The following is a 115,343-nucleotide window of genomic DNA, read 5'->3' as shown; positions in this document are numbered from 1 at the left end:
CAGACGTGTTTCTTCGCAGGCTACGCCCTCATGCAGGTACCCGGCGGCATGCTCGCCGAAAAGCTGGGCCTGCGCCGCACCGGCGCCCTTGCCATCCTCTGGTGGTCTATCTTCACGGCTCTGACGGCCTTTGCCAAAGGCAAGGTCAGCTTCGCCGCCGTCCGCCTGCTCTTCGGCATGGGCGAAGGCCCGGTCTTCCCGGCCTTGGGAGCAGCGACCTTCAGCTGGTTCAACACCCGTGAAAAGGGCAAGGCCAGCTCGTCCATCCTCATGGGCACCTTCTTCGGCCCCGTCGTCGGCCCGGCTATTACAGTCGCCCTCATGGCAGCCATGGGCTGGCACGCCGTATTCATCATCTTCGGCCTCGTCGGCATCGTCTTAGCCTGGGTATGGCACAAATACGCCCACGACAACCCAGCCCACAGCCCCTACGTCAACGAAGCCGAATACGCTCACATCACCGAAGGCCGCGCCGCTGCCAGCGAAAAGAAGAGCGTCGCCCCGTGGAGCAAGTTCCTCCGCTCGTCCCAGTTCTGGGCCGTCGGCATTCAATTCATGGTCGTCGACTACATCATGTACGTCTTCCTGGCCTGGCTACCCCTGTACCTGACGGAAGTGCACAACCTGTCCCTGAAAGCTATGGGCGTCTGGGCTTCTTTCCCGTGGATCGCCCTCATGGCCATGGTCTTCGTCGCCGGCTATATTTCTGATAAAATGGCCAACGGCAAAAACAGCGAACGGCAGTACACCATGCGTACCTTCACGGCTATGGCCGGCGTCGCCGTCACCTCTATCGGCCTGTACGTCGCCGCACATACGCCGAGTGCCGAAATGAACATCTTCTGGATGACCGTCTCCCTCGGCGCATTAGGCTTCTCCATGAGCGCCAGCTGGGCCACGGTTATCTCCCTGGGCGGCAAATACACCGGCTCCGTATCGGGCTGGATGAACCTCTGGGGCAACATCGGCGGCGTCCTCGCCCCCATCGTCACGGCCTACTTCGTCACCAACTACGGCTGGAACGACGCCTTCATCGCCACATCTCTCTTCGGCATCGTAGCCATCGTCGCCTGGATCTTCGTCAAACCGGGCAAGGCCCTGACGCCGAACGAATAATATCTGTACACAGCAAAAAAGGAGTCTCTTTAGCAGAGGCTCCTTTTATTCGTGCGTATTGTATATCAATTTAGCAAACATACGGTCTATCTTTCATTGACACGGTGCAGTCCATCTTGTACACTATACCAAGAGGTGCTGCGTACACCAAACGGCAGGCGGTAATCGTGCCCCGGAAGCGGGGTGATGCGTATGGATTCTATCAATGCTACCTTCGTCTTACTGATAGTATTGTTCTATCTCATTTCGCACAAACAAAAATAGCCGCCAGCGCCCAACTGTTGCGACTATTTTTGTTGCCATAAAATATTTGGGGCTAACCGTTTGTCGGTGCAGCACCTCGTTTTCATGTTCATCATAGCATACCCCTTCCGAGCCGTCAAGGCATATGCTGATTCAGCAAACATATGATTCGTCTATCTCTTGACACACTGCACGCTTTCCTGTACGCTATCCCAAGAGGTGCTGCGTACACCAAACGGCAGGCGGTAATTGCGCCCCGGAAGCGGGGTGATGCGTATGGATTCTATCAATGCCACTTTAGTGTTACTGATAGTATTGTTCTATCTTATATCGCATAAACAAAAATAGCCGCCCACTAGAGCTCCACTTCTACTTGGCGGCTATCTTTGTTCGTTAATTAGAGGGGCTAACCGTTTGTCGGTGCAGCACCTTGTTTTTTCACCTTTATTGTACTGGATGACGCTCCCAGCGTCAAGTATATTTCATAAATAGAAAGAGCCGGGCATCGCATAGATGTTCCGGCTCTCGTCGTATATTATCTGTTTCTATGCAAGGAAAACCATTGCTTGCGGCAGTCGGCGCTGCAGAATGCCGTCCGCCTGTCCTTGGCGTCCCGTATTTCCACAAAAACGCCGCAGTTCCGGCATCGGAAGGCGTGCTGCACGGGCTGGGACTCCACGTTTTTGGAATGCTTCCAGTACAGCCGCTCGCAATGGGGCGAGCAGAATTTTCTCCGCTTATCCGCCCCTTGCGTCACGACGACCCACTTGCCGCAGCGGATGCAGCGGAAGGAGCGCAGCACCTTTCCTCCGGCTCGCTGAGACGGCGGCGCTTCGTCCCGATGGCGGTAGGCGTAGCGCCGGCAGGACGCACTGCAGTACCGCTCCGTCGCGCGGTGCGCCGTAAAGACCTTGCCGCAGACCGGGCATTTCGCTTCCCGTTCCACTGCTCCTTAGACCTTCCAGTTCATGCCAAAGTTGAACTGGTACGTGTCTTCATTGTCGTTGCCGATGGATTTTTCCATGTCCAGGTACATATAGGTGCCCTTGCTGAACTGGTGGGAGAAGCCGAGGCCGATGTCATACCACGTGCCTTCGTTTTCATAGGTCGTGCTGAGGAGGCCTGTGGCGTCGCGGGCTTCAATGTCCTGATCGCCGAGGAATTCATGGAGCACGTCGGCCTTGATGTAGAAGGTGCTCTTTTCGCCGACGTCCTTACCGAGGCGGAAGCCGACGCGGCCAATCAAGCTGTCGATGGCGTCGAGCTGGACGTGCGTATCCTGGCTCGTCGTGTAGTCAGCATCGGTGACGTGAGCGTACTGGATCTGAGCCTGGGGTTCGATGTACCAGTTATTGCCCAGGTCTTTCTTGCGGCCGTATTCGGCACTGGCCGAATAGACGAAGTTGCTGTAATCGCCGGTGACTTTTTCACCGAGAGTTCTCGTGTACAGCTCGAAATCGTTGGACAGTCTGCCAAACTTCAAGACGTAGTCCGTGTAATGGCCTTTATTGCCCAGCCACGTGTCGTAGAGCCAGATGCCGCCGCGGCGTACGTCGCCTTCACCGGCTACATTCTTGTAGTCCGCCGTGCCGCGCATGTAGTCGATCGCCACGCCCTGCCGGTGTTCGCCGTCCTCGCGGTCGTTCACCCGCGTATCGTAGCCTAATTCCATCATGGTGTTCATACTGCGGAAAGCGTCGGACTTGCCGATACGGTCATGACGCATACGAACCCAAAGCCCTTCGTCGCCGTCGATGTAGCGAGCTTCCCCCATGCGCTTGTTCAGACGGTCCATATAGATAGCGTTGGAGTAGTTAATTCGCGACATAGCTACGACGGTCTTGCCGGCGTCAGACGTCTGATCAGCCGACTTCGTACGCTGCAAATACCAGTTTGTACCGTTATCGCCGTAATTCGCATCAATATATGCATCGCCTGGTTTTACTTCGTTAAAATTATCGCCGTTATATCCCTGATTTTCAGCGTCCTCCTGATTATATGCTTCGTTTTTAATCAAGAATGCGTTATTCATAACGCCGCGATCCCGCATCATAACCATGTTAGCTCTTGCAGCTATTCCATCATTTGCAATCGTTTCGCCGTCATATTCACCAGTAAAGTAGAGATTATCAATCCCCGGCAATACCGTGGCAAAACGCAGTTTTTCTCCGTCGGCAATCTGGTCGATGCCTTCGATATTGTTAATGATAACGTGCTGTACATACGTATTCGTATCGCCCTCGCCTGTCCCTACATCATGGATATACAGCATATCGCTAAGAAAATGCTCCTTATCAAGGTTGACAACGAAATTATGACTGCCCGTTAAGTTACCGACATGGAGGGCGTGCGTCGACGTACCATTCGTCAAATCTACCGTACCGTTATTGCCGCTCAGGTTTGTTACCCAACTTTGACCAGTTACATGCCATTTTGCGCCGTCTAACTCGATGTTGACATTCCCAGAACTTTCAACGTTATTACTGAATTCCGGCGTAAAAATATCCGTATGTCCATTTTTCCACGTATCGCTGTCCGCATCTTGGTAATCGTCGGCTCGGCCATCCCATTGTGTGCCTGCTCCGAGCTTCAAGTTCAGCTCGCCGCCGTTACCAGATAAAGCATTCCCTTGAATCATTGCATTTTGGATTGCTTGTCCTTCGTTGGAAAACGTCGTAATTTCGGAACCAGCTCCCTTATAAACATTCAGCAACCCGCCATTGCCAGCCAGCATATCGCCGTAAATATAACTGCCGTCAGCTAAGTTGGCGTTAATCACGCCGCTGAACGGTTTCGTTTCTTCTTCCGGATTGCCCTCTACACGGCTCGCTCCAGCTACTAAGGCAATACCGACACTGTTCGTATCGTCAATAGAACCATTAGACGCCTGGATAGCCGTTAATCCGTTAATTGCAATCGTACCATTTTCTGCCCAGACAGTTCGTTCTTTAGCGATATCCGTATCGACATTTTGAGATACATTAGTTGCCGTTTCAATAATACTTTGATTTGCAGTACTTGTAATAGTAATATTTCCACCGTCTTTCGCATATACTGCTGATGTAATATGATCTGTATGAAAGCCATCTACATCAGATTCGTCTTTCACAACAGCCGCCGAACGGATATGATTGCTGTCGCCTGTAACAGTAACATTGGCCATCGTTGCAGATTGTACAGCGCCTTGAATATCATTTAAACCTGTTGCTATCGCACTGACGTCAGCTTCATTGGCTGCCAATACGGCAACACCCTGTCCGTAAGTATTTTTGTTATATTCACCATTTACAATCACATTTCGATAACCAGTTAATCCTACCGTGCTGTTGTCGGCATTAATAGCATTCGCTTCTACATTCTTAGTCTGTACCATATTCAGGCCTTTAGTAGCCGTCAAGTATGTTTGAGATTTATCAACAGCTTGTACGGCAATTGCCTTATCCGAAAACAAATTGTTGCCACCATTTTCAGCGATTGCTTTGACAATACTATCGCTGCCTGTATTATATACAGCCGTACTCGTACCGTATACGGTGTTATTTAATCCGCTTTGCATAGTAATGCGATTTTGATAAGTATATCCATAAGATTCATTATTTTCTACTTGAATACCAATGCCCTGCCCATTTTCATTATTAACAATTCCTTTTATAATATTACTACCATTTGTCGTTGTAAAATTAATATTTCCATCAGCTACGTCAAGTCCCACAGCTCCAATCCCTTGCTCAGACGTAGTAATAAAATTAATACCTTCTGTACTATTTAAATTGACATATACTTTATCTGATTTCTGAGCTAAAATACCAACAGCCATACCATTTTTGTTTGTAATTAAAATATCTACAATATTGCCTGTTATGGTAGTGATATTATCATCTGACATACGATATCCATCCTCATCAATATAAGGAGCATCAGCAGGATTATCACTGGTAACCGGAGGCATCTGCCCTTTTCTAGTGCCCGTTGCAAATATCCCTACATTCATATAGCTAGATTGGCTTGTGTCTGTCGCTGAAAGTTTTACTGTACCCGTTCTTTCTATTGTTATATCTGATGTACGAAGACCATTGATCCCGATAAGCTCTCCGTCTTCAGATTCTTGATTTTGCATATTCATATTTTGAATATATCCTTGAACTAAAAAGCTGCTGCTATTTGCATCAAGAATAATATCTTCATTAGCTGTCATATTAACATGACCTGATTCTGATGCACCAACTAATAATGAACCTTCAACGTCAATTAAAATTCCCTTTCCAGCATTGACATCAATTGTTCCTCCGTATGTATCTACTTGCAATCCAGACGTTGCAATATTTCCGTCGCCGTCTTTACCAATTACAAAATTTCCAGAAGCATTAATATCAGCATATACAGCTTTTTCATCGTTTCCGTAACCATTATTATTGGCATAATCTAATAAAATACCCGAACCAGTAATAGAAATATCATTACCTGTTAAGGTAACATACCCTTGAGATTCGGTTCCTGTAGTAGAAATCCCGTACCCACTGCTATTATTTAACGTAATATCGCCTTGGGTCGTAACAGACACACCATATTTCTTATCACTCAATTCAATAGCAGAATGCTCTTCGTCAGCTGTAATAATATAATTATCTGTCGAATCCTCACCACCATAAATAATATCTCCTGTATCAGCAATTAAAGAACCTTCATAAATACTTTCGGCATATCCAACAGTTCCTACAGTCAAACTCATAGCCAAGCCTAATAACACCGCTCGTCGTAATCCTGTTCCCTTCATACCTATTCCTCCTTAGCTAAATGCTATTGCATACCTAAAAACCTATTTACATACGCAGCTGTCCTCCGTATGACAAGGGGTATGCTTCGGGAAAATGGCACGACAAAAGGACAGAACTTGCGCTCTGCCTGTATGGATATGCTATATGCAGCAGGGCAGAAATTCCCTGCGTTTTCAGGTCATATCTATTATATGAACCGTACCCCCTCCCCCGTATATGATTTCACATAATTATACCGATTGGTATGATGTGCAGCTGTTTGGCATTCCTGCCTACGGAACCGGACAGGTCTCATATTCGTTCACCCCCCCCCCCCCATTCTGTTACTGTTTATTCTTGTATATCATGATTTTACTATATTTATCGGGGTGTACGCAATAAAAAAATACGCCATATCCGGTAAAAAATTTTCCCCACCGACACATCGTGTCGTCCGCATACTGAAAAATGCACCGCATATATCACAAAAACCGGCAAATGCTCGTTCGCACTTGCCGGTTTTTAGTTTCGTTTCTATCAGAACCGCAGCATGGATTTCAGGAAGCTTTGGGTTCGTTCGTTTTGCGGGTTTTCGAAGACTTGCTGTGGCGTGCCTTCTTCCTGGATGAGGCCGTCGGCCATGAAGATGACCCGGTCGGCGACTTCCTTAGCGAAGGCCATTTCGTGGGTGACGATGATCATGGTCATTTCTTCGTCGGCCAGCTGCTTGATGGTCCGCAGGACTTCGCCTGTCAGTTCCGGGTCGAGAGCCGATGTCGGTTCGTCGAACAGCATGATGTCCGGATTCATGGCCAAGGCCCGGGCGATGGCTACGCGCTGCTGCTGGCCACCGGACAGGCGCGACGGATATTCGTCCCGTTTATCCCACAGGCCGACCTTTTTCAGCAGTTCTTCCGCCGTCGGCATGATGTCTTCGGTCTTCATGCCCTTGACGATGCGCGGCGCTTCGAGGATGTTGTCGAGGACGGTCATATGGGGAAAGAGATTGAAGTGCTGGAAGCACATGCCCATGCGGCGGCAGATGGCCCGCACCTGAGCCGGCGGGGCGTAGACGGAGCGGCGGCTGCCTTCGGGCTGGCTGACCATGACGTCGCCGTCGACGGTAATCGTGCCGCCGTCGATGGTTTCGAGCTGGCACAGGCAGCGCAGGAAGGTACTCTTGCCGCTGCCCGACGGGCCGATGATCGAGACGACTTCGCCTTCGTCGACGTGGAGCGTCACGTCCTTCAAGACCTCCAGATTGCCAAATTGCTTGCGTATATGATCCATTTCAATAAAACTCATCGTGTCGTTTCCTCCTTTATTCGTCGTACACGGCGTAGCGTTTTTCCAGATAGGTGAATACCTTTGTCAGAATAAAGGTAAAGAACAGGTAGAACACGGCGGCGACGACGAAGGCCGTCGTGTCGAAGTCGCGCTGTACGATGGAGCGCGTAATGCGCAGGATGTCGTTCATGGCCAGGATGTAGACCAGGGACGTATCCTTCAGGAGGTTGATCGTTTCGTTAGCCACCGGCGGCAGGACGCGCTTGACGACCTGAGGCAGGATAATGCGCCGCATAGTCTGAACGTAGGTCATGCCGAGAACCTTGGCCCCTTCGTACTGACCCTTGTCGATAGACTGGATGCCGCCGCGGAAGATTTCCGCAAAGTACGCCGCGTAGTTGAATACGAAGGCGATGATGGCCGCCGGGAAATCAGGCAGGCGCAGGCCTTCGATGATAAAGGGCAGGCCGTAATAAATGAATAAGATCTGGAGCATGAGCGGCGTGCCGCGCATGACGTAAATATAGGCGCCCATGAATTTCCGCAGGGGCATAATGCGCGAAATGCGGGCAATAGACATGAGGATGCCAAGGGGCAGGCTCAGTACGATGGTAATAACAAAAATCTGCAGGGTGATTTCCAACCCGCCGGCAATGGCCGGGACAATATTCAATAAGTAATCCATAGTGTCTCCTCGCTTATAAGGGCCGTAAAGACGCACATAAGGTGATAGGCGCAGAAAACGCGGAGCTGCCGCCCCTCGCCCTCTGCATGCTATCACCTGCTGGGCCCTTCGTGATTATTCTACTTTGATCGTAATGTCTTCGCCGAACCATTTCTGGGAAATCTTGGTCATGGTGCCGTCGGCGCTCATCTGCTTCAAGGTTTCGTTGAGCTTATCCTGAAGCATCTTGTCTTCCTGGCGCATGCCGATGCCGTACTGTTCGTCGCCCATCTTGTTGTCGATGACCTTGAACTGTCCCGGCTTCTTGCTCATGTAGTAGCGGCCTACGACGCTGTCCACGAGGATGCCGTCGATGCGTTCCAGTTCCAAATCCATGAAGGCGGCGACGAAATCGCCGTACCGTTTGACTTCCTGAAGAGAGTTTTTAAATTCCGGCTGTTTTTCCAAGGCGTCAATCGAGCTGCTGCCTTCCTGGGTACCGATGATCTTGCCCGACAGGCCCGCCCGGTCGGCAATGGGCGAATCGGCCCGGACGACGAGGATCTGAGCGTTGTCCAGATACGGCTTGGAGAAGGCAATCTGCTTAGCCCGGTCTTCCGTAATGGTCAAACCGTTCCAGAGCATGTCAACCTGCTTGCTCTTCAAGGCCGCTTCCTTGCTGTCCCAGTCGATAGGCTTGAATTCGACGGGAATGCCCATGCGCTTGCCCGCTTCCGTAGCCAAATCGATGTCAAAGCCCACGATGTTACCGCTGTCGTCGCGGAAGCCCATAGGCGGGAAATTGTCGTCGAGACCGATGACGATTTTATCGGGCAGCTTATCTGCCGCTTTTTCTTCACCGCCGCAGCCGGCCAGCATCGTCGCCGCCGCTGCGGTCAGCATTCCTATAGCCGCTAATTTCTTTACGTCCATTTTCCATACCTCCTACATGGATACGTCCATGCCAAACCATTTTTCCGAAATCTTCTTAGACGTGCCGTCGTTGTGCATGTCTTCCAATACCTTGTCCAGCTTTGCCTTCAGCTCCGTATCGTCCTTGCGCATGCCGACGCCGCAGGGAATGCTGGGATAACCTACGTCGATAATGCGGAAATCGGCGTTGTTCTGCTGCTTGAAGTATGCTGCCGTCGTCAAGGCTACGACTACGGCGTCGATGCGGCCGACTTCCAAATCCATGAAGGACGTGACGTTGTCCGAATACTGCTTCAGTTCCTTAAAGGAATCGCGCAGCTCCGGCTCAGCGTTGATCGCTTCGAGGCCCGTGCTGCTCTGCTGGGTGCCGACGATCTTGCCGGCCAGGTCGGCCTTGCCCTGAATAGGCGAATCGCCGCGGACTAACAGGATCTGCGGGCCATTCTGATAGGGCCGGGAGAAGAGAATGTTCTTTTCCCGTTCCGGCGTGATGGACAAGCCGTTCCAGATAGCGTCGATGCGCTTGCTCGTCAGCTCCGTTTCCTTGCTGTCCCAGTCGACGGACTTGAATTCGACTTCCATGCCCAGGCGCTTCGCCGCTTCCTTCGCCATGTCGATGTCGAAGCCTACGAGCTCGCCTTTTTCGTCGTGAAAGCCGAAGGGCGGGAAGTTGTCATCCAGCCCGATGACGATTTTATTTCGTTCCGCTGCGGCGCTATCCTTAGACCCCTCGCTGCCGCAGCCGACTATATTCATTGCTACAAGTGCAGCCGCCCCTACGACTGCCAACCGTTTCCACATCATCTTGAATCTCCCCTTCATATCTTACACAGTTCTAAATACAGTCCTTATTTTACTTTATTTCGTTAAAATAATAAAGAGTTTTCGCTATTCAAAATGATGGAATTTTTTCATGAATCCCCTTTATTTTGCTCTTATCCTCTTCAAATCTCTTTTTTACGCTCGTCTTTCTCTTCTTGGGCCCTATGATTCGTCGTGCGTCTCCTGCCATTCCTTAATGCGGTCGATGATGCGCTGCTTGTTTTTCCTGGACAAGAACTGCATGTGGACCGGCAGCACGGCGATACCCCCTTCTTCGGCCTTGCCCAGCTCGATTTCCTGCCAGTTGTCGGCGATGAGGAAGATGTCCTTGTAAGGGAGGAAGACGAAGCTGCGCTCTTCGTGAATCTGCTCGTCGCAAAATTCCCGGAGAGACATGAACTGGCGGCGCACGATGAGGCCCTTGTCGGTGACGAAGCAGACGACGTCGCGCTGTCTGTGGATGCGCCACAGGCAGAACAGCAGGACGGCGATGTTGTCCAGGCGTGCCGCCAGCGTCGCTTCACCGAGCATGAGCCAGAAGAAATACATGCCGACCAAGGTGAAGACGAGCTGCATGAATACGGAAAACCATTTGGAGTTTTCAAATTCTTCTTCGATGACGCCGCAGTTCGGATAGCGGCGCATCATGTCTTCTCTCGTAACCATAGTCCCTCCTGCCGGGCGGCTTCATGAAAAAAGGGGAACGCCCAGCGTCCCCCAATACAAACTCAGCGAGTCTTTTTACTTGTCTTCGGCCCCGTCTTGATGACGACGTTGCGGCCGTCCTTGACGACTTCCAGGGAAATATCTCCGACGCCGTCTTTATAATAGGCCATCTTGATTTCCAGCAGCAGGGAGCCGACCTTTTCCTGCAAGTCGTCCGTGAAGAACTGCTTGCGGAAATCCGACGCCGTCTGCTTTTTCGCCGGTTTCTGAACGACGCGGGGCTTTGCCGCCGGTTCGTCGTCCCAATCGGCCGTTTCAAAGGTTATTTCTTCTTTTACGCCCTTGAACATGTCTTCGAGAGACCGGTTCTTGGGGATTTTATGCTTTGCCATCGTATCACCTTACTTGTTTGTATCGCCGGCGCTTTCCATCTTATCCGACGCTTCCAGCATGCTGTTAAGGGTCAGCTTGGAAAAGTCTTCCGGCGTTTTGTATGTCGCTATCTTCGTGAAGCCCTGACGCAGGCGGCCGCGGTACGCCGCAATGACCTTGTCGTCGCGGTTCAGCTCGGCGACGTAAATATCCTGGCCGTCGATGCCGACGAGGCGGTAATTGCCGACCGGCGAGATTTCCCGCCAGCTGCTCGTCGCCCCTTCGAACATGTAGACGACGCCGGTGCGCAGGTTATCATAGAAGAAGATGTCTTCGTCGTAGAATACGGCGATGCGGCCGATGTTTTCAGCCTGGACGTGGATGCGCCGCGTGTCGTAGTTGGCGTCGGTACGGTAGATGCGGTACCGTTCGGGAGCCACTTCCAGCTTCATGTATACGACGTTCGTCGCCGTCGAGTAGGCTACGTCGACGATCTTGCTGTCTTCCGGCGCATCTTCGATGGGCGTGTCCAGCTCCCGTTCGGGATATACCGGGTCGTACTGGGCGATGTGGACTTCGTAATTGCCCGTCTCGTTATCGTAGCCGTAAGTAGCGAAGATAGCCAGATTGCGGTCCGGCAGCCATTCGAAGAAGGATACCTTCTTGCCGTGCAGGTTGATGCGCTGCGGCTCGCCCTTCTTACCGGCTTCGTAAATCGACACCTGGTCGTCGACAATAGTCGCCATAAACCGCTTGTCAAAGGAATAATAGGACTGGCCGTTCGGCTCTACGCCGAAGCCCAGGGCTTCCTGCTGGTTCGTGCCGGCGATCTGGAAATCCGAAGCCGGCGCAAAGAGCACCCTGTCCAAATATAAATATACGCCTGCCTGGACGGCAATGCCGACAACGAAGGCTAAGAGAACTCGTTTCGTGTTCATACATACCTCCTATTTGACGATAAATGCCGTCGGAATCATGCGTTCGCCCAGCAAGTCCGCCGGTTTGTTCACTACATTGCCGTTGAGGTACAGCGTCGAGCTGGAGCCTCCGTCCAAATTAGCCGCGATGACCGCGCCTTCTTCATAAAGGATATTCTGCAGGTCCCGCAGCGTCGCGCCGACAGAATAGCCGGGCTGACGGCCGTCGATGACCAGGAACAGCACCGTGCCGTCCTTGCGCTGACCGATAGCCGTGCGGGGTCCGACGCCCCAGCCGCCGTCGCCGTCGGTAATCATCTTTTCGCCGTTGACGATGAGGGCCGGGCCGAAGGATATGCCTTCTTTCGCGCCCATTTCGATGATTTCGCCCTTGCTGTACGTACCGGCGATGAGATTTCCTTCTTTATTGAATCCGACGAATTCGTTCACTTCCACGTCGAGGGAATTCTGCCCCAGAAGGAACCGGCCGTCATGAATGATAAAGCCGTACGGGCTGCGGCCCGTGCCGGTACCATTGGCATCGTAAAAGCCGCCAGCGTTGATGGCCGCCACGGCGTCATGCCGCTTGGCGATGCCGCTCGTCGTGTCGCCTTTTTCATCCATATTTTCCGCCGTCGCTACTTCGATGCGCTTCGGGTCGGGGATTTCCAGCAAAAAGCCTTTGAAGCGGCTCGATTCGATCTGCTTCAAATTCAAGGTGGAGTCGGTACGGGCCGTAAAGGTAAACAGCTCCTGCTTCGGCGCCGTGCTGATGCCGCCCAGTATCTTGTCGATTTCTTCCTGAGAAAAAAGCCACGTAATGTACTGGGGATGGCGGCTCTTTAAAATCGCGCCGACGACGGTCCGCTTGATGTTGTCAAAGGGGCCGAACAGTACGACGACAGGCGACGTCACGCCGAAAAAGACCAGCAATACTATTAAAAATTTGCAAATATCTTTGAAATGTTTCTTCATAGTTACCTCAGAAATGTAAAGATAGACACGGCGTTATCGTTCTTCGTACTGCTCTGTCGTAACGCGCTGCTCAAAGTTTTCTATATCGACGGCGTTGCCAATCCAGATGCGGTTGACGACATAGGGATTGTCGCCGCGCTTGGCCCATCCCGGATTCATAGTGACGGCCAGCTTGACGCCGTGCCTTTTCATGACGTCTTCGACAGCCTCATTGACCCGGCCATAGGGATAACAGAAAAATTCGTTGTCGATGCCAAGGCGCTGCTTCAGCGCTTCCTGGCTCTTTTGCACGTCTTCTTCGACGGCTGCCGCTGAAAGCTCTGTCAGGCGCTCATGACGGTAGCTGTGCGAAGCAATAGTAATGCCTGCGTCTTTCATTTCCTGGATCTGCTGCCACGTCAGACGCGTGCCCTGGTCGGCATCATACGTCGGGATAAATACGGTGCAGGGAAATCCGAATTCCTTCATGACGGGCATGACGATGGAATATGTATCAGGATATCCGTCGTCAAAGGTCAGCACGACAGGTTTTACAGGAACGGCCTTCCCTTCCGTCATGTATTCATGGAGCTGCTGCAGCGTAATGGGATGGAACCCGTTATCCTTTAAAAACTGCATCTGCTCGCGGAAGTGCGATTCCAACAGAACGGCGTCGTTATCAGGCACGTCGCCTATCATATGATACATGAGGACCGGAATCCCTTTTTCGGGAACGGCCATTTCCACTTGTTCCTGCTGCGCTGCCGGAGCGGCGGACTCGGCGGCCGTCTTCATGTCGGAAGACGGGCTGCAGCCCCCTAACAGGGCGCAGCAAAGACATGCCATTGCGGCGAATTTCCAAATGCGCAAGACATAAAGCCCCCTTCGTATGTCGGTTTATCCTGCGGCGCGCCAGCGCCCTTGCGCCGATACGCCGCTTGTATGCACGATGTTAATATGTATCTTTTACGACGATCGGCAGTTCGTCCCGCCGCCCTTCGAAGAACCGGCGGATATATGTCTCGGCGTCGTCGCGGACCTGCTTATCGGCTTCGACCGAATGGAAGCTGACGTTAGGCGTCAGCAGGAATTCCGGCCGGGCGATCATTTTAAGCAGCATCGGACTGGGATGCTCCATAGACAAGACGTCCAGCGCCGCGCTGCGGATATGCCCGTCGTCGACGGCATGGTACAGCGCCGCTTCGTCGGCCAGGCCGCCGCGGCAGCAGTTGACGAACATAGCGCCCTGCTTCATCTGCTCGAACTGTTCATCCTGGAAAATATACCGCGTCGTTTCATTCAGCGGCATATGGAGCGATACGACGTCGCTCGTCTCCAGCAGCTGGTCCATATCGACAGGACGGACATGATGCGCGTTCATGATGTCTTCACTGACAAACGGGTCGTACGCCTGAATGCTGCAGCCGAAGGCCTGCATGCGCGACGCGACGGCCCGCCCGATATGGCCGAAGCCGACGAGGCCGATGAGGTTGCTGCTCACGCGGTGGATAGGCCAGGCCACGGAGCCGTATTCCCAACGGCTGTTGACGTTGATGTCCGTCAAGTATTCCGGCAGCTGCCGAATCAGGGCCAATATCATGGCGCACGTATGATCGGCAATATCATCGACGCAATACGACATGTTATTGACGACGAGAACGCCGTTGCGGGCAGCCCCATCTAAATCGACGTTGTCATACCGCGTCGATAAAATGACGATGAGCTTCAAGTCGTCGAGCCGGTCCAAGAGCGAGCCGGAAATCCGTTCCGATTTGCAGATAATCACGTCGGCGTCTTCCAGCCGGTCAGCCATGACGTCTTCATCGGCTTCCGGACAATATTCGACGCGGGCAATATCCCGCAACCGCTCTCCAAAATCATCTTCGTCCTGACGTCCCGTCAAAACACTTATGTGATACATATCACAGCCCCTTTTCTTTGGTAAAAACAATCATCTAATTAAAAACCTACATATATCCTTAATTATATAACACATATTTGCCACTTCGCAAGTAAATAGGGCCATTCCCCCTTCATTTCTCTCCCCCATAGCTGCCTGGGCCAGCTACAGCAAAAGCCCGCAGGAACATGGCCCGCGAGCTTTTCTATGGCTGCGCCCTTGACAGCGCTTTATTTCATAACGGCGTCTAAAAATGAAACGGCCCAGGCTTTGTCGATAACCGGCACGTCCTTCGACTGTTCTTCCAATTCCTTGCTGAATTCGTTCCGCAGCGTTTCGTACAATTCGGCAAAGCTGGCTTCGTAATCGACGTTCAGCGCTTCGTTCGTGCCATCGTCAATGAGGTGGATAATAAACTTCCCCTCTTCGTCCCGGATGAAATAGCAGCCCGTCGTATGAAACTCGGGATACTGGGCTTCCACCTGGCGTTCTGCCAGTAGCTTCAGCAATGCGATAATGCGGTCGTCCAGACCGGCGTCAGCGATGCGGAGCTTTTCCAGCATTTCGTCGAAGGAATGGACGATGCGGCAAACGTAATGCGCCGCGTCGTGCAGCACCGCCATAGCTTGCTTAAAAGCCTGCTGCGCCGTTTCCTCTCCCTGTTTGTCGGCAGCATGATAGATCATGACGGCTTCATCCATATCATGATACAAGAAATTGTAGCTGACGACGTGCTCGTACTCGCAATGAGGACAATGCATGGTAAACGCTTCCAAGGACCGCACGGCGGCCTTCATATCTTCATCGGTCTGTGTATTCACGCTGTCCCATACCTTAAACCGGCTGGTTTTGCCGCACTGGGGACAGGTAATTTCTTCCTCATGGAATCTCGACATAACGAACCTCCTTACTTCTCTCCATACGATATATGTTTCGCCGCAGACACGCCGCCTGCAGCTTTCCAGCTATTCCATTCCTATTATATTTTTACGAAAAAAAACTGTCAATTCCCTGCCGAAAATTCAACGCTTTGCGCCCCTCTGCCAGCGTTGCCGCAGCCTCGCCGCCGCTGCTTTCAAGAGCACGAATAAGCGCGCCCCGTTATTGACAGCGATAAAAAAGTATTCTATGCTGTACCTAAACTCTCCGGGCAAAATAGATTCCCGCCGGCCGCGCTGAGCCCTTCTTCCAGACGAAACACGCAGCCTCGGACTGCGCAAAGCCGGCTTTATTGCCTATAAAACAAAAAATTAGGAGGATATACGTATGGAAACGAAATGGTATGACAAAAAATGGATGTTGTGGGCTGCCCTCATCATCTGCTGGCCCCTCGGCTTGTATCTCTTGTATCGCCAGCGCCGCAACTACACGAAAACGCAGATTATCCTGTACATCATCATCACGGCCATTTGGTCCGCCTTCGCCCTGCTCAATGTATCACAAGGATGACGCATACGGCGCAGCTATGACAGGACGAAATCGCTCACAGACAGATTTTATGCCATAGGGAAGCTGCCAATACGCCTTCCTGCGCCTGTCTTTCATGAAATAAACCCCTTTTTTAAACCCCTCGTCCAAAAAACGGCCCAAACTAGTGAACTAAAAGGGCCGCCGAAAACCGGCGAGCCCTGTTGTTTGCTTGGCGGAAAGGGTGGGATTCGAACCCACGGTGCGTTGCCGCATCACTAGTTTTCAAGACTAGCTCCTTAAACCACTCGGACACCTTTCCATAACGGAATTATTATAGCAAACATCTATAATTTCCGTCAAGAAAATTTCACCTTCCCAATACGGCTTCGATGAGCCGCAGGAAGGCCCGGATGCCTTCTTTTAAAGCCGGTTCCGGCGTGTCTTCTTCCTTGCAGTGGGAAATGCCCGGGTCCGACATGACAAACATCATGATGGACGGCGCGGCCTTGACCATTTCTACGGCGTCGTGGAGCGGAGCGGAATACATGACGGCGTCCCTTCCCGTTTCCTCCTGGACGGCACGACGGCACAGCTCTTTCAGCGTTTCGTCAAACAATACGGGCTCCTTGTGCCAAAGGACGTCATGCGCTGCAGCTACGCCGTGTTCCTTGGCCCGCCCTTCATAGGCGGCGCGGGCTTCGTCTATCATCGTCTGGAACGTTTCTTTGTCGATGCAGCGGATATCCAGGGAAATGCGGCAGCGGCCGGGAGAAATGGTCACGACATTGGGCGCGACGTCTACTTGCCCGACAGTGCAGTATGCGCCGTATTTCAAGGCTATGTTGTTAAAATCAACTGTCGCTTCGGCAGCCGCTAAAAAGGCGTCGCGCCGCAACGCTACAGGCGAACCGCAATGGCTCTGCTGTCCCGTAAACGTAATGTACTCGCGGTGGCAGCCGCACACGCCGTACACGCAAGCAGCGCTCGTCTTGTTCTGCGCCAGCAGCGGCGCCTGTTCGATGTGCAGTTCCAAATAGGCCTGGACCTGCCGCGCTGCAAAAGCCGCCCTCGCCTCGTCTATCCGCTCGCCTTCCAGTCCGCACGTTCGCAGCACGTCGGCGAAGGATCGCCCGTCTTTCGTTGTCAGAGACGCCGCCGACTGGGCCGTCATAGAACCGCTGGCGACGGCAGACCCAAAGCAGCTCTTGCCGAAGGCCATACCTTCCTCATCGACCCAGCCGACGACATACAAAGTCTTCTTCGGCTTCTTTCCATCTAGGCAATACGCGCCGTAGCCCATGCCGGCCGCTACACCCAGGGCCCCGTCCAGCCAGCCGCCGTCCGGTACGGAGTCAATATGGCTCCCTACGACGACGGACGCTTCACTTTCACCGGCAAACTTCGCCCATATATTGCCGACGGCATCCATTGACACTTCGGCTCCGGCCGCTTCCATATGACAGCGAAACCATTCCGTCGCCCGCTGCCACACCGGCGTCCACGACAGGCGCTGGGCACCGCCTTCGTCTGACGTAAGCACCGCCAGTTCTCTTAAATCGGCGACGATTTGTTCTGCCGCATCTGCTCTGTTCATCTGAATCCCCCTTGTATATACATATCTATGCTATGTTCCCGAAATGGAATTAGTTTGATAATACTATGACTGCCAGCCCGTTGGCAAGATATACTTGCACTCAATCTACAAAGGCCGCCTTCTCTTTCACCGAAGGCGGCTATTTTGTCATACCAGCAACATGACAAAATACCCTCTTTGCCGTGACATCCAGCAAAGAGGGTATATAGTATCAAATTCGCGCCTTACTGCAGCACGTGTCTGGCAATGACCATTTTCTGCACTTCGCTCGTCCCTTCGTAAATGCGCAGGATGCGGGCGTCGCGGTACAGGCGTTCGATGTCGTAGTCCTTCATGTAGCCGTAGCCGCCGTGTATCTGCAAGGACAAATCGCAGATGTAGCAGGCCGCTTCAGAGGCATAATATTTCGCCATCGCCGCCGCCTGGCTGATATCGCCGCCGGCCATCCGTTCCGACGCGGCGTTGCATACGAGGAGACGAGCCGCTTCCAGACGCGTCGCCATGTCGGCCAGATACCACTGCAGGCCCTGCTTGGCCGCAATGGGCTTGCCGAATTGAACCCGTTCCTTTGCGTATTTAACAGCGCCGGCCATGGCCGCTTCGGCCACGCCGAGGGATTGAGCAGCAATGCCGATGCGCCCGCCGTCGAGGCCGCTCATAGCGACCTTAAATCCGTCGCCGACACGACCCAGCACGCACGATTCCGGCACAGCGCAGTCCGTAAAAATCAGCTCCGACACAGCGGCACCGCTGATCCCCATCTTATCTTCCGTCTTGCCCAATGAAAATCCCGGCGTGTCCCGCTTCATCAAAAAGGCCGTCATGCCGCCGCGAGTCCCCTTTTCCTTGTCCGTCACGGCGATGACTACGACGTGATGCCCTTCATGAGGCCCCATATTGCTGATAAAGCACTTCGTGCCGTTTAATACATAGTGTCCGTCTGCATAGACTGCCTTAGTCGTCAGCCCGCCGGCATCTGTACCGGCTCCGGCTTCGGTTAGGGCAAAGGCTCCCAAACACCCTTCGGCCGCAGCCGGCAAGAACTCCCGCTTCTGTTCTTCCGTGCCGCGCTTGACGATAATATCATTGACCAGCAGGTGAACGGCCAAGATCTCCGCCGTACTGGCGCAGCATTTCGCCACTTCTTCAATAGCGACGACCTTGCAGATTTCATCCATGCCGGCTCCGCCGTATTCTTCGGGAATGTTCAGCCCCATAATGCCCATGTCGGCCAATCCCTGAATCGCCTCGGCCGGGAACCGCCCCGTCTCGTCGATTTCCTTCGCCAAGGGCGCGATCTTTTCCTGCGCATAGTTGCGCACCATCCTCTGTATATCTCGCTGCTCTTCTGTCAACTGCATAGAAATCCCGCCTTTCATCGTAAGCTATACTTCTATTATGACCTACGAAAAGGCGCTTTGGCAACTGTATGCGAAATTAGCATGCCTACGTCTTTTGCTTATGAAAAAAGTGCGGCGAATCGCCCCACTGGCCGAGCCCTACGGTATCGCCGACAGACGCGACGCGGGCGGCCAGGCAGTTCTTGCATTGGCCCGGCGTGTCTTCGACACATGGCTTGTTGTCGTACAGCAAATATTGAGAGCGGAACTTCGGCACCGTCACGATGGGCATGAGGACGTTGGCCCCGGCCTTAAGGCCCAGCTCGCGGCCCATGGGATGCAGGGCCTGCAGGGCCGTCGTCGAAGCGATGTTGACGTCCGGCAAAAACAGGCGCGTCACGGCGATCATCTTGAGGCCCAGCTCCAGACGGCGGCGTTTCCCCTCGGCTGAATCGAGCCCCTGGGCTACGACGGCCTTGCCAAGAGGCGTATTGTGATGGACGACGTAGGGACCCATGCCGATCATGTCGATATCCATGTCGCGGTAAAACAAGATGTCGTCGGCCAAATCTTCTATGGTCTGGCCGGGCAGGCCGCTCATGTCGCCGGTGCCGACCTGATAGCCAATAGCTCGCAGCACGTCGAGGCAGTTTTTGCGAACCTGCCATTGGTGGTGGCCGTCCTGCGGATGAAGCTTGGCGTATAATGCGGGATTGCTCGTCTCGATGCGCAGCAGATAGCGGTGCGCACCGGCTTCAAACCAGCGGCGGTAGGCCGCCTCGTCCTGCTCGCCGACGCAGAGGGTAATGCCCAGCTCGCCGTGGCTCAGGGCCTTGATGTCCCGCACCAGCCCTTCGATGTAGTCGATAAACGCCTCATCCTGCCGTTCGCCCGACTGAAGCGTCAGAGAACCGTACTGGTTGTCATAAGCCCATTTCGCCATCGCCAGGATATCTTCCCGTTCGGTGTCAAACCGCTCCACCTCGTCGTTGTCCCGACGGATGCCGCAGTACAGGCAGTTCTTGATGCAGCGGTTGGAAAATTCAATGAGACCGCGATAATAGACGACGCGGCCGACGTTGGCCGCCTTGACCTCATAGGCACGGTCGTACAAGGCCTGCATCTCGTCGGCGTCGGTCAGGCTGAGCAGGTAAATTAAATCGTCGCGAGTTAAATCCTTTTTATATAATACATCGGCAAGCGGCATAGCGCTCCCTCCTTTGCGATTGCACAATGGATTAGGAATCATTTTCGTAATCCGATAATACTATGACCGCCGCGATTTATCAAGCCCGTTTTTCACAGCTTCCTCCCCATTGTATAGAAGACGAAAAAAAAGAGGACTCTTTCGAGTCCCCTTTGCATCGTCAGAAAGGAATCATTTTTGGCATGTCCGTTAACGTTTACCTTATATCGTACAACGGCAGCCCGCCGTCTTCCATAACAAAAGACCTGCCGCCCATGCAGCAGGTCTTTTGCATATTTTTTAATTTTTATTAGCCCAATGAAGCCGTTCAAAGAGCAGGAAGACGAGGCTCAGCACCATGGCAACGACCGTCGCAAGGCCCATGCCCTTGAGCTGGACGGGACCGAAGACGATGGTCGCGCCGCTGAGACCGGAAATCATCGTCACAGCCGTGAGGATGAGGTTCTTCGACCGGGTGTAGTCAACCTTCTTTTCGACGAGCATGCGCAGGCCTGACGCGGCGATGAAGCCGAACAGGAGAATGCACACGCCGCCCATGACCGGCGTCGGAATGGCGTGGATGAGGGCGGCTATCTTGCCGATAAAGGAAAAAATGATGGCGAAGACGGCGGCGCCGCCGATAACCCAGGTGCTATATACGCCTGTAATGGCCATGACACCCATGTTTTCACCGTACGTCGTATTCGGCGTCGAGCCGAGAAGGCCCGACAGGACGTTGGACACGCCGTCGGCAAAGAGGGAGCGGTGCAGGCCCGGGTCTTTGATGAGGTCGCGGCCGACGATGTCGCTGGTCACGAAAAGGTGTCCCAGGTGTTCGGCCAGTACGACGAACAATGCCGGCATAATCATCATGATAGCGCTGAGGTTAAACTCCGGCTTGTAGAACGTCGGGAAGGCAAACCACGGCGTTTCCTGTACGTGGCTCAAGTCGACGACGCCCATGAAATACGACAGGATATAGCCGGCGACGACGCCGACCAGGATGGGAATGATGCCTAAAAATCCGCGGCCCAGTACGCTGGTGAGAATCGTAACGATAAGCGTAAAGGTCGAGATAATCATAGCCGTTTCGTTGGACATGCCCTGGGCTTCGCCTATATAGCCCGACATGGTCATAGCCAGGGGCGCCAGCTCCAGACCGATAATAGCTACGATAGAGCCCATCGCCGCCGGCGGAAAGAGGACGTCAATCCACTTCGTGCCGATTTTGTCGACGAGAGCCGCAATGACGATAAAGGACAGGCCGAAGACGATGAAGCCCCCTTGGGCGTCGCCGTAGGACATGCCCGGCACGGCACAGACGGCCAGGACCGGCGAAATAAAGGCAAAGCTCGAGCCCAGGTACGCCGGCAGCCGCCATTTGCAGATGGTCAGGTAAATAAGCGTGCCGATGCCGTTCATAAACAGGGCCGTCGCCGGATCTACGTGCAGCAGGAACGGCACGAGCACCGTCGAGCCGAACATGGCAAACAAATGCTGCAAGCTGAGAGGAATCGTCGGCAGCAGAGGCAGCCGTTCCTCTACGTGAATAATCCTTCGTTGTTCCATATATTCCTCCTAATGCAATCAGCGCAGGGGAAAGCGGCTGCGCGTTTCTTCCTTCATGGACCGCAGAACAGGCTGCGGTTCCGCCGCGGCCCGCTCCATGGCCTGTTTGTAATTTTGCCGGCAAATGTTGAGCAGCAGGGCTGCCGCCGCCATGTTGACTACCAAGGACGTGCCGCCGTAGCTGATAAAGGGCAGGGGCACGCCGACGACGGGCAGGACGCCGCAGACCATGCCGATGTTGATAAAGCCCTGGCCGCCGAAGTACAGCGTAATGCCCAAGGCCGTAAACATGCCGAATTTATCCCGGCAGTTCCAAGCCGTCATGGCCCCGAAGTAGACGACCGTACAGAACAGGAGCAGGATAAAAATAGACCCGCGCAGCCCCCATTCCTGGGCCAGTATGGCAAAGGCAAAGTCCGTATGGGCTTCGGGCAGATAGCTGAATTTGCTGACGCCGTCGCCGATGCCTTGTCCCAGGATGCCGCCGGAGCCGATGGCGATGAGGCTCTGCACCGTCTGGTAGCCCAGGGTCTTTTCATATTCCCAAGGGTCAAGCCAGGCGATGATGCGGTTCATGCGGTACGGCGCCGACAACAGGTACAGCAGCGCGCCGCCGCCCAGTACGGCGCAGTGCCATTTGATATGGGACAGACGCGCGCCGCCGGCAAAGACCATGACCGCCGGAATCGCCAGGATGACGAAGGCCGTGCCGGCGTCGGGCTGTTCCATGACCAGCAGGAACATGAGCAGCGGCCCCCATAAGGCGATATGGGGCACAAACCGCAGCCGCCGCCAGAATACGACGTCTTTAGCATGAGACAGGCGGTATAAAAATTCAATAGGCCTGCGCTTTTCCAAGAAGTCGGCCAGATGGGACGCCGCATACAAAATACCGGCCAGCTTCGCCACCTCCGACGGCTGAAAGGTAAATCCGGCGACGCCGATCCAGCGGCGCGCGCCGTTGACGACGATGCCGATGGGAAAGACGATCAGCAGGAGGACGACGGCTCCGATGATAATCCACTTCGTATAGTTCCGCCATATGCGGTAATCTTTTTTATACAGGAAAAGCGCCGGCCCCAGCCCGACGGCGAAAAAAATGGCCTGGCGCATCAGGTGATTGAAAAACCGGCCGTGAACGCCGTCGGACACGAAGGTCGCGCTGAATACGTTGGCCATGCCCATAGCGACCAGCAGGGCAAAGGCCGTCAGCAGGGCCCAGTAGGTCCGCCGCAGTTCTTTAGTTTCCTTCGTCATGACCTATTCCTCCGGCCGGCGGCATAGCCGCGCAATGAAAAATAGGCTGTCCTTTCGCGCTGAATTTTGCTTCGTATTCGGTCATCGCTTCGTTGACGATATCGCTGTGATGAAGGTCGTACGTCACTTCCGACAGCTGCCACTGCCGTTCCTTAAATTCTTCCAGCGTAAAGTCGAACAAGCCCGCGTTATCTGATTTAAAATCGACGCGGCCGCCTTCCGCCAGCAGGCGGGCGTAGCGGTCGAGAAAATCGCGGTACGTCAGGCGGCGCTTGGCGTGGCGCTTCTTCGGCCAGGGGTCGCAGAAATTGATAAAAAAGCGGGATACCTCGCCGGGCGCGAAGATTTCTTCCAAACGGGCCACGTCGAACCGCAGCAAATGGACGTTGTTCACTTCGGCGGCGGCGCATTTCTTGCCGGCGTAATACAGGACGCCGACCTGGATTTCAATGCCGATGAAATTTGCTTCCGGATGGAGCTGGGCCATTTGGGAAATGAAATTCCCCTTGCCCGTGCCGAGCTCTACCCACAGGGGCTTGTCCGGATCTTCGAACAGCTCCCGCCATTTTCCTTTATGTTCTTCACAATGTTCCAAGTGGACGAACGAAGCGTAATCCAAAATGGCCTCGTCAATCCACGGTTTTCTCCGTAAACGCATGAGTTCCTCCTTTATCTGCGTATATAAAGAGGCTGATTCCACGCGAAATCAGCCTGTAATACTCGTATTATTATAGGATATGGCAAAAGGCAGTGTCAACTGAAATTACAGTTCTTTCCACCCTTTGACGCCTGTAATGCCCAGGCCCGGCCGTTCCGGCAGGACGAGCTCATTCGCCTCATAGGATATGCCGCCTTCTACGGGGTCGCTGGCCATCAAATCGGCGGCGTCCAGGTCGTTTTTGACGAATACGGTCCGGCCGGCCGACAAGGCTGCCGCCGCCGTAATGCCGACCTTACTCTCAAGCATGCAGCCCATCATGCAGCCGACGCCGGCGCTTTCGGCCAGGGCCGCTATCTTTGCCGCCGGGCCCAGGCCGCCGGCTTTCATGAGCTTGACGTTGATGAGGTCGCAGGCCCGCATGGACAACAAGCGGAAGACGTCGCGGAGGCTGAAAGCGCTCTCGTCGGCCATGACGTCCGTATCGACATGATCCGTCACCTGCTTCAGCCCTTCGAAATCCCAGGCCGCCACGGGCTGCTCGACCAATTCGATGTCCAGTCCCGCATCCTCCATACGGCGGATGAGCCGCACGGCTTCCTTCGGCTTCCAGCCCTGATTGGCGTCGAGGCGGATGGAAATATCCGGCCCGACAGCCTGCCGCACAGCTTGGACGCGCCGGAAATCTTCGGCTCCGTCGAGGCCGACTTTGACCTTGATATGGCGATACCCGGCGGCGACGGCGCGGCGCGCGTCGGCGGCCATCACGGCGGGCTCGTTGACGCTGACTGTCAAATCCGATACGACGCGGCATCTCGCCCCGCCGAAAAAGCGGTGCAGCGGCATGCCGTACCGCTGGCCGAACAAGTCGTGGACGGCCATGTCCAGGGCGGCCTTAGCCGACGTATTGTGGACCATAGCCGACTGGATAGCCTGCAATATCGCTTCCCTGTCGTCGATATCCCGGCCGACGAGTTTCGGCCCGATCGTATGCAGGATCGCCGCCGCAACGGACTCGTGGCTGTCGCCGGTAATGACGACCGTCGCCGGCGCATTGCCGTAGCCGACGGAGCCATCGTCAGCCCGCACCTGCACGATCAAATCCTCTGCCGTATCGACGCGCCGCAGGGCCGTTTTAAAGGGCGTCTTTAAGGGAATACTCACCTTCCCGACGCGTATATCCTGAATTTTCATATATCCTGTCCTCGTTTCTCCGCCCCTATCCCTTACAGGCGGAAGCTTTCTCGTTCTACCAGATCGGCGCTGAATTCCGTCCGCACCGGCACGGCGTCTCCGCCGTTTTCCGTCAAGGTAATCACCAAATTGACGGCGGCGGCGCAGAGACTGGCCAGCTTATTGTCTACGCTCGACAAGGTCGGCGTGGCACACTGGGCCAAAATCGAATTGTTCCAGCCGACGACGGGCACGTTCATGCCGCTGCGCAGCATAGCCCGCTGGGCGCCGACGGCCAGCACGTCTTCCGACGTCAGAATGGCGTCGAATTCGCACTGCGATGCGACGAGGCGGTCGACGCTGGCTTCCGCCGCCTCGAGGGTCCGTTCGATCTGGCAGATTCGCTCGTCCGACACGTCCAGTTTCAATTCCCGGCAGCCCTGATAAAATCCGTCGAGCTTATGGCGGCCGCTGTAGGTCAGGAAATCGTATAAATACGCCGGCTTGCGGCATCCCTTTTCTGCCAGCGAATGGACGAGCTTGCGCATGCCTTCCTTTTCATTGCAGACGACGCTGTACATGTTCGGCAGATGATAGTCGCAGTTGATCGTAATGACCGGGACAGATTCCGCGACCTGCTGCAGCTGCCGTATATCCTTTTCCGACGAAAAGGGCGTGCCGATCGTGATGATGGCATCGACGTGCTTGGCCGTCATATCCGTGATGTACTTGCTGTTGCGGCCCCGGTCCTCGCCCGTATTGGACAGCATGACGTCCAGGTTGTGGCGGCGCAGGCCCTCTTCCAGCAGCGACACGGCGCGGGCATAAAAAATATCGGCTACATCTGTACAAATTACGCCGACGATTTTCATGGAATCAAGGCCCAAGCCGCGGGCAAAGGGATTGGGCTTGTACCCCATGTCCTTCATGACTTCCAGAATGCGGGCCCGGGTCTTTTCGCTGACGCGGCTGCTGCCGTTGAGCACCCGCGATACCGTAGCGATAGACACGCCGCACTTCTGGGCAATATCGTAAATCGTTATATTCATGAACGTATCATTCCTCTTGTATTGCTCGTAAAATCTCGCCGCCGCAGCCTCTGCCGCGGAGCTTTACCATATTATAGCATAAAAATAGCAATGGGATAGCTTATTCATTGTAAGCGCTTTATACAAAAGTTATTTTTTACGCTGTCCAGAGAAAAAATCCCCTGTTTTTCCAAGATATATAGCGAAGAGGAATCTATTTTCCAACACTTTGATAGTTTTTTCACATAATTTTTAATGAGATAAACGCATGAAAACGCCTTATTTTTTCTATTCCTATACAATTGCGGCATATTGCGTTGACAACCATGTTCTTTCGTAGTACATTTACAGTAACAAATGTAAGCGCTTACAGTAAAGTAAGCGGAGATACCGTCGAAAACATGAAAGGAGACGCATTACATTATGAAACAATTCATGGACAAAGACTTTTTATTAGAAACGGAAACGGCTCGCCGCCTGTTCCACAACTACGCTGAAACGATGCCGATCATCGATTACCACTGCCACATTTCCCCTCAGGAAATCGCAGAAGACCGCCATTTTAACAGCATTACGGAGGTATGGCTCGGCGGCGACCATTACAAATGGCGTCTCATCCGCTCCAACGGCACGCCGGAAGAAAAGATTACCGGCAAGGAATCGACGGATTTGGAAAAATTCATCGAATACGCGAAAGCGCTTCCAAGAGCCATTGGTAATCCCCTCTATCATTGGAGCCATTTAGAGCTGCAGCGCTACTTCGGCATTACCGAACCGCTCAATGAAAAGAACGCCGAAGAAGTCTTCAAAAAGTGCAACGCCAAGCTGAAAGACGCCGACATGGGCGTCCAGGGCCTCATCAAACAGTCCAACGTCAAGGTCATCTGCACGACCGACGACCCGGCTGACGATTTGAAATGGCATCAGAAGCTGAAAGAAGAACAGACCTGCAGCGCCAAGGTATACCCGGCTATGCGCCCGGACAAACTGCTGAACATCGATAAGGCCGGTTACGCCGAATACATGGCCCGCCTCGGCGAAGCTGCCGGCGTGGAAATCAAGACCTTCGCCGACATCCGCACGGCCATGGACAAGCGCATCGCCTTCTTCGAAGACATGGGCTGCCGCGCTACGGACCACGCCCTCGAATACGTATTTTGCCGCCCGGCCAGCGAAGACGAAGTCGACGCCATCATGGCCAAGGCATTCAGCGGCGAAGCGGTAACAGTTGAAGAAACAGAAGCCTACAAAACGGCTGTCCTCACCTATTTAGCCGGCGAATACTACAAACGCGGCTGGGTCATGCAGCTCCACTTCGCGACGCTCCGCGACCTGAACACGGAAATGTACAAAAAGCTCGGCCCCGACACGGGCTTCGACAGCATCGCCGCCGGCAACTGCGGCAAGGGCCTGGCAGCCTTCCTCGACCATCTGCATGAACTGGGCATCCTGCCGAAAACGATCCTTTACTCGGGCACGCCGGCGGACAACGCCATGATCGGCACGATTATCGGCTGCTTCCAGGGACCGGAAGCCCGCGGCAAGATCCAGCAGGGCGCGGCCTGGTGGTTCAACGACACGAAGCAGGGCATGATCGACCAGATGACCAGCATCGCCAACCTGTCCGTCTTCGGCAACATCCTCGGCATGCTGACCGACTCCCGTTCCTTCCTGTCCTACGCCCGCCACGAATACTATCGCCGCATCCTCTGCAACTGGATCGGCAATCTCGTAGAAAACGGCGAATATCCTAACGACGAAGACGCCCTCCGCCAGCTCGTCGAAGATATTTGCTACAACAACGTAGCGGCCTACTTCGGCTTTAAGATGTAAATTTCAGCACAGGAGAAGGACAGACCTATGAAAAATGTAAGCGAACTCTATACGCGCCCGTCCCGCCCGGTTAAGATACTGCAGTTCGGCGAAGGCGTGTTCCTCCGGGCCTTTGCCGACTACGCCGTCGACATCGCCAACGAAGAAAACCACTTTAACGGCAACATCGCCGTCATCCTGCCCCGCTCGGGCAAGACGGACCGCTTTGCCAAGCAGAACAACATCTACACCGTCTGCCTGCGCGGCCAGCAGGACGGCCAGGTATATAAGGAAAACCGCGTCATAACCTCTATCGATTCGGTCATCAGCGCCCGCGACGAATACGACGCCTTCATGGCCCTGGCTCATGAAGACGCCCTGGAATTCGTCATTTCCAATACGACCGACGCCGGCATCGCATACAACGAAGCCGACCAGTTCTCCGACTGCCCGCCGTCGACCTTCCCGGCCAAGCTGACGAAGTTCCTCTACGAACGGTATACCTATTATCAAGGCGACATACAGAAGGGCCTGGTCATGGTGCCGACAGAATTAAACGACGACAACGGCCAGCTCCTCAAAAGCTGCGTCCTCCAATACGCCGCCCTGTGGAACTTAGACGACGCCTTTACCGCCTGGCTCGCTTCGGCCTGCCGCTTCGTCGACACTCTCGTCGACCGCATCGTCGCAGGTTATCCGGCCGGCAATATCGACGCCATTCAGGAAGAGCTGGGCTACGAAGACGCCCTCCTCGACCAGGCCGAGCCGTTCTCCCTCTGGGTCATCGGCGACCCGTCCTTAGCTGACAAATTTACCATCGGCTCCGACAAATTCCACGTCGAATTTACCGATAATATCCAAGCCTTTAAAGAACAGAAAGTCCGCATCCTGAACGGCGCTCATACGTCTATGGTCCTCGGCGCCTACCTGTCGGGCCTCGATTACGTCGGCCAGTGCATGGCCGACCCCGTCGTCCGCCGCTCTCTGGACCAGACGGTGTTCGGGGAAATCGTGCCGACTGTCGACTTGCCGCGGGAAAAGGCGGAAGCCTTCGCCAAGGCCGTATACGAACGTTTTGAAAACCCCTTCGTCAACCACGCCCTGCTAGCTATTTCCCTCAACTCCATTTCCAAATGGAAGGGCCGCATCCTGCCGACCTTCAAGGACAGCGTCGCCGCCACGGGCAAGCTGCCGAAATGGCTGACCTATTCCTTAGCGGCCCTGCTGGCCTTCTACCGCTCGACAGAAGAAGGCGACGGCTGCCTCATCGGCGCCCGCGCCGCCGGCAACACCTATGAAATCCACGACGACGCCGAAAAGCTAGCCTTCATCAAGGAAAACGCCGCCAAGGCGACAGCCGAATACGTACGGGCCGTCATGAGCCGCAGCGATTTCTGGGGCGAAAATCTGACGGCTATCGCCGGATTTGCCGACGCCGTGACGGCCCACATCGACCGCATGGCTGAAGTCGGCGTAAAAGCCCACATCGAAGAGCTGGGCCGGGACGCATGAGGAGACAGACTATGGCAGTATTTAAGATACACGAAAAAGACAACGTAGCCGTCGCCGTAACCCCCGTCTCTAAAGGCGAAACCGTTACGGTCGGGAATACGACCTTGACCGTCTTGGACGATATTCCGGCAGGCCATAAACTCGCCGTCGTCCCCATCGCCAAGGGGCAGGACGTCGTCAAATACGGCTTTCCCATCGGCACGGCCAAGGAAGACATTCCCGCCGGGGCCTGGGTTCACACGCACAACGTACAGAGCAAGCTCGGCGACCTGCTCCATTACACCTACGAGCCGGAAAAAGCCGACCGCCGGGAACTGACGACGGACAAGACCTACGAATTTCTCGGCTACAAGCGTCCTGACGGCACGGCAGGCATCCGCAACGAAGTGTGGATTATCCCGACAGTAGGCTGCGTCAACGGCATCGCCCGGGCCATCGAAGAGGCGTCCCAGCCGTTTAAAACGGAACGCATCGACGGCATTTACGCCTACAGCCATCCCCACGGCTGCTCCCAGCTCGGCGACGACCAGCTCCATACGCAGAAGGTGCTGAGCGGCCTCGTCCACAACCCCAACGCCGGCGCCGTCCTCGTCCTGAGCCTGGGCTGCGAAAACAACCAGGTCGACCTCATGAAAGAGGTCATCGGCGAGTACGACCCCGATCGGGTAAAATTCCTCGTCTGCCAGGACGTAGAAGACGAAATCGCCGCCGGAACCGCTATTGTCAAGGAATTGTGCGCCTATGCCGACCAGTTTTACCGCCAGCCCTGCGACGCGTCGCTCCTGACCATCGGCTTGAAATGCGGCGGCTCCGACGGGTTGTCCGGCATTACGGCCAATCCCCTGGTCGGAGAAATTTCCAACCGCCTCGTCGCGGCCGGCGGCACGTCGATCCTGACGGAAGTGCCGGAAATGTTCGGCGCCGAAACGCTGCTCATGAACCGGGCCCGCGACGAGGAAGTATTCGATAAGACCGTCTCCTTGATCAACGATTTCAAAGAATACTTCATGAGCTACGGCGAAAAGGTAAACGAAAACCCGTCGCCAGGCAACAAGGCAGGCGGCATTACGACGCTGGAAGACAAATCCCTGGGCTGCGTCCAGAAAGGCGGCCGGGCCATCGTCGAAGACGTATTGTCCTATGGCGACAGGGCCGTCAAAAAAGGGCTGAACCTTCTGCAGGCACCGGGCAACGACTTAGTCGCGTCCAACGCCCTTGCCGCGGCGGGAGCCCACATGGTCCTGTTCACGACAGGCCGGGGCACGCCCTTCGCCTGCCCCGTACCGACCATTAAGATTTCCAGCAACAGCAAATTGGCCGGATTTAAAACAAATTGGATAGACTTCAACGCCGGAACAATAACGGAAGGCGAAGCAAAGGATAGTATAGCAGACCGTTTTTTCCAGTACATCCTCGACGTCGCCTCAGGCAAGATCCACGCCAAGTCGGAAAAACTGGACAAGCACGAATTGGCTATCTTTAAGAACGGCGTTACCTTATAAGGAGGAACTATTATGAGCGAACAAGCAACGGCGGCCGTCGGAACGGACGCCGCCAAAACGGGCCACGTCAAACTGTCGTGGCGTGAAAAAATCTGTTACGGCTTCGGCGATTTTGGGAACGGCTTCATGTTCGACTTGGGCCAGGCCTATTTGACGAAATACTGGATCGACGTCTGCACTATCCCCGCCGGCGCCGTAGCCGGGATCTTCGCCTTCACGAAGATCTTCGACGCCTTCATGGATCCTATCGCCGGTTCGGCTATCGACAGCCGCAAAAACATCGGCCCCCGCGGCAAATTCCGCCCGGTCATGATGATTTCCAGCATCATCCTCGCTATCCTCACGGTCATTACCTTTACGATGCCGGAAATTTCCACAGCCGGCAAAATCCTCTTCGCCTACGGCGCTTACATGGCCTGGGGCCTGGTTTATTCTTTCACAAATATCCCCTACGCATCGTTAGCCAGCGTCATGACCCGCGACGTCGAAGAACGAAGCCAGATGGCTACGACCCGTCAGGCCGGCTCCATCGGGGCCCAGCTCATTACGGGCATCGCCTTCGTCCCCATCGTACTGCTCTTTGACCAGCCCCATCACGGCTTCTTCGTAGCTTCCATCGTCATGGCTGTCGTCGGTGTCCTCGGCTTTGCCATCTGCTACTTCAACTGTCACGAACACGTTCCCGTCAAGAGAAATACGGCGAAGGAACAGAAAGCGAAATTCTCGGACTACATCAAAATCGTATTTACCAACAAGCCGTTATTGTGCATTATCTTGATGACCTTATTCACGATTTCCGCCATGAATACGAACAACCAGATGATGATCTTCTTCTGCCAGTATAACCTGGGCCACATGGGCCTGCAGCCTGTCGTCAACGGCATCATGATGGGCTGCTCGGTCATCGGCATCCTGCTCATTCCGAAGCTGGTAAAGATGTTCGGCAAGAAAAAGACAGCCATCGGCGGCCTGCTCATCGGCTGCGCGGCAGACATTCTGAACTTCGTCATCCCGACGAACCTCTATTCCTTCATCATCCTCGTCACTATCGGCTATGTCGCCCTGGCGATTCCGAACGGCATTACGTGGGCCTTCGTCTCCGACGTCATCGACTACAGCGAATGGCACAACGGCATCCGTAAAGAAGGCATTACCTACGCGGCCTTCAACTTCTCCCGCAAAATCGCCCAGGCCATCGCCGCTATCGTAAGCTCGGGCATCCTGGTCCTCACGGGCTATGTAGCCAACGCCGTACAGAGCGAAATGACCCTGACGGGCATCAAGGCCGCCATGACCTTGTACCCCGGCGTCGCCCTCGGCATTGCCGCCATCATCCTGTACTTCTTCTACGGTTTGACAGACGACAAATTCAAACAGATTGCCGAAGACCTGAACAACGGCAAATGGGAACACGGCACCATCGAATAATCTTGGAAAATAGATTGAAATTATTGGGAACTATCTGATATAATACTAGTATACAAGTTTATACAGGAAGGGCCGACGCCGCATTCGCCGGCCTTCCCGTATTCTTTGTATCCATAGGAGGAGATTGGTTATGATCGACACCCACTGCGGATATTGCGTAAAAGGCGAGCCGCTGGCGAAGTTCGGCATCTACATCTGCGACTTGTCCGTCAGCATGCTCATCTTATTCAAGGAACAGAGCCATCCCGGCCGCTGCATCGTCGCCTATAAGGACCACATCAGCGAAATGACCGACATGAGCGCCGAAGAACGACATGCCTTTTATGACGACGTAGCCCGCGCCGCCAAGGCCATTCACGCGGCCTTTCATCCTGACAAGGTCAACTACGGCTCCTACGCCGACACGGGCTGTCACCTGCACGTCCACCTCGTGCCGAAGTACAAGGACCAGTTCGAATGGAACACGACCTTCGAGATGAACCCGCAGCGCGTCTTCCTGACCGACGAAGAATACGCAGACATGATTGAAAAGATCAAGCAGAATGTATAGGAGGAACTCACATGATGGATAAGATCGACGTAGTAAAGAAAATTCAGGAAGTCGGCGTTTGCGCCGTCATTCGCGGCAAAGACGCGGAAGAAGCCATGGCTATGTCCGACGCTTGCATCGCCGGCGGCGTCACGATTATCGAATTGGCCTTCACGACGCCTCAGGCTCATGAAGTCATCGCCGCGTTGTCCAAGAAATATGCCGATAACCCCGACGTCGTCATCGGCGCCGGCACCGTCCTCGACGCCGTCACGGCCCGCATCGCCATCTTAAACGGCGCGCAGTTCATCGTTTCGCCGGCCTTCGATTTGGAAACGGTCAAGCTGTGCAACCGCTACCGCATCGCCGTCATGCCCGGCACGACGACCCTCAACGGCGTCATCGCAGCTCTTGAAGCCGGCGCCGATGTCATCAAGATCTTCCCGGGCGAAATTTTGGGCATGAAAGCGATCAAAGCCATCCACGGCCCCATTCCCCAAGCTTCTCTCATGCCGACAGGCGGCGTCAACGCCGAAAACGCCGGCGAATGGATCAAAGCTGGCTGTGTAGCTGTCGGCGCAGGCGGAGCGCTTACAGGCGGCGGAAAAACGCCGGCTGAAATCACCGAAGCGGCTAAAAAATTCATCGCTTCCGTCAAAGCGGCTCGTCAATAATTCCGATACCACATTCCTTTATATATTTTCTCTCTCTCAGCAAGCAGGGACTGGCACACATAAACACGTGCCAGTCCCTGTTTTTACTTAGTTTCTTCTAAACGTGAATTTTGTTTTTGATATTTATAAAATTCTTGTTTTGCTGTATCAATTACCTTTCTATACAGGTCCTTATATTCTACAAGATCTGTTCCATAAACAAAATTTCCCGTATATTTAAATGGATTTAAATCAGAAGAATAAATATCTCCATGCGAAGCCATCCCTCCTTTTCCAACAATTAAGCAATTGTTATAGGGATTTACATAAAAAATCACATAAGATCCTAAATGAGAACCTCCCGAACTACAATAAGCTACAGGAATTAACCCAAAATCTTTAAATACACGCATAGAGTATGCAGCATTTTTAGAAACCAGTCCGTTTTCTAAAGTCATATCAGCCATGACCCAACCGTTATATGGAGAGTATCCTTCATTTTTATTTATTGTTACAGAAGTTCTAGCAAAACAAATTCCACTTACCATTAGAAAAAAAGCGCAACAAAGAAAAACGATTCTTTTCACCATCGTCTCTCACCTCACTATCAATGGCCAGATATAAATACATAGAAAATGCATTAGAAAAATGATCAACTCTATTATTCTTAAATAGGGTATTATTTTAATATATTCAATATATCTTCAACAGAATCGACAATGTAATCGGCCTTCTCCGCTTCGAACATAGCCCGCGCCGCCGGGCCGTCCAGTCCCGTAAGCGTTCCGATCATGACGGCTCCCATGGCTTTGGCGCACCAGATGTCGGCCATGGAATCACCGACAATATAGTACTCGCCGTCCTTGAAATCGTCGGGACGGCTGACGTACTCGGCATACCGTTCGGGATAGGTGCCGAAGGCTCCGGCATAATAAGCGAAAGGATTTGGCTTGTCGAGGGACAAGCCCAGCATCTTCGATGCTTCGTCTACATCCGTATAGGTCGCCACGTGACGGGGATCAAATTCTTCATCCCAATGATAGGCCGCAAAAGGCACGGCCGTCTCCATGCGCGACCGGCCCGTAGCGACGGCCAGCCGGTAGCCTCGGCGCTTCAGTTCCTGAAACATGCGTCGTATGCCCTCGGCAGTTCCCAAGGGAACTTCGCGGCGCAGAAAGCCTTCTTTGCCCGGCGCATAGGGAGCTTTTCCATACGTTTGTTCATACAATTCATCTCCAAAATACCACTCCTGGAAAGCTTCGAAATGAAGCTGCCACAGGGCGGAATCGAGGTGCGACCACGGCGCAGCCGTACCTAATGAAGATTCTATGGCTGCCGTCAAGCAGGCGAATACGTCGTCCTTTCCCGCCTCGTCCGGCACAGCGTTGACCAGGCGTTCCCTTACCGCCGCAGCATCGGGAACGGCATACCCTTGCAGCCGTTGGCCCAAGGCGCGGACATCGGCCATTGATTCTATAACAATATCAGTCAGCAAATGGCCATCAGCCTTGTACTGCTCTAACAACATCCACAGTGTCGCCGCGATATGGGCATGGGTCATATCCCAGTTGCTGTTGACGCCGTGCTTTTTAAGCCAAATCAAGATGGCATCGTCGAGCCAAAAACGGGCCCGCAAGGCGTCGATTTCTTCGTCCGTCAGCCCCGTCCTGACCTGCTCATGGCCCAGATTCATAAACGACGGACTATAGTACCATTCCCATACAGTCAGGGCCGATACGTCAAAATAGCGTTTTTCGCTGAGAAGCACGCCGTCTACGTCGAAAATAATAGTTTTCATAACTACTCCTTAAAAGGTCTTATCTAAATGACCGACCGTTTTCTTGTTGCCCTTGACGTGGGACCGTTCTTCCAATACGGCCATGACGTCGTTAACGCTGACGCCGGCCGCCTCCCACAATACGGATAAGTGATAGAGCAAATCGGCCGATTCTTTACATACTTCCAGGCGCAAGTCGTCTCCGTCGCCGACAGCGGCGTTTTTGGCGGCAATGATGACCTCCGCCGACTCTTCGCCGATTTTCTTGCAGATCTTATCCATGCCGGTCTGGAGCAAATAGGCCGTATACGATTTTTCCGTCGGATGAATCTTCTTTTCTTCAATTTCGTCGCGCAAATCGGACAGCATAGACAGGCTGCCCGCATACGTCCCGTCCCAGCCGCCGAGGCGGCGGAAGAAGCACGACTTGCTGCCCGTATGGCAGGCCGCGCCGATCTGGTCTACGACGACCAGAAGCGTGTCGGCGTCGCAGTCGACAAAGATATCCCGTACCTTCTGGAAATGGCCCGACGTTTCGCCCTTATGCCACAGCTCCTGCCGGCTGCGGCTGTAAAACCACGTTTCGCCGCTTTCAACGGTCTTCTGCAGCGACTCGGCGTTCATATAGGCTACCATGAGGACCTTGCCGCTCCGCCCTTCCTGCACGACGGCCGGCACGAGGCCTTTGTCGTCAAATTTTACATCTGTCAAACCTACTGTTTCCACTATTCTGCTCCTCTCATGGCAACGCCCTGTTCTTTCAGGTATTTCTTCAGCTCCGGAAGGGGGATTTGTCCGAAATGAAAGACCGACGCTGCCAGGGCCGCGTCGACGCCGACGTCAAAGACCCGCTTGAAATCTTCCATCGTCCCGGCCCCGCCGGATGCAATGATCGGCACGGGAAGTTCCAGCGCCAGCCGCCGGTTCAATTCTAAGTCAAAACCAGCCTTTTCCCCGTCGGCATCCATGGAATTGATACAGATTTCCCCAGCCCCCAAGGCCACGCCCTGCTTTGCCCAGGCCACGGCGTCGATGCCCGTATTTTTCCGGCCTCCTTCAACGTATACCTGCCAGCTGTCGCGGCCGTCGCGCTTGGCGTCGATGGACAAGACGACGCACTGGCTGCCGAAGCGCAGCGCCGCCTCGCGGATGAGGTCGGGCCGCATCACTGCCGCCGAATTGACCGACACCTTGTCGGCCCCGGCCCGCAGTACCTGATGGAAATCGTCGATACTGGCGATGCCGCCGCCGATCGTAAAGGGAATATCTATGGCTTCGGCAACGGCCCGGACGACATCGATGAAGATATTCCGCCTTTCATGAGTCGCCGTAATATCGTAGAAGACGAGCTCGTCGGCTCCCTGCTCTGAGTAATATTTTCCTAATTTTACCGGGTCGTCTACGTCGCGTATGTTTTTAAACTGCTTGCCCTTGACGACGCGGCCGTCGCGCACGTCCAGGCACGGTACGATTCGTTTGGCCAGCATCCTACATTCCCCCTAACGCCCGGATTTGAGCCATTGTGACTTTCCCCTCGTACAAGGCCTTCCCCGTAATAGCCCCGTAGACCTTCATGGCCTGGAGCTGCTTCAAATCGTCGATGCCGCTCACGCCGCCTGAGGCGATGAGGCGGATGAAGGGCAGCTGCTGCAGCAGGGACAGCATTTCCATGTTCGGCCCCGTCAGCATGCCGTCGCGGCTGATGTCGGTGTACACGATGGTGTTGACGCCGATGGACAAGAGGAAATGGGCAAAGGGCAGGACTTCCTTATCGCTGCCGTCTACCCAGCCCCGCGTCGCCACCATGTCGCCCTTGGCGTCGATGGAAACGGCCAGGGCCGAGCCGTATTTCTTGGCCATGTCCGTAATAAAGGCGGCGTCTTCTACGGCCTTGGAGCCGATGATGACCCGGTTGACCCCTTCTTCCAAATACGTTTCAATCGCTTCTTCGCTGCGGATGCCGCCGCCTACCTGGACGGGAATGTCAACGGCGTCGCAGATGCGGCCGATGACGTCGGCGTTGCGGCGATCGCCGGAAAAAGCGCCGTCCAAATCGACGACGTGCAGGAACATAGCCCCTTCGTCGCGCCACTTGACGGCCGTCTCTACGGGGTCGTCAAAGTAAGTCGTGCTGTCTTCCTTCACGCCCTGGCGCAGGCGGACGACCTTGCCGCCTTGTATATCTATCGCCGGAAATACGATCATAGTCTCATCCTTTCTCTTGTACGTACGCAATGACATTCTGCAGGAGCCGCGCCCCTACGGGGCCGCTTTTTTCGGGATGGAACTGAAATCCCAAGACGTTGTCCCGGCCGCAGATAGCCGGCACGGCCTGCCCGTAGTCGGCCGTGGCGATGACGTCGGGCGAATCGGCCGGCGATTTATGATAGGAATGGACGAAATACACGTAGGGATGAGCCGGCAGTCCTTTCTGCAGCCAATGGCTGCCGCGGAATTCCAGCTCGTTCCAGCCCATATGAGGCACCTTCAGCGTCGTGCGGAACGGCACGATATCGCCGGGCAAAAAGCCAAGGCAGTCGTATTCGCCGCCTTCGTAATCCTTTTCAAACAAAGCCTGCATGCCCAGGCACACGCCCATGAAAAACTTGCCCGCCCGGACCTGTTCTTCCAGTACGGGAATGAGCTCAAATTTCTTCAGGTTCGCCATGGCGTCGCGAATAGCCCCGACGCCGGGCAGCTCGATGAAATCGGCCTGCCGGATGACCGCCGGGTCGCGGGTAATGTCGACGGACACGCCCAGACGCTTCCAGGCGTTGTACACGTTGGCCAAATTGCCAACTTCGTAATCGATAACAGCTACCTTCACGCTACAGCACCCCCTTCGTAGACAAGACGGCCGACTCGTCGCCGCTGAGCGACACGGCTTCGCGCAGGGCGTGGCCGAGGGCCTTGAAAACCGATTCGACGATGTGGTGGGCGTTTTCGCCGTAGAGATTCATCACGTGCAGGTTCATGCGGCCGTGGACGGATAAGGCGTAGAGAAATTCCTTCAGCATTTCCGTCTCGAAGGCGCCGATGCGCTCGACATTCAGCTTCACGTCGTATACCAGATAGGGCCGTCCGCTCAGGTCGACGACGACGCGGGTCAGGGCTTCGTCCATGGGGCAGTAAAACATGCCGTAGCGGCGGATGCCCTTTTTGTCGCCCAAGGCCTGGGCCAGCGCGCCGCCCAATACGATAGCCAGATCCTCCACAGTGTGATGGGTGTCTACGTCCAAATCGCCGTGGACGTGGAGGGTAATATCCATGCCGCCGTGGCAGGCCAGCAAATTCATCATGTGGTCGAGAAAGCCGATGCCCGTCGTGCCGGCAAAGGTCCCCGTACCGTCTATGTTGAGGGAAAGGGCAATCTGCGTTTCCGCCGTTTCCCGTTCTATCTGGGCGCTACGCATGGCCGACCTCCTTTCGAATCACTTCGACAACTCTTTGTACGACGTCCCTCGTCGTAACGGTAATGCGCAGGCAGTTCTGCAGGGCCGCGGCCTTGTAAAAGCGTACGCAGATGTCGGCCTTCTTCAAGGCATTGACGACGGCCGGCCCGTCAGGCACCCGGATGAGGACGAAGTTGGTCACGCTGTCGTATACGGTGACGCCGTCTATCCGTTTCAGCTCCGCCGTCAGGTACTCGCGGGCGGCAATGGTCGGCGGGATGTTATGGGCCAATATCACATCGCGGTATTTCATGGCCGCCAGCGCCGCAATCTGCGCTAAATTACCTACATTGTAGACCAGCTTGACCAGCGACAAGGCGTCGATGACATCCTTCTGCGCCACGGCGTAGCCGACGCGGACGCCGGCCAGCCCGAAGGCCTTGGACAAGGTGCGGATGACGATGAGGTTGTCGTAATCGGCCAATTTAGTAATGATGCTGTCGCTGCCGGCAAATTCGATATACGCTTCGTCGACGACGACAGGATTCGGCGAGGCCTGTAAGACCGCTTCCAAGAACGACAGGGGCAGGAGCTCGCCTGTCGGGTTATTGGGATTGCAGAGTACCGTCAGCTTCGGCTGCAGCTCCTGTACAGCCTGCAGCAAGGACTTCCTGTCGCGCGTAAAGCCCGGCAAATCGGGAATCTCTACGACCTTGGCCCCGACGATTTGGGCGTCGATGCCGTATATGTCGAAGGTCGGCCCGTGGACGAGAACTGTATCGCCTTCGTTCAAAAAGGTATTGGCAATAATGCTGATGATTTCATCGCCGCCGCAGCCGACGAGGACTTCCTCAGGCCGGCACGACACGTATTCGGCCAAGGCCGCCCGCAGCTCCTCGGCGAAAGGATCGGGATAGTGATACGACGGCGTTTGGCTCAGGCGGGTCAAAAATTCCGCCTTCACTTCAGGAAAATCAAATATATTATAAGGACTTTCGTTGGCGTTGATGACGGTGCGCTCCTTGATTTCCGGGACGACGTAGGGCTCAAAGGAGCGTATCGTCCGGCGCAGCCATTCTTTATTCATGCTCCATCCTCCTCTTTACAGCCAGCCCGTGGGCCTGCAGGCCTTCGACATTAGCAAAGGCCATGACTTTTTCCGCGACGGCTTCAAAGGCTTCCTTATCGTACTGCAGCAGGCTGCTGCGCTTGACGAAATCGTACACGCCCAGAGGCGACGAAAAGGCCGCTGTCCCCATCGTCGGCAAGGTATGGTTCGGCCCGGCGAAGTAGTCGCCGATGGGCTCCGGCGTATAGGGGCCGATGAAAATCGCACCGGCGTTGACGATATCTCCGGCCAGAGCTTCGGCGTCGGCTGTATCCAGCTCCAAATGCTCCGGCGCGATGAGATTCATGACCTCGACGGCCTGGTTCATATCCTTCGTCACAAAAATCTTTCCGTACTGCTCCACTGACGGCGCAGCAATATCCCGCCGCGGCAATTCGTCGAGCTGCCGACGGACTTCTGCTTCTACCTTTTCCGCCAAGGCGCGGCTCGGCGTGACGAGGAAGACCGCCGCCCGCGCGTCGTGTTCCGCCTGGGCCAGCAGGTCCGCCGCCACCCAAACGGGATTGGCCGTATCGTCAGCCAGCACGCCGACCTCGCTCGGCCCGGCGATCATGTCGATGCCGACGGTACCGAAGACGAGGCGCTTGGCCATGGCTACGTAGGCGTTGCCCGGCCCGACGATTTTAAAGACCGGCGGGATGGACTCGGTACCGAAGGCCGCCGCGGCGACGCCTTGGGCTCCGCCGGCCTTGTAGATTTCCGTCGCGCCGGCGACGCGGGCCGCCGCCAAAATATAGGGATTGACGGAGCCGTCCTTCTTGGGCGGCGTAAAGACGGCAATAGACGGCACGCCGGCCACGTGAGCCGGGATGATATCCATGAGCACCGTCGACGGATAGGCCGCCGTGCCGCCGGGGACATACACGCCGACGCGCTGTATCGGCGTAAACTTCGCCCCTAAACGCACGCCGGGGCGGAACGTATCCATCCACGTCGTCTCGACCTGCCGTTCGTGATACGTCCGGATATTGGCCGCCGCCTCTTCCAACACAGCCATGAAGTCGGATCCGACAGCCGCGACGGCCTCGTCGATTTCTTCTTCCGTTACGAGAAACGAATCGAGAAAGGGCCCGTCAAATATGGCCGTAAATTCCTTCAGGGCTTCGTCGCCCCGTTCCTGCACAGCCTGCAAAATATGTTCTACTCTCTGGCGAATGGCCTCGCTTTCCGACTGGTTCCGCGCCGTAATCGCCCGAACCTGCCGCAGCGTCAGCCCTTCTTCAGGAACTTCTATCCATTCCACTGTCCATGCCCCCTCGCTTATGCTTCCAAATTCTTCTCTTTGACGACGTCGACGAGACGCCGTATGTCTTCATATTTCATCTTAAACGACACGGGATTGCAGATCATGCGGGCGCTGAAATCCATGAAATACTCGACGACCTCCAGGCCGTTGGCTTTCAGCGTATTTCCCGTCTCGACGATATCGACGATGACGTCGGCCAGCCCCACGATAGGCGCCAGCTCGACGGACCCGTTCAGCTTGATAATATCGACGCTGCGGTGATTCTGCTCGAAATGGCGGCGGGCGATGCGGGGATACTTCGTGCCGACGGTAATGCGCTTCGTCATATCCACGGGCTTGCCGGCAATGGCCGCGACGGCCATGCGGCAGCGGCCGATGCCCAAATCGAAAATTTCGTACACGCCGGCTCCCGGCGCTTCTTCCAGCAGGACGTCTTCGCCGACGATGCCCACGTCAGCCGCTCCCCGTTCGACGTAGACGGCTACGTCCGGCGATTTGACGAGGGTCACCTTGAGCGTTCCCGTACTGTCTTCAAAAATCAGCTTGCGGCTGTCGGCGGTATAGGTCGGAAAGGCATAGCCGCTTTCCTGCAAATAGGCCATGACCGCCTTGTGTATGCGCCCCTTAGCCAGGGCAATGTGAATTGCCATCTTAAAGCCCCCTCATCGCGTCTTCCAGGTCTGCCGCCGTCACGGCCCGGCCGTCCTTGTAATACGAGCCGCCGCGGTATACGGCGTGAATGCTGTAATCGCGGCTGTCGATAAAGGATGACTCGGGATAGGCCGCCACGCGGAACCCCTGGCTGCGCCAGCGCATCAAATCGCGGACCATGACCTGATCCGACGCCGCGTAGGAAACGGCCAGCTGGAACGACGGCTCTGTTTGCGCCAGCAGGCCGGCGTCGTTCATGAATTCGTACAATAAGTTGATGTTCATGCCGAAGCCGCAGGCCGGCCGGTCGATGCCGAACTGGGCCGACAGCGTATCGTAGCGGCCGCCGTCGATGACGTCGTACAGCGCGCCGTCGACGTATACCTTGAACACCATGTCCGTATAATAGCCCAGCCGGCTGGCAAAGCCGAAGTCGAGCTGCACCTTGTCGGCAAAGCCGGCGTATAAAATATAATCGTAGATTTTTTCCAGCCGCGCCAGGGCGTTGAGCATGCCGCTGTTCAGGCAATAGTCCTTCGCCTTGCCCAGGGTCTGGGCGTACGGTCCGAACAGGACCGGCAGCGCTTCCAGGGCGCAGCGGGCATTTCCCGGCAGGGACAAACCGCTCAGATAGCGGCGCAGGGCGACGAGATTGCGGTCGGCCAGATAAGCCCGCAGCCGGTCCTTCTCCGCTTCCTGCAAGGGCAGGGCGTCGAACAAGGCCTGCGTATACGCTGCGGTGCCGATGTCAATGCGGATGTTTTCGACGCCGACGGCCTTTAGGATTTCCGCAGCCATGACGATGACCTCGCCGTCGCACTCGGGGCTCGGATCGCCGAGGATTTCAATGCCGCCCTGCAGGAAATCCTTGCCGTAGGTGCTGCGGCCGAAATATTCCCGAAAGACGGTGCTCACGTAACCGAACTTCAGCAGCTGGTTCGGCCGGGGAAACTCCCGGGCCGCCGACTCTACGAGGGGCAGCGTCACGTCGGGACGCAGGACGAGGACCCGTCCGTCCGTATCGACGGTCTTTACCATCTGCCGGCGCAGGTGCGGAAAAAAATGCTGATATACGTCGTAATCTTCAAAGCTCGGCGTCTCGACGATCTTGCAGCCGTGGTTCATGATTACGGAAATAATCTTTCCCTGAATTCGGTCATAATTGCGCATTTCGTCATGATGAAGCATTTTCACCCCATCAAGCGTATTCGGTTTCATCGCATGACCTCCTTTTACGTCTGTCTATTTTGCTTTATTACTTTATCAAGGTAAATCGATAAAGTAATGGCTGACATAAATTGTAACACACTGGAGGCGAAATAAAAATACCTTTTCTTAAAAATTTTACTTTTTTTACACGTCTTCTTCGGCTTGTTTTAAAATTTTCTTCACGGCCTTTTCAAACTTCGGCCGGGGAATCATGACCCGATGGCCGCAGCCGCAGCAGCGGATGACGAAATCGACGCCGATACGCATGACCTCCCATTCGTTTGAGCCGCAGGGATGGGGCTTTTTCATCTGCACGACGTCGCCGATATGATACCGAATAAAATTTGCCATATACATTCTCCTTTTCTGATAAAAAACGATAGTATATATAGTATATAGGGTAACGCCCGAAAAGGATAGAGAAAAAGAGGCCCGGCAGCCCTTCTATTCCCTTTTCTCCCTCCCTGTGGTAGTATATTGGATAATAGCCGGCCTATCGAGCCCCTATCTTTTTTATTTTCTGCAAGGAGGCACCGACTTGACACCGAACTTACAAAAACTGCGCTATACGTATTTGCTTCTCTATACTCTCGGCGGCGTCTGCACGCTCATGACCCTGGCCCTGTTGATCTGGGTCGCCGTTTGTATCGCCCTGGAAGCCGAACCGTTGGCGGCTATTTCCTTCTTATCCCACTTACCGACGCCCCTGCGCTTCGTTATCATCATCGCCGTCATGGCCATTTCCATCGCCGCCTGGCAGTACGGCGCCAAATACCACCAGCAGTACGAAGCGGCCCTGAAGCAGCGCCGCACGGAAAGGTAAAAAACCATGAGAAAGACGGAATTCATGGACCTCTTGAAGTATTACTTCCGCCGCAGCGACAAGACCGATTTGAAAGGGATCTTGGAAGACTGCGAAGAACAGTTCCGCCTGGGCGCGAAAAAGGGCCTGACGGAAGAAGAAGTATGCGCCAAACTGGGCCATCCTAAAAACATATACCGCTACTATATCGGCAAGCCCATCGTGCCGGAAGACAATCTCAGCATGACCGGCTCCGCCGACGCGCCGGCGCAGGAGGCGCCCGAGGCTGCTCCTGCCAAGCCTTCCCAATTCTACGATTGGGAAAAAGACCCGGCCCATCGCCGCCGCCCCAAAATCCGGAAAGCCTACTACCCCATGCCGCAGCCTGAGCCGCCCCGAAACTACGATGCCTACGCCGAAGGGCCCCAGCGTCCTAAGGCGAAAGGGCCTACAAAACGGACAGCCGATGAAGACGAGCTGCAGTGGAATGACAAGGCGGCCATCCCCCAGGCGGCAAAGGCCATTGCCAGCCCCTTTTTAGACATATTCGGGGCCTTGTTCAATATCGTCAGCACCATACTATTCTTCGCTTTCGCCTTGGCGCTCCTCGCCTCCATCGCCGTATACAGCCTGCCGCCGTATATCTTCTCGGATTTGCTGCCCCTGCCGACGCTGTCCGTCTCGACGATGGCCTTCGCCGTCCTGGCCTTGCTGTTCGCGGCCCTGACTGCGTCGTACGCCAGCCAGGCCTGCCACCGCACGGCCCGCAATGCCAGAAACCCCCAAAGGAGGGACGGATAATGGGAAAAGTCGTCATATGCCTCGTCCTGACGCTGGTCTTTTCCTTTCTCAGCGTTCAGTCGTTTCTGAGCAACGACTACGCCCGCCTCCAGCGTTGGCTTGCCTATTATCAGGAATACAAGGCCTTCGAAGAAGCGGTCAAGCGGGGAAACGCCTCGAAGGCCGAGCTCTTCGAACGGCTGAAAACGATGTATCCCGGCCAAGTCAGCGAGCTGGAAACCCATCTCAAGGAAAAGTACGGCGACCTGACCGACACGGCAAAGGATACGCATAGCACCTTGTCCGACACGCTGAACGACACGCTCGAAACGTTCTCCTCATCCCACGCCGACATCGACGCCCTAAAAAAGGAAGCCGAAAGCAGGCTTTCCTCTAAGGCCGAAGACGCCGAACAGGCCATTTCAGAGCCGAAGCGTTCTGCTTCCCGTGACAGTAGTAAAGACACGGAATCGAAACACACTGACGATGCCAAAGAGCCGCGGCGCTCTGAGTCGGACACAGTGAAAGAATAATTTTTTCATATTTTATTAAAAAATAATTATTATCCATTGATTTTATTTTGCAAATAGAGTATAATGTACTCAGAGGTCAGGAAAGAGACCTGACAAGAGGCAGCACAGGCTGCGAGTTTACGTATGAAATTATGGAGGTATCGATATGGAATTAAAAGGAAGCAAAACTGAAAAAAACTTAATGGCAGCATTTGCCGGCGAATCCCAAGCAAGAAATAAATACACCTATTATGCAAGCGTAGCGAAAAAAGCCGGCTACGAACAGATCAAAGCCTTCTTTGAAGAAACAGCCAACAACGAAAAAGAACACGCTAAAATCTGGTTCAAACTGCTCAACGACGGCATGCCGAACGACATCGACGCGCTGAAAGACGCAGCCGCCGGCGAACATTACGAATGGACGGAAATGTACCCGACCTTCGCCAAAGAAGCCAGAGAAGAAGGCTTCGAACACATCGCCTACCTGTTTGAAAAAGTAGCGGAAATCGAAAAACACCATGAAGAACGCTACCTGGCCCTCCTGGCCAACATCGAAAACGGCACGGTCTTCAAGAAACCGGCGACGAAAACATGGGTATGCCGCAACTGCGGATTCATCGTCGAAGGCGAAGAAGCTCCGGAAGTATGCCCGGTCTGCGCTCATCCGCAAGCTTTCTTTGAATTGAAAAACGATAACTACTAAACCACCATATATAACGAGACACCATCACACATCCGAAAGCGGAGGCAGGAATCCTGCCTCCGTCTTTTGTCGTCGGAAAATTTTTGCCGCCAAAATATTGACATTCGGCACAAGAGATGGTATGATTCTTATCAACAATCATATATTGATTTCATCAAGAGCAGCCGAGGGAATGGCCCTATGACGCTGCGGCAACCCCCAAATGGGATAGGTGCCAAGTCCAGCGGATACATCCGACAGATGAACACATACGTAACCAAAGCCGTCATCTGTCGACGGCTTTTCTTTTTACCCGTATCGTCGCCGGCCCATCCTATGGCAGGCCGTCCTGCCTCTTGCCATGTGATTGATTCAGTATCAGAAAGGATGAACAACCCATGAACTCTTCTATCAAAAAACTCCTTGCTGCGGCCCTCATCGCCGCGACCTGCGTATTTGCCGCCGGCTGCGGCAGCTCCGACAGCGGCTCGGCCGACAAAAAGGAAATCGCCATCGGCGTAACGGCCGGCCCCCATGCGGAAGTCATGGAACAAGTAGCTAAAGAAGCAGAAAAACAAGGCCTGACCATCAAGGTCGTCGAATTCAACGATTTTGTACAGCCCAACAAAGCCTTGGCCGAAGGCGATTTGGATATGAACTCCATGCAGCATCAGCCCTACCTCGACAACGTCGTCAAAAACCAGGGCATGAAGCTGACCTCTATCGGCAAGACCATTATCCTGCCCATGGCCGTATATTCCCACAAATATAAAAACATCAGCGAAGTCGCCGACGGCGCTAAGGTTACCATTCCGAACGACCCGACCAACGGCGGCCGCGCCCTCCTGCTCCTGCAGCAAGTCGGCCTCATCACCCTTAAAAACGGCACCTCCGTCGACGCCTCCGTACCGGATGTCGTAAACAATCCGAAGCACCTCGAATTCATCGAGCTCGACGCCGCCCAGATTCCCCGTTCCCTCGACGATACGGACTTGGCCTGCGTCAACACGAACTACGCCATCCCGGCCGGCTTAAACCCGCAGAAGGATTCCCTCCTCGTAGAAGACAAGGATTCGCCGTACGCTAACGTCATGGTCGTCCGCGAAGATGAAGCCAATAACGAAACGTATAAAAAAGTCCTGGCTATCTACCAGTCTGAACCGATTAAAAAATTCATCAACGAACACTTCCAAGGCACGATTCTCCCGGCATTCTAAGAGAAACGGACATCGAGCCACCACGGCATGGCCCCTCGCGGCTATGCCGTTTTTAGTTATACGCTTATACGCTGCAGGAAATAATATAGTATAATGAAATAGTAAAAGGAAACTACGCGTTAAGGAGATGACAGCTGATGAAACACATCGTAATCCTATCGGGCAGCCCCAGAAAAAACGGAAACACGAACCTCTTGTGCCGCCAATTTCAGCAAGGAGCCGAAGAGGCGGGCCACAGCGTACGCTTTATCCCCCTGGCGGAAAAACGCATCGGCTTCTGCCGGGCCTGTGACGCCTGCATGCGCAGCGGCGGAGCCTGCATCCAGAAGGACGACATGGAAAATATCCTCTGCGCCTTCCAGCAGGCTGACGTCGTCGTACTGGCGACACCCGTCTATTTTTACGGCGTCAGCGCCCAGATGAAGGCCTGTATCGACCGTACCTATCCCATTTGGCAGCACCTCGGCCGCAAGGAAGTATACTACATCGTCTCCGCCGGCTTAGGCGAAGACATCATCGCCCGCTCCCTCGGCGACCTGGACGGATTTGTCGAGCACTTCGAGCAGTATGAAATCAAAGGCCGCCTGTACGCGTCCAACGTCATGGAAGCCGGAGCCGTCCGCACCCTGCCGGTCATGGAAGCAGCCTACCAGGCCGGCCTTCACGTATAGAGCAGGAGGATACTGATGGAATCATTACGATACAGAAAAGCCCGGACCGAGGATATGGAAGCCGTCATGGCCCTGCAGACCGCCGTCTTTCACGGCGAGCAGCTTATCCCCCGGGACGCCGTTGAAGCCTTTCTAGCCATGGAGCCCCAGTGCTGGGTCGCCGAGCTGGACGGCGTCATCGTCGGCACGGCTGCCGCCTGGCATGAAGGCGGTCAGCTCCATTGGGGCCGGTTCATCGTGACGAAGGCCCTGCGGGGCCGGCACATCGGCACGAAGCTGGCAGCCTTTACCTTTGCAGAACTCTTCGCCCAAGGAATCGATTCCATTTTTATGGAAGCCCGCGACACGACCGTCGCCATCGTCGGCAAAATGGGCGGAACCGTCGCAGGAGAGCCCGTCCCCTTCTACAAAGGCACGGTCACGCCCGTATGGATCACGAGAGCAGCCTTTGCCCGATGCAGCCAGGAAATGCAAAATGGATGCTCCTCGTAATATACAAGAAAGCATCCACAAGCTGCGGTTTCAGCCACAAGCCATGAACCGGCCCTCCGAATGCCGGTCCCACGCCTGGCAGTCCTATTATGAATTATTTTGCTGTGATTTTCCCGGCCAATCGTCCATTTCAATGGTCTGTTCTACGATGATTTCCGTAATTTCCGCCATCGTGTTGGCTTCGCGGACCTTTTTCTCGTAGCGCTTGAGCAGCACGGCGCCGACGATGCCGCCGAAAATCATGCCGGCGAAGGCCGACAGTTCCTTGGCCCAGCCGAGGGTTTCGCCGTTTACGTAGCCGAAAGCGCCCCAGATGAGGACCATCAGGAGGGGCATGCCGAAGCACATCGCTCCGCCGACGCCCATCTTCCCGTCGGGAATATTAAATCGTACATACTGCCCTTTGATCGCTCCAACAGGGTTCTTCGCGTCGATCAGGGCGTTGTTTTTGCAAATCATGCCGCTGCACGGCGTATACAAATTGTTGCGGTTCGTCCGCAGCTTGACCATGCCGTTGTCAAATACGGTATCGACAACTCCCGTTCCAGTTCTCATACGTATCTCCTTATCTGAATATCAAGTGTAACTGCCCTTATTATATCTTACTTTTACCGGCCTGAACAGATATATATTTGTCAAATCCATCCTTTTTTGGTATACTATAGATGTCTTTGAAAAATCTATCCCAAGGAGTGATATATATGGCAGTTACTACGATTACAGCAGCGAATTTTCAGCAGGAAATCCTCGCAGCCCAGGGCGTCGTCCTCGTCGATTTCTGGGCCGCCTGGTGCGGGCCGTGCCAAATGCTTTCGCCCGTCGTCGATGAAATCGCCGAAGAACAGCCCCAGATTAAAGTCGGCAAGGTAAACGTAGACGAACAGCGGGAGCTGGCGTCGCAGTTTCAAATCGAGCTCATCCCGACCCTCGTCGCCTTTAAGGACGGCGCAGAAATAGGCCGCCTCGTCGGCGTCCATCCCAAGGAAAGCATCCTGGCATTAGTGAAGAAATAAGGAGGCCCCGGTCATGTACAGCTATACCCCTGCGGGAGTATGCTCCCAGCAAATCTTTTTTGATCTGGACGGCGGCGTCGTCAAAAACGTCCGCTTTATCGGCGGCTGTCCCGGCAATTTGCAGGGCATCAGCCGACTCGTCGAAGGCATGGATGCAGCCGAGGTAATCCAGCGCCTCGAAGGCATTCAGTGCGGCGGCAAGCCCACGTCCTGTCCCGACCAATTCGCCAAAGCCCTGAAGCAGGCTCTGGAGACGGAACAAAACTGATTCCTCTTATAACAAACGCAAAGACGGTACCGCAAGTTCCAGCAGTACCGTCTTTTTATATGGTGTTCTTATTTCAGGAAATCTTCACGGATCGGCGTGAAAATATCGAAGACGACGAGAGGCACGTCTTCCGTATTGACGACGCTGTGTTCTGCATTTGACGGAAACCAGGCTACGCCGCCGGCTTCCAAGTGCTGCACCTGGCCGTCTGTAATGACGTCGCAGGCTCCCGACTCTACGTACAGCAGCTGTTCGTGCCGATGGCTGTGGGCCGGCATCGTCGTCTTCGGATGTACTTCGTTGCGCACGAGCATGACGTTCTTGCCTGTAAAAATCTTGCGGTCCATGAGGTCCAGATGAATCGTCGGCATATCCTTCCAGTTGTCAAATAATTTCATTTCCATAGTGCAATTCCCCCTATACGATTAATATCCTAAATTTTCGCCGACCAGGATAACCTTGATGCGGCCGGCAGGGCGGCAGACGCGCGTGCGCAGCAGCTGGGCGCAGACGCTGTTCGTCGTCGCGCAGTGGGCGCACATACCCGTCTTATAGCACGGTGTGTCCGAGCCGGCAAAGCGGTTGATGTTAATAGGCGCCGCCGTCGAGCGGGCTCTGGCCATAGCCGACTCGACAGTCGGACAGACCTTGTTCATGCCGACGATGACAAGGACCTGCTTCGGCCCGTAGGATAAGGCGGCGACGCGGTTGCCGTTGCCGTCGATGTTGATGAGCTGGCCGTCCTCTACGGCGGCATTCGTCCCCATGAGAAAGGTGTCGCACAGCAAGGCCCGGCGCATGAGTTCCACCCGTTCTTCCGGCGTCTTGGCCCTATCCCTGTCGATGACGGCGTAATGCTCCAGCACGTAGGGCCGCAGTCCAATATCGTCGATGGACGCCGAGCCGCCCCACGACACGACGTGGTCCGCCGGAATATAGGACAAGGCCGTCTGCAGGGCCGCTTCCTTCGTCGGGCAATACACGGCCTCGAAGCCCCGGGCGGCAAAGCGCTTAGCTACGGCCGGCCCTTTCTTGTCATACATGACGTGCATCATATCCGTTCTGTCCATGTCTATCCCTCCTGACATTTCCTATTTCGCTCCATCTTATGCACTGCTTTCATCATAGCATATAAAAAAATCATATACAATATACAGTTTTCTTACATACAGTAAAAATCTTAAAATATGGAATATGCTGTAAAAAAACGCCGCTGCAATTGAAAACATATATGTTTTCAATTGCAGCGGTGTTTCTATATATCACAGTGTTACACATTCAGCTCCGCGATGGAATACAGGCAGGCGTATTCTGCCAAGGTCACGCGGCTGCCGTCGAGTTTGCAGTACAGCTCACCGCCCCGTTTCGACGCCTGGTAGGCCTTGATGTCTTGCTTGCCCAAACGTTCTGCCCAGATAGGCACGATGTGGCAGTGGCCGGAGCCGCAGACCGGGTCTTCGGCGACGTTGAGCTTCGGCGCGAAGCTGCGGCTCACGCAGTCGTAGTCCATCCCTTGGGCCGTAATGTGCAGCAGCAGGCCGTCTAAGGATTTCATCCCTTCCATGTCGGGCTTCGCCTGCCGCACGTCGTCTTCCGCCGGCAAGACGCAGACCAAGTCCCTCCCCATGTACGCCGCTGTGGGCCGCGCGCCGATGACCGCCGCCATAGCGTCCGTCACGGGGATTTCCTTCATCTCGTAGGCCGGAAAGTCCATGGACAGCCGTTCGCCGTCCCGCGAGACGACCAATTCGCCGCTCATCGTCTGAAAGCGGAATACCTGTTCTTCCGGCGCTACGAAATGAGCCAGCACGTAAGCCGTCGCCAGTGTGGCATGGCCGCACAAGTCGATTTCGCCGCCCGACGTAAACCAACGCAAGCGGTAAGCGTCCCCTTCTTTCACGGTAAAAGCCGTTTCGGACAGATTGTTTTCCATGGCGATGCGCTGCATGAGGTCGTCTGCTATCCACGAATCGAGGACACAGACTGCCGCCGGATTTCCCTTAAACACCTCTTTCGTAAAGGCGTCGACAACGTAACATTTCATCATATAGCCCTCCTTTGCATTCTCTGTACTGTCTTTACAGATTCATCATAGCATAGGAGAAATTTCCATACAATGAGAAAATTGTATAGCATACAATTACGGGCGCCAACCGTCCAGCATGGCTTTCAAACGCCGCAGCCCCTCGGCCAATTCATCGTCATCAGCCGGAGCGGTCACAGCCAGGCGCAGGCCGTGCTGCCGGCTCGCAGGCCCGACGGCAAAGTGGGCGTCGCCATATACGGCTACGCCGCGCCGTCTCGCCCCGGCTTCCGCCTGCGTCCCCGTCAGTCCTTCCGGCAGGACCAGCCAGCGGCTCAGACACTCCGAACTTCCTAACAGCGTATATCCCTGTAGGATTTCCTCGGCAATGGCGTTTCTCCGGGCAGCCCCTTCCCGACGGGCCGCAATCAGCGCCTCCGCCGCGCCGGACACGAGAAGGCGAGCTGTCAGCTCCGCCAGCAGTTCCGACTGCGATAGGTGCAGGCTCTGCACGATGTCCTGCAGCGCGCCGGCATAGGCCGGAGGGCAGAGGATATAGGCCATGCGCAGCGTCGGCAACAGTACCTTCGACAGGCTGAGGATAAAAAAGGTTCTCTCCGGAGCCAAGGACTGAATCGTCGGCAGCGGATCGGCGGCCATGAGCCGGGCTACGCCGTCTTCGATGATAAACAGCCCTTCGTCTTCGGCAATCTGGGCTATCGTGCGGCGGCCTTGTTCGCTCATGACGTGAGCCGTCGGATTTTGAAAATCCGGCACGACGTACAGCCCCTTGATCTGGTGATTCTGCACGGCATAGCGAACGCCGTCGGCGCTCATTTCGCCCTGTTCCTGCGTGACGGGAACCAGCCGCACGCCCAACAGCCTGGCGGCCTGCTTGAGTCCGGAATACACGAGAGGGTCTACGCCCAGCCGGTCGCCGGGACGGCACAGGGCTAGAAGGGAAGCGACAATGGCGTTTTGCCCGCCGTTCGCCGCCGTGACAGCCCCGTGCTCTCCCACCGCACCGGCACGACGCAGCAAGTCCAAGGCGGCCAGTCTGCGCCACGCCGCGCTGCCGCAGCCGTATTGAAAGAACGACGGCGCCTTCTCCTCCGCCAGCATGGATTGCAGCGACGCGACGACGCCGTCGACGGCGATCGTCTCCGGCATCATCGAGGCCAGCTCGATCAAGGGCTCCATCCCGTCGGGGGCAAGGGACAAATTCGTCACAGCATCGTAGGCCACAAAAGTCCCGCTGCCGGTCACGCTGGTCAGCAGGCCTTTATCCGAGCAGATGCGGAAGGCCTGCGATACGGTGCTAACGTTGATGTCCAAAAAATCGGCCAGCTCCCGCTGCGGCGGCAGCTTCGTCCCCGGCAGCAGCGCGCCGGAACGGATGTCCTCTTCCAAACGCCGCGCCAGCGACTGGTACAGGGGCCGTTCCTTACTCCATGCCGGCTTCCAGGACATGGGATAGGTTTCAAAAGAATTGACAGGCATAGGCGGCTCCTTTCTGACGCGCTTATTTCGCCAGCATCATCTTCGCCGAGCTTTCGGCGGCGACAGAGCCGTCTTCGTGGACGACGCGCCCTTCTGCCGTGACCAGCCGGCCCCGGCGCGACGTAATCCATCCCTCTACCTTGACCGTTTCGCCGATGCGCACGGCGCTGCGGAAGCGGATTTCCAGCTTTGCCGTATAGGCAGGCCTGCCGGCCTTGCGGAACACGCAGTCGCCCATGACTTCGTCCAGCAAGGTGCTCGTCAGCCCGCCGTGCATGCGGTCGCCGTAGCTTTCGTGCTCTTTCTTCGGCGTAAAGTAGGCTGTCCACACGCCGTCGATCTCTTTCATATCTAATTTTAACCCGATGGGATTCTCTTTTCCGCAGCCGAAGCACCAGCTCGTGTCGACGGCCGTCGTTTCCTGTGTCATTCAAATTCCTCCTTCCAGCGCAGGCGCTGCGCTTTACTTTATTATATACTCTCGCAGCGCAGATAGCTATCAGCCATCGTCGACATTATTTAATATTGAAAAATTATATCATTTATATATTGACATTTACTTTCATTATTGGTATGATATAGCCATCAAACGACGAAACGGAGGATGCACATGAATATCGATGCTATATTAGTCAATCACTGTTCGCCTACCTTAGCGGGATTAAAGATGGGCTCGCTTCTCTGCCTCCCCCGCTTGGAATCTCGAACAGATTACGAAAAATTAATTGATAAATACAATCATATGTATAACCAAAAAGGTCTTCACTTCCGCATATTGTACGCCTGTCCCAAACGCACCCTGTTATATGTATACAGACCGGCAATGGTCGCGTCCTACGTGCAGAATCAGGCCGTCATGGCCTTTTTAACGCAGTACGGCTACGCCGCCGGCGATGTCCTGGAGCACATGCTGGACCACCTAGCCGACCGGTTCCGCGAAGGCGGTTGTTTTCCCCATGAGTCCGGGATTTTTCTCGGATATCCCTTAGAAGATGTATGCGGCTTCATTACCCACAAGGGGAACCACGCCAAAATCTGCGGCGACTGGAAGGTCTACGGCGATGCCGACAAAGCGTCCCGTATATTCCGAATGTTCAGCTGCTGCCGGGAAGACTACATAAACAGATTTGCCGTTGGGACAACGTTAGAATCACTCATCGTAGCATAAGGAGGAATTTATAATGGTAGAAATCGTATATTGGAGCGGCACTGGCAACACAGAAGCCATGGCGCAGGAAATCGAAGCAGCCGTCAAAGCTGCCGGCGCCGATGTAGAATCGGTTCGTTTCGAAGATACAAGTGTAGATGCCGTTGCATCGAAGGACGTTATTTTGCTGGGCTGCCCGGCTATGGGCGCGGAAGTGCTGGAAGAAACGATCGTCGAGCCGTTCTTCGCAGAGCTTCTGCCAAAATTAAAGGGTAAAAAAGTAGGCCTGTTCGGCTCTTACGGCTGGGGCACGGGCGAATGGATGGACGTGTGGAAGCAGCGCACGGAAGACGCCGGCGCTGTCGTCATCGGCACGGCCATCGTCAATGAAACGCCGGACAACGCCGAAGAATGCGCCGCGCTGGGCCAGGCCGCCGCGCAGGCATAACCATCTCTTTTCAAGTTCATTCATACCTCTCTAACATATAAAAAGAAAACAGCAGCGATTCCCGCAGAGTCGCTGCTGTTTTCTCGTGCCGAAATATCTTCAGCATATAGAAAAGGTTTCATGGAATATGATACAATAAACACGATATTGTCATCCTCGCAGCCGCACGGCCGCGTAGATATTTCTGTCATTTTTTATATCCCTATTCCAAGGAGGAATCCGTATGAAAGACCAAGTTTTCAGCGTGCTGCAGGCCATCGGCCGAAGCTTCATGCTGCCAGTCGCCATCCTGCCTATTGCCGGTCTGCTCCTCGGCATCGGCGCGTCCTTCACGAACGCGACGACCATTCAGACCTACGGCCTGGAAGGCGCCCTCGGCGACGGCACGCTCCTGCACTCGCTGCTCACCGTCATGAGCAGCGCCGGCAACGTCATCTTCGGCAACCTGCCGATCATCTTTGCCGTCGGCGTCGCCATCGGCATGGCGAAGCAAGAAAAGGAAGTCGCAGCCTTAGCGGCTATGATTTCCTTCTTTGTCATGCACGCCTCTACGAACGCCGTATTGAAATTGTCAGGACAAATCCTGCCGGACGGCTCTGTTGCCGACGGTGTTCTCGAAGGTACGATTGCCGACGTCTGCGGCATCTTGTCCCTGCAGGAAGGCGTATTCGGCGGCATCATCGTCGGCCTGGGCGTCGCCTGGCTCCACAACCGCTATCATAAAATCGTCCTGCCCAACGCCTTGTCCTTCTTCGGCGGCTCCCGCTTCATCCCGATTGTTTCCACCGTCGTCTACATGTTCGTCGGCATCGCCATGTGCTTCGTATGGCCAGTCGTACAAAACGGCATCTTCGCCCTCGGCGGCCTCGTCACCGGCACGGGCTATATCGGCACCCTGATTTTCGGCATCATCAAGCGGGCCCTCATTCCCTTCGGCCTGCACCACGTCTTCTATCTGCCCTTCTGGCAAACCGGCGTCGGCGGTTCTATGATGATTGACGGCAACCTCGTCCAGGGCGGCCAGAATATCTTCTTCGCCCAGCTGGCGTCGCCGAATGTCACCCATTTCAGCGCCGACGCGACGCGGTATTTCTCCGGCGAATTCATATTCATGATCTTCGGCCTTCCCGGCGCGGCCCTGGCGATGTACCGCACGGCAAAGCCGGAAAAGAAAAAGGTAGCCGGCGGCCTCCTGCTGTCAGCAGCCCTGACATCTATGCTCACGGGGATTACGGAACCTATTGAATTTTCCTTCCTCTTCGTTGCGCCCCTGCTGTTTTACGTGCAGGTCATCCTGGCCGGCGCAGCCTACATGATCGCCCACATGCTGAACATCGCCGTAGGCCTGACCTTCTCCGGCGGCCTCCTCGATCTGTTTATCTTCGGGATTCTCCAAGGCGAAGATAAGACGAACTGGATGTACATCATCCCCGTAGGCGTCGTCTACTTCTTCCTGTACTATTTCATCTTCACCTTCCTCATCAAGAAATTCGACTTTAAGACGCCGGGCCGCGAAGACGACGACACGGAAACGAAGCTGTTCACCAAGGCCGACGTCAATGCCCGCAAAGCGGCGGCTAAAGGCGGCGACTCCGACGGAGCTCCCGTCGTCGACGCCCTGAGCCAGACCATCGCCCGCGCCCTGGGCAGCAAGAAAAATATCACCGCCGTAGACTGCTGCGCTACGCGGCTCCGCTGCTCCGTCGCCGATTCATCCCTCGTCAACGACGCCCTCCTGAAAGCGACAGGAGCCGTCGGCGTCATCAAAAAGGGGACGGGCGTACAGGTCGTATACGGCCCGCAGGTCGCCGTCATCAAAGCCAATCTGGAAACGTATCTTGAAACAGCGCCGGATGTCGAGGCGAAAGAAGAAGCACCTATGCAGGCGCCGGAACCACAGGCGACAGCTGCGGCTCCGGAACCTTCCGAAGCTGCTCCGGCAAATCCAGAAGATCCGGCTGAAAAAACGTACTTCAACTCGCCCTTTACAGGTGAGCTGCATCCCATTACCGACGCTCCTGACGAAGCCTTTGCCGGCAAGATGACCGGCGACGGATTCTTCGTCTATCCGACGGAAAACACGGTCTATGCTCCGGCCGACGGCGAAGTCACCTTCGTCTTCGACACGAAGCACGCCATCGGCATGACCACAGCCGACGGAGTCGAATACCTTCTCCACATCGGCATCGATACGGTCAAATTAAACGGCCAGGGCTTTACGGTCTTCGTGGAAGACGGACAGGAAGTCAAGCAAGGCGACAAGCTCATGGAATTCGACGACGAATTCATCAAGCAGAACGCCCCGTCTGACGCCTGCCTGTGCATCTTCACCGACATGGACGCCATTCCCGAAGTCCATACCGTGACGACCGGCCAAGTCAAAGCCTTAGACAAAGCCGTTTGGTTTTGATACGCGACCGTAAGCACTCCCTTCGGCTTTCCTAGCCCCGCGAAATATCCTGCCCCGCCAGGACACCGCGGGGCTTTTTTTTTACCGGTCCGCCTATAGATTTTTATGCTATATGAGAAAGGCCGCGCCTCTATATGGAATAAAAAAACCGTGATACAATATGTTTAAGGAGGTTCCCATGACGCGAGAACTCAACAGACTCAACGACGTATTTTTCAAATATCTCCTCGGCGATGAGAAGAAAAAATCGCTGACCCTGAGCTTTATCAACGGCATCTTAAACCGAACGGGAAACGACCTGTTTACCGATTTAGAGTTTCTGGATAAAGAAATGACGCCCATCACCGAAGCCGGCAAGGTGTCTGTCCTCGACATACGGGCCCGAATGAACGACGGCTCTCAGGTCAATATCGAAGTGCAGGTCTGCAAAGACCCCGATATGGCCCGCCGTTCCTTATACTACTGGGCAAGAATGTACAGCGGCGCACTTCATAAAGGCGCGCCCTACCGCAGCCTGATGCCGGCCATTTCCATCAACTTGATGGACTTCAACGCCTTTGAGCAGTATACGACGTGTCATCACTCCTACCACGTACGCAACGATGAAACCCACGACATCCTCATCGGCGATTTGGAAATGCATTTTATCGAGCTGGAAAAAATACGCATCGGAGACATTCGAAAATTGCGCAAGTCTGAACAATGGATCGCTTACTTTTCTCATCAATGCAGCGACGAACAACGGGAGGTGTTAGCCATGAGTGAACCGGCCATCAAAGAAGCGATGAACTGCGAAATGCATTTTACTCAGGATGAAAAGCTGCGCCGTAAATACGAAATTCAAGAAAAAGCGCGGCGCGACTACATTTCCATGATGTACAACATCGAAAAGGGCCGCGAAGAAGGCTTGGAAGAAGGACGGAAAAAGGGTTTGGAAGAGGGACGGCAAAAAGGTCTGGAAGAAGGACGAAAAGAAGGACGAGAAAAAGGTCTGAAAGAAGGGCAGGATCAAGAACGACGGCGCATCGTCCTGTCTATGCTCCAAACAGGCTTTCCCTATGAAACCATTTCCCAAATTACAGGCATTCCGGCTGAAGAAATCGCAGCCATCGCCCAATCGCAAGCGCGGCAAATCAAAGAATAACATCCCGCAGCAAAACAGGACAGCGACGCACAGCCGCTGCCCTGTTTTTTCATTCCCAAATAGGATCAAACTGGCTGATGGCCGTAACCGTATCGACAAATCCTTTCAATAATAGTGATGCCGATGATAAAGATCAAACCGACAATCAAACTTCTCAACAGGTATATCTCTCATTAATCAGAAAAAAGAAAATCCCGGTGCTGCTATGCAAACAGTACCGGGATTTTCCTGTTATTAGAAACCCGCAAAAAGGTTTTCCGCTATGTAATTATAATCGAGCGTCCTTTATCCTTCTACGCAGGCGATGCCGCGTTTCAAGGCTTCCATGTTCAGCGGAACGAGCTTTGCTTTCTTGCCCGTGAACATTTCATGAATCATGTTTTCGATGGTTTCTACTTTCAGCACCTTCGTAGCCGCTACGTATGCGCCGAGCATAACCATGTTGCTGACCTTGGGATTGCCCAGTTCGCGGGCAATGTCGTCGCACGGTACATAGTATACCTTGACGTCGTCACGGTCTACCTTGTCCGGCACAATGCTGCTGTTGATGAACATAATGCCGCCTTTTTGTACGTGCGGGCCGAATTTCGCCAAGGCCGCGCGGTTCATGACTACGACTTCCGACGGATATTCTACCAGCGGTGAACCGATCCGTTCGTCGCTCAATATTACCGTACAGTTCGCCGTGCCGCCGCGCATTTCCGGGCCATACGAGGGCACCCAGGAAACCTGCAGATCTTCTTCTACCCCTGCTTCTACCAGGTTTTTACCGATGGACATGACGCCCTGGCCGCCAAAACCGGAGAGGATGACTTCGTGTTTCATATTATTGCACCTCCGCATCTTTAATTACGCCAAGAGGATAGTACGTAGCCATGTTTTCCATGAGCCACTTGTTTGCTTCATGAATATCCATACCCCAGTTGGTCGGGCAGGCGGCTAATACTTCGATAAAGGTAAATCCGTCGCCGTTCATCTGACGTTCAAAGGCTTTCTTAATGGCCTTTTTCGCTTTCATCAAGTGCGGAATGTCGACAACGCAGACGCGTTCCGCATAGACGAGACCGTCCAACGTCGACAGCATTTCTGCTACGCGCATCGGTTTGCCCGCCTGTTCTACCGTACGGCCCAAGGGAGCCGTCGTAGCGCGCTGGCCAATCAGGGTCGTCGGAGCCATCTGGCCGCCCGTCATGCCGTAGATTGCGTTGTTGATAAAGATCGTCGTGAATTTTTCACCGCGCATGGCAGCGTGTACGATTTCTGCCGCGCCGATGGATGCCAGGTCGCCGTCGCCCTGATAGGTGAAGACGGGGACGTTCGGATGGGTGCGTTTTACGCCCGTCGCTACGGCAGGCGCACGGCCGTGAGCGGCTTCCAGCATATCGCAGGCAAAGTAGTTGCCGGCGAATACGGAGCAGCCTACGGGGCATACGCCGATAGCCGTCTTGATCGCATCCATTTCTTCCAGCGTTTCCGCAATTAATTTATGCACGATACCGTGGCTGCAGCCGGGGCAGTAATGTAATTCGGTATCCTGCAAGCCTTTGGACTTTGCATATATAGTCTTCATATTATTTTACCTCCCCCATGACTGCTTCTGCCTTGGCTTCGATTTCCGAAACGGTCGGGATCATGCCGCCCAACCGGCCATAGAAATCGATCGGTTTCCGGTCGCCGACGGCAAGCTTGACGTCTTCGACCATCTGGCCGGCGCTCATTTCTACGTCCAGGAATACCTTAACCGATGCCTGTTCTGCAATTTCTCTCAGGCGGGCATACGGGAACGGCCACAGCGTAATCGGGCGGAATACGCCGGCTTTGATGCCTTTCTTACGCAGGTTTTCCGCAACGGTAATGGCAATACGGGCCGGCGTGCCATAGGCCGTGAAGACCAGCTCTGCGTCTTCCAGCATGATTTCTTCCCAGCGTACTTCGTTCTTTTCGATTTCCGCGTAGATCTTCAGCAGCTCTTCGTTGTGTTTTTCGCACGACGGAGCGTCGATAAGCAGGGAGTTGATGAAGTTGTTGTGGTCACGATCGCCGCGTCCGCTCGAAGCCCAATCCTTCGGCGGCAGGGGACGTTGTTTATGTTCTTTCCATACGATCGGTTCCATCATCTGGCCGATGAGGCCGTCTGCCAGGACGACGACAGGCGTGCGGTACTGATCGGCAATATCGAAGGCTTCCTGTACGAGGTCAACGGCTTCCTGCAGGTTGGCCGGAGCCAGGACCGGCGTACGATAGTCGCCGTTGCCGCCGCCGCGGGTCGCCTGGAAATAGTCTGCCTGGGACGGCTGGATGGAGCCGAGGCCCGGGCCGCCGCGCATGACGTTGACGATAACCGCCGGCAGCTGTGCGCCTGCGGCGTAGCTGATGCCTTCCTGTTTCAGGCTGACGCCCGGAGACGACGAGGACGTCATAGCGCGAACGCCGGAACCGGCTGCGCCGTATACCATGTTAATAGCCGCTACTTCCGATTCAGCTTGTACGAACACGCCGCCAACCTGAGGCATTCTCAGCGACATATATTCAGGGATTTCATTCTGCGGGGTAATGGGATATCCGAAGAAACCGCGACAGCCTGCGCGAATTGCGGCTTCAGCTATAGCTTCACTGCCCTTCCAAATTTCTCTTTTCATGGAACAGTTCACACTCCTCTTTGTTAGTCCTTTTCAATAGTAATGATCGAATCCGGGCAAATTCTTGCGCAGCTTGCGCAGCCGATGCAGAGCGATTCATCCGTGCAGTGTGCCGGCCGGTAGCCCTTAATATTCGTGCCGTCTTCTAAGGCCAGAATCTGTTTGGGACATACGGTGATGCACAATCCGCATCCTTTACAACGCTCTTTTCTGAAAGTCAAATGCATTGCCATAGGTGTTACGTCTCCTTTCTTTGCGGGTGTCATTCCCAAGGTTTCTTCATGTACAACTGCATAGGGAATACAGGATATACTAAATCCGAAACCCGATCTGCCAAATGTAGGGGGACAGCGTGGCAGACTACGGGGATTCCGGTTAATACCGATACTTCCTGGGCCATCTTCGCGCCGGCAACGACGTCTTCAACATCTGTCAGCTGGCAGCAGTGCGTATTGTTGATCAGGCCATCGATTTTCAAGCCCGACGACTGTTCAATCGCCCGTACATATCGTTCGGCTTTTTCTGCCGTATCCGATAAGGGCCGATTGGCATTGACGACACACAGCACGCGAGCTCCGCATCGCTGAAGATCATGACGATAGCGGGCCAGCACTCTGGCTCCCGACGGGTCGCCGCCAATATCTAAAATCCCATATAACTCAGGATTATCAAACAAGGCAAATACATCGGGCGGCATAGACGGCAAGTCAGCATCTACATGCATCTGCGAGCTGGCTATGAGCCGGCCGCCTCGTTCTTCTATCATATCCCGGCATTCGCGCGAGCGAAAATACGGGTCTACGACATCTAAATCAGCCAAGGCAAAGGGATGCCCCTTATCAGCCAAGGCCATTGCCATATTTACGGCAAATTCCGTTTTGCCGCTGCCAAAGTGCCCTACGATGACCGTAAGCCGAGCGGCATCTATCCAATTATCCATGGTGCAAACTCCTCATTTATTGGGGAATCCATAAAAATCCTTGAATCCGTTCCCTTATTCTGTCATGTTAAAAGAATTGGTTTTCTCATTCTTAAATATTGTTGTACATTTGCTTTAAGTGTACATTGTATCATGACCATTTGGTATTTATATTATACCTTAAATCGAAGACTTTCGCAAGATAGATTCAAGTAAAACGTTCATCTTATGCGAATTGAATCTAGCTATATTTCACTTATTGCATCGAAAACATAGCCTATCTCAGGTAATTCCATTATCTAAGTGAGAATAAAATCCTCTGGAAGTAAATCTTGATAGAGAAATATTATGTAAGTGATCATGTAACATTCCAAGGGTATTAGAAAAACAAAAAAATCGATTATATACATAGCATAATAAGAAAAAATTTCAGCATTGACTATATGCCGAAAACTTGGTATACTCAGCGTGTAGACTGAAAAGTATGCAAAACACAACGAGCCCCTTCAAGAGTGCCATCTTGAAGGGGCTCTTGCGTTGTTTACGGCCAACGCCACGCCGAGGCTAGTTGCTTAATATCATAACAGCAAAACGGGCTTGCCCGCGCGATTGCGCGAAGCAGGCCCGTTTTTTTATGCACTGCACCATTCGCTTTTACTGCCAAATGGCCTTCATCGTGTCTTTGTACGATTCGTTCAAGTGGTTGATGATGACGTTGAACATGGTGTAAATCATGTCTCCGTCGGCTTCTCCGTCCTTGAACAATACGCACGTGTCCATGACGAGGTTGCCTTCGTCGTCGGCGTAGTATTTAAAGGACTTGTACTTCTTATTGTAGCCGTTCATGAGCTCCAGCACGGCTTCCTTATTGTCATCGCGCAGGGCTTTCGGCGCGACGAGAAGGCGGATCATGCAGTAAATGCTGCTGTCCAGAATGACCAGCGTCGGAAGCTGGTTGCCGCCGACGTCGATGTGGGAGCGGAAGACGACGGTGTTCAGCGCATCGTCCTGGATTTCGTCGACCGTAAAGGCCGCGATTTGTTTTTCTTTTAAATAGTCTTGAAATAATTCTGCTTTTTTATTCATGGGAATCCCATCCTTTCTCTTACAGCAGCTGGGAGCCCTGTCATGCAGGGCCCCTGCCGCCATATAGTTCATACAAACTGCCTTTCCTTATTCGACGATGACCTCGTCTTCTTCAGCGTTTTCCACGCTGTGACCGCTGCCGCTCGTCAGGCCGTACCGTTCGTGGTACGACAGGTCAGGCGCGTAATACTTGTCGTAGAAGTTGTAGAAATCCTCATCGGTGAATATATTCATCCAGTTGACCTGGCTATACCGCTGATTGTATGCGTAATTGTGGTCAGCCAGATGGAGCAGGTTGCCGTTGCTGATCTGGACGGTTCCTTCCGGCGAGAAGAAGATATGCATCCACTTGTCGTTCAGCTCGTCGCTGTTCCACGCCGCGAGGTCGTCCTTCGGGCTGTTGATGCTCGTGTTGACCCAGTACGAGCTCGATACGCTGTCATCGTAGACCGGAGCCGAGCCGAAGACGTTCGTCGTCATGTCGTCGGTGCTGAAGGTGGCCTTATCCTGTACGTAAACCTTGTCCAGATGCAGCGCTCCCTCACTGACGTGGATATTGCCGGTATTCAGCCACAGATGGTCGAAGCGCACGCCGCCGTTGGTCAGGATGTCGCCGATCACGAGGTTGTCAATCGGCTGGTCGTCCGCCGTTCCTTCCGGCGTAATGACCAGGAAACCGTCGCCGTCTTCACGCTGCGTGATGCTGTCCAAATCCATGTTGGAGCCGGAAATGGCAATCTGCTGGGCCGCTTCGATGTTTTCCACATCCATTTCCTTGCCTTCGGACTTCACGAAAACAGCTACGAGGTTGCCGCTGACATTGACGAGATGGAGGTCGCCGTCAGCTACGGAAATACCCGCGTCTTTCTTAGCATAGACTTCATATAAGTCGACGTCGCCTATGCCGTCGTGTCTAACGGTTACATTGCCTTCCTCCGCTTTAAGATGCGCCCAGTCTCCTGTCGGGCCTTCGCTGTTCGTGTCTTTGATGACGCCGCTTCCGCCTTCGTTGATGGAAACGGTCACGTCGCCGCCATTCGACGTTACATAGATGTCTTCATGGACGCCGTCCTGCGTACCTTCAAAGAGGATATTGCCGGAATTTACATTCAAATCAATGTTTTGCTCAGACTTCAGGTCATCGCGAAGCGTCATATTGCCTTCAGTCAGTACCTTGAAAACGATGTCCTCGCCGGCAGTTACCGCGCTGTTTGCCGTGATATTTCCGACGTTCGTCGTGAATTGAATATCCTTGTCCGCCTTGAATACGGCATCGCGGTCCGTCGTAATATTGCCTGTGCCGGAAACAGTTGCCGCAATGTTGCCTCCTGCGTCGCCTTCCGATACAGCCGTTACGGCGCCATTAAACGTGATATCACCGTCGCCAGAAACGGTTGCCGTCACGTCGCCGGCGCTGGCCGTCGTTATGCCTTCAAAACGAATGTTGCCGTTTGTCGCTGAAGCATGTACTTCTTTGCCGGAAGCAATTTCGCCTTTGACGATGATGCTGCCTGTATCGTCTTCCGTAATGCCGGCCTGCAATTCCGTATCGAGATCCGAATAGACATCGCCTTCGACTTGGATCATGCCGCTGCCGGTCTGAGCAAGGACCTTACCGGCTTCAGCCGTTACCGTTCCGCCTAACGTAACGCCGCCTCTACCTGTCGCCGCTGAGAAGTTGCTGCCAGCCGTCGCGCTGCCCTTTACAGTAATATCTCCGCCGTCGCTGCTGAGATCAATGTCCTGGCTGGCGTCAGCCTTCCCGCTGACGCTGACATCGCCGCTGCCCGTATGGGCCGTCACGCTGCCGCCGTTGGCAGTTACGTCACCGCCAAGGGTAATCGTACCGCTGCCTGTCTTAGCCGACACATCGCCATTTGCCGTCGTCAAGCTGCCCGTCGTCGAAATGTTGCCAACATTACTCGTAAACGTGATGCCCGTTCCGGCGTCGGTCGTGCCGCCGAAAAAGATACTGCCCACAGTTGTCTCAGCCGTCACGGCGCTGTCGGCATGGACTGCGCCGTTGACCGTAATGTCACCGGCAGCCTCTTCCGTACCGCCGGCATGGAAGGTCGTATCCGTACCGGACCATACAGCGCCGTTCACCGTAACGGAACCGCTGTTTGTCGAAACGTTGACAGTGCCCTTTTCTGCTGTGACGTCGCCAGTCACGATGCCAGCTTCATCGGCCTCGCCGATGGTCACGTCGCCGCTCTGCGTCGCAGCAGAGAAGTGGCTTCCCGCCGCAGCTCCACCGAGGACGGTAATAGCTCCGGCACCACTCGTAAGGTTTATATCCTGTCCGGCCGTCATTTGACCGGTCACACGGATTTCGCCGACCTGGGTATTTGCGGTAATGCTTCCTTGTGCTGCCGACACGCTGCCGCCAAATTCGATGGCCCCGCTCTGCGTCGTCGCTTCGACGTCGCCGTTATGAGCCGTGACGTCGCCCTTAAGGGTAATGGCGCCGCTGTCGGTCACAGCGGTGAAGCTGTCGCCGGCAGTCATGGTGCCATCGACATGAATAGCGCCTTCATTGCTGTGGAAGTTGATGTCGGCGGCTTCTTCGCTGCCGTCAGTCTTCTGCGTCGTCGCCGAACCGGTCACGTTGAGGCCATTGGCGCCGGTATGGTAAACATCGATGCTGCCGTTGTTGACCGTAATGCCGTTGTCTTCGTCATCAGAGAAATCGATATTTACAGTTCCTGCATTGCTCACAAGATGAACATCTCCAGTAAGACTGTTGTTTTCTTCCAAACCGTGAACTACGAAATTCGTAACTACGTTATTTGCATTTTCAAGCAGCTGGCTTCCTTTGCTGGAAACATTGACCGTGGCTGCATAGATACCGGTATCGCTGCCTTCCAAGCTTGCGTTCTGGGTCACACTGCCGTTTTCAGCCGTCAGGGTTAACTCGCCTGCTCCAGCATTAACGCTGATAGTTCCATCAGACAACTCGATATTATCTTTTGCAGTAATTACTGCATCTCCAGCCGTCGCAATAGAACCTTCAACAACTTCCACATCCTCTCCTTCATCATCTGTACGTCCTAAGGCTACGCTTCCTTTTTCATTATAAACGTTAAGGTTTTCACCAGAAATCGCACCCAAAACCAACGTGCCGCCATCACCGCTGCCAGACAGATAAATGTCGCTTTCTGCCTGCGCATTGACAACTGCGCCGTTGGCTTCGACATTCAATCCATCGTCAGCGCTGCCAATACCGCCGCCGGCAACTAGAGATATTATGCCTTGTCCTTCGCTGGTAATCTGGCCTTCCGCACCACCGGCCAATGTCACGCCGGAATTGACAATACTCCCAGATGCCTGCAATACGATGTCTTCACCAGCGCCTACAGACACAAGCTCTAAATCACCGCCGAGCTGCTTGACATAGATACTTCCCTTAGATTGTGCTTGCAGCGTTCCATTCAGCACTACGTTCATCATTCTTTCATCCGTGCCGATAGAACCATTTTCGCCGCCTTGGATTACTAAATCATTGCCGATAATCGCCGCGTCGTCGCCTTCATGGACATTATAGATGCCATCATGTCCCTGTAAGGTAATATTTCCCTTTCCGTCGTTAGCGTTAATCAGATCGATGTTCAGCTGATTTTCAATGGCAGCATTGTCTTCTGTACGGCCAGCTAAGTATGCATTGCCGTCCGTTTCTATATGGATAGCTCCGCTGCTCTGGATGCCTAAGGGCAGCTTGTCTGTAATAGTAAATTCTTCCTTCGCCGCATCCCACGTTACATTGGATGCACTGGCGTTGGCAAGAGCTTGCAGGTTAGCCACATCAGTTAAATCGGAAACGCCGATAACTTTCGTTGTATCGCTGTTCAATCCGGCGCTGCCGCCATGGACGACGACAGTAATATTGTTCCCCTTAAGGTTCGGGTCTTTGACAACTTTGTCCGTCTCGCTGATGTCAGGATTGAGGATATTATCGGAAATCGCATACAGCAGTTGCTCTTTGTTCCAATATTCCTTTCCAGCTTCCTGCAATTCAGCAATGTGCACTTGAGCATCATCGTTATGCTTCAGATAATCTTCTGCACTCGTATAGTTTCCATAAGTTTCTGCCAATGCTTCATATGCCGCATATCCGTCAAAGGCAGATTTCATGTCGAGCGTATTCTGAACCATTGTGCCATCTTGTGCAGTTTCTGTCACAGTTACAGAAGGCTTCATGTACGCATTATATGCGTCTGGAGAAGTTGCTTCCATATATGCACCAACAGAATCATAGCCTGCAAATTTTTCTTTGGCCGCTTCAAACGCTTCTTTGCCTTGTTTAAATTCTGCAAGGGCATTTTGATAAGCATCTTCCGTTTTATACTGGTTCCTCTGCGGTTCCTTATCCGGACTTGTATAATATTTTTCGCCTTTCTGGTACACGGCATATTCAGCTTGCAAGTCATCGTACTGCTTCTTGGCCTCGCTATAGGCCGCATAAGCGTCCTTATATTCCTGCGAAACTTCGCCCTGCTGGCCGTAATAATCTTTCAGTTCTTCGTAATTGCTGAATTCCTCTTTCACAGCCGCTGCGTACTCGGCTACATCTTGTTCTTGGCTTTCCGTGTATTTACCGTCGCCATCGATGAGGCCCAGGTCTTTCCACTTCTGGATAAGCGCGTCTGTACTGCCGCGGTCGATGGTCTCGCCGTCAGGCAGGGCGTCGATGAGACTGCCATTTGTCACCGTGATGGTTACGTCGCCATTGTCCGAATAAACGCGGCCAATACGCATGTCGCCTTGGGCCTGCGTCAAGTTAATGTCGTCTTTGGCCTGGGCGTTGACGCTGGCCGACAGCGAATCCGTGCCGTCGACAATACTCTGCCCGCCGTTTACTACGATAGCCTGTTCATCTGTGCCGATGGCACCGTTTTCGCTCGTCAGGTCGATGCGGTTACCGCTGACGCTGACACCCGTACCACTTTGAGTAATATTTCCAGCAGCTGTCAACGATACGTTGCCTTTCTGCGCATCGGCTGAACCTGCAAACAACTGATTGATGACGACGTTGCCCTTCGTACCGTAGGCAGCGCTAACATCGATGGTTACGTCGCCGCTGCCACTGTTGACGGCATTGAGCTGAACTGTATCGCCCATAGAAGTGATATTTACATCGTTGATACCCGCTGCCGCTTGCAAGTTAATGTTATCGCCGACAAGGGAGCCGCCTTTTTGATTGATGGCGCCGCCTGTGCTGGCGATGTCAATGACAGAACCGGTTCCGCTGCTGGCCGAGCCGATCGTATTAGTCAGGTTGATGTTGCCTGCCGCATTAATGTTGATTTTACTGTTGCCGTCGGCGTTGCCGAAAAAGCCGATTTCGATGGGCTTATCGGCTTTGACGCTGGCGACGTATTGCTGCGATGTCCCCGTCGTCACCGACCACGTATATTTTTCCCACTTGAACCAACCGAGGAAGCCTGTGCTCCACCGTTCCGGCTCGCCGGGACCAACGCGGTCTTCGTTGAGTTTCGTATTATCATAAATGACGATAAAGTTGTCGTAGTTGTCGATGCCGTCCTTGCGCGTACTGATACTGCCAATGTATTCGCCGTTAGGCTTGTCTTTTTCCGTTTCTTTCGCCGGAGTCGACGGCTTATGCTTTTCCTCGAAGTCATCCAACTGCTTTTTATTCATAGTATCTACAGCGCCCCACAAGCCGGCTTTAATGGTATTGCTATATTCTTCCTTTGTCGTAACTTCTTGCCCTGTAGTCCAGTTGTAACGGAGGCCCTCCTGAGGCTTATATACGTTTGAGCCGCCTTTAATAGTATCTAGGGTTACATAATCGCCATCTTCAAGTTTCGTCAAATCTTTGACGATAGTCTGGCCGCGAGTAAATTCTGTCAGCGTATTTTTCGCCGTATCCGTAATGCTGATGAGGCCGGATACGTCGTTGCTGACCAGCTTGCCCAACTGGAGATCCGTCGTCGTATCGTTGTGGACGTTAATATCATACGCGCCGTCCAGCACCTTGATGCTGCCGCTGCCAGTGCTGCTAATGCGGCCTGTGAGATAGACCTGGCCGCCGTGGGCGTCCACGTCGGGCACGACGAGCTGTCCCGTATAAGGATTGTAATATACGTCTAAGGTGCGGTAATATACGCCGTCTTCGCCGCATACATCTTCGCCCGTAACGATGCGGTACGTATCTCCCGTCATGACTTCAGCATCAGACAAAACACCGCTGCCGCTATCCAGCCAGTTCTGCCGGAGATCATTTATCTTATTTTGTACTTCACTCGTATCTTTAATTTCAACAACGTATTTTTCATATCCACTCTGAATTTTACCATTGATATTGATGTCGGCTGCGCTGATATAGATATTTTCCCCGGCAATCCGGTTGCCGTCAGATTTTACCTCTTCGTTCTTGCTCCATTCGTCATGGACCGTATCATGTTTGAATCCGTATATATCGTCGAAATGGGTCTTACCTTCTTCATATTGTGAAGCATATTGATCCTGTACGTCGCCGCCGATGCTCACGATGCCTTCCTGGAAGCCCTGGCTGACCGAACCATTGCTGGCGCTCAGCCTGACGGTCTTGCCTTTCACACCGGCGCTGTCAGAGGCGCTGTCCCCTTGGATGACGATATTGTTCGCGGCACTTCTGATTTCTACTATACCGTCGCCGCCGTCGACGAGACCATTAATCTCGATGTCGGCCCGCGGCGTCATCTGGATATTCTGGTTCTGGCCGTCAATCGTCACCTTCGCATACACAGCAGTACCGCCATAATTGCCGTTGATGACGATGCGACCGCCCGTTTCCGCTGCGGCGTCCGGGGAAATGCCGGCAAAGTTTGCCGACATCCCATTTTTGTTGAGCCCTTCGATAGTTGCATTGTCTTTCGCCGCGTCGCCGGTGAGGGACGTATTGTTGTAATGGATTTCACCGCCAGCTTCACCAATCGTAATGTCATTTACTTTCAGATAGAGGTTCGTGTTGTTATTGACGACGACTTCCGGCGCACCTTTCGCCGTAAGGGAGCCTTCGCCGCTGAGGTTATCGCTCTGGATGTTGATATTGCCGCCGCTGGCCACAATGTCGGACAGCTCGATATAGTCGATGGTAGCGCCTTCGACAGGAGCCTTATACGTTTCTCCCGTTGGCTTGCCTTTATTATCGAGAACTTTAATCTCTTCGATCAGGCCCATCGACTCCATCTGACTCATTATGCGGTCTCGCTCGGCTTTATAGCCCAAATAAGCAGTCGATCTTGGGTCTTCCGCATAGGCCTGCATCAATTCGCCCAGCTCATTGTAGCGCTCGAACAGTGTCGTGCCGTAGTCCATAGTCCCCGTGCCGATACCATCCGTATCCACGCCTTTTGAAGCATTAATGATGAGGTCGTCCTTTCCTACGGCCTCCTGCCCATTTTCATAAGCATTTACCGCATCTTTGACTTTGTCGTCGAAGAAGACGAGCTGCGAATCGTCTCCGCCAATGGTGATATACTGCTTGTTCTGTACGCCTGCCGTGAGCGTCCCGTCGGCTTGTACAAAATTATTGCTGTGCTTATTGTCCGGTTCTTCGTGGCCGACTGTCGAACTGGTGTAGTTTTCGTCTTTATCGCTCCAATACCAGGTGTACAAGACGCTGCTGTCGCGAATCGTTTCCTTGCCAGCATCAGCATACAGATTGATGTTGCGGACGCTGCTGACTTTGCTGCCAGAACCGATGGTAACAGTGTTATTCTGGTTCACCGCATCGTTTAGTTTGGGATTCGATACGGCCAGGGCCGTCTTATTGTACGATTCCGAATCGGCTTCCAGATCCAGTTTTCCTTCGCTGCCGTCTTTGTCCTTGCCGGCATAAAGGTTGACATCGTTCATGCTGTACAGCGTGCCGTCGACAGCAATGCTGTTGTTCCGTTTCATGGTGCTCGTCACATCGGAGCTTGCGCCGCCAACGGCGCCGCCTTGCGTATCGGCAACGCCGATGACTGCCATATCCATATTATCTACAGCGGCCAGGACGATATCTTTGCCGGCCTTTTTCGTCTTCAGCGAGCTGTTTTCGTCGACAGCCACCGTATCGGTAGACGTAACGGTATTATTGACATCTACCCAAGTAAATGCGCCTAAGCCGGCAGCCTTGATATATCCGCCTATGTTCAAATTGCCCGTCGTCTTCGCTTCATAATTCTGAGCACCGTCAGTCGTGATAGTGCTATTGTCAATGGCAATATTTGCCTTCTTATCGATAATATTGTTAAATACCGCGCCTTGTACGTTGACGCCGCCGTATCCGCTGCCTTCGACAGCATAGTTTTCCTTGTCACCGAAGGTCACCGTATTAGCCGCGTTGACATCCATATCTCCGCCGCTGGTAATCACGGCGTCGCTAATAGAAATCCCCGTCGTTCCCGTAATCGAGTTGTCAGCCTTCGTCGCGCTCGCCCCGACGACAGCCGCCTTCAGGGCGTCGGCATTGATGTTAGCCGTGTCGCTTTGCAGGGCTTCGATGCGCACGTCGCCTTCGACTTCCAACGTGCCGCTGATGTCGACCTGCGTCGTCGCGTTCATTTCATTTTTGACGTAAGCCGCCAAATCGCCGCTTACGAGGCCACCGCCGCTGCCGTCGGCCTTCGCCGTGTTGTCTCCGGCACCGGTTGCCGTTACGTTCAAACTGCCAAGCAACGTATTTTCACTGCCGCTGGCGAGGCTAACCTTCGTCTGTGACGTATTCGAAGTGAATGCCTGATTGTTGCCGCTGGAGAAGATGCCGCCAATGGTGATGCCCTGCGCATCGGCCGCCGCCTTGGCGGCGTTGTTGCTGCTGAGCGTGAGGTTCGTCACGCCTTTCGTATCTTCTGCATATACTTCTGTACGCTCGCCTTCCTCACTGCCCTCGACGTCTTTATAGCCAATGAGTTTTTTCGTCGTCTCCGTCTTGTAGGCGACATCGTCGACATCTACGGTAACATTCATGGCTACGTCGGCCTTTGCCAAGTTTTCGGCAAGGGTATAATACCCGCTGCCGCTGGCGCCGACGACAGCCGCTTCAGCCGTATTTTTACCGTCTTGCGTCGCCGCATCAGCGGAAATATCTACGGTATCGGCGTTCAGTTCGTTGCCGTCAGCCACGGTCACGGCAACAGTACCGTTGGCCGTCGCCTCCGCACCGGCGCCGCCAGCCGTGCCAAACACACTGACGGCTGCGCTGTCCGCCACAGCTTTAACGGCTGGACTAGCCTTTGCTGCGATGACGATATCTTTCGCAACTAATTTATTTCCACTATTCAAGGTAATACTGCTTTTGCCGCTGTCGCTGGCAGTCGCTGCGACGCCCTGGGCCGCTAAAGCACCGCCGGCGCCGCCCATGGCATGAGCCGTCACCGTATTGGCCTTGTCCGTCTTAATGGAAATACGGCCGTCATTGCCGCCGTCCTTATCGGCTGCTTCACTCCCTGCAATTGTAATGGCTGTACTGCCTTCATTATCAGCACCGGCAACAATGGCTCCGACAGAAACGGCTCCGGCCGTAATGCCGAGTACATCGACAGTCGTTACGCCATGATCAGCTGCCAATATATCCAGTGAATTGCTCGTAAATCCTGCATTGCTAATATTAATCTTGCTACTGCCGCTCGTACTGGCTTGTCCTACAGCGGCATTACCGGCCACGACACCGGCGCTGCCTTGATATACATCAAGGTTGGCATCGCCTGTAATATCCGTATGGATATCAATGTCATTTGCCGTCATACTGCCGCCTGTAACATTAACACCTACATTACGGTTTACATTGAGAACGCCAACGCCAGCATTGAGAGCTGCGCCGCCAACGGCACCACTGCCTAAGGTCATATCAATGTCGTCTTGTTCCGTCGCTTCAGCCTTAATCGTGCTGCCTGCCGTTATGTTACTATTTGAAACATTGACGGTAATCTGCGAATCTTTGCCGCTGCCTCCAGATTCGGCGCCGACGGAAAGAGTGATGTCATTAATATCAGCAGTATCCAATGCCGCTTCCGATCCTTTTAATAAATCAGCTGCAGCCTCATTATCATAGACAGCGTTAGCCTCGGAAATTTTTTTCCCCGTATCTGTATCAGCAGAAATTTCTTGTCCGACTGTCGTCACGGCAATATTAGCACCAGCAGCTACGCCGCCTGCCGTAACGTTTGTCGCTGTCTGCTCAATATGACGCGTTTCGTCAGCAGTGAATATCACATCATTTGCTGCCTGCAACGTGCTGCCACTGACATTGGTCTGTACCGTACTGTCAATCGTATTAACTGTTACGCCTGCACCGGCTCCGACAGCACCGGCACCAATTGTACCCATATAAGCCTTTATATTAAATGTATTATTTGCTTTTCCACTAATACCACCCTTTGATTCTATTTCCGTATTGATGATATTAGTTTTTACATGACTATTTAAATTATTGATAGAAGTAGCTCCAGCGACACCGACTGCTCCCACGCCATTGGCTGAAATCATCGGATTAACGGTCGTCGTATTTTCAGCTGAAATAGTGACTCCACCAGAGCCGCCAGCAGTAATACTAGCTTTTTCAGCCTCTGTGCCTTCGACTATAACTTCTGTATCCGAATTATCCTTCAATACGCCTACAGAAAGGCCGCCGCCTACACCAAGGCCAGCACCGCCTACGCTGACGTTCCCAGCATTTACGATACCGGTATGATGAGCTGCCATACTGACAGAATCAGCCAATACGGTACTGCCTGTGAATATGGCTTTGGTCGCATTATTAAGCTCCGTCACCGTCACGACGCCGGCTATGCCGCCACCGATGCCGGCAATACCGCCACCTGCCGTAAACGATGAAATACCTTGTGCCGAATCTGCATCTAACTTAAATTCAGTACTCTTGATGTCACTATTTTCAACAGAAGCTGCAACAGAGCGGCTAATGGTATTCGTATCACTGCCAAGGCCTACGCCGGCACCTATGCCACCCACGCCTATACTGCCAACAAAGCCTGCGCTATTGGAATAATCGCCAGCATTAACATAGACGTTTCCTGCTGTTTCATCCGGTGATATGCTGCCGTTTACGACTGAATTGGCAAGACCCGCATTCGTCGCGCCGTTAATTTGATTTACATTTACTGTACCAGCAATACCAGCACCTTCTCCGGCTCCACCGCCAGTAATTAAGAAGGACTTCATATCACGCGTAGACGAAGCATCGATAATAAGCCCGCTTCGAGTCTCTGTTCCGCGTGTAATATGTGAATCCATATCGACGGTCTTACCATCAATGAGCGCATCATTTATAGACTTTTTATCAATTGCTGTATTCGTCGTTAACGATTGCTTGCCCTTAGCAGTTACTGTTGTATTCTCTTTATCATCCTTGCTGCCGACAGTTGCACTCGTAGTACCAGCAATTTGGTTGACACTGACGGATATGCCCACGCCGGCACCTTTCGCACTTGCAGCAAGCTGACCGGCGTAATTGCTGATCTGTTCATCGCTTGTTGCTATAACGCCGACGCTTCCATCAGCAATAACCGTTGCGCCGTCACCAATATGAGCCGTCACGTCATTGTCTATCATATTGACTGCCACAGATCCCGTAGCACCAGCACCGGTTACAGCTGCTGCAATACCAATGCCGATATTTTCAATCCGCGGCGTTCCATCAGCCTGGACAGTCATATTGCCGACATTCATCGTGCCGCCGTTTACAGCAGCGTTTGTCTGCTGCACAATGCGATTTACAGCTACGCCTGCGCCAACACCAGCACCTTGGGCAGCAAATGACGCCGTATCAGCAGAACTGGTAATCTGGCTGTTATTTTGCGCATCCACTGTTACTTGAGCAACGTTTTCTCCATTTTTATCTACATCCGTATTCTCAATGACAGCAGATACATTTTTATTAACCAAAGAGGTTGCTGCAGATCCCTGTACAGCAGCATTGGTTGAAGCAGCTACCCCTGCAGCAATGCTCGTCAGCTTAGATTGATCTTTAGCACTAACATCGATATGATGTGCGCTGTCATCCGCATTTGACGGTGCGTTATCCGACATATCAATAGTTGTGTTCCGTATAGCTGCCAGCGTATTCTGACTGCTGTTTTCATTGTCTGCCGACGAACCGCCGACGTCATTATAGGCGACACCGCCGCCAACAGCCGCTTTGCCGCTAGCTGAAACAGAGCCGACAACTGCCAGGCGATCTGTGTCATCCGTTGCTGCAACAGTTACCTGACTAGCATTGGAAATAACGGAATTCTCACTATCGCTCTTATCGATTATAGCTTCTGTATTACTGCCGCCGCGATTGACAGCAACGCTGCCGTTGATAGCGACCGTTTTGGAAGCAGCAACACCGGCTCCTATGCCATAGACCTTTCCCGTATTATTAGCTTCGACACTGACATCAACAGTCTTATCATCACTCAGCGCCCGGATCGTATTTCCTTTCATATACGCGCCACTCGTATTATCCAGACCATTATACGCTAATGCCGCACCGATGCCAGCCGTTTTGCCAACAGCAACAGCGCCGGCGACATTGACAGCCTGCGTACTGCTGCTCGCGTTGGCCTTTGCTTCATTCGCAGTAATTACAGAGTTTTCAAACTGAGCCGTGACGTCATTATTTATGTCCTGCCACGTTACGCTTCCCATGCCGCCGAAGTTTTTCGTACCAGCAGCCACGCCAGCAGCGACACCGACGAGAAGCGTGTCCGCATTAGCCTCAGCCTGGACGGTGTCGGCCGTGACGGAAGCGTCATTATTAACAGAGGCCGTAAACGTGTTATCAATATCGGCGATATTAATAGCTGCCCCGGCAGCATTGTCTTTGCTGCCAGCAATGACAGCTGCTGCGCCGACAATTGTGCTTCCATTTTTGTCGTAACCAACCGATACACCGGCTGTGTCCAAGCCATCATTGGATTGATCAGTGCCAATATAGAAGCTGGTGCCAGATGTATCAATGCCTCTATCTGCAGCAAATTTATTATGATCGGCGTAACTGCCAAGCAAATCCTGATACGGCTTTGCTTCTTCCGAACTAGCTTTCGTATCCTTAGCTGTTGCAGATACAGTTCCCCCAGCCGTAATCATTGCGCCATCAATAGCCGATTCAATAGTATTGCTGAGTCCATTATATACGGCGGCTCCACTGAAAGCATTGTTACCGGTGCCGTTGCCGCCTGCTACTACGCCTGCCGAAACAGCTGCCGTAACCTGCGTCGTCGCCAGCAGGCCTTTTACATTGACATCGTTTACATCGGTATACGTACCGCCAGAAATGCCCGCGTTGATATCGTTATTAATATCAGCCACTGTCACGCTGCCGCCGACAAGACTGCCGCCGCCAGTAGCTATATCGGCGCGGACGCCTCCTGTAACCTGCACGTCACTTTCATAGGCTGCCACGTCAATATTCGTGACCTTTTTCTGTGTATCATTTTCAGTTTCTATGACGCCCGTCAAGTCTACGCCGTCCATGTTGGCATGGACATCCTTATCAATCAAGTTTACCGAAACTGACGCGCCGCCGCTGTAATTTTTGCCGCCCGTCGAGTCTTTGGTCAGCGTTGCTCCCAAGCCGGCAGCAACGGTTGTGCCGCCGCTGACAGCAGCTACATCAATATCTTTGGCACCGGTAATCTTGCTGTTTTTAACGAGAGCCGTAATTTCGTTGTCGATATTATTGACGCCAACAGCACCGGAAACGGCGACGCTCGTATTGCCGCCCGATTCACTGTTTCCTTTGCGGAACGAAAGGCCGGCTGCACCGCTCCAAGCTCCAGTAAAGGCAGAGTCTCTTGCCCCTACTTGCAGCTTGCCGTCATCAGTCAGATCAATCGCAGCGCCATCAATTACAGCTTTCGTCGTATCGCCTACTAAATTAAGGGATACACTTCCTGCTCCAGCTAAGCTGAATCCAGGAACACCTGCTCCTTCATCGGAAGTTGTACTTTCTGATGATATACTTCCAGAAGAAGAATTCAGATTCATGGTGCGAAGCACGTCCTGCAATTTATTGGATATATTCGAAATTCTATCCAAGGCCTGTGTCTGCGTTTCTTCCACTTTTTTAACAGGCGCCTGTATTTTGTCAAAGAACCCTTCTTCCCCGTCTTCGCTTTCGCCGCTGCTCGTCATGCCGCCGGCAACGCTGATGGCATTGATAAGACCCGTTGTTTCAGCATTGACGCTTAATGACGATGCCGAAATGTTTCCCTTCACATCTTCTTCGCTATCAGTGCTGTCAATATCGGCAATCTGGGCAGTGTTCTGTACATCGATATTATTGAAAGCCACGCCTATGCCGGCACCAACATTGGCTCCGCTGGCGGAGATACTGAGAATTGCATTATTGACATTCGTATTATTATTTGCCCAAATATCAATATGCCCCGTTGTATTAGCAGCTTTAATAGCTTTCAAAACAGCATCCGTATCAACGATGACATTATTGTAACTGTCACTGTCCGTTATCGTTACCATGCCATTGACAGCGCTGCCATCGCTTTTCCCTGCGCCTAACATCGCACCGACATGGGAAATATTGCTGTCACTGCCAATGGAAATATCACCAGCCGTAAGGTCTGCGCCTTTCTGAACGATTACATTAGAATCAGTATCAAAATTCTGGTAATTGACACTCGCGCCGACGCCTGCACCGCCTTTTGCATCAGCATCACCTTTCCAAAGCTTTGTCTTGCCAGTAATATTGACGTCTTCGACTGTATTTTTCGACGTTAGCCCCAATGTATTGCCAGCTTGCATCGTTGTAAACGTTCCGACCTTAACAGAGCTCGTATTACTGAAATCAGTTACGGTAACAGCTCCGCTGACAGATAACTTGGTGCTTTCTGTTCCGCCTTTGGCAGACGCTGAGGCCGCGACGTTTGCATAATTATTAGGATCAACAAACGCAATAGAATTCGTCACTACGCCAAGGGCGTTGCTTACGACAGCTTTAAATGGACTCGTAACATCCGACATATCGTTAAACGTCTGCTGCAAATTCATTACTTCATTATAAATGCCAATGGCACCTGAAGCAGCGTCAAAAATCTGACTGGCTGTCCCTTCGGCTGTAATGGCATCTGGCTTATCCACAGCATTTACAAACTCGTCACTGTATGTTGCGGCGTACGTTTGTAAATCGCCGCTTAATGTTCCTAGACTACTAATAAACTCTGTATATTTTTCCTCTTCATATTCCGGCAAACCCTTAATCGTTGCCAACGCATATTCAAGGTTTTTGATGCTTCTGTCAATTTCTCGCTTAATCCGTTCCGGACGGTGATATTCCATTGTCGTACCGCTGGTAATAGTAACATCGCGAGCCGCTGTTACGCTAGCATGATTTCCCTCACCAGCCGTTCCATCTTCAAAAACAACAGCGGCATTATTATTCATTCCTGCATAGACGACTCCTGTCCCTACAGTTACCATATCGGTATTGCCGTTATTGTCCTTTTTATAGGAATTAGCCGTACCGGAAGCGTACAAGTGAGAATCATATATCGTAACATCAGCGTCTGCACGGATATCTCCACTAGCTGAAATCTGAGCCGTGTTTCCAAACGTAACGTTCGCTTCGTTAGTTTCATCAGCAACGACAACAGCTGCGCCGACAGCCATCTTTTCACTGAGTTCTTTTAGCAGTCCCGGTTGTTCTGCCGTAGAAGTTCCGTCGTTTTTGATTATCTTCTGCACTAATGGGTTTTCTTTGAGCGCATTGGTTATGCCTCCAACGTTAGCTGCATTCATAGCTTCAGCCATGAGTTTTCCCATTCCCAGAGAGTTATCCGCCGTAATAGTATTTTCATCAGTATAATTGGTCGCATCAATAGTTACATCCTGCGCTGTAATATTACCGTTAATACCAATATTGGCATGACCGCTGTGCGTGATGACGTTAACCGCCGTTGCTAATGCCGTATCATCTGGCGCCTTCGTTGCAGCACTCGTTACCAATGCATTTTTCGTATCAGCTTTAATAACAGCGTCTCCCGCCGCTACCGTACCATTAATCGTAACATCTGCATTATTTTTACTATCACTGACAGCAACAGATGCAGCTAAAACAGACGATCCAGCCCCTAGTGCACCGGACTTCAAATTCATAGTAGCCGTGTTATTCAAATTTTCTTCAGCATATGCCGATATATTAACTGCACCTTTCGCTGCATTGTCATTGTTTTCACTTGAAACAGTTTCTCCCTTAGCTGTAAGATTACCGTCAATCTGTACAGCTGCGCTGTTTTCAGCACGGGCATAGCCAACAGCTGCTGAAGGAATAGCATCTGAAACCGCTTTGATCAGCTTCCGGCCATTAGCTGCCGCACCAGCCGTTCCATCGAGGACAGCATTCGCATGAACGTCAATAGTTCCATCAGCAGTTATGGCAGCGTCCTTGCCTACAGTGACTTTCGCTTGATTGTCTAAGATCATGACATTAGCTGCCATCGGCGTGATGGGTGTTCCTAATACTTTTACTACCTTATCCGTAAGAGATGAACCATCATCTACATACGTGTTATCTGCATCAGCAGAAAGCACAATGTCACCGCCAGCAGTAATATCCCCCTGCACATCTACCTTAGCAATGACTTGAACATAATTATCCGCATTGGCTGCAGGTACGGGCACATAGTCCGGGATTTTTACGCCATTAGGCGTATTGTCTTTTAATGTCTCTTCTGCCCAATCTTTATTGCCGTTCGTAGCTTCAGCTTTCAGAACAGCACCGCCCTTTGCTTTAATTGTGCCATAATTTTCGACAGATGCTTCAATGGTTTTAGGCATATCAAGATTTACTGTTTGATCTAATATTTCTTTGCCTAAGTCATTAAAATCGCTATACTTTATATTCTTATCTTCTGCTTTGGCAAATAATACGATATCACCGCTGCCGGTTTCTATAGCAGTCAAATTATCTCCCAAACCAGCATTAGTCTTGATCGTGCCATCACTATTTTTGATATTTACTAAATCAGAAAAATTAAAGCTATTCGCACTGCCTGTTCGAATTGCCGCACCCGTCACGATCTCTCCCTGTTTCGTTCCGTCAGCCAAGTTTTCTCCGCTGACATTTTTTCCAACGGCAACATTAGCCGCAGCCAATTTAACGTCGCCAACAGCATTAATCGTCCCTAATACGCTGATGGTACCGCTGGAATTCAAGGGAATATCAAGTGTCATCATTCGATTCAGCGTTTCATCCGTAACCGTTCCAGACTCAAATGCTCCACGCAATCCTTCATACGTATAGTTATATTCATCTAACGTTGATTCAGGATCAAACCCATGTTTAGGTGCCATGGCAAACAGCGACCCAGCATTAATGACGCCAGATTTGCCGACAACCATGCCATTCGGGCTTAAGAAAAACAAGTTGCCCCCGATTTTGTTTTCTTTAATCGCATTAAGCGTGCCATTTACATCGATGCGGCTGTTGACAAAGTTGACCAAGTTATTTGCCCATGATCCGTTGTTCTGTGTCCGGAAATACATATTGGCAATATCACCGGCGTCAATCTTAAATTGATCGAAGCGGTTGACAGCCGTATTATTATTTACAATCTTTTCAGCGTAAATATTCCCTACATTTCCATTCATGAGGTTGTCATTCGGCGCGTCTACCCGCGTAATCGTCGACGCCATGGCCACGAAAGGATTACCGATGAAGCTGAACGCCGTTATCGTCGCCAATACCTTTTTTGCCAAATCAAGGTCGTATTTCTGCTGTTCTAATGTTTTCGTATGATTTCGCTCTTGTTTGCGCGTAAATTGTCGTATGTATTTCATCGTCCTGCCTCCTCACGTATCTGTATCAGAACTGACTGTTGAAGGAAAAATGAACTCTCGCCCGGCTTTGTTCTTCATCATTGACCGTGCGGATAAGAGGGAAGCCCATGCCAACATTTATTGACATATGGTCGCCAATAGCCGTCTTGATGCCAAATCCCGTGCCAACGAGAATCGTATCGTCATAGGCGCTTTCGCCCCAGACGCGGCCGCCATCGAGAAATACGTAGGCATCTGTCTTCCTGGACGAAGTAAGAGGAATGGTATATTCAATGCTTCCCATGACGCCGCTGTCTCCGCCGAGCAAGCTTTCTGTATATCCGCGGACGCTGTACATGCCGCCGATATAGAATTGCTCAGCTGTCGGCAGATACTGCGTGCTGCTGAGCTGTCCGTCCAAGCGGGCCGTTATCATTTGTCCCGATGGAAACGCTTTTTGATATAAGGTATTGAAGTAATATTTGCCGAAATGCCGCGTGTTGCCGGCAATGTCGTCGTAATCACCGACGCGATAGGCGTGCTTCTGATAGAAAATCGTCGTCCGGCCGTAGTCGATCTGGTCAAAGAACAGGGACCAGCCCTTGACGGTGTCGTCGATCCAGTGCATGCCCATGAAGTCGGTTTTCGAGTTTTGGTAGCCGTATTCCAGGCCCATTTCGGATTTCACCGTTTCCGTCGTCATAATGGGCTGGGTCAGGGAAATGCCGTAGGCATAGGAATGGCCCTTGACGTCCAGGTCTTCCAGAGGCCCGTCCGTAATGTGGACGCTGTTGGTGCTGTAGCTGATCCCCAGCTTTGTCCCATTGCGGTTGATGGGAAGGGAGTAGGACAAGCCAAAGGATTTCGTGCCTTCGGAAAAGACCGAGGTCATCATGAGAGAATCTCGGACACCCGTCAGGCTCCGGGCCTGCCAGAACATGCCGCCGCGGTACAGGCCGCTCGTCTCGCTGCCGGCATTATCGGAAAAGAGGCCGAAAATCTGCTGCTGCGGCTCATAGGCCGTAATGACGTAGTCCGTCGTGCCATAGATCTCGCCGGCTTTCATGGCGATGCGCAGCTGCGCATCGTTCGTCGCGTTGAACCGCAGGAGATCTTTATTGACGTCGGAAATATTAGTTATCTTTCCTTCTTCAATAGCGATGCGGTTTCGAATGTAATCTTCCCTAGTCGAGTCGTTTCCCTGTACCGTTACGGTGCCGGTCTTACCTTCGACGACGCTGATATGGACGACGCCGCCCTTAATGGTCTGCGGGGCTAAGTAGGCCCGGCAGGTCATGTAGCCTTTTTTGCTGTACAGTTCGTTGATCTGTTCTACAATGGCATATAAGTCCTGTATGGAGACTTCCTTGCCGATATAGGGCGCCGTCACAGCCTGTACTTCTTCGCTGCTCAGTACGTCCGACTTGTCGACGATAATGTCGTTCAGCTGAAAGCGGACGGCTTTCGACGTGTCTTCCGGCGTCGTCTCCCGTTGATCCTCTACCTGGCTCGCTTCGCGGCCTTCGGAAATGCGCTGCATCGTCCGCTGCCATTCCAGGTATTGGCGCGTGCGGCTAAGCTGTACGCCCGAATCATTCATCCCGGCTAGCTCATTTGCCGGCGGCAATTCGACAGCCCATGCGTGACCCCCAAGGAGCACGCTGGAGGCAATGATAACTGATATATATTTAGTCCAGACTTTCATCGTCATGTAACCCTCCTGTTTCTATGGTCTTTTTATCGTATTTTTATTCTTTATAATAACTTTTTATGCGTCATACAAAACTTTTTGCCAACTGCTCCGCAGTTCGTGCAGTCATATACTTCTTCAACTTATATTATAAAGGAAGGTACTAAGGTAAATATATTATACAAAAGTATATACTTTAATAAAAAACGAGCTCCGGCGAATTTCTTTCTCTCTTTTCGCACAAAGCTCATTAAATATTTATAAAATTGTGAAAAGTATATTTTCCAGGACCTTATTCCGTATTATAATGTAATTACTTGCAGTTTTTCCCATGTTGTTTCGGGGTGTTTCCATGAATCTATCTATCTGCCTATGAAGGGGGTGCTTGCATGATGACGGAAGAAGCGCTTATATTGCAGCTAAGCAAACAAATTATGACGGCGTATTTTGAAGAACTGGACTTGACGCCGCTCTTTTCTCATTTATCGGACGACGTCATCTGGGCCGGCGCGGGAAAGCATATGCAGCTCACAGGCTATGAAGCCGTCACAGAGGCCCTCCGCCGCGGCCACAGCCAGCGCGTCCCCTGCCGCATCAGCAACGAGGAGTACACCGTCCGCCCGCTGAGCGATACGACGTGGCTCTGCCAGATTTGCTCCGACATCACGACGGACCCGTCCTGCAACATGTTTATCCACGAATACCAGCGCTGCGTCTTTATTTTTCAAAAAACGCAGCGTTGCGATGACGGCTGGGAAATCATCTACCTGAATAATTCCGTCGCCTATAACCGCCTGAACGACCAGGAGCTGTTCGCCGTCGAGTACGGTATGCACAACTTCCAGCAGCGCGCCGAAGCCGATGGAGAAAACGTCCTGACGACGCAGGACAAGTACCAGCTGTGCAGCTACATAAAACGAAATGCCTTTGCCAATCTCGACGCAGCGGGAAAAAATCTCTTTCTGGCCCTGTCCCTCTTTCCATCCTTTACGGGAGAGCTGGCGTCCTATGTGATGGATTCGCCCCGCGCCAAGGATCTTCTCGACGCCGAGGTGGAACGAAATCCCTTCTTATATTTCGATTACCATGACGGGACCTATTCCTTCCATCCCCTGCTGGCCTCGTATCTGCACTATGTCTTTTCACGGAAAAGCCGCCGCTGGCAGCAGGCGCAGCAGCTCCGGGCGGCGCACTGGTACCTGCAGGAAGGCGACTATAAGCAGGCCATCGTCCTGGCCCGCCGCGCCGGCAATTACGATACGGTCCTGACGGCAATTGAGCAAGGCGGTCGGGAAAGCCTATACGGCTTCCCCCATGAGGTCGCAGCCGATACGCTGCAGCACGCTTCCGCCGCAGAACGGGCCGCTCATCTGGAAGGCTGCTTTTACTGCGTCTTATACGCCTTCCGCTGCGGCAAGCGGCTCCTCGCTGTCAAATATCTTTCCGTTCTGGCGGACTGCGTCGAGACGGAATTCGCCGACGCCGCCCAGCGCCTGTACTACGCGGCCTATGCCGAGGTGATGAAAGGTTTCTGCTCGTACCCGGATCTTTCCGCTATGACGAAGCACGTCCAGCGCGCCCGGGAGCTTCTCCCGTCGCCGCACGACCTCATCCTGCCATGGACCTTCGGCTCGCCGTCGCCATTGTCCCTCTATCATTCCCTGCCGGGGCAACTGGAACAAACGGCGGAAGGGCTGCGGCAATTTACCGCTTCTTATATACGGCTGATTCACGCCGACGTCTTTCCGTGTCAGACCGATTTTATCCGCGGCGAATACGAATACCTGACAGGACGTCTCGACGAGGCGGAACAGACGCTGACTCAGTACGTTCATGCCAATTCTATCGTGCCGAAATGCATTTCCCATCTGCAAACGGCTCATTTTTATTTGGCCCGCCTGGCCCTTTGCCGCGGCGACGCCGCAGCGCTGCAGAAAGAAGTACAGCACCTGCACTCGCTGAAGCTCCAGGTCTACCCACAATGCGGCACGGCTGTAAAGCACCTGTGCGAAGCCTTCCTCCAGTCGATGCTGAACAGTTCGTCGGCTTCTGTGCCCTTTTACACCTCACCCCCCCCCCCGATAGACGTAAATGGCTGTTATTATCCCATCGCGCCGATAGCCGCCGTCATACAGGATAAGGTCCTGCTGAGCCGCGGAGAATTTCCTCAGCTCCTGCTGCAGGCGACGGAACATTATAAAACGGCTATGGCCTCGCAGTACATATTGCCGGCGATTTACGAATCGATTCTTCTCGCCTGCGTCTACGAGCACGCCGGCAACATAGACGGAGCAGCAACGGCATTGAAGCAGGCCGTCGCGCTGGCCCAGCCCGACCATCTCGTCATGCCCTTCGCCGAACACGCCGAATACTTGCCGCAGACGATGAAACGGCTCTGTTCCGACGCAGCGACAGCGCCCTTTATTGAACAGGCGCAAGGCCTTTCCCTGGCCGAGCCTCTGTCGACGCTGCGCACGGCTCTCGCCAAGCCGGCCCTGCCCTTATCCAAGCGGGAACAAGAAGTCGCCGCTATGGTCGCTACCGGCCTGACCAACAAAGCCATCGCCGAACAGCTAAACATCGCCGAAGTGACCGTAAAGAAGACCCTGAGCCAAATATACAAAAAGCTGGGCATTACCAACCGCGCGGCCTTGTCGCACTACATGTCCCATCATCCGATGAGCTGACATATTGCAAATTTTTTCACACTCATTCAAATAAGCTAACAAATACACGAAATCAGCAAACGATTTCAGCAAATTTGTTAGCTTATTTTTGGTTCTTTGTCAAATGTTGAGGTATCTGCTCTTGTTACAATGTTTTGCGTCTCATTCCCGCTTGTTAATTAGGCTATATATCAAATTCGTTTTTTAAACCGACTATAGCTTCGAATCCCCAAGCTGGTTCGTTTTATTATTGTTGCACCCTTCTGTATACCCATTGGACCATGGGTATTTCAGGGCATTTACAATCTTCTCAAACCAGTCTGTAAACGATTTTTGCAGCGATTGAAATTCTTCCAGGTCAGCAGACCGGACTAATTCCAGCCAGTCCTGCAGCACTGGTTCTGCATACGGAGTTCGCTTCATATCCAGTACCTTGTAAAAGGCTTCTTTGAGAGCGTACGCTTTCCGTAAATCCTCCGAATGCGACAGGATTTCCTCAAGGCACACCAGTTCGTCCGGCGTCAGCGTATGGCCGGCTTTCCGCAGAATCCGCTTATTCCGCTTAAAATAACGGTTTTTCTTGGGAAATGATTTCTGGATCCGCTTACGTACCCGTTCCATGGCCTACAGCACCATTCGGACGATATGAAACCGGTCGCATATGATGACAGCATTGGGAAAGACCGCCTGTACAACTTTCCGGAACAGGTTAGACATATCCATGATAACCCAACGCACCCGGTTTCGTTGTTTCTGTAGGAACGAACGGAAATACTTGATGATATCCTGCGTATTCCTATTTGTCAATGTATTTTTATGAATTTATCGCATATTTTTCACCCTTAGTAAAAACGGGCAATCTGCAGTCGGAACGACAAAAAACCTCTCATCGCAACCTATTAGTTAACAATGAGAGGTTTTGGCAAAAATATAGCTATACTCCCTCCCCCTATTATCGCCGCGGCGGAGGAGGCGGCATGGGCGGAGGGATGGGGCGAATGGGCCTCGGTTTTGGAATTTCCGGCGGCTGCGGCGGCGGAATGGGATGCCGCGGACTCAGAGACGGCGGCTTAGGTGCCGGCTGGGGTCTGTCCGGCCGCGGCGCAGGCGGCGGTGAAACCGGAGGGGGCGGCGGCTGGGGAGGCCGTCCCGGATGAAGCGCTGGCGGAGGCGGCATCGGCGGCGGTATAGGCCGAATAGGCCGCGGCGCAGGAATAGGCGGAGCTGCCGGAGGCGCAGGCGGCGGGGGAAGCTGTCTCGCCCGCAGTACCGTCATATAGGCGCTGCCCTTTCTCGCCGCATTATCTTGTCCGGCAGCTTGGGCCAAAAGAGCCGGCGCGCTCCACAAGACGGCGACGCAGGCTGCGGCGGCAAGATATGCGGCCATTCGTTTCGACATGACGCACCTCTCCTTTCAAAAATATTTCATAACGCAGCGTATGCCAAAAACGACAGAAATCTCTCTGCGAAATTCCTGTCGTTTTCAGCATGTACCTCATGCATCCCCTTAGCGATGATGACGCGGCGGGGGCGGAGGCGGCATAGGCCGGCCGGGCTTATGCGGTTTCGGTTTTGGCTTCTTAACTTTTTTAGGCGGTTTCGGTTTCTTTTTCGGCGGCGGCGGAGGCCCCGGATGATGAGGACGAGCCTTGAACTCCGTCAACTGCGCGCCTGTAAAGCTCATATCGCCAAAGGAATTTGCCTGAGAAGCCATTGCAAAGGTCGGAGCGCACAACGCGCCGACAATAGCAGCTACGATAATAGACCGTTTCCAAATACGCATATCGAATATCCCTCCTTTGTACTGCAATTTCTTGTCTTCATTGTATCACAAAATAGCCGCGATTCAATCCATTTTGTGTCACAGTTTCTTTACAATTTCGTTGCAAATTAAAATATATCCGTGATTATTCTTTCACAAACACTTGTTATCGTCTTAAGAACTTAAAAATATACAATGTACTGTATCCAGCCGTGTTCAGCCGAAATGCCGTTCCCAGCAGAGCCCTGCGTCTATTGACGAACACCAGAAGGGCTGTTATTCTAAGCGTAGGCAAAAGGATGAAATCACAAATTCATAAGCACAGCGAAAAAGCCACAGGCTGCATCCTGCGGCTTTTTCTATTCCGAATAAATTGAATACGCGTCTTCAAAAAACAGCGCTCTCCCAAGGGAAGGCGCTGTTCTTTTTCATACTACGTGTGCCGTTATTCATGAAGCGAGGTGACGACGGGGTTATTCAGGAAATCGTAGACCCGTTTTACTTCGCTGGGCCGCTCCGTATCGAGCATCTGCGGACGTCCTAAATCAAGGGCGGCGATGCGCTTCATTTCATCCGCAGTCAGCTCAAAGTCCCAGATGGCGAAGTTTTCCCGAATCCGTTCGGGTCGGACTGATTTAGCGATGCACGGCAACCCGCTCTGGATTTCCCACCGCAGAATGACTTGTGCGACGCTCTTTCCGTAGGCCGCGGCGATCTCCTGCAATACGGGCTGGGTAAACATGCCGTTCATCCCTTCGGCGAAGGGAGCCCAGGCCTCGGCCTGCACGCCCAGTTCCTTCATGACGGCCAGTTCCTCTGATCGCTGATAGAAGGGATGCCGTTCGATCTGGTTGACGGCCGGCGCAATGTCGGCGTTGTAACACAGATCCATCAGCCGGCTGCTGTTGAAATTGCTCACGCCGATTGCCCGAATCTTCCCTTCCTTATACAACTCTTCCATGGCCCGCCATGCGCCGTAATAATCGCCGAAGGGCATGTGCACAAGGTACAAATCGAGGTACTCCAGCCCCAGCAGGCGAAGCTGGCGCTCAAAGGCGGCCTTCGTCCGTTCATAGCCCATTTCGTGAATGTAGGCCTTTGACGTGATGAACAATTCGCCCCGGGCGACGCCGGACTGGCGGATTGCCTGGCCGACGGCTTCTTCATTTTGGTACGAGCTGGCCGTGTCAATATGCCGGTACCCTGCGGCAATAGCCGCCGCTACAGCCTTCCGGCAAGTGTCTCCGTTGGGAATCTGAAAGGTGCCGAAGCCCAGCAGGGGCATGGACACGCCGCTGCGCAATGTGATATATTCCATAGCACTCATCCTCCTGTGTCTGTATACGTCTATTATACGTCCGGCTGCCGATGTGTCTAATACTTACCCCGTATATCCTGCAATACAAAATTTCTATATCTTGCAGCTCCTGCGCAGCAACGCAGTACGACAAAACCCGCCGGCCCTAGAAAGGCGGCGGGTTTGTCATATACACATGTATCATTTATTTGATTACGCGCCTAATATACTGCCGACAATGATGCCTAAATAAGTGCCGATGACGTAGCCGAAGGTACCGACCAGCATGGACGGGCCGACGAGCTTCGTCCAGCCCTGGGAAATGGCCATGCCGGCAGCCGTTGTCGGGCCGCCGATATTCGCGTTGGACGCCAGGACGATGTCTTCCAGATGAAAACGGAACAGCTTGCCGCCGACAAAGCAAAACAGCATATTGACGACGACCATGAGGAAGCAGAAGGCAAAGAGCAGGGGCGCGTTGCGCAGGATTTCCGATATAGACGCCGGCACGCCGATGACAAAGAAAAAGAGGTAGATGAAATAGGTGCCGATTTCTTGGGCGCCGCTGACAGAGGCCACCTTTTTGTCAAAGAAGGTAGCGACGAGCATGGAAATAAAGGTAATCCACACGTACTCGCTGCCGAAAAAGGTATTTGCCATGTGGAGAAGCCAGTTGTCCGTCGGAATGACGGCCGACAGGGACGAGCCCATCCACTTGGACAAGGTGACGACGACGGCTGCATACATGACGTTTACGGCGATGTCCCGCAGGGAAATGTCCTTGCGGCTCCAATAGGCGGCGGCCAGCGTCTTGCCTTCATCGGCCTGCCCGCTTTGCTCTACGGCGTCGATATGGGGATGGGTAAAATAGCGGCGGAAAAAGGCGTTGCTTACGCATCCCAGCAGGACGAGGAAGTAAACGGCCATGGTGAGATTATCCGCTACGATCGTCGAGGACACCAACGTGCCGTCGGTCTTGAAGGCGTCGGCCAGGGCCACGAAGTTGACACCGCCGCCGATATACGAGCCGGTCATCATGGCCGCCACCTTGGGCAGCCCGTCTATCATGGAGCCGAAAATCGCCGTCCCCAGCAGGGCTCCGCAGATCGTCCCTGCCGAGCCGATGAGAAACACGAAGAGCATCCGCCCCGTTTCCCGCCAGATCTTCGTCATGTTGGCCTGGAGCAGCAGCAAGGGAATGGCCATCGGCACGGCGTATCCCCAGACGATGTCGTCAAACAAGGGCGCGTGCGTAGGCAGGACGCCGACGTTGACCAGCACCAGGGCGAGAATCAGGGCGATGACGGCTCCCGACACCTTCGAAGCCCAGGCATAGGTCTGTTCCAAATAAATCGACGCAGCGACGGACGCGCACATCACCGCCAGCAGCATCCACGTATTTTCAGGACTAATCAATGAATTCAATATCCGTTCCTCCTCCCTATGGTTAGGCCCTTACGAAACAGAGGCATAGAAAAACTCCCAAAACCCAACATCAGCGGGTCTTGGGAGCGTATAATTTCTTCTGAAATTATTTCAATTCAACAGTAGCGCCTGCTTCTTCCAATTTAGCTTTGAGAGCGTCAGCGTCAGCTTTGGAGAGGCCTTCTTTAACAGGGCTCGGAGCACCGTCAACGAGAGCTTTAGCTTCTTTCAAGCCGAGGCCCGTTACTTCGCGGACAACTTTGATTACGTTGATCTTCTTGTCGCCAGCGGAAGCGAGGATAACGTCGAATTCGGATTTTTCTTCAGCAGCAGCAGCGCCAGCAGCCGGAGCAGCAGCAACAGCTACGGGAGCAGCAGCGGATACGCCGAATTTTTCTTCCATTTCTTTTACGAGTTCGGAAAGTTCCAAAACAGTCATGTTTTCAATGGCTTGCATGATTTCTTCTTTAGTCATTTTAAAATACCTCCATAGTATCGATTTTTTAATTAAAAGTTGTAATTTAGATTAAGCAGTTTCTTGTTCTGCTTTCTTAGCACGTACTGCGTCAAGCACATAAACCATATTGCGGATATTGCCCTGAAGTACGTTGACAAGACCGGAAATAGGAGCCTGCATGCTGCCGACAACCTTCGCGATAAGTTCGTCGCGGCTCGGCAGGTTTGCCAATGCGTCGACGGCTGCTGCATCGATGATCTGACCGTCGGCAATACCGACTTTGACCGTCAGAGCTTCTGTTTTCGTTTCTTTAATGAATTCTTTTAAAATCTTAGCCGGAGCTACGGCGTCTTCCGTGGAATAGGCGATAGCTGTCGGGCCTTCGAGGAATTCAGATACCCCTTCGAAACCGATTTCGCTGGCGGCGATGCGCGTCAAGGTGTTTTTGATAACCTTGTATTCAACATTGCCTTCGCGGAATTTGCGGCGGAGCTTCGTAACGTCGGCTACGGTCAAACCCGTAAATCCAACGAATACAACACCCTGAGCTGCCTGCAGTTTTTCCTTCATTTCTTCAACGACAGCGGCTTTAGCAGGAGAAACCTGATGCTTTGCATACATAGACATTCCTTCGATACACCTCCTTGATTTGGATTTATATCGTCTTAGCAATAAAAACGGCCTCATTTCCATGAGGCCGAACTAGTCGTTATCAGTAGTACTCAATAATCTACTAGTTTTAGCCTCAGATGGCGGACTTGCGTCCATTATACATACCTTCAGTCTACAGCTAAGAGTGATATTATTATTGTTCGTCAGCTTTTACAATGCCTTTTACGCTGAACGGGTTGATATGGATACCAGGGCCCATCGTGGAGCTGACAGTGATCGTTTTGATGTACTGGCCTTTGGCACCCGACGGTTTTACTTTGATAAGCGTGTCGACGAGAGTCGTAAGGTTTTCGATCAATTTATTAGCGTCGAAAGATTTTTTGCCGATAGGGGAGTGAATATTGCCGGCCTTATCCGTACGATATTCAACCTTACCAGCTTTGCTTTCGGAAACAGCTTTTGCAACGTCCATCGTGACCGTACCGACTTTCGGGTTCGGCATTAAGCCTTTCGGCCCGAGGATTTTACCCAAACGGCCAACTTTGCCCATCATGTTCGGCGTAGCAATAGCTACATCGAAATCGAGCCAGCCGCCTTTGATTTTTTCAATCAGGTCGTCTGCGCCTACAAAATCAGCGCCGGCTTCCTGAGCTTCTTTTTCTTTATCGCCTTGAGCAAATACGAGAACAGTCTTCGTTTTGCCAATGCCATGAGGCAGAACCAAAGCGCCGCGAACCTGCTGGTCGGCATATTTCGGATCTACGTTTAAGTTTACAGCCAATTCGACAGTTTCGTCAAATTTAGCCGTATCCATCTTTTTCAAGATGTCGATGGCTTCAGCCGGTTCGTACAATTTGTATTTATCGTACATTTTAGCGGCTTCAGCATATTTCTTGCCTACTTTTGCCATGTCTTTTCCTCCTTAGTGGTTTAGCGGGGCATTCGCCCCTTCCACGGGCAGGGAAATCGGAATTAGTCTACGATTTCAATACCCATGCTGCGGGCAGTGCCTTCAATCATTTTCATAGCCTGTTCTACGTCGTTGGCGTTGAGGTCAGGCATCTTCGTCGTTGCAATTTCACGAACCTGATCGCGGCTCAGCTTTGCAACCTTTTTCTTGTTCGGTTCGCCCGAAGCTTTGTCAAGGCCAGCTGCTTTTTTCAACAATACGGCAGCGGGCGGTGTCTTTGTAATGAAGGTAAAGGATCTGTCTTCGTATACAGTGATTTCAACAGGAATAATGTAACCAGCCTGTTTCGCCGTACGTTCGTTGAATTCCTTTACGAAGGCCATGATGTTAACGCCAGCCTGGCCTAATGCAGGACCAATCGGAGGCGCCGGAGTTGCCTTGCCAGCTTCACACTGAAGTTTTACCATTCTTGCTACTTTTTTTGCCATGGTGATTTACACCTCCTCACATTACAAGATGTGGTACGCGAATCCTAATGATTCTCCCACTCGCGGCTTTCGCCGCATTTTAGAAGTATTTATTCCAGACTTTTCTCAATTTGAGAATAGTCGACTTCTACTGGAGTTTCCCGGCCAAACATATCGATAAGGCCTTTGAGGGTTCCTTTTTCCTCATTGATTTCCGTAATGGTCGCAATGAAGTTTTCAAACGGACCGGATGTGATGCGGACCTGTTCGCCTACTTCGACGGAAATATGCGGTTTCGGTTCCGTGTCAAGATTCTGCGATTTCAGAATGCTCTTAACTTCCTCCGGTTCCAAGGGAATAGGCTTCGTCGCCGAGCCTACAAACCCCGTTACGCCCGGGGTGTTGCGGACGACGTACCAGGAACGGTCGTTGACTTCCATTTCGACGAGGACGTAGCCGGGGAAAACCTTGCGTTTCACGGCGCGCTTTTTCCCGTCTTTGCCGACGTCGATTTCTTCCTCCATCGGGACGAGGATGCGGTTAATGACATTTTCCAATCCCATGGATTTAACTTTCCGTTCCAACGTAGCCATTACTTTATTTTCATAACCGGAATACGTATGGATGACATACCATTTTTTTTCAGATTCCATTTAAGCGCAGGCCTCCCTATCCGACAACGGCTCGAAGCAAATTAAACAACTGACCAAAAACGCCGTCGGCCACGCCGATAATCGCCATGACGACGATCGTCGCGACGATGACCATGACCGTGTAGTTTATCAGCTCTCTTCTCGTCGGCCAGATGACCTTTTTCAGTTCCACCTTAACGCCTTGAAAAAATGACTTGCCCGGATTCTTCTTATTCTTTTGTGCTGCTTTTTTTGAAAGTGCCATATAACCTCTCACACCCAAATAAGATTAAGCACATCTTATTCCATCAAAATTATTTCGTTTCTTTATGTACGGTTTGTTTTTTGCAGAACGGGCAATATTTTTTCAATTCCAAACGGTCCGGATTGTTTTTCTTGTTTTTGTTTGTCCGGTAGTTACGCTGTTTGCATTCTGTGCATGCCAATGTAATCGCTGTACGCATTCCCTTACACCTCTCTTAAAAATAGTCTGATACTACGCGCAAACCCAGTGCCTGCGCAAGACTGCCTTTATAAGATACCACACCTGTCAGGCTAAGTCAAGAAAATTTTACTGCAACTTAAAAAAGCTAGGCCTCATGTCGCCTAACTTTGTTTATCATACCATAACAAGGCGAGGCTGTCAAATCGGGCAAGAAAAAAACTACCTTGTTTTCCGGCCAATACAGGAAACGGCTAAGTCGCGTGTATACCGGAAAACAAGGTAGTTCTATTGTTCCAATCACAAAGGAATAACGCCAATGAGAATGGATACAAACAAGATAATTAAGGATACCAGCCAGGCCCAAATAAAGGTATGCTTTTGGTGATCCCCCAAATCAATACCTGTCAGGCCGATGAGCAAGAAGGTTGCCGGCGTCAGCGGCGACAAGGGGAAGCCCAGCGTCATTTGTCCGCAAATAGCGGCTCGGCCTAAATCTACGCCGGATAACCCGACCGTTTCGGCAGCCGTAGCTAATACGGGCAAGACGGCGAAGTAAAAGCTGTCCGGGTCGAACAGCAGGCTTGCCGGCATCGAAATAACGCCTATGACGACGGCGAAATGCGCTGCCAAGGACGGCGGCAGAATCGCCGCCAGCCCTTCGGCCATCGCGTGAAGCATACCCGTGCCCTTCATGATGCCGGTGAAAATACCGGCGGCAAACAAGACGCTTGCCATCATAAGGGCCGATTTTGCATGCATGTCAATGAGCTTGCTCTGCAGCTGCAAATTGGGATAATTGACAATCAAAGCGACGACTAGCGCGATCATGAAGCATCCTACCGGAGGCAGCGTTCCTTTCACCAGAGTTACTACCGTCACGATGATCAGCGCAATGTTAAACCAGAAGCACTTAGGCCGCCGCAGGGCCAGCTCTTCTTCCGACACCTGGCTCACGCTGAGATCCAAATGCTGCAGCGAAGCTCCCAGCCGCCTCCGTTCTTTTACTCCAAACATGACCGCAATAGCCGCGCCAGCCGCCATGCCGGCTGCTATAGGAATTACCATGGGGGAAAACAACTCCGTCACAGGCATTTCCAACGACGCAGCCGCGCGAAGCGTAGGCCCGCCCCAAGGAACAATGTTCATAGTCCCTGCTCCTAGAGCTACAATCGTCGCCAGCACCCGTTTATCCATCTGGAGTTTTTCAAAAACAGGCAGCATAGCCGGAATGACAATTAAAAACGTCGCCGCGCCGGAGCCGTCCAAATGGACTAACAGCGTGATAACAAAGGTGCCGACACAAATTTTTACCGGGTCCGTGCCTACGATGCCCATGATTTTATTGACAATTCGTTCAAAAACTCCGGCGTCGCCCATGATTGTAAAGAACAATACGGCAAATATGAACATCGCGCCTGTAGGAGCTACGATTTTAATCCCGTCCAGCATATACTTGCTCAAGGAACCGCCCTCGCCGATAGCCAGGCAGGCAATAATGGGAATCGCGATTAATGCCGACATAGTAGACAGCTTTTTCGCCATAATGGCGGCCAGCAGCACCAGGATCGTCGCAAAACCAACAATAGCCAGCATAATAGCTCTCCTTTCTTACGGAAAGTACGTATGATTATTTGACAAAATAGGCAATGTCATCTTCTTTCATATTCAATACGTCGCGCAAAACGGACTGCGTGTCCCGGCCCAAGGTAGGCGCTTTTGCGTAACTGTACTCGTCGGCTTCCGTCATTTTGATAGGATTGCCCGTTACTTTCATCGTACCTTCAATAGGATGTTCTATTTCGCAAATCATCTTGCGCGCCTTGGCAATATGTTCGTCTGCAACGACATCCGAAACGTCGTGAATAGGAGCGCAGGGAATGCTGTGAGCCCGCAGAAGTTCAATAATTTCCTTTGCCGTATGCTGTTTTGTCCAGCTCGTCACCATATTGTGAAGAAGGTCTTTTTGATTGGCTCTGTCTTTATTGAGGGCAAACCGAGGGTCTGCCAGCCAGTCCTCATGGCCCGTCGCTTTGCAGAACCGTTCCCAAATCGCATCGTTTCCTACGCCGATGACGACCCATTTGTCAGAGCCTTCAAAGGAATCGTAAGGATAAATAAATTCATAACGGTTCCCGGAACGCTGCGGGATTCGTCCTTCTACCATGTAAATTTCCGTAATGGTTTCCATCGCGCTTACAGAGCAGTCTACCAAGCCAACGTCGACATATTCGCCGTGACCTTGGCTGTTGCGGCCCTGCAAAGCTGCCAAAATGCCAATGCAGCAATTTAATCCGCCCAACACGTCGCCAATCGCCGTACCCGTACGCGTCGGCGGCGAATCGGGCCAGCCGGTAACGCTCATCATGCCGCTCATAGCCTGGGCAATGATGTCGTACCCCGGCAGCAGGCGATAGGGGCCGGTCTGTCCAAATCCGGAAATAGAAGCGAAGACGATATTAGGATTCATCTTCTTAACTTCTTCGTATGAAAAACCCATTTTGGCAATCGTGCCGGGTTTAAAATTTTCTACGAATACATCGGACTTTTTAATCAGTTCCCGCAGTACATCCTTCGCCTTTTCATCGCGCAAGTTCAGTGCAACGCTTTTCTTATTGCGATTGAGGTTCGCGTAATAGGCGCTTATGTTTTTATCAAACGGAGGATAGGCGCGGCTGTCGTCGCCATGTTCCGGCGTTTCTATTTTGATAACTTCTGCGCCCATATCGGCTAACAGCATCGTGCAGTACGGTCCGGAAAGTACACGGGTCAAATCCAATACGCGAATTCCTTCCAACGGTTTTGCCATAGTGGACACCTCCTGTTTATTCGTCGTCGACTTCAATGTACATGCGCAGCAGCGCCGCTTCCATGCATTTGCCCAGCGTGTCGAGGCGCAGGGAGCGCGTCGCGCCGCCGTCCAGGGCATGATGCATGACGAAGTTGAAGCCGTCCAGCTGGGGCAAGTCGTAGCGTACGACGTCGCCGAAAACGAGTCCTTCAAAGTGGCGGCGCACGGCTTCCGCCGTCAGCTGCCGTTCCATGGCCTTATAATACTGAGGCTTGCGGGCGTAAATACAGATATTGGACGTATCGCTCTTATCGCCGCAGCGGCCGTGAGCTATATCTTTCAACTGAACTTTCATGACGTTAAACCTCCTCTACGTGCGTTTCCATCGTAATGGCGTCTCTGGGAATGAGCGTCGGCCACAGGGCGAATACTTCGCTGGGACGGGTACGGCCGCCGAAGAAGCAGCCTTGGGCCGGGCCGTTCAGGTTGCTGACGGCGGCGACTTCCGGCGTCAGTTTCAGGCCTTCTTCCTTCGTTTCCGTCATGATGGCGTAGCGGAGGACGACTTCGTTCAAATCGGCGTCGAGCTCCGGAGCCAGCGGGCCGTGGAGGGCGTTGACGCCTAAATAGCTGATATGGGTGCGGATGGCTTTCAGTCCCTTCATGGCCATGCGCTTGTCCAGAATATTAGCGGCCATCTTGGCTTTATCCAGCGCTCTCGGCCAGCTGTAGGGCAGGTAGGCAATATTGCGGTAGCCTTCGAGGTATCCGACGCAGAGCTTCAAAGTGTCGGGAGCAGGCTTGCCCGTTACGCCGCGGACGGCGACGTGGTCCCGTTCGATTTCTTCCAGCGTAATCTTGCTGAAATCGGCGACGACGTCGGGCGTAATGTATTGCGACGGGTCGTGGATTTCGTACATGAGCTGTTCCTTGACGGACTGGACCGTTACGAGGCCGCCGGTGTTCTTCGTCTTCGTCAGAACGAGGCTGCCCTTTTCGCTGACTTCGACGATGGGATAGCCTAAAAGCTCCGGACGTGGGACGTGTTCCCAGTCGTAGTCGTAGTTTCCGCCTGTAGCCTGGGCGCCGCATTCGCAGAGGTGGCCGGCCAGAATGCCCGTGCCTTGGCGTCCCAGTCGTCGAGCTTCCAGCCGAATTCGTACAGGAGGGGCGCTTCAAACATAGCCGTATCGGTCGAGCGGCCCAGGATGATGATGTCCGCGCCGTCTTCCAGGCATTTGACGATAGGCTCTACGCCGTAATAGACGTTGGCGTTGACCATCTTCGGCAGGATGCCGTCGATATCTTCGCCCGTATCCATGTGCTGCATCTGGACGCCCTGCTCGCGAAGCTGGGGAATCTTTTCCCGCACGTCGTCGCCGAGGACGTAACCGACCTTCAGGTTGTAGCCGCCGGCTTTGACGACTTCCTTTACCTTTTCCACGCAGGCCTTGACGTTCATGCCGCCGGCGTTGGTAATGACCTTCGTCTTCTTTTCCGCCAGGTAGGGCAGCATGCCCTTCAGCGACGTGATGAAATCGCGGGCGTAGCCTGCTTCAGGCCGTTTTTCCTGCTGCCGCCGCATGATGGACAAGGTCAATTCCGCCAGATAATCGCAGCAAATATAATCTACGTTGTCTTCCTTCGCCATGATAATCGGCGCGTCAATCAGGTCTCCCCAAAAGCCCTGGCCGCCGCCGATGCGTATTGTCTTCATAGATGTACCTTCTTTCTGTCATGTAAATGCATGTATTGTCGCGACATGGTGCCATATTCATAATGGCTTCGCTAGTATATATGAAATTTACATGCCACTGACTTCTGTTTTCGCAATACATATTTACAAATTTTATCCACATTCCGCATATCCTACGGCCTGACGGTCTTTTTCACAAGCATCAAACTATTATTTCTAAAAAAACCTTCTGGTGATACGAGTTCAAACTGTATACCAGAAGGATTTTTTGTGTTTACCATGTATATAGTGTTTACTTTATAGACGATTCTTTATCTAATCCGTAGAGCTTCCACTTTTTATAAAAGGTGCGGCGGCTGATTCCCAGCACTTCCATCGCTTTGCTCTTGTTGCCGCCCGTCTCTTTCAGTACTCGCAGGATATAATCCCGTTCCATAGCCTGTATATCTGCTTTCAGTCCGTGCACTGCCTTGGCTGCCGAATATTCCGCTGCGTCCGTCCGTTTTGCCGATGACGAAATCCCCTGCATTTCTTCTGGCAGATGGTTCATCCTGATTTCGCCGCCGCCGCACACAATGACAGCATACTCCATGCAGCTTTCGAGCTGCCGCACGTTGCCCGGCCAGGAATAAGACAAAAAGAACTGCTGCACAGCTGGGGACAGGCGCGCTTTTTTTCCGTACTTCCGCGAAAACTTCTGCAGGAAATGCGCTGCCAGGAGCAGTACGTCTTCGCCCCGCTCCCGCAGAGGCGGAATGACGATCGTAAAGGTATTGAGGCGGAAGTACAAGTCTTCCCGGAACTTCCCATCCCGCACCATCTGCTTCAGGTTGCGATTCGTCGCCGCAATCACCCGGACGTCGACCTTCTGCATCGTGTCGGAGCCGATTTTCTGTATTTCCCCCGACTGCAGGGCCCGCAGCAATTTGGCCTGCATGAACAGCGGCATTTCGCCGATTTCGTCGAGGAAGATGGTGCCGCCGTCGGCCAGCTCAAACTTCCCGGCCTTGCCGCCCTTGGCCGCGCCGGTAAACGAGCCGGCCGTATAGCCGAAGAGCTCGCTTTCCATGAGGCTTTCCGGAATGGCCGAGCAGTTTATGTTGACAAAGGGACGCCGCCGCTTGCCGCTGAGGCGCAGAATCCCGTCGACGACGACTTCCTTGCCTGCGCCGCTTTCCCCTTCTACCAGGACAGTCGCGTCGGTCGGCGCCACGAGCTCCGCCAGCCGCAGGCAGCGCAGGAACTTGGCGCTGTCCCCGACGATATGTGCAAATTCCGGAGGCAGCGTATGGCAGCCGTCGGCGGCGGCCTTGAAGATAGACCGGCTCAGCCGCTGAGCCCGTTCCAGCTCCTGATGGCTGAGGGACAGCTCCGTAATGTCTTCAAAGACCGACACGGCCCCGATGACTTCGCCGCCGTCGAAAATCGGCGTGATGTTGACCAGTATCTGCTTGCCCCGCGTCTTGACTTCTACGGGAAGGCGCGAGCGGGGCTGCCTGTCGCGCAAGGCGTCCAGGATGACGGCGCCCGGCTCGATGACGCTGATCTGCTTGTGCAGCACCTTTTGCCGCTCTACCCGCAGGATGCGCGTATACGCGTCGTTTATGTAAATAATACGGGAATCCTTGTCTACGATAACGATGCCGTCGCTTACGGCGTCCATCGCCGCCAGCATCATAGCCGGCGGCAGCGCCGGCCGAGCAGCTGTCATAGCTTCTGCACCTGCCTTTCCAATCTCGCGGGTTATACGCTTTGCCGAATCGTTCCCTGTTCGATTTCAAATAAATGAATCGTATCGGTTTCTCCGGCCAATTCCTTCTGTACCTCGCCGGCGAGATTTCTCGTCGTCTGGGAACAGGTAAATAAGAAAATCTGTTCTTTCTTGCCTAAATCGGCCAGGAAGTGAATGGCTTCCTTCTGCCGCTGTTCGTCGAAGCGGACGAGAATGTCGTCTAAAATCAGGGGCATCGCCTCGATTTGCTTGGAAAAGGCCATGGCCAGGCTGATGCGTATAGCCAGATAAATCTGATCGCCCAGGCCGCTGCTCCATTGCTTTTCCGGGATGCGCCGCTGCGTGCCGTCGACGGCGTAGAGCTGGCGGCCGTCAAAGCTGGCCTGGAGGGTATAGCGTCCCTGTGTCATGAGGTGGAGGTAGTCGCCGGCCTGGCGGATGACCAAGGGTTGGCGCACCCGTTCGTAATACGACTGGGCCTCGCCGAGCATATACTGGGCGAAGAGACAGGTCAGCCACTCGTTCACCTTGCCGTCCAGCTCGGCCTTGCGGTTTTGTTTTTCCTGCAGAAGCTGGCCGTAGGCGTCGCTTCTGGCCATCTGGCTGAGCCGTTCTATGATGCTGCCCCGTTTTTCGGCGACTTCGGCTAATTTCTTTTCCGCGTCGGCGATTTTCTTTTCGTAATATGCCCGTTCGTCCGTCCAGTTTTTCAGCGTATGGACTTTCAGCTCGTGCCGCAGCTCCGCCAGCTGCTTCGGCGTCTTGGCGATAAGCCGGATATGGGCTTCGGACTGCTCGTATACTTCCTTATACTGCTGGAACTGGCGGAATTTCAGGACCTTGCTGCGGAATTCCCCCGTCGTCTGGGCGCCGGTCAGGGCCAATAAGTCCTGCTGCTGGTTTTGCCGGATTTCCTTGTCCTTCCGCAGCTGGACGAGTTGGGCCTGCCGTTCCTGCTGCTGCTTGTCCTGCTCCCGGGCGACTTCGGCCTGCACGCGGATCGTCTGCCACTGCTTATATACGGCCTCAGTCTGTTCCGGCGTGCCTTCGCCGGCGACGCCTAATTCCCGAAACAGCTGTTCTGCGCTGTCGCGCCACTGGCCCATGCGCCGCAGGAGGTCTTCCTTGCGGACACGCCAGCTTTCGGAGGCCGACACGGCGGCGTGCCACTTGTCCCAGACTTCCTTGGCCTGAGCCAGCTGGCCGACTTCCAAGGAAGCAAATCCGCTGCCGCTGCGCCACGATTCCCAAGCCTTCCGGCTGGCTTCGAGCTTGCCCTGCCAAGCGGCGCCTTTCTTATTCCACTCGTCATAAATAGCGTCGTACATGACCTTCTGTTCTTTTTCCCAGACCGTCTTCGACTCCTGGGTCTTCCAGTCCATGTACTGCATCCTGATTTCATCGAGCTTACGCGACCAGACATCGTCGTCGTCGCTCGCCGCCAGGCCCGCGTTGGCTTCCGCCGCCAAGGCTTCCATCCGCTCCTGCACGGCGGCCAGGCTCTTTTCCAATTCCTCGATTCGCCGGGGGCCCTTGCCGGCCAGCGATTTTTGCTTGGCAAAGGCCGCGACGGCCAGAGCCAGGAACAAGCCGGCTCCGTAGCCGAACAGCTGGTCCATGCCGTATACGAAGACCATCGCCGCCAGCCCGGCAGCGGCGGCCAAACACAGGACCGCCAATACGGCCGGCCCGTGAGATACGCCGCTTCCGTCCGATTTCAGCCACTGCAGCTGTTCGCGCAGCTTCTTCCGCTCCATCAGGCATTCCTGAATGGAAGAAACGGCCTTGCCTACAGCCTGCCATTCCTCCTTGGACGGTTCCCCTTCGGCAGGTGCTTCCGCCTTGTCCGCCGCGACGTTCTTCGGCTTGGCGGCCTGCCACTTTTCCAGCTCCTGCTCGCAGCGAGCCAGTCCGGCCGCCGCAACCTGTCCGCCGGTCCAATCGACGGAAGCGGGAATCGTATCGCCGGTCCATGGCTTCAGCGATTCTGCGCACTGATTTTGCTCAAACTGCCAGTCTATTTCCATATCGGCATGGGCGGCGACTTCTTCCAGTCCCTGCTTCCACTCGCCGACGTGCAGATACAGGTCGTCGAGGTGAGGGCCGCACAGCAGCCAGCTGTTCCATTCCTCGCGGAAGGCCGGCCCTTTAGCCGACAGGGCTTCCAGCTTGCGAATCTGCTCGTCGATTTCCCCAATCTTCGTTTCCAGCTCCGTCCATTTCTGCGCGCCGTCGGCCGGAAACTGGGAGACGTCGGCCAGATCCTGCATGCGCTTGAGCGCGTCCTGTCCCCGCTTGTATACGTCCCAGGCAGCGATAGGCATGGAGATGCGCTCGATTTGCTGCTTCGTTTCTTCGATGCTCAGCCGTATGCGGTTTTCCGTCTCGTGGGTCGCCTGCTCCTTTCCCTGAAGCTGGGCGAACTCGTCTTCGTCGTAGGACAGAGCCCGGATGCGGTTGTCAAATTCGCGCTGCTCCGCCAGCAGGGCGTTGATCGGCTTCTTCCCCTGAGGCGAAGCGACGAGGAGATCGCCCATCTGGCGGATGATGTCCCGCCGCGTCGCGCCCATGCGCACGCCGCCTTCGACGCTGAAAAACTGGCTGCGCACCTTTTCGTTGGATAATATCTTAAAGCCCTGCAAATCTTCCAGGCCCATAGCGAAAATTTTATCGTAGGTCTGCCGGTCCAGGCCGTGCCACCACAAGTCGGCCGGCTCGTCGTGTAGCGTCAGCTGGCCGTCCGTCATATACGATTCTTTTTCCTTCCGATATATGCGGTATTCGCGCCCATCGTCGCGGCGAATATCCATATGGCCGAAAAAGCCTTTCCAATCGCCGCGCAGGTAGCCGAAAAACATGGAGCGCACGTATTTCATCAGCGTCGTCTTGCCGCTTTCGTTATGGCCGTGCATGACGATGAGTCCCGTTTCCGGCGGGTTCCATTCGACATTATGGTAAATGCCGAAATCGTCTAAATTCATCTGTATAATCTTCATAAGTCCTATCCTCTTCCATCTTCCAGCAATTTCTGCATCCCCAGCCACTTGGCTTTTTCAAAGGCTTCCAGCAGCCTGTCGTCAGAAATCGCCTTGCCGTACGCCCCGAGGCGGTCGAATTCGGGCCGTTCCCGCAGGATCTCCCGCAGGGCCTGGACCATCTCTTCCGGCGGCAGGGCGGCCAGCTTGTCGGCGACATTCAAATAATCGCCTACCGTATCGGGCAGCTTGCTCCGTTCCGTCAGGTTGATTTTCGGCCGGGCCATATTGCGCAGCCGTTCCACCATGACGAAGGCGTATTTCCCCTGCTCCTCTTCGCGCCAGCTGTCGATCCAGTACTGCGTCGCTTCGGGATTGTTGATGACCTGGTACATGCTGCCGGCGCCAGTGAAGTTGACTGTCAGGAACGTCGGCTTGCCGATGTCGCGGCGGATTTTTTCCTTGGCGAACCGCACGGCCTCGCGCAGACCCGATACCGACTCAATCGACTCGATGCTGATGTCCGTGCTTTCCCAGCGGACGATGCTCGTATCTAAAAACTCGACCTTCGTCGTCCCGTAGGGGCCGACCTCTACGTAATAACAGCCGTGGGCGCCGGTCTCCGTGCAGTCTAAGCCCTGCGGGCTTCCAGCGTACACGATATAGGGCTTTTCGCTCAATATCTGATGGGCGTGGACATGGCCTAAGGCCCAATAGTCCATGCCGCTCTCTTTCAAATCCGTCAAAGAGCACGGCGCATAGGGAGACGGCCCGCCGATCTGCGTATGGAGCAGGCCGATGGCGTAGCGGTCCCCAGATTCACGGGCAAAGTTCCAGGCCAGGTTGTCCCGCTGTTCCGCCTTGGCGTAGCTCTGGCCGTACACGGCCGCCACTTCCTCGCCGTCGACGACCAGGGGCATGCGCTCTATTTTCTCGGCGCTGAAAATGTGCACGTTCGGCGGAAAGGGAATCCGGGCCTTCCAGGCCTCCAGGGGATCGTGATTGCCCAAGACGGCGAAGACCTGTATATTGTTCTGCGCCAGCTTGTGCAGCAGCCGCACGTAGTCCAGCTGGGCCGTCAAATTGTGCGTCGCGCTCGTATATACGTCGCCGCTGATCAGCACGGCGTGCGCTTTTTTATCAATGGCCAGCTGCACGATTTTCTGAAACGCCCGCATCGGCGCTTTGCCTACGATGCGCTCCCACCGGCTGCCGACAGCGGCGACGTCGTGAAAGGGACTGCCCAAATGTAAATCGCCGCAATGAATAAACCGTAAACTTTTTGCCATGACGCTATCCTTCCTTTTCCGTCCAGGCCCGATGCAGGGCCGCAACGGCCTGTTTCAGGTCCTGACTGGGTATCTTTGAAAACGACAAGAGAAATTCCTTCGTGTCCGCCTGCTCCGGCCGCTCGTAAAAAGACTGCATCGCCAGCACGCGGCATCCCCGCTCTTCTGCCCGGCGGCGCAGCTCGCTTTCGTCGTAAGGGCTCTGCAGGGCGATGTGGCAATATACGCCGGACACGACGCGGCTCACGGAAATGTCCTTCCCGAAGGCCTCCAGCAATAGGCGCTCCATGAGCGCGCCTTTCTCCTGATAATCCTTGCGCAGGCGGCGCACCTGCCGGGCCAGCTCGCCGCTTTGGATATACGCGGCCAGCACGCACTGCTCCGGTACGGAGGCTCCCTGCCGGAACAGACTCCGCCGCTCATTGTACAGCTCCATCAGCTTCGGCGGCAGCACCATATAACTCAGGCGGACAAAAAAAGGAAGCACCTTGGATAAGGCTCCCATGTAAATGACCCGGCCCGACGTATCCAGCCCCTGCAAGGCCGGAATGGGGCGGCCGTAATAGCGGAGCTCGCTGTCATAGTCGTCCTCAATGATGACGCCTTCGCGCTCCTCGGCCCAGCGGAGCAGCTGCCGGCGCATGCCGATGGGCATGACCGTCCCCGTAGGAAATTGGTGCGACGGGCTGACGTACACCAGCGACGCCCCGCTGCGTTCCAAGGCATCCATGTCGAGAATCCCCTGCCGTATCGCTACGGGAACAATACCGTATCCCATGTTGCGGAACAGCTCCCGTCCCAGGCGGAAGCCGGGATTTTCTACGGCAATATCGGAGTGCGCCTCCCGCAGCAGCGACGTCAGCACGCCCAGCAGGGCCGCCGTGCCAGCTCCTACGACAATGCGCTCCGGCGGCGCATAGACGCCGCGCGTCTCATAGACGTAGCGGCTCAGGGCATCCCGCAGATCCGGCACTCCCTGCTCGTCATTGCAGGCCGTCAGGTATGCCGGCTCCGACAGTACCTTATTCATGTGCTTCCGCCAAATTTCCAAGGGAAAGCGCTCCATATCCATGTCGCCGCTTCCAAAATCATATAAGTAGGAGCGGAGCGACGCAGCCGGCGCCGCTTCATCGCCCGGCCCTCCGGCAGCTTCCCGGCTCTGGCCGACGAAGGCCACTTCATACCGCGCCTTATTCCTGCGTAAAATATAGCCTTCGCTCGCCAGCTGATAATAGGCCTTTTCCACGGTCATCTTGCTGACGTTCACCGTCTGGGCCAGCTCGCGGACAGAAGGCAGCTTCATGCCGGCAATCATGCGCTGTCCTTCCACCTCGCGGCGGTAATATCTATAGATTTGTACATAATATGGTATTTTAAGCGTTCTGTCGATTTGCAGCATACGAGACACCTAACTATGATTTGTCATGATTAGTTATATTGTAGCGAAAAACTGGCCTAGTGAAAAGAGCTGACAAACAAAATATCTGTACAAGTTTACAGCGACAAAAAGTATGTATCCCTCTTATTGTTAACCTTTGAATTATCCATAACGGTTGATTTATTGCCGGCAGTTTAGTATACTTACAAAAAACGTTCAAGGAGGTTCATCATGAAAATTGCCGAGCTTTGCTCATACGCTGAAAAGGTATTGTCCGGAGGGGAAATTACGCCGGAAGAAGGAGAACGGCTCATCACCTTGCCCGACACCGACACGCCCCTGCTGCTGGCCCTGGCCGACAAGATCCGCCAGCATTTCTGCGGCGACGCCGTAAGCTGCTGCGCCATCCTTAACAGCCGTTCCGGCAGCTGTCCCGAAGACTGCCGGTTTTGCGCCCAATCGTCTCATTACCAAACGAATATCCAGTCCTATCCGCTGCTGGACAAGGCCGCGATACTGGACGCCGCCAAAAAGGCCAAAGAAAAGGGAGCGTCCCGCTTTTCCATCGTGACCAGCGGGCGCTCCGTCCGGGAAGGAGCCGAATTCGCCGAAATCCTGCGCGCGATTTCCTCTATCCGGGACGCAGGGCTGCAGGCCTGCTGTTCCCTCGGCCTGATTACGGCCTCCCAGGCCAGAGAGCTCAAACGCGCCGGCGTATCTCATTACCACGCCAATATCGAAACGGCTCCGTCATATTTTTCTCATATTTGTTCGACCCATGGGATAGACGACAAAATCCGCCTGATCCGCGCCGTCCAGGACGCAGGGGTCTCCGTCTGCTCCGGCGGCATATTGGGATTGGGCGAATCGCCGCGGCAGCGCGTAGAAATGGCCTTTACGCTGAAACGGCTCGGCATCCGCTCCATTCCCCTGAACATCCTCACGCCCATTCAGGGAACGCCGCTGGCCCATGCGCCGCAGCTTCCGCCCCTTGAAATACTGCGGGCCTTCGCCGTATTCCGCTTCATCCTGCCGCAGGCCCTGATCCGCACTGCCGGCGGCAGGGAAGTAAACCTGCGCTCTCTCCAGCCCTTCGCCCTGACAGGGGGACTCAACGGCCTCATGATCGGCGGCTACTTGACGACGAAGGGAAACGACCAGTCTGCCGATATGGAAATGCTCCGCGATTTAGGCCGGAAGCCGGCCTGCCCGGCTAATGATGGGCAGCCATAGCCGCGGCGATGGCCGCACCGACAGAAGGACCGTCCTTAACCAAAACGGGCGACGCCTCGATCTTTTTCCCTCGGGCAAAGCCGGCCTGGCAGATGTGCAGGGCGTCTTCCAGCATGAATAAGCTGCCCCGCACATGCTCTAGGACGCTGCCTTCTACGGCGATGGTCTGGGCGGGAATCGCGCCGTCGGGATACAAATGGCGGAGCACGCCGAAGCAGGACGCCCCCGTCAGCTGGGCCGAACGCACGAAGACCGCCGCACCGATGCTGCGCAGGGGCTTGACGTCCTGCAGGGCGACGATCCGCTTCCACACGCGCCCCATGAGCAGCCGCCCTTCGGCCAGGCTGTCGTTCGCCACGATATGATTCATCGCCTCCGTCGTAAAGGGCGGCATGGATTCGGCCTCCAAATACTCCATGGCGACGCGGCGGTATATTTCGCTCAGATAGGCGCCGCTGACCATCTTTTCCAGCTGATGGTATCCCGGCTGCTGCGACGCTTCGTCTACGGCAATATCCCAGTTCGTCCGGGCCATGCCGTCGTATCCGCCGGCTTCCAGGCTCACGATCATATCCCAGCGCGGCTCGTAATAGCACATATTGAAGCCCGTCCCACAGATGATGCCGACCTGAGACTGGCCGTGCTGATATCCCGCCGCCAGCAGCAATGCCGTCGTATCGTTGAGCAGCGCGACGGGAATGATGTCGTCCAGGCCCTTTCGCACCAAGGCCTGGCGAAGCATGTCGTTGACCATGCGGCCTTCGGCTCCGGCGACGGTAATTTCCTTCGACCACTGCAGAAACCGGGCGTCGCCGACGTCGTGCTGCGCCACGCCGAAGGAAAAGGTATGGCCCAAATAGAAGGGCTTATTGCCGCCGGCCGCTTCGCCGACGAGATCGGCAATGAAATCGAACAATTCGTCCGCCGTCGTCTGATCCGTCATATAATTGTATTCTCCGTTCTTCTTCAAGGGACGGGAAATCTTTTTCTCCACGATAAAGCAATGGTGTCCCAGCAGGCGAATCCGGGAGACGCGCACATTCGTGCCGCCGAAGTCGAGAGCCAGGTAGGTCCCCTGCTCCCTGCCCGTCGGCAGGGACAAATACGACTTAACAGCTTGAAGCGATGAAGGCTGTCCAGCCAGGACGCGCTCTATTTCAGCGGAAAACTGCTGGGAAAACTGCAGCAGCCGCTCGTTGCTCCAATAAAAGCACTGGGCTATATTCATCCAATCGGTCACTTCACGACTCATACGGTATTCCTCCTCGTTCATGCAAATCCGCGTTGTACACTCTTATTGTACCATATATATCCATAACCAGCCCCGTATTTTGCATGAATTCAGAAAAAATTCCGCATACCTATACCCTGCGGCCAGATTACCTCGAGCCGCCGTCTTCGCGCAGCGCGTCGGCCATGCGGCACATGCGGGCAATCGGCTTGACATCGTGGACCCGCATGATCGCGCAGCCTGCCAACACGCCGGCGACGCAGGCCGCGCCCGTCCCTTCCATCCGCTCTTCTGCCGGCAAGTCGAGGACTTCGCCGATGAACCGCTTGCGGCTGGGGCCGAGGAGCATCGGATACGGCAGGGCCGTCAGTTCGCGCAAATGCTTCATGACGTATATGTTTTGGGCAAAGGTCTTGCCAAAGCCGATGCCCGGGTCGAAGATGAGCTTGCTCTGCGCAAGTCCCGCTTCGGCAGCCAGAGCAGCCGTACGGGAAAAAAAGGCCTTCATATCACCAATTATATCGGTATACTCCGTGCCGTTTTGATTGTGCATTGCCACGACCGGCACATTCTTGGCCGCAGCGACGGCCGCCATCCGTCCGGGCTCCGCCTCATACTGGAGCCCCCAAATATCGTTGATGATATGGACTCCCATTTCCAGGGCATAGGCAGCTGTTTCCGCCTTGTACGTATCGACGGAAATAGGCACGGGGCAGGCAGCAGCCAGCTTCGGCAAGATACCGCGAAGCCGCTCGATTTCTTCCTCCGCCGTAATCGCCTGATGACCTGGGCGCGTAGATTCAGCGCCGATATCAATGATGTCCGCCCCGTCAGCAACCATCTCTTCCATATGACGCAGAGCTTCGTCTGTGCGGTTCCATTTGCCGCCGTCGGAAAACGAGTCGGGCGTATAGTTCAATATGCCCATGATCAGCGTCTTTTCTCCTATCGTCAGCGTCTTTCCGTCCTTCCATGCATAACGGCGAATTTCTTTTTTCATTCGTATCTCCCTCCCATACTAAAAAAGGATAACGAAGGGCATGGCGTCCATGCCGCAGTCGTTATCCTTCATCGGTTCGTAACCTGCGTAAAACCGTTTCTATTATATCAGGCAGTGCGCCGCAAGGCAACTGCTACAAGGCCCCTTTAATCGAGGCGACGGCCCCGTTGATTGCCCGCTGGTACAAGATGCAGTCCATGGACAAGGCCACGCTGTCAAATCCCTCGGAAAAACGTTTCACCGCCGCATCTTCCGAATCGGCGTAGATGATGCAGAACTTACCGGCACGCTGTACCGCTTCCAGCACCCGCTTCAAGGCGGCGGCAAATTCCGGCCGGTCAAACTGCGCCGGTGCCCCCATGGCAACGGACAAATCATAAGGACCGACAAAGATTCCGTCGACGCCATCTACGGCAGCAATCTCTTCAATAGCCTCCAGACAGCCCATCGTTTCGCACTGCGGAATCAGCAGCTGCGACGTATTGCATCGGTCGAAATACTCCTGCACGCTCCCTTTCGCGTCGTCCGAGCAGCCGTACAGCGAATTGCGCGTAGGCGCGAATCCCCGGCTGCCGACGGGATAATATTTTCCATATTCGACGATGCGCCGCACCTCGTCGACGCTCTGCACCTGCGGGATAATCAAACCCTTTGCGCCGACGTCGAGCATTCGCAGAATGGAATTGCGCTGACTGTCTTTCACCCGCACAAAGGGAGCCGCCGTGCCGGCGCCTTCGGCCGCCCGGATGATATCGGCGGCCTGAAGCACGTCATAGGGGCCGTGCTCGCCGTCAATCACAAAATAATCCAACTCCGTCAGAGCGATCATTTCTCCGACGGCCGGCCCGCCCATTTCAAAAAATGTCCCGACTGAAGGCTCACCGCTGCGGAACTTGTCTAAAAATCGATTTTTCATCTCTAATCCCTCCCCGATGCTGCGCTGACATCAACTTTGGTATCTTTAACTCTTATAATATAGAATTCAAATTCATTGTGCAAGATAATCGTGTTCTTTTATTATTTTCGAATACATATATTTTTACTTTTCATGCAATGAATTAGTTTCATTAATTCATATAAATTTCTCGTTTATCAGAAGGAATCCTTTCATCACTATAGAAATTTGTATATATGCTGAAACGCAGCACATCGTCTATTACGAAGGGAGGGCTTTATATGATGAAATTATGGGAATTCGTCAACGAATTAAAATCTCCGGCATACTGCTGGGTAGATTTAACGCATGAACTAAGTCCTGCGACGCCCCATTGGTACGGCTTCGGCGATTTGACCACTGAAGTCATTTACGATTTTAGTCCCGACTGCATTTTTCACTCCGACAAATATACCATTCCTGCCGGCCAATTCGGCACCCACGTCGACGCCCCGGGCCACTTCGTTCAAGGAGCGCGTACGCTGGACCAAATGACGCTGAAGGAAATGGTATATCCTCTCGTCGTCATCGATAAATCGGCAGCCTGTGCAGCAGACGCCGACTACGAGCTGACCATTGCCGACCTTCGGGAATGGGAGCAGGAGCACGGCCCCATTCCCGAAGGCGCCTTTGTTGCCTTCCGGTCCGACTGGTCCAAGCGGCCAGACATGAACAACTACGATGAAAACAATCAGCCCCATTATCCCGGCTGGAAGCTGGACGCGCTGCATTGGCTCGTCGAAGAACGCCATATCGGCGCAATTGGACACGAAACAGCTGACACGGACGCCCCGGGAGCCAATGTCAACTTTGCCGGCGAAATCTATATCTTAGAAACAGACAGGCTGCAAGTCGAACTCATGACCAACCTCGACGCTCTTCCTCCGACAGGAGCCATCATCTTCGTCACCTTCCCCAAGGTAAAAAACGGCGTCGGCTTCCCGGCACGGGTCTTCGCCGTCTACCTAAAAGAATAACGTTAGCAGAAAAAGAAATGGTTCCGGCCATTTCTTTTTTTTGCTCTCTTACAATATTTGCTGACAGCCCTTCACACAAATTCAAATTATTTCAAAAAAAGTATTGACAAAACATCCATCTCCGCATATAATAACAGAGTACTCGCCACTATAGCTCAGCTGGCAGAGCATCTCATTCGTAATGAGAGGGTCGTAGGTTCGAATCCTATTAGTGGCTCCAGAAAACATGCGGGTTCCCAGAATCGGGAACCCGTTTTTTGTGCAAAAATCTCCATTCTGGACCTTATTTGGACCTTATGACAAAACGCTTTATATATTCTGCGCCTTTTTCAAGAAGTCGTCCATTTTATCTGCCGCCATTTTATCTATAGACTGCAACGTATCTGCGTAAATATTAGCCGTCGTTCGAATATCGGCATGACCTAATCGGCTGCTGACATTTTTCAGCGGAACGCCTTGCGCAATTAAAACAGTCGCTGACAGATGCCGTAACGAATGGAAAGACATATGCGGCAAGCCTTTTCGTTTCAAAAATCGTGAAAACCATAAAGACGGAGTTCCCGGGTACATCGCAGCTCCGTTCCATGCCGCAAACACCCAATCTTCGTCATGCCATTGATTTGCAAGTCGCATTTTTTGCCGCAATTGCCAGGCATGATACCGCTTTAACAACTGCACGCTGCTGTCTGACAATGTAATACACCGTTCCGATTCTTCCGTTTTAGGAGATTTACTAAACGTCCCACGTCCGGCAATCGCCTGATTACTTCGCCTGACAGCAAGCTTTTTCTCCTCCAGATCAATGTCTTGCCATTTTAGCCCGACCAGCTCTCCGCGCCGCAATCCCGTATCAATAGCCAACAGAATAATCGTCCTGTATTTTAACGGTTCTTCATTTAACTCCGCCAACATGTGTTTAATTTCCCCTTCAGAGGGCAATTTAACTTTAGAGCGCTTGCTGCGGGGTCGTTTTACTTTTGTACAGGGGTTGATGTCGATAACTTGCCACTCCACGGCGTCCTGCAACATAGAGGACAATACGCGAAAACAATATTTTATCGTCTGATCCGATATAGAACCGCCTTGGGAATCAAAGCGTTTCCGCGACTCCTTTAAGCCGTTGAGAAATTGAAGAATGTGGGCTGGTTTAAGCTGCCGGATATCCATATGCCCCAATGCCGGCAATATGCGTTTTTCCAAATGGTTTTTATAACTTTCCTGCGTTTTCGGCGCTAATTCTTTTTTGCAATACAGCTCATACCATTGCTTGGCAAATTCGTATACTTTGCATTTTCCCGTATGGCTTATACCGCCATTTAAGACTTTCGCTGCAAACAACGTATACTGCCGTTCTGCCTCCCTGTCGCTGGACGCTTTGATAGTTTTATATTTTATGATTTGACGCCCATATCGATCATACCCTTGGCATACGGATAAGCGGTATGTATTTTTACTCCTTTTTTCAATCTTCCTTGGCATTACTCTATTCCTCCTTTTATGCAAACCGGCTGCCCCATGTAAAAAGGACAGCCGGCTTTTTTACCACAAACGGTTAATTCAACGTAAATGGCGTTTGTTCCGATCCAGGCAAGATTTGGCGATTTCGTTCGCATTCCTGACGAATCCAGTCTATAACGGCCTCTAAGCAGTAAAACACTCGCCGCTCTGTCCGAAAATATGGAAGCCCACGTTTTAAACGCAGCGATCGTATTGTCCAGCGCGGCAGATGTAGGTACTCTGCGAGGTCTGCTTCCGACAGGATATGAATGTTCGGGACGTTTTCTTGATTTTTTTCATTCTTATTATTCATTACGATTTTATCCATTTTTATTTTTCCTCCTTAATTCCCTTCAAGTACAGGCAACGTCTTAAACGGGCCAACGATTTGGCAATTTGTGTTCATCCATGCAAGATAGGGAAGTTCATACAAAGTATTTAGTCCCATCATCTGCACAATCGGTACCTTATCCGTCTGGATGTAAGCACTCATCGGATATATCATCCTCAAGTAATACTGGTTAATAAAAGATAGCGCCTCTGCATGTGTTCCAACTTCTCGTATATTCCCGTTTGGATATTGTTGCAGGAAGCTTACTACATAATCAGCATTCGTAAAAATTCCGGCATACTTCTGGCTGATAGAACAAAAGTATCGGTCATACCCAACCGCGCTTGGCAGCATAGTAGGATCTGTAAACACAGAATTGTACATCATATCTTCCAATCTTGGCAGAATCGGCATATACCACGGATAGGTAAGCTTACGTGCAGTATGCCTCCTGCACCCTTCACAGTAGGCAGCTTCCTTTGAAGGAAACGGCAATATGCTTATGCCTGAATAATTGCTTATTACATGATGCATCCCTTCAAGTGGTTCAAGGGCAAATCCATTTTCAAACATCACTAAATACGTATTCATTTACTTTTCCTCCTCTGCTAGAAGTTTTTCAACTTTTTCTACATACAATACTAACATTCGCTTTCGCGTGCCTTTCTTCGCCCGACAGGTATATTCTGCACTTTGCCCGCTACTGCCCAATTTCCCCCGGGATAAGTTCTTTTCGAGCAGCAGCTCCTTAACACGTTTGATACTAGTAAGCCAGCGTTCATTAATAGTACGGTAATATTGGCATACAACCTGATATGCCACTTCTGGCCTGAGCCAAATAGTGCCCGTGTGTGTTTCATAGAAACCAATAAATTGTGCTTCATTATCTGCATAGACATCTTCCGATTCTGCAACCATGGCTGCTTTCGTCGTATCTAATGATTCCCAAAGAGCACGAAGGAACCGAACTTCCGGCTTAGCTTCACTAGTATAATCCTGAGTGATTCGTATAATATTAACAACATTTTGATGTAATAAGGCAGATAATTGCTGCACTTCCTCATCTCCGCATCCGCACCAACGAGCATAGGCTGCAACAATGTCACATTCCAACCGCAAGACAGCTGCTGCATCAATGAGCCGAGGCTCATCAAAATATTCCGCATAGCCGTCCCGATACGCATAGAACGCCTCTTTGCGGTATGAAACGACCTCTTCGCCTTTCTCCTTTAAGAATTTTAAATATTGTGCGGTGTACTCGGCCCAAATGTTCTTTATTTGAAACTCCCTTAGTACCCGTCCATCGAAGGTCCCTTGTTCTACAGGTATAATGAGCATACGCAGTTGGCTGGATGCGCCTAAATCTAACCCTTCCTCGCCTGTCAGGATCACGACGGAACGGACAGTGTTCTGCGTAATTTTACTGAAATCACTGACATCGCTCTTACTGGGAAACGTTCCGTCTCCGACCGCTCTAATAACAGCTTCTGCCGAACTTAACGATTTTCTGCGCAAATCTGATTCAGTATTGGAGAAATCGTCCACACAGACAACGGTATCACGAAGATAGGTTATCGTCTTTTGCGTACTGGCCAGAGTAGAATTGAGCCGCATAACCGCTTTATCCCTGTCCGTATTAAACACGTCGGAAATAATCCGTACAACAGAAGTTTTTAGCAGCCCTGTTCCGCCTTGCACGAAAAAAGTGCTCTGAAAACGGATGCCAGCCTTTTTCAGCCAAAACAGCGTATACGCAAGATGAGACGCTAAGTACAGCACGCAAATCTGCGGGTTTCTGTTGCCAATATCAAGAAACCGCCTGCCTATATGAAAGACGGCATAGGAATTGCTTAATGTCTTTGGTATAGCATGATTTCTGTAGAAGTCATCCTTCCCAACGACATAGTGAGCGCCGCCATCCCAACAAATCCAACCCGACAGTTTGGCTTCACGATAGACTGTTAAATTATCCGCACTTCTGGCGAATACGTCGGCCAAGTACTCTTCCAATGCCTGCCCTTGTCCCATGACGCAGACATCTGGAAACTTCCGTCGTATCTGTTGGTAAACGTCCTTATACTCAGTCCATGGGACTTCGATAGTCCGACTTCCCTCCTTCCAGGCTTTACATTGAACTTCGCAGCACAAATACCGAACATAATCATCGTCCGTTTCCCAACGCTCTTTGATTCCGACAACACGGAGCGTTGCATTCGTGATAGAAACAACATTGCCGTTTTTAGATTTCGCTAAAACCGTCTTATCCTGTTCTACATACATTCTTCCTTCCAATGCATAGGAACTGGCAGCATTCTCAGGCTGATTTCGTGCAACTTCCCAAATTTCTCCGTTAGGTACTACTTTACACAGAGGAATGGAACTACACGTTGCAGGTATGGGTTTACCCAAAACATTAGGTATACTCTCGCTTTTAACAGACGGCAAAAGAATTGGCTCGCCTTCTTCACAACAAGGGACACCGAATACAATAAGCTTGACAGGTTGCATGGTCATCAATCCTTTCCATATTGAATTTTGAGATTTAAAAAAACTAAATTTAACTGGTCATCGCGCATCACCTCTATTCTTTGTATGATTAAATTATAATAACTTTTGGTCTTTTTTTACTATTAAAAAAACTAGATTTATTTTTTTCAAAATAATCATGTTTTTTTCTACCACTAAACACAAAATACATTTAAAGAGAATAGAATAAATTGCGTAAATTATGCCAAATATTTGTTTTTTTCAAATTTTATTCCCAATATACAACTTGTTTATTTTAAATGATATAATAAATAAAAAACAAGTTATATAGGAGTGATTTTATGAATAATATTTTTGTATCTCTTGATTATAAAAAGCTTTCTACATTTGATCCTTCGTGGGAAGATCAGATCAGTCAGTTTTTTTGTAACCAAAATACAGAAATGCCAAGTAAAACATTCTGGAGGCTTATACTAGATATACTAAAAAAGGAAGGTATCAGTAATAAAAATACCCTTCTAGAAAAACTTGCCCGTTCATTACTTACGCTCTTTTTAGAAGCAGACTATATAGATCCATCACGATATTCCAGATTAATATCACCAAACGATATATCATTAACCCCAATATCAAAAAATATTTTCAATATATTTTCTGTAAATAATACAAAAAATACTAATTATATTAATGAACTGATAGATTTTCTAATGCTTTCATACGGCTATTCCTCAACGATTACACAAAAACCGATACATACTACAAATAAAATTCTATTAAAATATCAACAAGTGATGAGGATGAAAAAAAAGGAAAATCCCAATGTACTAATTGCAGATACAGCCGATACTAATATTTTTTATGACACATTGCGAAGAATAAAAAAACAAGATCCTCACATCCTTTCACCCTTTATTACCACACCTCCTAAGAAAAGAATTCCCATAGAATTAGAATCAGGGTTAGATATTGAAATCGTATCTAATTTATTAAGATATAGCAATGGAAGTAAAAATCCATTTATCTCTAATTCTAATAAAACCTTTAAAATGAAAAGTTTTTTAAATTCCGTAAAAAAAATCAGTTTTAACGACATATTTTTAGACGGCGAATTTACAATACAAGTGCAACACCTATAAAAAATGACACATAGGTTTCTGATATAATAATGCTACCAAACAAAATCTATATCTCGGAGGAAACCTATGTGCCACTATCATCATCTTACTCTAT

97 protein-coding genes, 2 tRNA genes, 2 pseudogenes and 1 riboswitch (1 of these 102 running past the window's edge) are annotated in these 115,343 nt (G+C 53.1%); of the genes and pseudogenes, 27 read left to right on the top strand and 74 right to left on the bottom strand.

The genetic code is table 11. The features are described from left to right. A protein-coding gene (locus CJ260_RS04445; protein WP_095629323.1) for an MFS transporter crosses the window boundary here: on the top strand, positions 1-1,116 show its 3' portion. Its footprint begins 192 nt before the window's first position; 1,116 of the gene's 1,308 nt are visible here — the last part of the coding sequence; its start codon lies beyond the left edge, outside the window; it ends in the stop codon at positions 1,114-1,116. A gap of 778 nt (positions 1,117-1,894) precedes the next feature. On the opposite strand, the gene CJ260_RS04440 is transcribed toward CJ260_RS04445, so the two are convergent. The 13 genes from CJ260_RS04440 to CJ260_RS04380 all read right to left on the bottom strand — a co-directional run bounded on the left by CJ260_RS04440 (position 1,895) and on the right by CJ260_RS04380 (position 15,524). Continuing rightward, positions 1,895-2,305, bottom strand: coding sequence for a hypothetical protein (locus CJ260_RS04440; protein WP_095629322.1), 411 nt, complete (start codon positions 2,303-2,305; stop codon positions 1,895-1,897). 6 nt (positions 2,306-2,311) lie between these two features. Further along, complete coding sequence (locus tag CJ260_RS04435; RefSeq protein WP_095629321.1) at positions 2,312-6,133, bottom strand: autotransporter outer membrane beta-barrel domain-containing protein; 3,822 nt, start codon at positions 6,131-6,133, stop codon at positions 2,312-2,314. A 517-nt stretch (positions 6,134-6,650) separates the two neighbouring features. Then, a complete protein-coding gene (locus CJ260_RS04430) occupies positions 6,651-7,418 on the bottom strand; it encodes an amino acid ABC transporter ATP-binding protein (protein WP_095629320.1) in 768 nt (255 codons plus the stop codon). 16 nt (positions 7,419-7,434) lie between these two features. After that, positions 7,435-8,085, bottom strand: coding sequence for an amino acid ABC transporter permease (locus CJ260_RS04425; RefSeq protein ID WP_087477941.1), 651 nt, complete (start codon positions 8,083-8,085; stop codon positions 7,435-7,437). A gap of 114 nt (positions 8,086-8,199) precedes the next feature. Further along, positions 8,200-8,997 (bottom strand): amino acid ABC transporter substrate-binding protein, encoded by a 798-nt coding sequence (locus tag CJ260_RS04420; protein ID WP_095629319.1) that lies wholly within the window; start codon positions 8,995-8,997, stop codon positions 8,200-8,202. A gap of 12 nt (positions 8,998-9,009) precedes the next feature. Next, entirely contained in the window at positions 9,010-9,801 is a 792-nt protein-coding gene (locus CJ260_RS04415) for an amino acid ABC transporter substrate-binding protein (protein ID WP_087477939.1), read from the bottom strand. Positions 9,802-9,981: 180 nt separating this feature from the next. Then, positions 9,982-10,485 (bottom strand): hypothetical protein, encoded by a 504-nt coding sequence (locus CJ260_RS04410; RefSeq protein WP_095629318.1) that lies wholly within the window; start codon positions 10,483-10,485, stop codon positions 9,982-9,984. 62 nt (positions 10,486-10,547) lie between these two features. Then, entirely contained in the window at positions 10,548-10,877 is a 330-nt protein-coding gene (locus CJ260_RS04405; RefSeq protein ID WP_095629317.1) for a hypothetical protein, read from the bottom strand. A 9-nt stretch (positions 10,878-10,886) separates the two neighbouring features. After that, positions 10,887-11,795, bottom strand: a complete 909-nt coding sequence (locus CJ260_RS04400; protein ID WP_095629316.1) for a hypothetical protein — start codon at positions 11,793-11,795, stop codon at positions 10,887-10,889. A 9-nt stretch (positions 11,796-11,804) separates the two neighbouring features. Further along, positions 11,805-12,749 (bottom strand): phosphodiester glycosidase family protein, encoded by a 945-nt coding sequence (locus CJ260_RS04395; protein ID WP_095629315.1) that lies wholly within the window; start codon positions 12,747-12,749, stop codon positions 11,805-11,807. 33 nt (positions 12,750-12,782) lie between these two features. Continuing rightward, positions 12,783-13,598 (bottom strand): polysaccharide deacetylase family protein, encoded by an 816-nt coding sequence (locus CJ260_RS04390; protein WP_095629314.1) that lies wholly within the window; start codon positions 13,596-13,598, stop codon positions 12,783-12,785. An 82-nt stretch (positions 13,599-13,680) separates the two neighbouring features. Continuing rightward, on the bottom strand, positions 13,681-14,649 hold the full coding sequence (locus CJ260_RS04385; protein WP_087477933.1) for a C-terminal binding protein: 969 nt from the start codon (positions 14,647-14,649) through the stop codon (positions 13,681-13,683). 209 nt (positions 14,650-14,858) lie between these two features. Further along, entirely contained in the window at positions 14,859-15,524 is a 666-nt protein-coding gene (locus CJ260_RS04380) for a CpXC domain-containing protein (protein ID WP_095629313.1), read from the bottom strand. A 370-nt stretch (positions 15,525-15,894) separates the two neighbouring features. Between CJ260_RS04380 and CJ260_RS04375 the strand changes: the two genes are divergently transcribed. Next, on the top strand, positions 15,895-16,077 hold the full coding sequence (locus tag CJ260_RS04375; protein WP_087477931.1) for a hypothetical protein: 183 nt from the start codon (positions 15,895-15,897) through the stop codon (positions 16,075-16,077). A gap of 191 nt (positions 16,078-16,268) precedes the next feature. Here CJ260_RS04375 and CJ260_RS04370 read toward each other — a convergent pair. From CJ260_RS04370 to CJ260_RS04325, 9 genes are all read right to left on the bottom strand, one after another. Beyond that, positions 16,269-16,357: transfer RNA gene (locus CJ260_RS04370), tRNA-Ser, on the bottom strand. Between the two features lie 48 nt (positions 16,358-16,405). Then, positions 16,406-17,632 carry a Zn-dependent hydrolase gene (locus CJ260_RS04365; protein ID WP_095629312.1) on the bottom strand — a complete coding sequence of 409 codons (1,227 nt, stop codon included), beginning with the start codon at positions 17,630-17,632 and terminating at the stop codon, positions 16,406-16,408. A gap of 224 nt (positions 17,633-17,856) precedes the next feature. Beyond that, positions 17,857-18,993, bottom strand: coding sequence for an acyl-CoA dehydrogenase family protein (locus tag CJ260_RS04360; RefSeq protein ID WP_233127893.1), 1,137 nt, complete (start codon positions 18,991-18,993; stop codon positions 17,857-17,859). 85 nt (positions 18,994-19,078) lie between these two features. Then, positions 19,079-20,179 carry a [FeFe] hydrogenase H-cluster radical SAM maturase HydE gene (hydE, locus tag CJ260_RS04355; protein WP_095629311.1) on the bottom strand — a complete coding sequence of 367 codons (1,101 nt, stop codon included), beginning with the start codon at positions 20,177-20,179 and terminating at the stop codon, positions 19,079-19,081. Between the two features lie 279 nt (positions 20,180-20,458). Further along, positions 20,459-21,727 (bottom strand): uracil permease, encoded by a 1,269-nt coding sequence (gene uraA / locus CJ260_RS04345; protein WP_087477927.1) that lies wholly within the window; start codon positions 21,725-21,727, stop codon positions 20,459-20,461. A gap of 18 nt (positions 21,728-21,745) precedes the next feature. Next, positions 21,746-22,984, bottom strand: a complete 1,239-nt coding sequence (locus CJ260_RS04340) for an FtsW/RodA/SpoVE family cell cycle protein (protein WP_087477926.1) — start codon at positions 22,982-22,984, stop codon at positions 21,746-21,748. Continuing rightward, positions 22,968-23,642, bottom strand: coding sequence for a tRNA (guanosine(46)-N7)-methyltransferase TrmB (gene trmB, locus CJ260_RS04335; RefSeq protein ID WP_095629309.1), 675 nt, complete (start codon positions 23,640-23,642; stop codon positions 22,968-22,970). Before trmB ends, CJ260_RS04340 begins: the two co-directional genes overlap by 17 nt. A gap of 105 nt (positions 23,643-23,747) precedes the next feature. Next, positions 23,748-24,836: a mandelate racemase/muconate lactonizing enzyme family protein gene (locus CJ260_RS04330; protein WP_095629308.1), complete on the bottom strand. Its 1,089-nt coding sequence runs from the start codon at positions 24,834-24,836 to the stop codon at positions 23,748-23,750. Positions 24,837-24,868: 32 nt separating this feature from the next. Then, positions 24,869-25,864: a LacI family DNA-binding transcriptional regulator gene (locus CJ260_RS04325; protein WP_087477923.1), complete on the bottom strand. Its 996-nt coding sequence runs from the start codon at positions 25,862-25,864 to the stop codon at positions 24,869-24,871. A gap of 402 nt (positions 25,865-26,266) precedes the next feature. Here CJ260_RS04325 and uxaC point away from each other — a divergent pair, with 402 nt between their 5' ends. The 6 genes from uxaC (at position 26,267) to CJ260_RS04295 (ending at position 33,300) form a co-directional block, all read left to right on the top strand. Further along, positions 26,267-27,676 (top strand): glucuronate isomerase, encoded by a 1,410-nt coding sequence (gene uxaC, locus CJ260_RS04320; protein WP_095629307.1) that lies wholly within the window; start codon positions 26,267-26,269, stop codon positions 27,674-27,676. Between the two features lie 27 nt (positions 27,677-27,703). Beyond that, entirely contained in the window at positions 27,704-29,167 is a 1,464-nt protein-coding gene (locus tag CJ260_RS04315) for a tagaturonate reductase (protein ID WP_095629306.1), read from the top strand. Between the two features lie 11 nt (positions 29,168-29,178). Then, the gene (locus CJ260_RS04310; RefSeq protein WP_095629305.1) at positions 29,179-30,669 is read left to right on the top strand and encodes a UxaA family hydrolase; all 1,491 of its coding nucleotides are present in this window, start codon (positions 29,179-29,181) and stop codon (positions 30,667-30,669) included. Positions 30,670-30,681: 12 nt separating this feature from the next. Beyond that, the gene (locus CJ260_RS04305; RefSeq protein ID WP_087477919.1) at positions 30,682-32,097 is read left to right on the top strand and encodes a glycoside-pentoside-hexuronide (GPH):cation symporter; all 1,416 of its coding nucleotides are present in this window, start codon (positions 30,682-30,684) and stop codon (positions 32,095-32,097) included. A gap of 130 nt (positions 32,098-32,227) precedes the next feature. Beyond that, positions 32,228-32,647 carry an HIT family protein gene (locus CJ260_RS04300; protein WP_095629304.1) on the top strand — a complete coding sequence of 140 codons (420 nt, stop codon included), beginning with the start codon at positions 32,228-32,230 and terminating at the stop codon, positions 32,645-32,647. Positions 32,648-32,658: 11 nt separating this feature from the next. Further along, positions 32,659-33,300, top strand: a complete 642-nt coding sequence (locus CJ260_RS04295) for a bifunctional 2-keto-4-hydroxyglutarate aldolase/2-keto-3-deoxy-6-phosphogluconate aldolase (RefSeq protein ID WP_233127892.1) — start codon at positions 32,659-32,661, stop codon at positions 33,298-33,300. Between the two features lie 83 nt (positions 33,301-33,383). Here CJ260_RS04295 and CJ260_RS12680 read toward each other — a convergent pair whose 3' ends face one another. The 12 genes from CJ260_RS12680 to CJ260_RS04240 form a co-directional block, all read right to left on the bottom strand. Next, entirely contained in the window at positions 33,384-33,869 is a 486-nt protein-coding gene (locus CJ260_RS12680; protein ID WP_143747672.1) for a hypothetical protein, read from the bottom strand. A gap of 89 nt (positions 33,870-33,958) precedes the next feature. Next, positions 33,959-35,077, bottom strand: coding sequence for an HAD family hydrolase (locus tag CJ260_RS04290; RefSeq protein WP_198947392.1), 1,119 nt, complete (start codon positions 35,075-35,077; stop codon positions 33,959-33,961). A gap of 9 nt (positions 35,078-35,086) precedes the next feature. Continuing rightward, positions 35,087-35,782 (bottom strand): bifunctional phosphoribosyl-AMP cyclohydrolase/phosphoribosyl-ATP diphosphatase HisIE, encoded by a 696-nt coding sequence (gene hisIE, locus CJ260_RS04285; RefSeq protein ID WP_095629303.1) that lies wholly within the window; start codon positions 35,780-35,782, stop codon positions 35,087-35,089. Further along, positions 35,782-36,543 (bottom strand): imidazole glycerol phosphate synthase subunit HisF, encoded by a 762-nt coding sequence (gene hisF, locus CJ260_RS04280; RefSeq protein WP_095629302.1) that lies wholly within the window; start codon positions 36,541-36,543, stop codon positions 35,782-35,784. Before hisF ends, hisIE begins: the two co-directional genes overlap by 1 nt. Position 36,544: 1 nt before the next feature. Further along, positions 36,545-37,261, bottom strand: a complete 717-nt coding sequence (gene hisA, locus CJ260_RS04275; protein ID WP_095629301.1) for a 1-(5-phosphoribosyl)-5-[(5-phosphoribosylamino)methylideneamino]imidazole-4-carboxamide isomerase — start codon at positions 37,259-37,261, stop codon at positions 36,545-36,547. A 4-nt stretch (positions 37,262-37,265) separates the two neighbouring features. Further along, entirely contained in the window at positions 37,266-37,883 is a 618-nt protein-coding gene (gene hisH, locus CJ260_RS04270) for an imidazole glycerol phosphate synthase subunit HisH (protein WP_095629300.1), read from the bottom strand. Between the two features lies 1 nt (position 37,884). Continuing rightward, a complete protein-coding gene (hisB, locus tag CJ260_RS04265; RefSeq protein WP_095629299.1) occupies positions 37,885-38,469 on the bottom strand; it encodes an imidazoleglycerol-phosphate dehydratase HisB in 585 nt (194 codons plus the stop codon). Next, a complete protein-coding gene (gene hisC, locus CJ260_RS04260; protein WP_095629298.1) occupies positions 38,462-39,535 on the bottom strand; it encodes a histidinol-phosphate transaminase in 1,074 nt (357 codons plus the stop codon). The genes hisB and hisC overlap by 8 nt, the downstream gene beginning before the upstream one ends. Beyond that, positions 39,528-40,820 carry a histidinol dehydrogenase gene (gene hisD, locus CJ260_RS04255; RefSeq protein WP_095629297.1) on the bottom strand — a complete coding sequence of 431 codons (1,293 nt, stop codon included), beginning with the start codon at positions 40,818-40,820 and terminating at the stop codon, positions 39,528-39,530. Before hisD ends, hisC begins: the two co-directional genes overlap by 8 nt. Positions 40,821-40,837: 17 nt before the next feature. After that, positions 40,838-41,473 (bottom strand): ATP phosphoribosyltransferase, encoded by a 636-nt coding sequence (gene hisG / locus CJ260_RS04250; protein WP_095629296.1) that lies wholly within the window; start codon positions 41,471-41,473, stop codon positions 40,838-40,840. Position 41,474: 1 nt separating this feature from the next. Continuing rightward, the gene (locus tag CJ260_RS04245) at positions 41,475-42,692 is read right to left on the bottom strand and encodes an ATP phosphoribosyltransferase regulatory subunit (protein ID WP_087477909.1); all 1,218 of its coding nucleotides are present in this window, start codon (positions 42,690-42,692) and stop codon (positions 41,475-41,477) included. A 135-nt stretch (positions 42,693-42,827) separates the two neighbouring features. After that, a complete protein-coding gene (locus tag CJ260_RS04240) occupies positions 42,828-43,034 on the bottom strand; it encodes a DUF951 domain-containing protein (RefSeq protein ID WP_087477908.1) in 207 nt (68 codons plus the stop codon). 187 nt (positions 43,035-43,221) lie between these two features. On the opposite strand from CJ260_RS04240, the gene CJ260_RS04235 reads away from it, so the two are divergent. The 7 genes from CJ260_RS04235 to CJ260_RS04205 all read left to right on the top strand — a co-directional run bounded on the left by CJ260_RS04235 (position 43,222) and on the right by CJ260_RS04205 (position 47,839). After that, on the top strand, positions 43,222-43,506 hold the full coding sequence (locus CJ260_RS04235; protein WP_087477907.1) for a hypothetical protein: 285 nt from the start codon (positions 43,222-43,224) through the stop codon (positions 43,504-43,506). 6 nt (positions 43,507-43,512) lie between these two features. Next, positions 43,513-44,286 carry an HAAS domain-containing protein gene (locus CJ260_RS04230; RefSeq protein WP_095629295.1) on the top strand — a complete coding sequence of 258 codons (774 nt, stop codon included), beginning with the start codon at positions 43,513-43,515 and terminating at the stop codon, positions 44,284-44,286. Continuing rightward, positions 44,286-44,798, top strand: a complete 513-nt coding sequence (locus tag CJ260_RS04225; protein WP_095629294.1) for a hypothetical protein — start codon at positions 44,286-44,288, stop codon at positions 44,796-44,798. Before CJ260_RS04230 ends, CJ260_RS04225 begins: the two co-directional genes overlap by 1 nt. A gap of 145 nt (positions 44,799-44,943) precedes the next feature. After that, positions 44,944-45,480 carry a rubrerythrin gene (rbr, locus tag CJ260_RS04220; RefSeq protein WP_087477904.1) on the top strand — a complete coding sequence of 179 codons (537 nt, stop codon included), beginning with the start codon at positions 44,944-44,946 and terminating at the stop codon, positions 45,478-45,480. 148 nt (positions 45,481-45,628) lie between these two features. After that, positions 45,629-45,727: riboswitch (SAM riboswitch) on the top strand. 130 nt (positions 45,728-45,857) lie between these two features. Beyond that, a complete protein-coding gene (locus CJ260_RS04215; RefSeq protein WP_095629293.1) occupies positions 45,858-46,676 on the top strand; it encodes a MetQ/NlpA family ABC transporter substrate-binding protein in 819 nt (272 codons plus the stop codon). A 137-nt stretch (positions 46,677-46,813) separates the two neighbouring features. Beyond that, positions 46,814-47,347, top strand: a complete 534-nt coding sequence (locus CJ260_RS04210; protein WP_095629292.1) for a flavodoxin family protein — start codon at positions 46,814-46,816, stop codon at positions 47,345-47,347. 15 nt (positions 47,348-47,362) lie between these two features. Next, positions 47,363-47,839, top strand: coding sequence for a GNAT family N-acetyltransferase (locus CJ260_RS04205; RefSeq protein ID WP_095629291.1), 477 nt, complete (start codon positions 47,363-47,365; stop codon positions 47,837-47,839). An 87-nt stretch (positions 47,840-47,926) separates the two neighbouring features. Here CJ260_RS04205 and CJ260_RS04200 read toward each other — a convergent pair whose 3' ends face one another. After that, positions 47,927-48,394 (bottom strand): SoxR reducing system RseC family protein, encoded by a 468-nt coding sequence (locus tag CJ260_RS04200; RefSeq protein WP_095629290.1) that lies wholly within the window; start codon positions 48,392-48,394, stop codon positions 47,927-47,929. A gap of 146 nt (positions 48,395-48,540) precedes the next feature. Between CJ260_RS04200 and trxA the strand changes: the two genes are divergently transcribed. Continuing rightward, a complete protein-coding gene (gene trxA, locus CJ260_RS04195; protein ID WP_095629289.1) occupies positions 48,541-48,852 on the top strand; it encodes a thioredoxin in 312 nt (103 codons plus the stop codon). A 13-nt stretch (positions 48,853-48,865) separates the two neighbouring features. Beyond that, positions 48,866-49,120 carry a TIGR03905 family TSCPD domain-containing protein gene (locus tag CJ260_RS04190; RefSeq protein WP_095629288.1) on the top strand — a complete coding sequence of 85 codons (255 nt, stop codon included), beginning with the start codon at positions 48,866-48,868 and terminating at the stop codon, positions 49,118-49,120. A 68-nt stretch (positions 49,121-49,188) separates the two neighbouring features. On the opposite strand, the gene CJ260_RS04185 is transcribed toward CJ260_RS04190, so the two are convergent. The 5 genes from CJ260_RS04185 to CJ260_RS04165 all read right to left on the bottom strand — a co-directional run bounded on the left by CJ260_RS04185 (position 49,189) and on the right by CJ260_RS04165 (position 53,073). Continuing rightward, on the bottom strand, positions 49,189-49,524 hold the full coding sequence (locus tag CJ260_RS04185) for a cupin domain-containing protein (RefSeq protein WP_095629287.1): 336 nt from the start codon (positions 49,522-49,524) through the stop codon (positions 49,189-49,191). A 21-nt stretch (positions 49,525-49,545) separates the two neighbouring features. Continuing rightward, positions 49,546-50,190 (bottom strand): lactate utilization protein, encoded by a 645-nt coding sequence (locus CJ260_RS04180; protein ID WP_095629286.1) that lies wholly within the window; start codon positions 50,188-50,190, stop codon positions 49,546-49,548. Positions 50,191-50,390: 200 nt separating this feature from the next. Continuing rightward, a complete protein-coding gene (locus tag CJ260_RS04175) occupies positions 50,391-51,167 on the bottom strand; it encodes a PhzF family phenazine biosynthesis protein (RefSeq protein ID WP_233127891.1) in 777 nt (258 codons plus the stop codon). 93 nt (positions 51,168-51,260) lie between these two features. Beyond that, positions 51,261-52,643 (bottom strand): PLP-dependent aminotransferase family protein, encoded by a 1,383-nt coding sequence (locus CJ260_RS04170; protein ID WP_095629284.1) that lies wholly within the window; start codon positions 52,641-52,643, stop codon positions 51,261-51,263. Positions 52,644-52,665: 22 nt separating this feature from the next. Then, positions 52,666-53,073, bottom strand: coding sequence for a PaaI family thioesterase (locus tag CJ260_RS04165; RefSeq protein ID WP_095629283.1), 408 nt, complete (start codon positions 53,071-53,073; stop codon positions 52,666-52,668). Positions 53,074-53,253: 180 nt separating this feature from the next. On the opposite strand from CJ260_RS04165, the gene CJ260_RS04160 reads away from it, so the two are divergent. The 4 genes from CJ260_RS04160 to CJ260_RS04145 all read left to right on the top strand — a co-directional run bounded on the left by CJ260_RS04160 (position 53,254) and on the right by CJ260_RS04145 (position 57,792). Next, positions 53,254-53,811, top strand: coding sequence for a DUF3793 family protein (locus tag CJ260_RS04160; RefSeq protein ID WP_095629282.1), 558 nt, complete (start codon positions 53,254-53,256; stop codon positions 53,809-53,811). A gap of 13 nt (positions 53,812-53,824) precedes the next feature. Beyond that, a complete protein-coding gene (locus CJ260_RS04155; protein ID WP_087477310.1) occupies positions 53,825-54,238 on the top strand; it encodes a flavodoxin in 414 nt (137 codons plus the stop codon). A gap of 223 nt (positions 54,239-54,461) precedes the next feature. Next, positions 54,462-56,648: a PTS transporter subunit IIABC gene (locus CJ260_RS04150; RefSeq protein WP_095629281.1), complete on the top strand. Its 2,187-nt coding sequence runs from the start codon at positions 54,462-54,464 to the stop codon at positions 56,646-56,648. A gap of 178 nt (positions 56,649-56,826) precedes the next feature. Continuing rightward, on the top strand, positions 56,827-57,792 hold the full coding sequence (locus tag CJ260_RS04145; protein ID WP_233127890.1) for an Rpn family recombination-promoting nuclease/putative transposase: 966 nt from the start codon (positions 56,827-56,829) through the stop codon (positions 57,790-57,792). Positions 57,793-58,077: 285 nt separating this feature from the next. On the opposite strand, the gene CJ260_RS04140 is transcribed toward CJ260_RS04145, so the two are convergent. From CJ260_RS04140 to CJ260_RS04105, 8 genes are all read right to left on the bottom strand, one after another. Continuing rightward, the gene (locus tag CJ260_RS04140; RefSeq protein WP_087477307.1) at positions 58,078-58,617 is read right to left on the bottom strand and encodes a 2-oxoacid:acceptor oxidoreductase family protein; all 540 of its coding nucleotides are present in this window, start codon (positions 58,615-58,617) and stop codon (positions 58,078-58,080) included. 1 nt (position 58,618) lies between these two features. Then, positions 58,619-59,362 (bottom strand): thiamine pyrophosphate-dependent enzyme, encoded by a 744-nt coding sequence (locus CJ260_RS04135; protein WP_087477306.1) that lies wholly within the window; start codon positions 59,360-59,362, stop codon positions 58,619-58,621. A gap of 1 nt (position 59,363) precedes the next feature. Further along, on the bottom strand, positions 59,364-60,431 hold the full coding sequence (locus CJ260_RS04130; RefSeq protein WP_087477305.1) for a 3-methyl-2-oxobutanoate dehydrogenase subunit VorB: 1,068 nt from the start codon (positions 60,429-60,431) through the stop codon (positions 59,364-59,366). Positions 60,432-60,454: 23 nt separating this feature from the next. Further along, entirely contained in the window at positions 60,455-60,664 is a 210-nt protein-coding gene (locus CJ260_RS04125) for a 4Fe-4S binding protein (protein ID WP_087477304.1), read from the bottom strand. A gap of 29 nt (positions 60,665-60,693) precedes the next feature. Continuing rightward, positions 60,694-61,371: a hypothetical protein gene (locus tag CJ260_RS04120; RefSeq protein ID WP_095629279.1), complete on the bottom strand. Its 678-nt coding sequence runs from the start codon at positions 61,369-61,371 to the stop codon at positions 60,694-60,696. 633 nt (positions 61,372-62,004) lie between these two features. After that, positions 62,005-62,436, bottom strand: a complete 432-nt coding sequence (locus CJ260_RS04115) for a YbjN domain-containing protein (protein WP_095629278.1) — start codon at positions 62,434-62,436, stop codon at positions 62,005-62,007. Between the two features lie 87 nt (positions 62,437-62,523). Beyond that, complete coding sequence (locus CJ260_RS04110; RefSeq protein WP_095629277.1) at positions 62,524-80,223, bottom strand: hypothetical protein; 17,700 nt, start codon at positions 80,221-80,223, stop codon at positions 62,524-62,526. Positions 80,224-80,248: 25 nt separating this feature from the next. Beyond that, the gene (locus CJ260_RS04105; protein WP_095629276.1) at positions 80,249-81,913 is read right to left on the bottom strand and encodes a ShlB/FhaC/HecB family hemolysin secretion/activation protein; all 1,665 of its coding nucleotides are present in this window, start codon (positions 81,911-81,913) and stop codon (positions 80,249-80,251) included. Positions 81,914-82,281: 368 nt separating this feature from the next. Between CJ260_RS04105 and CJ260_RS04100 the strand changes: the two genes are divergently transcribed. Continuing rightward, positions 82,282-84,579, top strand: coding sequence for a LuxR C-terminal-related transcriptional regulator (locus CJ260_RS04100; RefSeq protein ID WP_095629275.1), 2,298 nt, complete (start codon positions 82,282-82,284; stop codon positions 84,577-84,579). A gap of 192 nt (positions 84,580-84,771) precedes the next feature. Here CJ260_RS04100 and CJ260_RS04095 read toward each other — a convergent pair. Continuing rightward, positions 84,772-85,365 (bottom strand): annotated as a pseudogene (locus CJ260_RS04095) (transposase). Positions 85,366-85,535: 170 nt separating this feature from the next. On the opposite strand from CJ260_RS04095, the gene CJ260_RS12945 reads away from it, so the two are divergent. Further along, the gene (locus CJ260_RS12945) at positions 85,536-85,715 is read left to right on the top strand and encodes a hypothetical protein (protein ID WP_198947391.1); all 180 of its coding nucleotides are present in this window, start codon (positions 85,536-85,538) and stop codon (positions 85,713-85,715) included. A gap of 350 nt (positions 85,716-86,065) precedes the next feature. Here the strand turns inward: CJ260_RS12945 and CJ260_RS04080 are convergent, their stop codons facing one another. From CJ260_RS04080 to CJ260_RS03995, 18 genes and pseudogenes are all read right to left on the bottom strand, one after another. After that, positions 86,066-86,341, bottom strand: a complete 276-nt coding sequence (locus tag CJ260_RS04080) for a hypothetical protein (protein WP_095629274.1) — start codon at positions 86,339-86,341, stop codon at positions 86,066-86,068. 424 nt (positions 86,342-86,765) lie between these two features. After that, a complete protein-coding gene (locus CJ260_RS04075) occupies positions 86,766-87,638 on the bottom strand; it encodes an aldo/keto reductase (RefSeq protein WP_095629273.1) in 873 nt (290 codons plus the stop codon). Positions 87,639-87,830: 192 nt separating this feature from the next. Beyond that, positions 87,831-89,042 carry a DUF819 domain-containing protein gene (locus CJ260_RS04070; protein ID WP_095629272.1) on the bottom strand — a complete coding sequence of 404 codons (1,212 nt, stop codon included), beginning with the start codon at positions 89,040-89,042 and terminating at the stop codon, positions 87,831-87,833. 106 nt (positions 89,043-89,148) lie between these two features. After that, a complete protein-coding gene (gene rplL / locus CJ260_RS04065) occupies positions 89,149-89,517 on the bottom strand; it encodes a 50S ribosomal protein L7/L12 (RefSeq protein WP_087477293.1) in 369 nt (122 codons plus the stop codon). Positions 89,518-89,568: 51 nt separating this feature from the next. Then, a complete protein-coding gene (rplJ, locus tag CJ260_RS04060) occupies positions 89,569-90,126 on the bottom strand; it encodes a 50S ribosomal protein L10 (RefSeq protein ID WP_087477292.1) in 558 nt (185 codons plus the stop codon). 178 nt (positions 90,127-90,304) lie between these two features. Next, the gene (gene rplA, locus CJ260_RS04055) at positions 90,305-91,021 is read right to left on the bottom strand and encodes a 50S ribosomal protein L1 (protein WP_095629271.1); all 717 of its coding nucleotides are present in this window, start codon (positions 91,019-91,021) and stop codon (positions 90,305-90,307) included. Positions 91,022-91,083: 62 nt separating this feature from the next. After that, positions 91,084-91,509, bottom strand: coding sequence for a 50S ribosomal protein L11 (rplK, locus tag CJ260_RS04050; protein ID WP_095629270.1), 426 nt, complete (start codon positions 91,507-91,509; stop codon positions 91,084-91,086). An 89-nt stretch (positions 91,510-91,598) separates the two neighbouring features. Further along, on the bottom strand, positions 91,599-92,141 hold the full coding sequence (gene nusG, locus CJ260_RS04045; RefSeq protein ID WP_087477289.1) for a transcription termination/antitermination protein NusG: 543 nt from the start codon (positions 92,139-92,141) through the stop codon (positions 91,599-91,601). Positions 92,142-92,157: 16 nt separating this feature from the next. Next, on the bottom strand, positions 92,158-92,385 hold the full coding sequence (gene secE / locus CJ260_RS04040; RefSeq protein WP_087477288.1) for a preprotein translocase subunit SecE: 228 nt from the start codon (positions 92,383-92,385) through the stop codon (positions 92,158-92,160). Between the two features lie 49 nt (positions 92,386-92,434). Continuing rightward, positions 92,435-92,584 carry a 50S ribosomal protein L33 gene (gene rpmG / locus CJ260_RS04035; RefSeq protein WP_087477287.1) on the bottom strand — a complete coding sequence of 50 codons (150 nt, stop codon included), beginning with the start codon at positions 92,582-92,584 and terminating at the stop codon, positions 92,435-92,437. Positions 92,585-92,862: 278 nt separating this feature from the next. Continuing rightward, positions 92,863-94,158, bottom strand: a complete 1,296-nt coding sequence (locus tag CJ260_RS04030) for a CitMHS family transporter (RefSeq protein ID WP_095629269.1) — start codon at positions 94,156-94,158, stop codon at positions 92,863-92,865. A 34-nt stretch (positions 94,159-94,192) separates the two neighbouring features. Continuing rightward, positions 94,193-95,371 (bottom strand): CaiB/BaiF CoA-transferase family protein, encoded by a 1,179-nt coding sequence (locus CJ260_RS04025; RefSeq protein WP_095629268.1) that lies wholly within the window; start codon positions 95,369-95,371, stop codon positions 94,193-94,195. A gap of 16 nt (positions 95,372-95,387) precedes the next feature. Beyond that, entirely contained in the window at positions 95,388-95,708 is a 321-nt protein-coding gene (locus CJ260_RS04020) for a hypothetical protein (RefSeq protein ID WP_087477283.1), read from the bottom strand. 4 nt (positions 95,709-95,712) lie between these two features. Continuing rightward, positions 95,713-97,004: pseudogene (locus tag CJ260_RS13100) on the bottom strand (acyclic terpene utilization AtuA family protein). 337 nt (positions 97,005-97,341) lie between these two features. Further along, a complete protein-coding gene (locus CJ260_RS04010; protein WP_095629267.1) occupies positions 97,342-98,760 on the bottom strand; it encodes a sigma-54-dependent Fis family transcriptional regulator in 1,419 nt (472 codons plus the stop codon). Between the two features lie 32 nt (positions 98,761-98,792). Continuing rightward, a complete protein-coding gene (locus CJ260_RS04005; protein WP_095629266.1) occupies positions 98,793-101,777 on the bottom strand; it encodes an AAA family ATPase in 2,985 nt (994 codons plus the stop codon). A gap of 5 nt (positions 101,778-101,782) precedes the next feature. After that, entirely contained in the window at positions 101,783-103,045 is a 1,263-nt protein-coding gene (locus CJ260_RS04000; protein ID WP_095629265.1) for a DNA repair exonuclease, read from the bottom strand. Between the two features lie 4 nt (positions 103,046-103,049). Beyond that, positions 103,050-104,444: a PLP-dependent aminotransferase family protein gene (locus tag CJ260_RS03995; protein WP_095629264.1), complete on the bottom strand. Its 1,395-nt coding sequence runs from the start codon at positions 104,442-104,444 to the stop codon at positions 103,050-103,052. Positions 104,445-104,654: 210 nt separating this feature from the next. Here CJ260_RS03995 and bioB point away from each other — a divergent pair, with 210 nt between their 5' ends. Further along, on the top strand, positions 104,655-105,656 hold the full coding sequence (gene bioB / locus CJ260_RS03990; protein WP_087477277.1) for a biotin synthase BioB: 1,002 nt from the start codon (positions 104,655-104,657) through the stop codon (positions 105,654-105,656). On the opposite strand, the gene CJ260_RS03985 is transcribed toward bioB, so the two are convergent. The 3 genes from CJ260_RS03985 to CJ260_RS03975 form a co-directional block, all read right to left on the bottom strand. Further along, complete coding sequence (locus tag CJ260_RS03985) at positions 105,637-106,908, bottom strand: hexokinase (protein WP_095629263.1); 1,272 nt, start codon at positions 106,906-106,908, stop codon at positions 105,637-105,639. The two genes, bioB and CJ260_RS03985, sit on opposite strands and share 20 nt — an antisense overlap. A 127-nt stretch (positions 106,909-107,035) precedes the next feature. Beyond that, positions 107,036-107,887: a dihydropteroate synthase gene (gene folP / locus CJ260_RS03980; protein WP_095629262.1), complete on the bottom strand. Its 852-nt coding sequence runs from the start codon at positions 107,885-107,887 to the stop codon at positions 107,036-107,038. A gap of 133 nt (positions 107,888-108,020) precedes the next feature. Next, positions 108,021-108,803 (bottom strand): HpcH/HpaI aldolase/citrate lyase family protein, encoded by a 783-nt coding sequence (locus tag CJ260_RS03975; protein WP_095629261.1) that lies wholly within the window; start codon positions 108,801-108,803, stop codon positions 108,021-108,023. Positions 108,804-109,063: 260 nt separating this feature from the next. Here CJ260_RS03975 and CJ260_RS03970 point away from each other — a divergent pair, with 260 nt between their 5' ends. Further along, the gene (locus tag CJ260_RS03970) at positions 109,064-109,798 is read left to right on the top strand and encodes a cyclase family protein (RefSeq protein ID WP_198947388.1); all 735 of its coding nucleotides are present in this window, start codon (positions 109,064-109,066) and stop codon (positions 109,796-109,798) included. A 144-nt stretch (positions 109,799-109,942) separates the two neighbouring features. After that, positions 109,943-110,018, top strand: a tRNA-Thr gene (locus CJ260_RS03965). 89 nt (positions 110,019-110,107) lie between these two features. Here the strand turns inward: CJ260_RS03965 and xerC are convergent. The 4 genes from xerC to CJ260_RS03945 all read right to left on the bottom strand — a co-directional run bounded on the left by xerC (position 110,108) and on the right by CJ260_RS03945 (position 114,134). Beyond that, positions 110,108-111,277, bottom strand: a complete 1,170-nt coding sequence (xerC, locus tag CJ260_RS03960; protein ID WP_095629260.1) for a tyrosine recombinase XerC — start codon at positions 111,275-111,277, stop codon at positions 110,108-110,110. Positions 111,278-111,350: 73 nt separating this feature from the next. Then, positions 111,351-111,623, bottom strand: a complete 273-nt coding sequence (locus CJ260_RS03955) for a helix-turn-helix domain-containing protein (protein ID WP_095629259.1) — start codon at positions 111,621-111,623, stop codon at positions 111,351-111,353. 15 nt (positions 111,624-111,638) lie between these two features. After that, a complete protein-coding gene (locus CJ260_RS03950) occupies positions 111,639-112,217 on the bottom strand; it encodes a hypothetical protein (protein ID WP_095629258.1) in 579 nt (192 codons plus the stop codon). Then, positions 112,218-114,134, bottom strand: a complete 1,917-nt coding sequence (locus CJ260_RS03945; RefSeq protein ID WP_095629257.1) for a hypothetical protein — start codon at positions 114,132-114,134, stop codon at positions 112,218-112,220. It abuts the gene before it with no gap. A gap of 320 nt (positions 114,135-114,454) precedes the next feature. On the opposite strand from CJ260_RS03945, the gene CJ260_RS03940 reads away from it, so the two are divergent. Beyond that, a complete protein-coding gene (locus tag CJ260_RS03940; protein WP_095629256.1) occupies positions 114,455-115,249 on the top strand; it encodes a hypothetical protein in 795 nt (264 codons plus the stop codon). The last annotated feature ends 94 nt before the right edge of the window (positions 115,250-115,343 follow it).

The sequence above is a fragment of the Megasphaera sp. ASD88 genome (genome assembly GCF_002287425.1).
GTDB lineage: Bacteria > Bacillota > Negativicutes > Veillonellales > Megasphaeraceae > Megasphaera > Megasphaera stantonii.
This window is presented reverse-complemented; position numbering and strand designations above follow the sequence as displayed.

What these genes read in the sequence shown, in the direction of transcription:
- CJ260_RS04025 (WP_095629268.1), bottom strand. Translation starts at nt 95,371, where the DNA reads ATGGCAAAACCGTTGGAAGGAATTCGCGTATTGGATTTGACCCGTGTA.
- CJ260_RS04385 (WP_087477933.1), bottom strand. Translation starts at nt 14,649, where the DNA reads ATGTATCACATAAGTGTTTTGACGGGACGTCAGGACGAAGATGATTTT.
- CJ260_RS04165 (WP_095629283.1), bottom strand. Translation starts at nt 53,073, where the DNA reads ATGACACAGGAAACGACGGCCGTCGACACGAGCTGGTGCTTCGGCTGC.
- CJ260_RS04430 (WP_095629320.1), bottom strand. Translation starts at nt 7,418, where the DNA reads ATGAGTTTTATTGAAATGGATCATATACGCAAGCAATTTGGCAATCTG.
- CJ260_RS04200 (WP_095629290.1), bottom strand. Translation starts at nt 48,394, where the DNA reads ATGAGAACTGGAACGGGAGTTGTCGATACCGTATTTGACAACGGCATG.
- CJ260_RS04380 (WP_095629313.1), bottom strand. Translation starts at nt 15,524, where the DNA reads ATGTCGAGATTCCATGAGGAAGAAATTACCTGTCCCCAGTGCGGCAAA.
- CJ260_RS04310 (WP_095629305.1), top strand. Translation starts at nt 29,179, where the DNA reads ATGGCAGTATTTAAGATACACGAAAAAGACAACGTAGCCGTCGCCGTA.
- CJ260_RS03955 (WP_095629259.1), bottom strand. Translation starts at nt 111,623, where the DNA reads ATGGATAAAATCGTAATGAATAATAAGAATGAAAAAAATCAAGAAAAC.
- rplL (WP_087477293.1), bottom strand. Translation starts at nt 89,517, where the DNA reads ATGACTAAAGAAGAAATCATGCAAGCCATTGAAAACATGACTGTTTTG.
- hisB (WP_095629299.1), bottom strand. Translation starts at nt 38,469, where the DNA reads ATGCGTAGCGCCCAGATAGAACGGGAAACGGCGGAAACGCAGATTGCC.
- CJ260_RS04105 (WP_095629276.1), bottom strand. Translation starts at nt 81,913, where the DNA reads ATGACGATGAAAGTCTGGACTAAATATATATCAGTTATCATTGCCTCC.
- CJ260_RS03970 (WP_198947388.1), top strand. Translation starts at nt 109,064, where the DNA reads ATGATGAAATTATGGGAATTCGTCAACGAATTAAAATCTCCGGCATAC.
- CJ260_RS04230 (WP_095629295.1), top strand. Translation starts at nt 43,513, where the DNA reads ATGAGAAAGACGGAATTCATGGACCTCTTGAAGTATTACTTCCGCCGC.
- CJ260_RS04190 (WP_095629288.1), top strand. Translation starts at nt 48,866, where the DNA reads ATGTACAGCTATACCCCTGCGGGAGTATGCTCCCAGCAAATCTTTTTT.
- CJ260_RS04245 (WP_087477909.1), bottom strand. Translation starts at nt 42,692, where the DNA reads ATGAAACCGAATACGCTTGATGGGGTGAAAATGCTTCATCATGACGAA.
- CJ260_RS04170 (WP_095629284.1), bottom strand. Translation starts at nt 52,643, where the DNA reads ATGCCTGTCAATTCTTTTGAAACCTATCCCATGTCCTGGAAGCCGGCA.
- secE (WP_087477288.1), bottom strand. Translation starts at nt 92,385, where the DNA reads ATGGCACTTTCAAAAAAAGCAGCACAAAAGAATAAGAAGAATCCGGGC.
- hisG (WP_095629296.1), bottom strand. Translation starts at nt 41,473, where the DNA reads ATGGCAATTCACATTGCCCTGGCTAAGGGGCGCATACACAAGGCGGTC.
- CJ260_RS04305 (WP_087477919.1), top strand. Translation starts at nt 30,682, where the DNA reads ATGAGCGAACAAGCAACGGCGGCCGTCGGAACGGACGCCGCCAAAACG.
- CJ260_RS04215 (WP_095629293.1), top strand. Translation starts at nt 45,858, where the DNA reads ATGAACTCTTCTATCAAAAAACTCCTTGCTGCGGCCCTCATCGCCGCG.
- CJ260_RS04115 (WP_095629278.1), bottom strand. Translation starts at nt 62,436, where the DNA reads ATGAATAAAAAAGCAGAATTATTTCAAGACTATTTAAAAGAAAAACAA.
- rbr (WP_087477904.1), top strand. Translation starts at nt 44,944, where the DNA reads ATGGAATTAAAAGGAAGCAAAACTGAAAAAAACTTAATGGCAGCATTT.
- rplJ (WP_087477292.1), bottom strand. Translation starts at nt 90,126, where the DNA reads ATGTCTATGTATGCAAAGCATCAGGTTTCTCCTGCTAAAGCCGCTGTC.
- CJ260_RS04360 (WP_233127893.1), bottom strand. Translation starts at nt 18,993, where the DNA reads ATGCAGTTGACAGAAGAGCAGCGAGATATACAGAGGATGGTGCGCAAC.
- CJ260_RS04395 (WP_095629315.1), bottom strand. Translation starts at nt 12,749, where the DNA reads ATGAAGAAACATTTCAAAGATATTTGCAAATTTTTAATAGTATTGCTG.
- CJ260_RS04210 (WP_095629292.1), top strand. Translation starts at nt 46,814, where the DNA reads ATGAAACACATCGTAATCCTATCGGGCAGCCCCAGAAAAAACGGAAAC.
- uxaC (WP_095629307.1), top strand. Translation starts at nt 26,267, where the DNA reads ATGAAACAATTCATGGACAAAGACTTTTTATTAGAAACGGAAACGGCT.
- CJ260_RS04010 (WP_095629267.1), bottom strand. Translation starts at nt 98,760, where the DNA reads ATGACAGCTGCTCGGCCGGCGCTGCCGCCGGCTATGATGCTGGCGGCG.
- CJ260_RS04130 (WP_087477305.1), bottom strand. Translation starts at nt 60,431, where the DNA reads ATGAAAAGAGAAATTTGGAAGGGCAGTGAAGCTATAGCTGAAGCCGCA.
- uraA (WP_087477927.1), bottom strand. Translation starts at nt 21,727, where the DNA reads ATGGAACAACGAAGGATTATTCACGTAGAGGAACGGCTGCCTCTGCTG.
- CJ260_RS04120 (WP_095629279.1), bottom strand. Translation starts at nt 61,371, where the DNA reads ATGGATAATTGGATAGATGCCGCTCGGCTTACGGTCATCGTAGGGCAC.
- CJ260_RS03995 (WP_095629264.1), bottom strand. Translation starts at nt 104,444, where the DNA reads ATGCTGCAAATCGACAGAACGCTTAAAATACCATATTATGTACAAATC.
- CJ260_RS04325 (WP_087477923.1), bottom strand. Translation starts at nt 25,864, where the DNA reads ATGAATATAACGATTTACGATATTGCCCAGAAGTGCGGCGTGTCTATC.
- rplK (WP_095629270.1), bottom strand. Translation starts at nt 91,509, where the DNA reads ATGGCAAAAAAAGTAGCAAGAATGGTAAAACTTCAGTGTGAAGCTGGC.
- CJ260_RS04420 (WP_095629319.1), bottom strand. Translation starts at nt 8,997, where the DNA reads ATGGACGTAAAGAAATTAGCGGCTATAGGAATGCTGACCGCAGCGGCG.
- CJ260_RS04145 (WP_233127890.1), top strand. Translation starts at nt 56,827, where the DNA reads ATGACGCGAGAACTCAACAGACTCAACGACGTATTTTTCAAATATCTC.
- CJ260_RS04075 (WP_095629273.1), bottom strand. Translation starts at nt 87,638, where the DNA reads ATGGAATATATCACATTGCGCAGCGGCGTGTCCATGCCCCTGCTGGGC.
- CJ260_RS04405 (WP_095629317.1), bottom strand. Translation starts at nt 10,877, where the DNA reads ATGGCAAAGCATAAAATCCCCAAGAACCGGTCTCTCGAAGACATGTTC.
- hisF (WP_095629302.1), bottom strand. Translation starts at nt 36,543, where the DNA reads ATGCTGGCCAAACGAATCGTACCGTGCCTGGACGTGCGCGACGGCCGC.
- CJ260_RS04400 (WP_095629316.1), bottom strand. Translation starts at nt 11,795, where the DNA reads ATGAACACGAAACGAGTTCTCTTAGCCTTCGTTGTCGGCATTGCCGTC.
- hydE (WP_095629311.1), bottom strand. Translation starts at nt 20,179, where the DNA reads ATGCCGCTTGCCGATGTATTATATAAAAAGGATTTAACTCGCGACGAT.
- CJ260_RS12945 (WP_198947391.1), top strand. Translation starts at nt 85,536, where the DNA reads ATGGGCGGAGGGATGGGGCGAATGGGCCTCGGTTTTGGAATTTCCGGC.
- xerC (WP_095629260.1), bottom strand. Translation starts at nt 111,277, where the DNA reads ATGCCAAGGAAGATTGAAAAAAGGAGTAAAAATACATACCGCTTATCC.
- CJ260_RS04315 (WP_095629306.1), top strand. Translation starts at nt 27,704, where the DNA reads ATGAAAAATGTAAGCGAACTCTATACGCGCCCGTCCCGCCCGGTTAAG.
- CJ260_RS04365 (WP_095629312.1), bottom strand. Translation starts at nt 17,632, where the DNA reads ATGAACAGAGCAGATGCGGCAGAACAAATCGTCGCCGATTTAAGAGAA.
- CJ260_RS04155 (WP_087477310.1), top strand. Translation starts at nt 53,825, where the DNA reads ATGGTAGAAATCGTATATTGGAGCGGCACTGGCAACACAGAAGCCATG.
- bioB (WP_087477277.1), top strand. Translation starts at nt 104,655, where the DNA reads ATGAAAATTGCCGAGCTTTGCTCATACGCTGAAAAGGTATTGTCCGGA.
- CJ260_RS04080 (WP_095629274.1), bottom strand. Translation starts at nt 86,341, where the DNA reads ATGCGTATTTGGAAACGGTCTATTATCGTAGCTGCTATTGTCGGCGCG.
- CJ260_RS04435 (WP_095629321.1), bottom strand. Translation starts at nt 6,133, where the DNA reads ATGAAGGGAACAGGATTACGACGAGCGGTGTTATTAGGCTTGGCTATG.
- CJ260_RS04140 (WP_087477307.1), bottom strand. Translation starts at nt 58,617, where the DNA reads ATGAAACACGAAGTCATCCTCTCCGGTTTTGGCGGCCAGGGCGTCATG.
- trxA (WP_095629289.1), top strand. Translation starts at nt 48,541, where the DNA reads ATGGCAGTTACTACGATTACAGCAGCGAATTTTCAGCAGGAAATCCTC.
- CJ260_RS04160 (WP_095629282.1), top strand. Translation starts at nt 53,254, where the DNA reads ATGAATATCGATGCTATATTAGTCAATCACTGTTCGCCTACCTTAGCG.
- CJ260_RS04030 (WP_095629269.1), bottom strand. Translation starts at nt 94,158, where the DNA reads ATGCTGGCTATTGTTGGTTTTGCGACGATCCTGGTGCTGCTGGCCGCC.
- CJ260_RS03975 (WP_095629261.1), bottom strand. Translation starts at nt 108,803, where the DNA reads ATGAAAAATCGATTTTTAGACAAGTTCCGCAGCGGTGAGCCTTCAGTC.
- CJ260_RS03940 (WP_095629256.1), top strand. Translation starts at nt 114,455, where the DNA reads ATGAATAATATTTTTGTATCTCTTGATTATAAAAAGCTTTCTACATTT.
- rplA (WP_095629271.1), bottom strand. Translation starts at nt 91,021, where the DNA reads ATGGCAAAAGTAGGCAAGAAATATGCTGAAGCCGCTAAAATGTACGAT.
- hisC (WP_095629298.1), bottom strand. Translation starts at nt 39,535, where the DNA reads ATGAATAAAGAATGGCTGCGCCGGACGATACGCTCCTTTGAGCCCTAC.
- CJ260_RS12680 (WP_143747672.1), bottom strand. Translation starts at nt 33,869, where the DNA reads ATGGTGAAAAGAATCGTTTTTCTTTGTTGCGCTTTTTTTCTAATGGTA.
- hisA (WP_095629301.1), bottom strand. Translation starts at nt 37,261, where the DNA reads ATGATCGTATTTCCGGCGATAGATATACAAGGCGGCAAGGTCGTCCGC.
- folP (WP_095629262.1), bottom strand. Translation starts at nt 107,887, where the DNA reads ATGAAAAAAGAAATTCGCCGTTATGCATGGAAGGACGGAAAGACGCTG.
- CJ260_RS04185 (WP_095629287.1), bottom strand. Translation starts at nt 49,524, where the DNA reads ATGGAAATGAAATTATTTGACAACTGGAAGGATATGCCGACGATTCAT.
- CJ260_RS04020 (WP_087477283.1), bottom strand. Translation starts at nt 95,708, where the DNA reads ATGAAAGTTCAGTTGAAAGATATAGCTCACGGCCGCTGCGGCGATAAG.
- CJ260_RS04340 (WP_087477926.1), bottom strand. Translation starts at nt 22,984, where the DNA reads ATGACGAAGGAAACTAAAGAACTGCGGCGGACCTACTGGGCCCTGCTG.
- nusG (WP_087477289.1), bottom strand. Translation starts at nt 92,141, where the DNA reads ATGGAATCTGAAAAAAAATGGTATGTCATCCATACGTATTCCGGTTAT.
- CJ260_RS04300 (WP_095629304.1), top strand. Translation starts at nt 32,228, where the DNA reads ATGATCGACACCCACTGCGGATATTGCGTAAAAGGCGAGCCGCTGGCG.
- CJ260_RS04295 (WP_233127892.1), top strand. Translation starts at nt 32,659, where the DNA reads ATGATGGATAAGATCGACGTAGTAAAGAAAATTCAGGAAGTCGGCGTT.
- CJ260_RS04110 (WP_095629277.1), bottom strand. Translation starts at nt 80,223, where the DNA reads ATGAAATACATACGACAATTTACGCGCAAACAAGAGCGAAATCATACG.
- CJ260_RS04415 (WP_087477939.1), bottom strand. Translation starts at nt 9,801, where the DNA reads ATGATGTGGAAACGGTTGGCAGTCGTAGGGGCGGCTGCACTTGTAGCA.
- CJ260_RS04125 (WP_087477304.1), bottom strand. Translation starts at nt 60,664, where the DNA reads ATGGCAATGCATTTGACTTTCAGAAAAGAGCGTTGTAAAGGATGCGGA.
- trmB (WP_095629309.1), bottom strand. Translation starts at nt 23,642, where the DNA reads ATGCGTTTACGGAGAAAACCGTGGATTGACGAGGCCATTTTGGATTAC.
- CJ260_RS04000 (WP_095629265.1), bottom strand. Translation starts at nt 103,045, where the DNA reads ATGGCAAAAAGTTTACGGTTTATTCATTGCGGCGATTTACATTTGGGC.
- CJ260_RS04330 (WP_095629308.1), bottom strand. Translation starts at nt 24,836, where the DNA reads ATGAAAATTCAGGATATACGCGTCGGGAAGGTGAGTATTCCCTTAAAG.
- CJ260_RS04225 (WP_095629294.1), top strand. Translation starts at nt 44,286, where the DNA reads ATGGGAAAAGTCGTCATATGCCTCGTCCTGACGCTGGTCTTTTCCTTT.
- CJ260_RS04410 (WP_095629318.1), bottom strand. Translation starts at nt 10,485, where the DNA reads ATGGTTACGAGAGAAGACATGATGCGCCGCTATCCGAACTGCGGCGTC.
- CJ260_RS04180 (WP_095629286.1), bottom strand. Translation starts at nt 50,190, where the DNA reads ATGGACAGAACGGATATGATGCACGTCATGTATGACAAGAAAGGGCCG.
- rpmG (WP_087477287.1), bottom strand. Translation starts at nt 92,584, where the DNA reads ATGCGTACAGCGATTACATTGGCATGCACAGAATGCAAACAGCGTAAC.
- CJ260_RS04150 (WP_095629281.1), top strand. Translation starts at nt 54,462, where the DNA reads ATGAAAGACCAAGTTTTCAGCGTGCTGCAGGCCATCGGCCGAAGCTTC.
- CJ260_RS03945 (WP_095629257.1), bottom strand. Translation starts at nt 114,134, where the DNA reads ATGCAACCTGTCAAGCTTATTGTATTCGGTGTCCCTTGTTGTGAAGAA.
- CJ260_RS04375 (WP_087477931.1), top strand. Translation starts at nt 15,895, where the DNA reads ATGGAAACGAAATGGTATGACAAAAAATGGATGTTGTGGGCTGCCCTC.
- CJ260_RS04005 (WP_095629266.1), bottom strand. Translation starts at nt 101,777, where the DNA reads ATGAAGATTATACAGATGAATTTAGACGATTTCGGCATTTACCATAAT.
- CJ260_RS04135 (WP_087477306.1), bottom strand. Translation starts at nt 59,362, where the DNA reads ATGAAGACTATATATGCAAAGTCCAAAGGCTTGCAGGATACCGAATTA.
- CJ260_RS04100 (WP_095629275.1), top strand. Translation starts at nt 82,282, where the DNA reads ATGATGACGGAAGAAGCGCTTATATTGCAGCTAAGCAAACAAATTATG.
- CJ260_RS04425 (WP_087477941.1), bottom strand. Translation starts at nt 8,085, where the DNA reads ATGGATTACTTATTGAATATTGTCCCGGCCATTGCCGGCGGGTTGGAA.
- CJ260_RS03985 (WP_095629263.1), bottom strand. Translation starts at nt 106,908, where the DNA reads ATGAGTCGTGAAGTGACCGATTGGATGAATATAGCCCAGTGCTTTTAT.
- CJ260_RS04205 (WP_095629291.1), top strand. Translation starts at nt 47,363, where the DNA reads ATGGAATCATTACGATACAGAAAAGCCCGGACCGAGGATATGGAAGCC.
- CJ260_RS04290 (WP_198947392.1), bottom strand. Translation starts at nt 35,077, where the DNA reads ATGAAAACTATTATTTTCGACGTAGACGGCGTGCTTCTCAGCGAAAAA.
- CJ260_RS04240 (WP_087477908.1), bottom strand. Translation starts at nt 43,034, where the DNA reads ATGGCAAATTTTATTCGGTATCATATCGGCGACGTCGTGCAGATGAAA.
- CJ260_RS03950 (WP_095629258.1), bottom strand. Translation starts at nt 112,217, where the DNA reads ATGAATACGTATTTAGTGATGTTTGAAAATGGATTTGCCCTTGAACCA.
- CJ260_RS04175 (WP_233127891.1), bottom strand. Translation starts at nt 51,167, where the DNA reads ATGATGAAATGTTACGTTGTCGACGCCTTTACGAAAGAGGTGTTTAAG.